The organism is Dactylosporangium sp. CA-152071 (assembly GCF_050936335.1).
Lineage (GTDB): Bacteria > Actinomycetota > Actinomycetes > Mycobacteriales > Micromonosporaceae > Dactylosporangium > Dactylosporangium maewongense.
Genome location: NZ_JBNJMZ010000001.1, coordinates 6,928,363 through 7,043,705, shown reverse-complemented (window position 1 = coordinate 7,043,705; position 115,343 = coordinate 6,928,363). Strand labels below are relative to the sequence as shown.

Here is a 115,343-nt window from a genome sequence, read left to right as displayed (position 1 = left end):
AGGTCGCCGGGATCACCGGCGGCGGCGACGTCCTGGCGCGGGCGACGAGAAGGCACCGGCGGCGCGCCGCGGTGATCCGCACGGGGTACGCGTTGGGCGTCGCCGGGCTCGCCGGTGTGCTGGCCGTGGGCCTGACGACCGGCGCGGGCGGTGGCAAGGAGGAGAAGCGGCAGCCGCCGGTCGTGCAGGCGGAGCCGCCGGCGTCCCTCAAGTTGCAGACGGCGGCCGCGGCCAGCGACAACATCAGCTACCGGATGAAGCTGACGATGCGCAGCGCGGACGGGCGCACGGTCATCGAGTCGGAGGGGGCGTTCGACCCGATGACCGCCACCGGCTACGTCCGCCGCCCGCAGGACGACTCGGTGACGGTGGAGCTGCTCATCGACGGGGTGCGGTACATGGGCGCCGAACCGCCCCTCGGGCCGCTGCCGCCGGACAAGACGCCGGGCGGCGAGGTGTACGGGCGCTACGGCCAGTATCCGGGCAGGTTCGACCGCCTGTCCCTGGCCGGCAACGGCATGGGGGCTCTCGGCTCGACCGGGCCGGACCCGGCGACGCTGTTCAAGGCGCTCCAGCAGGTGAACGCGACGGTCACGCAGTACCCCGACGGGACGCTGCACTTCGAGTACTCGACCCACGGCATCCCGGCTGATCCGACCCTGGAGACGAGGGTCTCCGGCGACGTCATCCTCAACGCCGACGGGCGGATCGCGAAGGTGACGATGCAGGACTGGTGGCAGTCGACGATCAAGAGGACCGTCGCGTCCGGCCAGTTCTTCGCCACGCTGGAGCTGTCCGACTACGGCGTCCCCGTCCACGTGGACCGCCCCAAGGACGTCGTCCCGGCGAACTGACCGTGCCCGGTGGTGCTCCCCCGCATGGGAGCACCACCGTTCACCGAACGGACCCCGGAGACGGGCCGGGCTTTATCCGACCAGGGCCTGGCCGCTGGAGAAGACGTTCGTCGGGTCGTAGGAGCGCTTGATGCGCAGCAGCCGGTCCCGGTCGGCGGTCGCCCAGTTGGCCAGGAGCGCCTCCGGGGCGGCGTGGCCGGAGAAGTTCATGAGGCCGCCCGGCATCGTCTCCACGGCGAGCAGCCGGTCGGTGACCTCGTCGACGACCGGCGCCAGCTCGGGCAGCCCGGGCCCGATGGCGAACAGCGAGTACTGCGCGCCACGGCCGCTCACGGCGTTGGGGGTGGCGGGCGTCCGCGCGAACGCGCCGCCGAGGTGCCGGATCTCCACCATCATCAGCGGTACGTCCACCTGGGGCCCGGCGACCTCCAGCACATGGTCGACGGTCTGCGCGGTCAGCTCACCCAGCAGCACGCCGCGATCGCGGGACGGGAGCGGGTCGACCGGGTCCTGGTGCACGGAGTCGACGGCCGAGTACGGCCGCCATGACACGTCGTCGACGAGCGCGGGCGCCGCGGCGCGCATCGGGGCGAGGAGCGCCTCGCCGTCCTCGGCCGTGCCGAGGTACGCCACCCGCAGGTGCGCCACGTACGCGCCGCGCAGCGGCTCGGGCAGCAGCGGCAGCGGAGGCAGCCGCAGCAGGGCAACCGACGTGCTCATCTCCTCCGGCAGCCCGGCCACCCACGCCCGGTAGGCGTGCAGGACCTCGGCGGCGTGGCTGCCCGGGAAGTGGATGCCGCCGCCGAAGAACCCGGCGACCTCGAACAGCCCGAACTCGATCTCGGTCACGATGCCGAAGTTGCCCTTGCCGCCGCGGACCGCCCAGAACAGATCGGCCTCGTGGTCGGCGTCGACGGTACGCAGCGCGCCGTCGGCGGTGACGATCTCGATGGAGCGGACGTGGTCGGCGGCGAAGCCGTACCGGCGGCCGAGGGGGCCGGCGCCGCCGCCGAGCGTGTAGCCGACGACACCGACGTGCGTCGACGAGCCGTTCAGCGGTGCGAGGCCGTGTGCCGCGGCCGCCTCGACGACCTGCGACCAGCGCGCGCCGGCGGCGGCGCGGGCGGTGCGCGTCACCGGGTCGACGGAGACGGCGGTCATCCGGCCGGTGGTGACGAGCAGGCCGCCGGTCACCGGGCGCACCGCGCCGTGCCCGGTCGCCTGGACCGCGACCGGCATGCCGTGGGTGCCGGCCCAGCGCACCGCCGCCGCGACGTCCTGCGCGCCGGTGGCGCCGACGACGACGTGCGGCTCGTGGTGGATGGCGACGTTCCAGGACGCGACCTCGGCCGCGTAGCCCTCGTCGCCGGGAACAAAGACGGGCCCGGCCGTGACCGGGAGATCAGTCAGTGCGATGGTCATGCCGGTACGGTGCCGGAGGCCGCTTGGCCGGTGCTTGGGTGCCGCTAGGGCTTCGCCAGGGTCGCCAGCTGCGCGTCGCTGGCCGCGACCAGGTGCGCCGCGCCGAGCCGGGCGTGCGCGGCGCGGGCCGATCGGGCGTGGTCCAGCGCCGCGTCGCGGTCGCCGAGCCGGGCCGCCAGCTCGGCGAGGACGAAGTGCATCGAGCCCCAGGTGGCGCATCCGCTGCCGACGGTGCAGAACCGGTCGGCGAAGGGGGCGATCTCGTCGTACAGCTCGCGCGGGTCGGGCGTGCCCAGGCGGGCCGCGATCAGGCCCCACTGAAACGCCACGAACTCCCAGCCCCACAGCTGCTCGCGCGCCGTGCCCCAACGCTCGACCAGCGCCCGGGCCAGGCCCTCGTCGCCGGATTCGCAGGCGGCCAGCACGGCCGTCGGGCGCAGCAGCGAGTACGGCGGCTCGTCGGCGCAGCGCACCAGCTCGTCGCGCAGCTCGCTCTGGCGGCCCTGGAAGCGGCGGATGGTGTACAGCAACGCCAGCCGGATCCACTGCGCGCCCCACAGGCTGGTGTGCTCCTGCAGCGCGAACGCCTCACCCACCAGGCGCTCGCCCTCCGTCCAGCGGCCGGCCAGCATCGCGCGACCGGACTGCGCATACCGCACCTGCGCCGGCAGCACCGGCGTGCGGATCCCCTCGACCAGCCGCACGCAGCGGGCCAGGTCGGCGTCGAATCCCGCGATGTCGCCCGCGATCACCTCGGTCATCATCCGGTGCAGCCGCGCGGTCGCCTCGACGGTCGGTGGCAGCGGCGCGATCGTCAGCAGCTCGTCGACCGCGGCGCGGCGCTCCGCCTCGCGGTGCGGCACCCACGCGGCGTTCCAGTAGTTGTTCAGCGTGCGCGCCAGCAGCTCGGGGTCGCCGAGCTCGCGCGCCAGCCGCACCGCCTCCGCGGCGTGCGCCTCGCCGACCTCACGGTCGGGGCTGTGGTACAGCTCGACGGCGAGCGTGCCGAGCAGCACCGCGCGACGGTAGCGGTCGTCCGGGTCCAGCCGGTCCAGCTGTTCGCGCAGGATGCCGGTCATGCGCTCGTCGACGGTCAGGTACGGCCGCCACAACCACAGGGTCACCCCGCCGAACAGTGTCGCGGCGTCCATCGCCAGCTCGTCGTCGCCGAGCTGCCGGGCCAGGGTCAGCGCCTCGTCGAGCACGGTGCGGGTGCCTGCCACGTCGCCCGCGGCCCGCCGCGCGACGCCGAGGTCCACCAGCAGGCGGCACCGAGAAGTGGCGGCGCCCGGGCGGGTCGGGTCCAGCGCGCCGAGGGCGGACTCCAGGTACCGGGCGGCCTGGTCGTAGGCCAGCTGCGCCATCGCCACCTCGGCGGCCCGGGTCGCGTACCGCACCGCGCGCTCCGCGACGCCCAGCCGCGCGGCCATCGTGAAGTGGTGGACCAGCCGCCCGAGCAGGTCCGGGTCGTCCGGGCGGTCGAATGCCTCCAGCGCCTCGCCGACCTGCCGGTGCAGCCGCGCCCGCCGCAGGCGGCTCAGCCCGCCGTAGACCGTGTCGCGCACGAGGGCGTGGGAGAACCGGTAGTCCCAGCCGTCCGGCACCTCCAGGAGCACGCTGGCTTCGACCGCCGGCTCGAGGTCCGCCATGACGTCCTCGCCCCGGTCCTCGGTGGCCGCCTCCAGCAGGAGCGGGTCCACGTCCCGCCCGATGACCGCGGCGGTCTCCAGCAGCGCGCGGGTGCGCTCGGGCAGCCGGGAAAGGCGCCGGGTGATGACGTCGCGCACCTTCTCCGGCACGCCGGTCCCGGCCACCGCCTGCGCGCTGCCCCACCCGCCGGGGTGCTCGCTCTCCAGCAGCCGCAGCAGCTCCTTGAGGTAGAACGGGTTGCCGCCGGTGCGCTCCAGCAGCGCGACCGCGACCGCGCCGCCGGGCCGGTCCCGGTACCCGGGCGCGAAGCCGGCCGTGTACTCGGCGATGTCGGCGGCGGTCAGCGCGCCCAACCGCAGCCGCTCGGCGCCGCGCTCGTTGGCCAGCAGCGCCAGCGTCTCGCGCAGCGCCGGGCCGGCGTCGGCCGACTCCGGGCGCAGCGTGGCGAGCACCAGGATCGGCAGCCGGTGCAGCGCCGGCGCGAGGTGCGCCAGCAGCTGCAGCGACGAGGCGTCGGCGACGTGCAGGTCGTCGACGACGACGAGCAGCGCTCGCGCGGCGGCGTGCGCGCGCAGGATGTCGCCCACCGCCTCGTGCAGGTGAAACAGGGCGGTGTCCGGGTCCTCGGCGCGCCAGCGGTTCTCGCCCCGCCCGGTGAGCACGTCGAGCAGGTCCCGCACGGCGTCGGTCTCCGGCAGGGCGCGCAGCACCTGCGTCCACGGCCAGAAGGCCGGCGTGGCGCTCGTTTCGACGCACCGGCTCCACGCCACGTCGAGCCCGGACTGGCCGGCGAGCTCGGCCGCGCGCTCGGCCAGGCGGGTCTTGCCCAGGCCTGCCTCGCCCGCGACGAGCAGCACGCCGCCGGCCCCGCCGCGGGCCAGCTCGATGCGCTCGGCGACGCGGCGGACCTCGCCGCTGCGCCCCACGAGCGGCTCGGCTGCCTGGTGCCCCGCCGGTGCCGCGGCCTGCTGTTCCGCCGCCGGTGTGGCGGCCTCGGCCGGATGCCGGGCCGGTGCGGCGGCGGTCCCGGCGACGGTCAGGGCCTCCCGGGCAGGCAGCGGTGTCAGGGACGGGTCGTGGCGCAGGATCGTCGCCTCCAGCGCGCGCAGCTCCGGCCCGGGCGGCAGCCCCAGCTCCTCGTCGAGCAGCGCGCGGGCACGGCGGAACGCGGCCAGCGCGTCGGCCTGCCGGCCCTCGCGGTACAGCGCGAGCATGAGCTGACCCCACGACCGCTCGCGGAACGGCCGGCGGTCCAGCAGCGCCTGCGCCTCCGCGATCGCCGCCCCGTTGCGGCCGGTGCCGAGCCGGACGTCGACCAGGTCCTCGTGCGCGGCGTCGCGCAGCTCGTGCAGGTGCGCCGCGGCCGCGGCGGCGAACGCCTCGTCGGCGAGGTCGGCCAGCACCTCGCCGCGCCACTCGCCCAGCGCCTCGCCCAGCAGCCGCTCGGCCGAGGGCAGGTCGCCGCGGCCGAGGGCCTGGCGGGCGGCCTCGGCGCGGGCGGCGAAGCGCACCGCGTCGATCTGCTCGCCGTCGACCGCCAGCAGGTATCCCGGATCCCGGGTGAGCAGCACCGCCGGCGGCGTGCGCGGCGGCCGGTCCGGCTCCAGGACGCGGCGCAGCTGTGAGACGTACGCCTGCATCGTGCCGGTCGCGCTCGCCGGTGCCGCGCCGGCCCACAGCCCCTCGACGATCCGGTCGACCGAGACCACCCGGCGGGGCTCGAGCAGGAGCATCGCCAGCACCGCGCGCTGCTTGCGGGCGCCGAGGTCGATCGGCTCGTCGCCCGGCGTCCGCGCCTCGAGCGGGCCCAGGATCCGGAAGTCGAGCCGCGCCACCGGGCCACGATAAGCCGTCCCGCCGAGCCGGCAGATCGGCCGAGCGATCCCCGATCCGGCTCCGGACGGACGACGCGGCGCCCCCGATGAACTGACGGCCATTCAGCATTTCGAGAGATGGCCTATTGCCTGATATCAGTTGTGACCGTCGAAACAATGCTGTGCGGCGCGGTAACCCGGGCGTTTCTTTATCGGCGATCTCCTGGAACAGGTCATTCGTATTTTCCATTTCGCGCTGAAGCTTTCAGTGCGAAATAGGGAGAGTCGCATATGGTCCGTTTCGCACCCTTTCGGGGTCGAGTCCGGCTTCCGTCCGCAATACTCGCCGGCTGCATCGCCGCAGCAGGCCTTTTCGTATCTTCCGCCGCCGCGGACCCCGGCGACGAGCCGATCGGCTCCAATGGCTTCACCGTCGACGCCTTACCCGACGGCGGCGCGCGGGTGACGCTGCGGCTCGACGAGCCGCTGCCGGTCCGCGACGCCGTGCCGGAGCTCGCCGTCGACGGGCGCGTCATCGGGGCGGCGAAGGAATCGGCCGACGGGCTGAGTCTCATCGTGGAGACCACTGACGCCACCGTCGCCACCGCACAGCGCGTCGACGTCGCCTGGAACGGGGTGGTGCCCGGATCCAAGGCGGCGCCGCCGAGGTCCGCCGCCGCCCCCACCACGCCCAAGGGCCTGCTCAAGAAGCAGCTGTACACGGACCCGGCGCAGCCCGGTCCGTTCCAGGTGGAGCGGATCGACTACGACCTCGGCGACACGGCGACGACGCTGCCCGGGCTGAGCGACCTGCCGGCCGAGATCCGGGCCGCGGTCTACGCACCGGCCGGCGCGAAAGGCGCCCGCCCGGTCGTGATTTTCCTGCACGGCCGCCATTCGGCCTGTTACAACCCAGTCAGCCGGGCGACGAACAACACCAATTGGCCGTGCGCGGCCGGGTTCATTCCGATCGACAGCTATCTCGGGTACACCGAAACCGCGCAGGCCCTGGCCACCCACGGCTACGTGGTCGTGTCGATCAGCGCCAACGGCATCAACGCCAAGGACGCCAGTTTCACCGACGACAACGGGGCCGTGGCCCGCGGGCAGCTGGTCATGGACCACCTGGACCTGCTGGCGAAGTGGTCCACGACCGCGGGGCACCCCCTCGCCGGCCGGCTGGACCTGTCGAACGTCGGACTGATGGGGCACTCGCGCGGCGGCGAGGGCGTGGTCGAGGCCGCGCTGCTCAACGCCGAACGGCGGCACCCGTACGGCATCAGGGCGGTCCTGCCGCTCGCCCCGGTCGACTTCGGCCGGCCGACGCTGCCGGACGTGCCGATGGCGGTCCTGCTGCCGTACTGCGACGGCGACGTCTCCAACCAGCAGGGCCAGCATTTCTACGACGACACCCGGTACTCGGTGCGGGACAACGTGCTGCGGTCGTCCCTCATGATCATGGGAGCCGACCACAACTTCTTCAACACCGAGTGGACGCCCGGCGTCTCCGTCGCGCCGTCCAGCGACGACTGGTCGCCGGCCAACGACGAGGTGTGCGGCAGCGCCAGCCCGGCCCGGCTGACCGCCGCCGAGCAGCGGGCCGTCGGCACCGCGTACATGGCCGGCTTCTTCCGGCTCGTGCAGGGCGGCGAGACGGTGTTCCTCCCGCTGTTCGACGGCACGAACGGCACGGTGCCGTCGGCGGGCCGGGCCGTCGTCCACGCGCAGGCCCAGCAGCCCGGCTCGCGCCGGCTGGACCTCGCGCCGCTGGAGCGCCCGGCCGGCAACGTCTCGGTCTCCGGCTTCGACCTGGGCGCGTACTGCTACAGCGTGGCTGCGCGGGTGCTCCCCGGGGACACCCCGTGCTCGGCGACCACCGCGACCTCGAAGATCCCGCACTGGACGCCGGCGACGTTCGCCCCGTCGGTGCCGGTCAGCCCGGTCCTGCGGCTGCAGTGGAGCGCGGCGTCGGTGTCGCCCGAGGTACGGGTGGCGCTCGGCCCGGGCGAGTGGAACGTCACGAAGTACGACGCGCTCACCTTCCGGGTGGCCCGGGACGAGACGGCGGCCGGCGACGTCGACCTCGCGGTCACGCTCGTCGACAAGGCGGGCGGCACCGCGACCGTACGGGTCGGCGACGTCAGCCCGGCGCTCACCCCGTTCCCGGCGTCGACGAACACGGCCAACGGGATCAGCCGGCTGGGCAAGACCTGGCTGCGCACGGTCCGGCTGCCGATCGCCTCACTGTCCGGGGTGGACCTGACCAGCGTCCGCTCCGTGATCGTCCGGCCGGCCACCCCGTCCGGCGGCGCCTACCTGTCCGACGTCGCGTTCGACACCCCGGGTGTCGGCGGCGGCGTCGCCACCCCGGCGGTGCTGGTCAGCATCGCCGACACGACGGTCTCCGAAGGCAACGGCCCCGGCACCGCGACGATGCGGCTGTCACTGAGCGGCAAGCTCAAGGAGGCGGCGACCGTGCAGGTGCAGACGGCCGCGAGCGGGTCCTCCTCCGCCGGCCAGGTGCCACTGCTGTCGTTCCCGGTCACCATCCCGAAGGGCGCGACCGAGGCGACGATCCAGATCCCCCTCACCGGCAACACGGTCACCAACACCGCGTCGCTCCGCTACAAGATCACCATCTCGGCCCCCACCGGCGCCGCGATCGGCGACGGCTTCGCCTGGCTGACGGTCCTCGACGACGACGCAGCCTGACGCGAACCCACGCGGTGGGGCCGACGCGACCCGTCGTCCCCACCGCACCGCCCGTCCAGATCGAAGTGCTCGATCCGCCGCTTCGGCCCCGTTGGGCGAACCCGGCCGCGCAGGCTGGACGAACTCATCGGCGTCCGGCCACAGGTTCTATTGCATTGATGGCTGCTGTTGCGGAGGCGATTACGATCTGGGGGCGTCAAGGGAGCGATGGGTTTGGATGGGGGTTGGGGTGGAGGCGCGGCGGGCGCGGGTGGTGGAGTTCTGGCAGACGGTTGAGATGTTCAGCCCGCAGAGAGTGGAGAAGGTCGACCGCGAGCAGCGTGTGTTCGGGGTGCGGGCGGGGCAGGCGTTGCCGTGGGAGCCGGGGCATGAGCTGGCGCGGCGGAGGTTGCGGGCGAACCAGGCCTGGCGGCATGTGGTGTACCTGGGGGTCTACCGGCTCGACGAGGTGTTCGAGGTGCTGGCGCGGGTGTTGGAGCCGGACCCTGACAGTTACGACGAGCGGCCAGGTGGGGAGAGTGCGTTCGCCGCGTTCGTGGTGGGTGAGGACGGGCGGGCGGTGCCCGGGTCGGAGGTGTTGTCCAGTTGTGCCTGGGCGACCGGGCGGGTGCTGGGCGAGGGGCCGGCGGCGGACTGGGTGGCGCGGTTCGAGCAGGCGTCGGGGGAGTTCGGCGAGCTGTGGCGGGAGGTGGTCACCCACGAGCCCGCCGGGCCAGAGAACGCTGAGAACCATGGAGGCCGAGGTGGGCCGGCAGTGGCAGGTCCGGGCCGCGCACCAGCAGGCCCGGCCGGGCTGGTGGGAGTGGCTGCGGACGCTCGGCGCGGCGAACGGGCGCTGGGCGGCGCACGACCGGTGGCTCGACGCCGAGATGGGGGCCGCCCGGCGCGAGCTGGAGGTGCGGCAGGCCACGCTGGCCGCGGCGCAGCGGGACGCGGACGCGGCGTGGCGGGCCCACGAGGTCGCGAGCCGCGAGGCGGCCACGGCGACGGCGGTGCCCGCCCCGGACGTCACCCACGAGCCGCTGGTGGCCGCGCGCCGGGAGCTCGCCCGGGCCGACGAGGAGGTCACCGCGGCCACCCGTGCCCTGGCGGCGACGGAGACCGCCTGGCACGCCGCCCGGGGCCGGCGCGCCGCCGTCGTCGACCGGCTCGCCGGCATCGCGGCCGCGCTCGGCCGGCACTTCCCGGACGACGCGTGGTGGACCGACCGCGAGCGCCGCGAGCCGGCCGCGCTGTGGACGGATCCGGAGTGGAACACGGCGCGCAGCGAGCTGTTCCTGGCCGCGCTCGCGCTGCACCGGGCGTTTCTGCGGCACGCGGCCACCGACGTACGCCGGAACCTGCAGGCGGCCATGGACGTCGTCAGCGGTGAGGCGCCACGCGACCTCGCCCGGGACGCCGCGCTCGCCGCGTGGCAGAGCCTGTTCTTCGTCGTGCCCGTGGTGTCCACGACGTTCGCCTCGTTCGCCCGGCTCTTCGGCCACCTGGGCAGGGAGTCGCTGGGCTGGCTGCTCATCGACGAGGCCGGCCAGGCGACCCCGCAGAACGCCGCCGGGGCGCTGTGGCGGTCCCGCCGCGCCGTGGTGGTCGGCGACCCGCTGCAGCTGGAGCCCGTCACCATGCTGCCGTTCCGCGCCGAGCAGGCCATCCGGGCGGAGCTCGGCGTCGACGAGGAGTGGCTGACCAGCCGCACGTCCGTGCAGCGGCTGGCCGACCGTCTCACGCCGCTGGGCACCAGCCTGCCCGCCGACGGCGACGACGAGATCTGGGTCGGCGTCCCGCTCACCGTGCACCGCCGCTGCGACCGGCCGATGTTCGACATCGTCAACGCCATCGCGTACGACGGGCTGATGATCGACGGTACCGGGACCGCGGCCCGCGACCGGTTCGCCGCCGAGTTCCCGACCCTGCCCGAATCCAAGTGGATCGACGTCGCCGGTGCCGACGCGCAAGGCCACTGGATCCCGGACGAGGGCCGCCGGCTGGACCTGGTCCTCGGCGTGCTCGACGAGGTCGGCGTCGACATGTCCGAGGTGATGGTCATCGCCCCGTTCCGGGACATCGCCCGGCAGGTCGCCGCCCGGGCCCGGCGGTTCCCGGGGCTGACCGCGGGCACCGTGCACACCGCCCAGGGCAAGCAGGCCGACGTGGTGATCCTCGTGCTCGGCGGCAACCCCGCCCGCCCCGGCGCCCGCCGGTGGGCCGCGAGCCGCCCCAACCTGCTCAATGTCGCCGTCAGCAGGGCCAAGCGCCGCCTGTACGTCATCGGCGACCGCGAGGCGTGGTCGGCGCAGCGGTACTTCAAGACGCTCTCCGCCGACCTGCCGTAAACCTTTCGAAAGGCCTGGGGTTTCCCCGGGGGTGCGACCTACGGTCGCGGCCACACCCCACCCTGGGAGGACTCCCTTGCACAGAAGACTGGGCCGTTTGGCCGCGACGCTGGCGGCGGTGGCCGTCGTGCTCAGCTCCGCCGGGACCGCGCAGGCGACCGACGGCGGCGGGGACCGGCGCCGGCCGCTGTCGGCGGTGAACCTGCCGTCCGGCGACAGGGTGCTGTTCTACCTCGGGCAGGACAGCAGCACCCTGGCGGACTTCGACACGGCGGTGCTGGACACCGACCGCGGGTTCCCGGTGCCCGCGGGCGTCACGCTCTACACGAACCTCGTCGGGGCGCCGATGAGCGGGATGTTCCAGCCGACCAACTACGGCGCCGGCGACAACGACTTCCCGGCCACGCTCAACACGTACGGCGGCGGGATCGCGGTCGGGTTGTTCCTGTCGGACCCGTCGCAGACGCCGCTGAAGGCGCTCGCCGGCACCGCCGACCAGGCGACCGTCGCGCGGTACCGCAAGTGGCTCGACGAGTTCATCACGTACTTCGACCGGACCGGACGGGACGTGTTCCTGCGGATCGGCTACGAGTTCGACGGCGCGTGGAACGCCTACGACCCGGAGCTGTACAAGGAGGCGTTCCGGTACATCGCGCGGCGCATCGACCGGCTCGGGGCGCGGCGGATCGCGACGGTGTGGCAGTCGGCGGCGTGGCCGCGGGTCGAGCAGGCGCCCTACGCGCCGACCGCCGCCGGGCACTGGGAGCAGTGGTACCCGGGCGACGAGTACGTCGACTGGGCCGGGCTGTCGCACTTCTACGGCGAGCGCTTCGACCGCTACCAGTGGGCCTGCGAGACGCCGGGCAACGTGGCCGCGACGCCGCTCGCGGTGCAGGAGTCGCTGCTGAACTTCGCCCGCAAGCACCGCAAGCCGGTGTTCGTCGCCGAGTCCGCGCCGCAGGGGTTCGACCTCGGCAACCTGACCGCCGGCTGCATCTTCGTCGACCCGGCCACCGGCGGGCCGCGGGCGACCGTGCCGGTCACCGCCGAGCAGATCTGGGACACCTGGTACGCGCCGTACTTCCGGTTCATCGAGCGCAACCGCGACATCGTCCGCGGCGTCGCGTACATCAACACCGACTGGGCGAGCCAGTCGATGTGGAACTGCCAGCCCGGCGCCTGCGCCAACGGCTACTGGGGAGACAGCAGGATCCAGGCGAACCCGCTGATCCTGCGCCGTTTCCGGGCCGAGATCGCCAAGCGCCTCTACGTCCACGGCCCGGACCGCGTCCGCGGCTTCGAGCCGCCGGACTTCTCCGGCCCCGGCCGCTCCGAGGGCGAGTACGCGGACCTGCCGCAGGGCGGGTCGACCGGCATCGCCGTCGCCGACCCGACCGCCTCCAACGACAGGACCGCCCTGGTGTACGCCAACGGCGCGTCGATCGCCTTCGACCACGTCGGTCGCGGCCCGTCCATCGACCTGCGGTACGCCACCGTCACCGGCAACGTGCAGCTGACGGTGCTCGTCAACGGCGCCGCCAGGTGCACGCTGCGGCTGCCGAACCAGGGCAGCGCCACCGCGTGGGCGACGGTCACGATCCCGGTGCCGGTGCCCGACGACGCGGCGGTGACCCTGCGGCTGGACAGCGGCGACGTCGTCTGGGTCGACTACATCACCCCGGGGCAGCGCAACCGCCGCTGACATCTGCCCGGCGGGGCCGAAATTGTCGTACCCGCCGGGCAGAATCAGACCCATGATGGAGTCCCGACACGTCAGCCGCAGCATCAACCGATCGGCAGGGGACGTCTACGCATACGCGTCGAACCCGGCGAACCTGCCCGCCTGGGCGCCGGGTCTGCTGAAGTCCGTCGAGTGGGTCGACGGGCAGTGGGTCGCCGACTCGGACATGGGGCGGATCCTGCTGGACTGGGCGCCGGACAACCCGTTCGGCGTCATGGACCACCACGTGACGGTGCCGTCCGGCGAGACGTTCTACAACCCGATGCGGGTCACCGCCAACGGGGCGGGCAGCGAGGTCGTGTTCAGCGTGCGCCGGCAGCCGGGCATGACGGACGAGGAGTTCGACCGGGACTGCGCGGCGGTCCAGGCCGACCTCGACGCCCTGGCGAGGATCCTGGAAAGTTAGATGCTCGCGTACGGGGGCGACTACACGCCTGAGCAGTGGCCCGAGGAGGTCTGGGCGCAGGACGTCGAGCTGATGCGGGCCGCCGGGGTCAACCTCGTCAGCGTCGGCATGTTCAGCTGGGCGCTGGTCGAGCCGGCCGAGGGGCGGCACACGTTCGAGTGGCTCGACCGGGTGCTGGACCTGCTGCACGGCGCCGGGATCCGGGTCGACCTGGGGACGCCGACCGCCGTGCCGCCGCCGTGGTTCATCCGGCGGCACCCGGGCGCGCGGCTCGTCGACCGGGCCGGGCACGTGCTGGGGCAGGGCGGCCGGCAGAGCTTCTGCCCCAGCTCCCCCGACTACGCGCGGGCGTCGCGGGCGATCGCCGAGCAGCTCGCCCGGCGCTTTGGCGGGCATCCGGCGCTCGCGCTGTGGCACGTCCACAACGAGTATGCCGGGGTCAACGCCCACTGCTACTGCGACACGTGCGCGGCGGCGTTCCGCGGGTGGCTGCGCGACCGGCACGGCGACCTGCCCGCGCTGAACGCCGCGTGGGGCACCGCCTTCTGGGGTCAGCGGTATGGCGACTGGGAGGAGATCGACCTGCCGCGGCTCGCGCCGACCGCCGTCAACCCCGCCCAGCAGCTGGACTTCCTGCGGTTCTGCTCCGACACGCACCTCGCCAACTACCGGCGGGAGCGCGACGCGCTGAAGCAGCACTCCCCCGGCGTCCCGGTCACCACCAACTTCATGATCGCCAACTGCAAGTGGCTGGACTACTGGAAGTGGGCGCGTGAGGTCGACGTCGTCGCCAACGATCACTACCTGACCGCCGAGCGGGACGACCGGCACGTCGAGCTGGCCATGTGTGCGGACCTCACCCGCGGGCTCGCCGGCGGCGCGCCGTGGCTGCTCATGGAGCACTCGACCGGCGCCGTCAACTGGCAGCCGCGCAACATCGCGAAGCGCCCCGGCGAGCTGGCCCGCAACAGCCTGGCCCACGTCGCCCGCGGCGCCGACGGGGTGCTGTTCTTCCAGTGGCGGGCGTCGCGGTCGGGTGCCGAGAAGTTCCACTCCGCGATGCTGCCGCAGGGCGGCACCGGCACCAGGATCTGGCGCGAGGTCACCGAGCTCGGCGAGCGGCTCGCCGGCCTGGGCGCGGTGCGCGGCACCCGGGTCGCGGCGGACGTCGCCGTCGTCTGGGACTGGGAGTCGTGGTGGGCGCTCGAGCTGGAGTGGCGGCCGTCGGTGGACCTCGCGTTCCGTGAGCGGGTCGAGGCCTACTACGGGCGGCTGTGGCGCGACCACCTGACCGTCGACTTCGTGCACCCGTCGGCCGACCTGGAGCGGTATCCGCTGGTCGTGGTGCCGTCGCTGTACCTGACGACCCCGGCCGCCGCGGCGAACCTCGACCGGTACGTGTCCGGCGGCGGGACGCTCGTCGTGTCGTACTTCTCCGGCATCGTCGACACCAACGACACCGTGCCCGACGGCCCCTACCCGGGCGCGCTGCGCGACCTGCTCGGCGTCACCGTCGAGGAGTTCCTGCCCCTGCGCGCCGGCGAGCGGGTCACCCTCAGCGACGGATCCACCGCCGACGTCTGGGCCGAGCACGTGGTCCTCGCGGGCGCGGAGACCGTTCTGTCCTATGTGGACGGACCGGCGCCGGGCGGCCCGGCCGTCACCCGCCACCGGCACGGGCGGGGCGTCGCCTGGTATGTCTCCACCCGCCCGGCGGATCTCGGCCCGCTGCTGTGGCAGGTGTACGACGGAGCGGGGCTGCGACCCCCGCCGGATCTCCCGGACACCGTCGAGGTGGTGCGCCGGCCGCCGTTCCTGTTCGCGATCAACCACGGCGGGACCCCGGCCGGCGTGTGCGGCGTCACAGTCGAGCCCGGCGCCGTGACGGTCATCAACGAGAGCTGACGATCAGGGCGGCCGTTCCTGTTCGCGACCGACCACGGCGGGACCCCGGCCGGCGTGTGCGGCGTCACAGTCGAGCCCGGCGCCGTGACGGTCATCAACGAGAGCTGACGATCAGGGCGGCCGTTCCTGTTCGCGACCGACCACGGCGGGACCCCGGCCGGCGTGTGCGGCGTCACAGTCGAGCCCGGCGCCGTGACGGTCATCGACGAGAGCTGCCGATCAGGGCGGCGGCCAGCGCGGTGTAGCGGGTGGCGACGCTGGCCCAGTCGGCGCCGGCGGTGCGGCGCAGCCCTTCGGCCCGCATGCCGGCGGCCAGGTCGGGGTCGGTGAGGACGCGCTTGAGCGCGGCACCGACGGCGGCGCCGTCGCGGTGCGGCACGAGCAGGCCCGCGCCGGAGCCGAGCAGATCCACGGCGTGCGGGAACGAGGTCGCGACGACGGGCTTGCCGGCCGCGACCGCCTCGTGCAGCACCCCGGAGGACACCTGCTCGGTCGAGTCGTAGGGCAGGACGACGACGTCGGCGCGGTCGACCAGGCGGGCGAGCACCGCCGGGTCGGCGTACGAGCGCTCGAACCGGACGAGCTCCGCCACACCGAAGGCACGGACCTTCTTGTAGAGGCCCAGCCGGTAGGACTCGCCCTCCTCCGCGAGGACCTTGGGGTGGGTCTGGCCGGAGATCACGAGCCGGGGGCGCGGCGACAGGTGCCGTACCTCCCGCATCCCGGCGATCGCCCACTCGACGCCCTTGCCCGGCGCGAGCAGCCCCCACGTGAGCACCATCGGCTCACCCGACGAGCTGACCGTGCGGATCGCCGGCCGCACCAGGGCGCCGTGCGGCACCAGGTGGACCTTCGCCGGGTCGACGGTGCAGGTCTCGTGCAGGCGGGCCCGGGCCGCCTCGGTGGTCACGACGACGGCGCCGGCGAGGGACGCCACCGTCTCCAGCACCCACCGCTGGTGCTGGCTCGGCCGGCGCAGCACTGTGTGCAGCACGACGATGCTGGGCGCCCGGAGCCGGCGCAGCACCTCGAGCACCGTGTCGCCGTCGCTGCCGCCGAAGATGCCGTAGTCGTGGTTGACGACGACGGCGTCGTGCCGGTCGAGCGCGGCGGCGGCCACCTCGGCCGCGCCGTCGGCGCCCGCGAGGAGGTGCGCGACCACCTCGGGCCGGTCGGTGAAGGTCGGCGAGTCGACGGCCCGGACGACCTCGACCCACTCGACGCCGGGCGTGGCGGCCAGCGCGGTGCTGAGCGCACCGGCGAACGCGGCAACGCCGCTCTGGGTCGGCGGATACGTGCTGAGCAGCCCGAAGGACGTGGTCACCGCGCGCCCACCTTTCGTCGGTGGGCTCGGCGCCTGGGGATGAACGTGGCCGGACCTTCCAGGCTCACCGTACACCCGGCGCGGCCGCGGCTCCGCGCGGTCGGATCGTAGGGTTGAGGCATGGCCAACCGTCTCGCCGACGCGACCTCGCCGTATCTGCAGCAGCACAAGGACAACCCGGTCGACTGGTGGCAGTGGTCACCTGAGGCGTTCGAGGAGGCACGACGCCGGGACGTTCCCGTGCTCATCTCCGTCGGCTACGCGGCCTGCCACTGGTGTCATGTGATGGCGCACGAGTCGTTCGAGCACGAGGGCGTCGCTGCGCTGGTCAACGAGTTGACGGTGCCGGTGAAGGTGGACCGGGAGGAGCGGCCGGACGTCGACGCGGTGTACATGACGGCGACGCAGGCGATGACCGGGCAGGGCGGCTGGCCGATGACGGTGTTCGCCACGCCCGACGGGGAGCCGTTCTACTGCGGCACCTACTTCCCGCGGGACGCGTTCCAGCGGCTCGTCCACGCCGTGTCGGACGCCTGGCGGACCCAGCGCGACGCGGTGCTCCAGCAGAGCGCGGCGGTGGTCGACGCGATCAGGCAGGTCGCCGCGAAGCCACCCGCCGGCCCGATGCACGAGGGCGTCCTCGACGCGGCCGCGCAGAGCCTCGTGAAGGCCTACGACAAGGAGCACGGCGGGTTCGGCGGGGCGCCCAAGTTCCCCCCGCACATGAACCTGCTGTTCCTGCTGCGGCACTACCAGCGCACCCACGACGACGAGGTGCTGGGCATCGTGCGGTACACGGCCGAGCGGATGGCCCGGGGCGGGATGTATGACCAGCTCGCCGGCGGCTTCGCGCGGTACTCGGTGGACGAGACGTGGACGGTGCCGCACTTCGAGAAGATGCTCTATGACAACGCGCTGCTGCTGCGGACGTATGTGCAGCTCGACCGCATCGCCGGCGGCGGCACCGCGCGGCGGGTGGCCGGGGAGGTCGCCGACTTCCTGCGCCGCGACCTGCACGACGGCCACGGGTTCATCTCGGCGCTGGACGCCGACACGGACGGCGTCGAGGGCCTCACGTACGTGTGGACACCGAAGCAGATCGACGAGGTGCTCGGCGAGATCGACGGCGCGTGGGCGCGCTACCTGCTGGAGGTGACCGCCGACGGCACGTTCGAGCACGGCGCGTCGGTGCTGCAGCTGCCGGAGGACCCGCTCAACCTGGAGCGCTGGCTCGACATCAAGCGGCGCCTGCTGGAGGCCAGGGACGCCCGGCCGCAGCCCAGCCGCGACGGCAAGATCGTCGCGGCGTGGAACGGGCTGGCCATCACCGCGCTGATCGAGTTCGGCCAGGTGTACGGCGACCAGCAGGCCGTCCAGCTCGCCGTGGACACCGCGCGGTATCTGGCGGAGACCCACCTCGTCGACGGCCGCCTGCGGCGGGTGTCCCGCGACGGCGTCGCCGGCGCTCCGGCCGGCGTCCTGGAGGACTACGGCGCCGTCGCGGAGGCGTTCTGCGCGGTGCACCAGGCGACCGGCGACGGCGAGTGGCTGACCCTCGCGGGCCGGCTCCTCGACGTGGCCCTGGAGCGGTTCGCCGACCCGGCCGGCGGCTTCTTCGACACTGCCGACGACGCGGAGCAGCTGGTCAGCCGCCCCGCCGACGTGACCGACAACGCGACGCCGTCCGGCCTGTCGGCGATCGCGGCGGCGCTCGTCGCCTACTCGGCGCTGACGGCGGACGTCGCGAAGCGGGAGGCGGCGGAGCGCGCCCTGGCCACGGTCGCCATGGTGGCGGCCACCCACGGCCGGTTCACCGGTTACGCGTGCGCGGTCGGCGAGGCGCTGCTGTCCGGCCCGTACGAGATCGCGATCGCCACCCAGGACCGCCACGACCCGCTCGTCACCGCCGCCTGGTGGCACGCCCCGCCCGGCGCGGTGGTCGTCGCCGGCCCGCCGGACACGCCGGGGGTGCCGCTGCTGGAGAGCCGGATCCTGCGGGACGGCCGGCCCACGGCGTACATCTGCCGCGGCTTCGTCTGCGACGCGCCGGTCACCGAGCTGGAGGACCTGGTCTCAGGCCTCGGCTAGGAGCGCCGTTTCCCCTCTGGGCGAACACGCCCTCCTTTGGCACGCCCTCGTAACGGTGTAATCATGTAATCAGCGTTGCAGGAGCAAGTGAGTAAGGGAGTAAGCAGATGCGAAGAGGAGAATGGGGCCGCGGCGGCGGTCCGCGCAGCGAGCCCCCGCCCGCCACCGACGCGCCCGCCTGGATCGGCGGCGCGCTGCCCGACGGCTGGTTCACCGGACCCGCCGAGATCACCATCGACCGCGACGAGATCACCATCGTCGGCCGGCTCAGCGACCCGCCCCTCCCCGACGACGCGACCGACGCCGACCGGTCCGCCGCCGATCAGGGCCGCATCGCCGGGTTCCGGGAGACCACCCGCGACCAGCGGATCGGCATCGCCCAGCAGCTGGAGCGGCGCTACCAGCGCAAGGTCGCGTGGGGCGTGCGGGTCGGCGAGACCCGGGAGCTGTTCACCACGTTCTCCGCGCCGGTCATGACCCGGCTGCGGCAGGCCGAGCGGCAGGTCCTGGACACCCTCGTGGACTCCGGCGTGGCCCGGTCCCGCTCGGAGGCGCTGGCCTGGTGCGTCGCCCTCGTCGGCCAGCACGCCGAGTCGTGGCTGGCCGAGCTCCGCCAGGCCATGACCCAGGTCGACGAGCTCCGCAAGCAGGGCCCGTCGGTGTGATCCGCGCCGGGCACCGCCGGGAGGGCCCGCCGGTGTGATCCGTGCCGGTCGCGGCGCCCGGGACTCGGGTGCCGCGACCGGAAAACGCTAGGCTCACCAGCCTATGGACTCGCGAACCGGACTCCCCGTCGTGGGCATGGTGGGCGGCGGCCAGCTGGCCCGCATGACCCACCAGGCCGCCATCGCCCTCGGACAGTCGCTCCGGGTGCTCGCCGTCTCCGCCGACGACGGGGCCGCGCTCGTCGCCGCCGACGTCGTCATCGGCCGGCACGATGACATCGACGCGGTGCGGGCGTTCGCGAAGGGGTGCGACGTGGTCACCTTCGACCACGAGCACGTGCCCGGCGACCTGATCCGCACGCTCGCCGCGGAGGGCGTCACGCTGCTGCCGGGGGCCGACGCCCTCCGGTACGCGCAGAACAAGCGCGACATGCGCGCCCACCTCGCGGAGCTCGGCTTCCCCGTGCCCCGCTGGACGGACGGCGACCTCCAGCAGTTCGGCGACGAGGTCGGCTGGCCGATCATCGTCAAGACCGCCACGGGTGGCTACGACGGCCGCGGCGTCTTCGTCGCCCACTCGGTCGCCGACATCCCGGACGTGAAGGGGCTGATCGGCGAGGAACGCGTCCAGCTCAAGCGGGAGCTCGCCGCCGTCGTCGCCAGGTCGCCACTCGGCCAGGTGGCCGCCTACCCGGTCGTCGAGACCGTGCAGCAGGACGGCATCTGCGTCGAGGTGCTCGCGCCGGCGCCCGGGCTCGACGAGGACGTGGCGGTCGAGGCTCAGCGGCTCGCCATCGACATCGCCACCCGGCTCGGGGTGGTCGGTGTGCTCGCCGTGGAGCTGTTCGAGACGACGACCGGGAAGATCCTGGTCAACGAGCTGGCGATGCGCCCGCACAACTCCGCGCACTGGACGATCGAGGGCGCCAGGACCTCGCAGTTCGAGCAGCACCTGCGGGCCGTGCTCGACTACCCGATGGGCGACACCAGGCTCACCGCCCCCGCGGTCGTGATGGCCAACGTGCTCGGCGGCGCGCCCGGCGGGATGCCGATCGACGAGCGGCTGCACCACCTGTTCGCCGAGGAGCCCGGCGCAAAGGTCCACCTGTACGGCAAGCAGGTCCGGCCCGGGCGCAAGATCGGCCACGTGACGGTCCTCGGCGACGACATGGAAGACTGCCGCCGGCGCGCCGCCCGGGCCGCCCGGATCCTCGAAGAAGGGTATGTGCATTGACCGACGTCGGCATCATCATGGGCAGCGACTCCGACTGGCCCGTGATGCGGCTCGCCGCCGAGGCACTGGACGAGTTCGGCGTGTCCTATGAGGTACGGGTCGTCTCCGCCCACCGCACGCCGCACCTGATGCTCGACTACGCCGGCGAGGCCGTCGCCCGCGGGCTGAAGGTCATCATCGCCGGGGCCGGCGGCGCGGCGCACCTGCCGGGCATGGTCGCCTCCGCCACTCCCCTGCCGGTCATCGGGGTGCCGGTACCGCTGAAATACCTCGACGGCATGGACTCGTTGATGTCGATCGTGCAGATGCCGGCCGGCATCCCCGTCGCCACCATGGCGATCGGTGGCGCCCGCAACGCCGGGCTGATGGCCGCCCGCATCCTCGCCGTCGGCGACCCCGAGCTGCTGGCGAAGGTCCGTGACTTCCAGGAGTCGCTGCGCGCGATGGTGGCGGAGAAGGACGCCGCCCTCTCCGCCACCATCGCAGGCCTCAACGCCTAGGGCGTCACGGGGCCCACGGTGCGGCCAGGTTCCAGCTGCTGTCGGCGCTGAGCGCCTGCGGCCGCTGGAACCCGGTGCCGTTGCCGGCGGAGATGTACACCTGCGACTCGAAGTGCCGCAGGTACGAGCCGGGGATGTTGATCGACTCGAACGTGACGCCGGCGCCGCCGATGCCCGGACGGGCGCAGAACGTGGCGTCGGCGAAGAACAGCGCCGAGCCGTCGTTCACCGAGTTGCGGACCCGGCTGTCGGCGTGCCGCAGGAACTGGCCGGGGAAGTTCACCGACTCGAACGAGTAGCACGACGAGTCGGCCAGGCCGCGCCGCACCGTGTACGTGGCGTCGGCCTTCAGCAGGGCGCTGCTGCCGCCGTTCACGATCTCGGTGTAGGCGAGGCTGTCCGAGTGCCGCAGGTAGCGGTCGGTGAAGCCCCACGTGGTGACCTGCAGCGACTTGCGCACATCGGTCTGCAGCTGCACCGAGCTGCGCCACAGCGCCGGGTTCGCCGTGTTCCAGGTCGCGTCGGCGGCGAAGCCGGACGCGGTGTCCCATGCGTTGGCGCCGCCGCTGCGCGCCAGGTAGACGTTGTCGGCGTAGTGGCGCATGTACGAGCCGGGGAAGTTGTACGACTCGAACGACGTGCCGCCCGCCGCCAGCCCGGGCCGGCTGCACCAGGTCGCGTCCGCGGCGAAGCTGCCGCCCGTGTTGGGGTCGATGCGGACGCGGAGGTTGGCGTGCCGCAGGTACTGGCCGGGGAAGTTCACGGACTCGAACGAGTAGCACCGCGGGTCGGCCAGGCCGGCCACCGTGCGGAACGACGCGTCCTGCCGCGCCCCGTCGGCGCTCGCCGAGCTGAGCACGTCGGTGCGGGCGAAGCTGTTCGAGTGCCGCAGGTAGCGGTTCGTCAGCCCGGCCGTGGTCACCTGGAACGACCTGACGTGCCCGAGGGTCATCGGCACGGCCGCGTTCAGGTTCTTCGACGCGTTGATGAGGCTGGTGTTCGCGGCGCGGACCAGGTTGGTGTCGACCTTCTGGATCCGCCGGTCGTAGGTGAGCAGCCCGTTGTACTCGCCCTCGACGTCGGTGATCTCGGTGTACACGTACGCCGACAGGCCCCGCGTCGTCATGAGCGCCTGCGTGTCGCGGATCATGCCGGTGAACCGGTCGTTGAGCTGCGCGTTGCTGAACACCTGCTCGTACGCGAAGAACTGCCCGTCCGGGCTCCACTCGTGCCCGGGCGTGCGCAGGCCGATCCCGCCGAACTCGCCGAGGACCGAGACGCGGGTCGATGACGGCAGCGGGGCGTCAGGACCGGTGTAGATGTGCCAGTCGATGATGTCGCCGGTGCCGGGGTCGCCCTTGGACGCGCAGCAGTTGTAGCCGCTGTGCGGGTTCACCAGGCGGGTCGGGTCGTAGTTCTTCAGGTCCGTGGTGATCCGCTGGGTGTCGGCGAGGTTCCACTCGCCCCAGCCCTCGTTGAACGGCACATAGGTGACGACCGCCGGCGAGAACCGGTGCTCGTCGATGATCTCGCGCGCCTCGGACTCCAGCTCGGCGATCTGCGCCGGCGTCCGGTTCGCGTCGAACGCCTGCGTCGACGGGATGTCCTGCCACACCAGCAGGCCCAGGCGGTCGGCGTGGTAGTACCAGCGCGCGGGCTCGACCTTGATGTGCTTGCGGACCATGTTGAACCCGAGGTCCTTGTGCTTCTGCAGGTCGGAGGCGAGCGCGGCGTCGGTCGGCGCGGTGTAGAGCCCGTCGGGCCAGAAGCCCTGGTCGAGCGTGCCGGCCTGGAAGATGAACTCGCCGTTGAGGGTCGGGCGGAGCACGCCGTTGACCAGCTTCTTGCCGATCTCCCGCATCCCGAAGTAGCTCACGACCTGGTCCACGGTCGCGCCGGCGCTGTTGCGCAGCGAGACCCGCAGGTTGTACAGGAACGGGTCGTCCGGCGACCACCGGCGCGCGTTCGGCACCGGCACGCTGAACTCGGTGAACCCGCCGGTCACGCTGCCGACGACGGTCGTGCCGTTCATCGCCTCGGCGAAGACGGTGTGCCCCGTGACGTTGCCGCGGGTGAAGACCCTGACCCGCGCGGTGTTGTTGGCCAGGTTGGCGTAGATGTCGACGGAGTAGATCGACGACACCGGCGTCGGCTCCAGCCACACCGTCTGCCAGATCCCGGACGTCGGCGTGTAGAAGATGCCGCTCGGGCTGTTGGTCTGCTTGCCGATCGGCTGCTTCTCGCCGCGGCCGTCGGTCGGGTCGTACACCCGCACGACGATCTCGTTGTTACCGCCGTTGAGCTGCGGCGTGATGTCGACCTCGAACCGGTCGTAGCCGCCCTTGTGGGTGGTGACCTGCACCCCGTTGACCCACACGGTGGCCTCGTAGTCCACGGCGCCGAAGTGCAGCTGGACGCGCCGCCCGTTCCACCCGGCCGGCACGGTGAACGTCCGCCGGTAGAACATCAGGTCACGGTTGTCGTTGCGCATGATGCCGGACAGCGCCGACTCGACCGGGAACGGCACCAGGATCCGCTCCGGCAGCGTCTGCCCCAGCGGCGGCGCCGCGTAGCGGTTCACGTTGCCGGCGCCGTCGGTGGCGGGGTTCAGGAACTCCCACTCCCCGTTGAGCGACTGCCACTCGTTGCGGGTCATCTGCGGCCGCGGGTACTCGGGCAGCGGGTTCGTCGTGGACACCTGGCTGGTCCACGGCGTCGTCAGCGGCGGCGTCTTCGGCACGACGGCCGAGGCCGGCGCACCCGACGCCACCAGCCCCCCGGCGACGACGGTCAGGACGGCCAGTGTGCGGGCGAGGAGATGGCGCATCGAACTCCTTCTGGCGGGAAAGAGCACGCGGAACCGGCCCGCGGCCGGTTGGCGATCGGCCGCGCGCTGGCAGCGAGCGTTGTGGCGGGCATCGACGGGCTTGGGTAGGGCCCAGGTTCCGGGAACGTAACATGAAACATTCCCGAACGGAATAGCTCACATGCGCCCACTAATCAAACAGAATCCACCATAGTTTTCGAAAGACGCTTGGCACTACCTGCCGCAAGCACTCAACGAGGCCGCTGGAGGGCCGCACTTCGCGGCTGCCGCGGTGGCCGGGACGGAGTCGTTCCGCCACAGTGGACGGTCGAACCTGACCGAGGACACAGTGCTCGCCGTGCACGGCGACGCGGGCTTCCCCGATGCGGCCGGGGACGACGGCGTCGACCTCGCCCGCCTCCATCAGCAGCCCTGACCCGCACCCGATCCAGATCACGCGAGCGACCACGCAACCGCGCGCAGCGCCGGACAACCCCCATCGGGGTGGCCAGGGCCGAGGCCACCGCCGCATGGCTCACCAATGGCGCGGTGCCGCGCCCATTGGGTGACGGTCAGCCAGCGAGGCCGGTGAAACGCGGGGCTCCCACCGGCGAGATCACCGACAAGACGCTGCGCGCAGGCCCCCTCCACCGGGTCGTCGACCCGGTCCGGACGACGGCAGGCCGTGCAATGCGGGCGGGGCTCAGGCGCGGTGGCCGTTGGGGATGGCGGCGCGGACGGCGTCCCAGGGCATGGCGGCGACGGCGCGGGTCAGGCGGGTGGACCAGGCGACGACGACGTCCAGGTCGCCGGAGCCCTCGCACAGCAGGTACTGCCCCTCGATCCACCACGGCGGGACGGCCATGAACAGCTCGGGGACCGGGACGCGGCCGGCGAAGAGGCCCGCGAGGGCGGGGTCCGGCGCGCCGGGGGCGACCTGGCCGGCCTGGTCGAAGGCGGTGTGCGACAGATACGGCACCGGGGTGGGCAGCGGCACCATCCAGATGGTCTGCACCGGGTCGGAGCGGCGGGGTTTGCGCCGGTACCGGTCGCCGACGAGCACCGGCACGCCGTCGACGGTGCCCCTGAGCACGTCATACAGGTCGACGGACTGGGCGTGCTCCTGGACGCCGATGACGGCGCGGCCGGTCTGCGGGCCGGGGACGGGCACGGCGAGCGAGGGCAGGAACTCCCAGCCGCGCTGGGAGGCCAGCCGCTGCCGGGCGCGGGTCGGGCGCAGTGCCGGCAGGCGCCGGTACGCATTGAGCACCACCGACAGGACGCCCATCTCCAGGGCGAGGACCACGGTCGCCGTCACGTACTTGTTGACCTGCGGGATCAGGGCGGCTACGGCGATCATCGTGACGAGACCGCCGATGGCGGCGAAGATCGCGCCGACGACGGCGATCCGGCCGTCGAAGCGGGTCCCGAGCAGGCCGACGGTGACGCCGATGACGAGGAAGCCGATGACCGCCGCCATCGCACCGGGCAGCCCGGCCCGGGACAGCGGGACGGCGATGGCGGCGACGAGAAGACCGCCGACGATGACGGCGAGGACCGCGATGGCGCGGTCGCTGAGGCCGACGCCGGCCGGGCCGCGGCCGACCTCCCGTCGTGCCGGCCGGATCTGGCACCGGCGGGCGACGAGCTCCGCCTCGAGCCGCTCGACGAACGCCTTGTAGTCCGCCTTGTCGGCGCCGGTGATGTCCACCGCGCGGCCGTCGAGCGTGACCAGGCCGGCTGCGGTGATCTTGTCGTCCTTGCGGGTGACGTACATCTCGTCGATCCACGAGAACGGGGCGGCGTCGACGCTGCGGTTGCGGCTCCACACCAGGCCGTGCTCGTAGTGGTGGACGACGACGTAGGCGCCGAAGAGCCGGTAGAAGGCATAGCCCGCCGCGGCCAGGCCGGCGATCGCCAGCAGCACGACGATCAGGGCGAGCGCCTTCACCTGGAGGAACTCGATGGACGAGACGATCCAGCTGACGAGGGCGGCGGCACCGAACAGGATCGCCGAGATGACGAGGCCGGTGGCGCACTCCACCACCGGGTGGTCGCCCTTGTGCATGGCGACGTGCGCGCCGAGCTGCTGCCGCTCCGCGAGCGCGGCCACGCGTGGCGGCACGCTGACGGTCGATGCGTCCATGGTTTCCCCCGTCCTGGTCGATCGACGCAGGACGCTACGCCATGTGGCGTCCGCCCCGCGACCCCGGCCGCGTTGACTTCCGTCACGGAGTCTGTCACTGTTCTAGAACTGTTGCAACTGTTCTAGAACTCTGGGAGTGGGCATGGGCGATCTGCTGATCCGGCCGAGCCGCACGCCGTCGCGCGTCCGGCTGATGGACGACCCGGGACCGCTGGGCAGGTTCGGGGACTATGGCGGGCGTTACGTCCCCGAGTCCCTGATCCCCGCCTGCCGGCGGGTCGAGGAGGCGTTCCGGGAGGCATGGGCCGACCCCGCGTTCCGGCACCAATTGGCCGGCCTGCTCGCCACGCACGCCGGGCGGCCGACGCCGCTGACCCCCGCGGTGCGGCTGTCCGCCGAGCTCGGCGTGACGCTGCTGCTCAAGCGGGAGGACCTCACCCACACGGGCTCACACAAAATCAACAACGTGATCGGCCAGGCGCTGCTCGCGAGCAGGATGGGGCACAAGCGGCTGATCGCCGAGACGGGCGCCGGGCAGCACGGGGTGGCGACGGCGACCGCGGCGGCGATGTTCGGCATGGCGGCGACCGTGTTCATGGGCGAGCGCGACATCGAGCGGCAGGCGCTCAACGTGTTCCGGATGCGGATGCTCGGTGCCGAGGTCGTGCCCGTCCGCACCGGCGCGAGGACGTTGAAGGACGCCACCAGCGAGGCGATGCGGCACTGGGTCGGCTCGACCGCCGACAGCTACTACTGCATGGGATCCGTGCTCGGCCCGATGCCCTATCCGTGGATGGTGCGCGAGTTCCAGCGGGTCATCGGCGACGAGGCGCGCCAGCAGTGCGCCACCGCGCTGCCCGCGGCGGTGCCCGACCACGTCGTGGCGTGCGTCGGCGGCGGGTCCAACGCGGCCGGGACCTTCGCCGGGTTCGTCGACACCACGGCGAAGCTGGTCGGGGTCGAGGCCGAGGGCGGCGCCGGCGCGACCCGCGGCAGCCTCGGCGTGCTGCACGGGGTGCGGTCGATGTTCCTGCAGGACGACGACGGCCAGGTCCTGGAGGCCCACTCGATCGCCGCGGGGCTCGACTATCCGGGCATCGGCCCCGAGCACGTGCACCTGCGGGACCTCGGCCGCGCCCGGTATGTGACGGTCAGCGACGCCGAGGTGGTCGACGCCGTCGTCCGGCTCGCCCGCACCGAGGGGATCGTGGCGGCGCTCGAGTCCGCGCACGCGGTCGCGTGGGTGATCCGCGCCGCCGCCGACGGCACGCTGCCCGCCGGCTCGACCGTCCTGCTGACCCTGTCCGGCCGCGGCGACAAGGACATCTCCGCACTGAAGGAGCTGCTGTGAAGCTGCCGACCGACCACAAGGTCCTGATGCCGTATCTCACCGGCGGCGCCGTCGCCGAGTGGACCGATCACCTCCGGGCGCTCGTCGACAACGGTGCCGACGCGATCGAGGTCGGCCTGCCGTTCTCCGACCCGACGCTCGACGGCGCCACGATCCAGGAGGCGACCCACGCGGCCCTCACCCGGGGCGCGACGCTGCGCGGCATCCTGGCCCGCATCCCGGAGGTCGCCGGGGCCGCGCCGCTCGTCGCCAGCACGTATGCCAACCTCCTCGTCCGCGACGACGCGTTCTGCCGCAGCCTCCGCGACGCCGGTTTCGACGGGCTGATCGTCCCCGACCTGCCGCTGGAGGAGTGCGCCGAGGCAAGTGCCAAGGCAGAAGAGCAGGACCTGGATCTGGTGCTGCTGGCGTCGCCCGCCACCCCGGACGAGCGCCTCGGCGAGATCGCGCGGCGCAGCCGGGGCTTCGTGTATGCGGTCACGGTCATGGGCACGACCGGCGAGCGCGAGACCCTCGCCGCGTCCGCCGCCGACCTGGCGCGCCGGCTCGCCGGCCGCTGCGACCTGCCGGTGTTGCTAGGATTCGGCATCTCCACCCCGGCCCAGGCGGCCGAGGCAGCCCGCCTCGCCGACGGTGTCGTCATCGGCGCGGCGATCATGCGCCGGGTGCTCGACGGCGCCACGCCGGCCGAGATCGGGGCCTATGTCCGGTCGATCCGGGAGGCCATGGACGAAGGGTGAGCCATCAACGCCGAGCCGCGGTATCGCAGCATCGCCGCCGACCTGGCCGAGAAGATCCGCGCCGGGGAGTATGCGCCTGGTGCGGCGCTGCCCGGGCAGCGCGACCTCAGCCACAGCTACGGCGTGACCCTGATGACGCTCCGGCAGGCGCTGCGGCACCTCAGCGACGAGGGGCTGATCGTGCAGCGGGCGGGGAAGGGCACGTATGTGGCGCCGCCGCACCTGGCGTACCGGCTGGGCCCGCTGCGCAACCTCGCGGACGACCTGCGCGAGCAGGGTCTCGAGGTGCAGACCCGGGTGCTGGACCAGGCGCTGCGCCGGCCTCCGTCGCCGGTCGCGGTCTTACTGGGGGCGCCGGCGCTGCGGCTCGAGCGGGTCAGGGCGTTCGCCGGGCGGCCGGCCGTGCACCAGGTGTCGTGGGTTCGCAAGCCGTTCGGCAACCGGATCCGGGCGGCCGACTTCGCCACGGCGTCGCTGTACCTGACGCTGGCCGACGCCGGGGTGGCCGTCGCCAGGGCCAGCGAGACGATCCGCCCCGCGGTGCTGGAGGAGGAGTTGGCCGGGCACCTGCACGCCGACGTGGGCACGCCGGTGTTCGTCAGCGAGCGGATCACGTACTCGCTGGACGACACCCCCGTCGTCGCCGACCGCGCCGTGATCCTCGGCGAGATGATGGAGATCCGGGCCACCCGAGCCGCGTCCGGCCTGTCCCTGACCTGGTCGGACGTGGCCGCCGAGGTGGTCCCCCGCCGGCAGCCGTAGCGGCCGGCACGGAACACGCACAGCGACAGGCCGCGTGGTGCAGCGCCGACGCCGTCAAGCTCGTCCCGGCTGACACGGACTGATGCAGAGCCGGTGATGGCGAGCCACGGCCCGGCGCCGGCGGACGAGCGGCAAGTACACGTCCCGCATCGGTCGGCGTTGCAGCGCATCTGAGCTCGGCCAGCAGCGGCCTGTCGCGGGAGACCAGCAGCGGCCGGGTCACTGAGACCGACCAGCGGCCCTCGCGGAGGCCGACCAGCGGCCCCGTTGCGGAGGCCGAGCAGCAGCAGCCCGTTGCGGAGGCCGAGCAGCAGCGGCCGGTTGCGGAGGCCGGTCAGCGATGATGCGGCCCCGCGGGCTGAGAAGTTCACGACGCCGGAGGTCGGCAGGGGCGGTGCCGGGGAGTCAGACGTGGCCGCGGAGGGACTCGTCGTAGATGACGGTGGGGGGTGGATTCAGCAGGTCGTGGGCGGCCTTGCTGAACGTGCTCGCGTCGCGGCGGCGGCGGAGCTCCACCGTCACCGACTCGCAGGACGCCTCGCCGTCCAGGGCGGCGACCGCGCCTGACGGGAGCAGGAACACCGGGGCGGTCGGGCCGACGGCGGTGTCCGCGGGGCGGCCCGCGATGCCGACGACGGTGGCGTTGACGACGGCCTGGCCGCGGGACAGGGTTGTCCGTTCGCCGAGGCGGATGTCGTGGGCGGCGGCGGTGCGCTCGTCGATGAGGACCTGCGCGTCGGAGGCCGGGTAGGTGCCCGAGCGCACCGCCGACCAGCGCAGGCCCGGCCGGCTGGCGGCGGTCAGCACCGTCGCGCCGTTGAGCAGGCCGCGGGAGGTGACGACGGTGACGCCGTAGAGGGTGGTGCCGCACTCGACGGCGGCGGCCTGGGGCAGGGACGCGATGCGGTCGACCTGCTTCGGCGTGAACCTGCCGACGAGGCGCACGTCCGCGTCGCCGGGCAGGTCCGTGAACTGGGTGGATTTCTCATACCGGTCGAGGACCACGAACGCCCCGACCGCGACCGCACCGATGACGAAGCCGGCGACGATCGTCCGCTCCCCGCGCATGCCGCAGACGGTACCGGAGCGGTCACCCACGGTCGGGGAGCCACGCAGGGGGCCGCCCGAGTGGGTGGCCCCCAACTGCGGAGCGGTCAGGCCGCGCGGCCGAGGTAGCGCAGCAGGGTCACCGCCGGGCCGGCGTCGTCGGCCGGCAGGGCTGCGGCGTAGGCGCCGTAGGCCCGCAGCGGCTCGACGATCTCGCGCGCCACCGGCAGCAGCCGCTCGGCGAGGCCGTCGGACAGCGGCGACGGCTGTCGAGTCGCGACCGCGACGTCCCACGCGTGGACGGCGGCGTCCAGACCGGCCGCCCCGGCGCCGAGCCAGCCGGCCATCTTGCCCTGCGGCAGCGGCGTGGGCGCGTCGGTCGCGTTGGCGGCGACGGTCGCCCAGGCCACGGCGGAGGCCTGCATCGTGCGCTCGACGAAGTCCTTGAACGCGTCGACGTCGCCGTCCAGCTCGCCCGACGGCGCGAACGGGTCGAACGTCGGCCAGCCCTCACCGGTGATCGCGGCGGCGTAGCCGAGCTGGTCGCCCGCGGCGTGCTGGAGGACCTGGGTGACGTTCCACAGCTCGCACGGCGTCGGCAGCAGCAGGTCCGACGGGCGCAGCCCGGCGAGCACCGCCCGCAGCGCCGCGTGCGACTCGTCCAGGACGGTCCAGGTGTTCGAGCTCATCAGACACTCCCTCAACTCGGTGACTGCGACCAGTCTATCAGAACGGAATGCTCCATTCCACTACGAGACCGAAGCGAAGTGGAGGAGCCGGCGAAGCACTTCAGGCGACGTCGAGCGTGGCCTTGCGGCGGCTCTCGCGCTCGAACCAGGCGAGCAGGGCCAGGCCGACCACCACGTACAGCACGCCGAGACCCGCCTCGGCGAGCACGTCGTCGCGCACCGACGCCAGCCCCGCGCCGGCCGCGACCTCGCGGGCCGCCGCGATGCCGTGGGTCAGCGGCAGCCAGGCGGCGACGGCGGCCATCCAGTCCGGCAGCTCCGACAGCGGGACGTTGACGCCGGCGAAGACGAGCAGGACGCCGACGACCAGGTTGGGCAGGACGGCCACCTCGCGGACCCGCAGCGACAGCGCCGCGTTGGCGAGGCCGAGCCCGGTGCACGCGAACGCCGACACCGCCACGACGTTGCCGACACTGACCTTCTGCTTGAGCTGCTCGGGCGTGCCCTCGGCGACGATGCGGCCGCCGGCGAGCACGGCGATGCGGTCGCACAGCTCGTCGGCCTCGAACATGTAGTGCGTGGTGAGCAGCACCGTGGTGCCCTGCGCGATGAGGGCCTTCACCGCCTGCCGCAGCTCGCGGGCGCCGACGGGGTCGATGCCGATGCTGGGCTCGTCGAGGAAGAGGACCTCGGGGCGGTGCAGCAGGCCGCGGGCGATGTGCAGCCGCTGGCGCATCCCGCGGGAGTAGCCCTCGACCCGCTCCTTTTCGCGGCCGGTCAGGCCGACGAGGTCGAGCAGCTCGCCGATGCGGGCGCGCTGCTCGCGGGCCGGCACCGCGTACAGCTCGGCGAAATACCGCAGGTTGTCCAGGCCAGACAGGCGCTCATACAGCCCGCGGTCGCCGCCGAAGACGTAACCGACGCGGCGGCGCACCTCGCGCGGGCTGGCGACCACGTCGTGGCCGAGCACCTCGATCCGCCCGCCGGTCGGCAGCAGCAGCGTGATGAGCATCTTGATCGTGGTGGTCTTGCCGGCACCGTTGGGCCCGAGCAGGCCATACAGCTCGCCGCGCTCCACCTGGAAGGAGATGCCCCGCACGGCCTCGACGACCTTCTCGGTGCGGCGCAGGCCGCTGCGGGACCGGAGCGTCCGCCGCAGGTCGGACACATCGATGATCGCCATCCCGGGCCCCGCTCAAGAATCGCTGGGGCAGACCCTAGCACCGGTCCGCGACCCCCGAGGACCGTCGATGCGCACGGTGACGGACGGACTACCCGGCGCCCTCGGCGCGCAGGTGACGGCGCTGCACCTGGCGGCGCTCGCGCAGGACGGCCGCCAGGCGTTCGGCGGCCAGCGGCGGGTGGAACAGGAAGCCCTGCGCGGAGGTGCAGCCCAGCGCGGCCAGGGCTGCGCGCTGGTCGGGGTTCTCCACGCCTTCGGCGACGACGCGCAGCTTGAGCCGCAGCCCGAGCTCGACCGTGGCCCGGACGATCGCCTCGGCCTTCGGGGAGTCGATCATCTGCGCGACGAACTCCCGGTCGATCTTCACCTCTTGTACGGGCAGCCGCGTGAGCACGGTGAACGAGGAGAACCCGGTGCCGAAGTCGTCGACCGCGAGCTGGACGCCGAGCCGCCGGATGCGGGCGAGGACGTCGTCGATGACGGGCGACTGCGACAGCATCACGGTCTCGGTGATCTCCAGGACGAGCAGCTCGGCCGGGAGGCGGTGGCGGGCGAGCAGGTCGCCGATCGCCTCAGGCAGCTGCCGCTCCAGGAGGCTGCGGGCGGAGATGTTGACCGACACGGGGACGGCGAGGCCGGCGCGCCGCCAGCTGGACGCGAGGCCGATCGCCCGGTCGAGGACCCACCGGGTGAGCGGGCCCATCAGCTCGCTGGCCTCCACGACGGGCAGGAACTGCCCGGGAGTGAGCGGCCCTCGGCGCGGGTGCTTCCACCGCACGAGCGCCTCGACGCCGGTGATCTGCTGCGCGCCGGGCGCCAGCGAGACAGCCGGCTGCAGCTCGACGCTGAGCTGCTCGCCGGCGTTCAGCGCCTCCCGCAGCTCGGCGAGCAGGGCGAGGCGGTCGGTGCTGGCGTCGTCGCGCCCGGCGTCGTACCAGGCGACGGGCTGCACGGCGCGCTTCGCCTGGTACATGGCGATGTCGGCGCGGCGCAGCAGCTCCGTGAGGTCGACCTCGCCGGCGGCGGCGACGACCACACCGATGGACGGCTCCTTCGACAGGAGCACCCCGTCGATCCGCATCGGCACGGCGATCTGCGCGCTGAGCTTGCGGGCCCGCTCGACGGCGGCGGCGAGGGCGAGGTCGGCGCCGCCGGTGTCGAGGTCGGTGATGAGCAGCGCGAACTCGTCGCCACCGAGGCGGGCGAGCAGGTCGCCGGCACCGCCGGCCTCGGTGACCCGGCCGGCGATCACGCGCAGCACCTCGTCGCCGGCCGCGTGGCCGAGGGCGTTGTTGACCTCTTTGAAGTCGTTGACGTCCAACAGCAGCATGGCGACGGGGTCGTGCGGCCCGCGGCGGCGGAGCAGCGCGTTGCCGCGCGACAGCAGCGCCGCCCGGTTGAACAGGCCGGTCAGGGGGTCGTGGACGGCGTCGTACGTGGTGCGCTCGCTCATCGAGCGCAGCTCGTCCTGGCTGATCGCGTCGTGCAGGGCGGCGGCGAGGGCGTCCCCGTACGCGTCGAGCATGCGCTGGTTGCGGGGCCTGAGCCGGCCGAGGCCGGACAGCCGCAGCTCGCCGACGGCGACCGCGCCGACGACCAGGTGGTGGGCCGCCGGGCTCTCGCCGGGACTCGCGCCGAAGACGGTGCCGCCCGCCAGCACGACCTGCGCGCCCGAAGCGCCGAAGAGCCGCCGGGCGCCCTCGATGCCGGCCTCGGCGGTGCCCCGCACGTCGAGCCGGTTGAGGTCGCGGGTCGCCTCGGCGAACTCGTGCCAGGTGCGGCGCTCCTCGCGGTCGCCGATGCGGCTCGCGTAGAGCTGCTGGAGCAGCAGCAGGACCGGCGGCAGGAGCAGCAGCAGGAGCGCGTCGGTGAGGCAGGCCCAGACGACGACCAGGCCGATGACGACGTTGCCGACGACCATGAGCAGCTTGCCGCGCAGCAGATCGGCGGCGACGGTGGCGGTCCGGCCGCCCCGGGTGGTGGCGACGTGCGCGGCGGTGGCGGTGATCGACACGACGCAGTACACGAGCGCGCCGGCACTCAGGGCGAGGATGCCGTGCGGCGTGAGGGGCGCGTCGTGGACCGGCGCGACGAGGGTGGCGGTGGCCGCGGCGAGCGTGCCGGCCAGGGTGAGCGCGGAGACGGTGTAGAGCAGGTCACGCCCGGTGCGGACGCGGCCGGCGCGGGCGTCGACGGTGCGCAGGATGCTGTGCGACACGGCGGCGCCCGGCAGGACGACGAGCGGGATCAGCGGGGCCGGCAGGTTGACGCACAGGATCACGATCGCGGCCTCGCCCCAGGCGAAGGCGGCCTGACCGGCGCCGGCCCGCACTCTCAGGCGGGCGAGCTGGGCGAGGATCACCACGCCGAAGCTCGCCGCGATCGCTCCTGACAGGCCCGAGAGGCCGGGCTGCCTCGTGGCGGTCAGCACCGTCGCGACTGCCACGCCGGCGAAGGCGACGGACGCCACGGCGGCGGTGAGGCGCGCCGGAAGGGGTGTCATCGATGCACCGCATCGACCGACAACAATGACGCTAAGCGGCGACCCGCATGCGCAGCGTGAGCAGATCCGTGGGCAAACGGGGTGTCCACCATCTGCCCCCCTTCCCTGCCCCACAGGGAGACGCGTCCGGCGAAAGGAACGCGCACCCCGTGAAGGCTAAAGCACGGAAGAAAGGCACAACAGTGGTCAGTGCCGCGATTCTAGGTCGGAGCCCTCGTCACTGCGGTCGTCGTCGGACGAGGTGGCGGGTTTGTCGGGATCCGGGAACTCCGCAGGAAGGCGGCGAATCCGCGCGGTCATGTTGCGGATCAACAACACCGTCGCGATCGCGAGCAGGACGATGATGAGCAGCCCCATGGGGCCGGCCAGACCGCCCGAGCGGGTGTCGCCGAAGTTGTTCTCGGCGAGGAACTGCCACGCTTGCATACTGCCTACCTTACGCCCGCGAAAAGATCGTCTTCCGGCGTGCGGGTGTCGACGTGCGACTTCACCAGCTCGTAGTCCTCGGTGGGCCAGATCTTCTGCTGGATGTCGAGCGGGACGGCGAACCAGAAGCCGTCGGGATCGACCTGCGTGGCGTGCGCGCGCAGCGCGTCGTCGCGGGCCTCGAAGTATTCACCGCACGGCACGCGGGTGGTGACCCGGTCGCCCTTGTCGGGGCGCTCCTCCCACTGCTTCATCCACTCGGTGTAGGGCGACTCGCCGGTCGTCTCCAGCATCGCCTCGTGCAGCGCGAGCATGCGGACCCGGGACCAGCCCATGTTGTAGTACAGCTTCAGCGGCTGCCACGGCTCGCCGGTGCCGGGATAGCGGGCCGCGTCGCCGGCGGCGTCGAACGCCACCATGCTCACCTTGTGCGTCATGACGTGGTCGGGGTGCGGATAGCCGCCCTCCTCGTCATACGTGGTGATCACGTGCGGGCGGAACCTGCGGATCAGCTCGACCAGCGGCGCCGCCGCCTCCTCGGGGTCCATCAGGCCGAAGCAGCCCTCGGGCAGCGGCGGCAGCGGGTCGCCCTCCGGGAAGCCCGAGTCGACGAAGCCCAGCCACGCCTGGTCGACGCCGAGGATCTCCCGGGCCCGGTCCATCTCCGCGCGGCGGATGGTGGCGATGTTCTCCCAGACCTCGGGCCGGTCGAGCTTCGGGTTGAGCACGCTGCCCCGCTCGCCGCCGGTGCACGTGACGACCAGCACCTCGACGCCCTCGGCGGCGTAGCGCGCCATCGCGGCCGCGCCCTTGCTCGACTCGTCGTCAGGATGCGCGTGCACCGCCATCAATCGCAGTTGCTCGCTCACGCCGCCACCTCCGCTGACGCTCCGGCGCCGGCCTGAGCGAAAATCCGCAGCACCGGTGAGCGGTCCGAGCCGCTCCGCTGACCGCTCATGCCGTCACCTCCGCTGACGCTCCGGCGCCGGCCTGAGCCAAATACTGCAACGCCGGTGAGCGGTCCGAGCCGCTCCGCTGACCGCTCACAAGCTCTCCTCAAGGTGTCCGTCAACCCCGCGGTGGGGGCGCCCCGGGTTACGACCCTATTGTGGTCGGTACCTCCGACGAAACGACGAGGACCGTCATCCCGTGACCGAGACGCACGCCACAGCCAAGTACCCGCCCGGCCGCTACGGCCGCCGCCGGGAGCCCCGGCCGCGCCGCACCTGGCTGGTCGTGCTCCTCGCCGCCGTGGCGGGGGTCGCCGGCGTGCTCATCGCGGTGAAGCTCTTCCAGCAGTACGGGCCGCAGGAGTACGAGCCTCAGGTCCAGCGCTTCTACGCGGTCAGCGACGACGGCATCACGGTGGACTTCGTGGTCCGCAAGGACGCGTCGAAGGAGGCGACCTGCCGCGTCCGGGCCCGCTCCGCCAGCGGCGAGGAGGTCGGCCTGGCCGAGGTCGACGTCCCGAAGGGTGCCGAGGCACCGGTCACCTACCGGCTGGCGACGAGCGCCCGGCCGGTCACCGTGGAGGTCCCGGCCTGCGGCCCGCGCCGCACCCGCTGAGCACCCAGCATTTTCCATGCCGACGGTGATGCGGCTCACTGGTACTTTGGTGGTTTGACCGAGCGTGCCCGTAAGGAGATCTTCAGTGTCGACGACCGACGGCGACCAGGGGACAACCTGGCTGTCGCAGGAAGCATTTGACCGGCTGCAGGCCGAGCTGGACGAGCACATCGCCAACCGGCCGGCGCTCGCCGCGGAGATCAACGCTCGCCGCGAAGAGGGTGACCTGCGCGAGAACGGCGGCTATCACGCCGCCCGCGAGGAGCAGGGCAAGGCCGAGGGCCGCATCCTGTACCTGAAGGAGTTCCTGCGCAAGGCGGTCGTCGGCGAGGCGCCGACCAGCAACAAGGTCGCGCCCGGCACCGTCGTCACGATCCAGTTCGACGACGACGAGGACGACACCGAGACGTTCCTGCTGGGCTCACGGGAGATCGCGGCGACGACGGACCTGACCGTCTACAGCCCCGAGTCCGCGCTGGGCAAGGCGATCCTGGGCGCCGGCAAGGGTGACCAGGTGAAGTACACCGCCCCGAGCGGCGCGCAGATCGCCGTGAAGGTCATCTCGTTCGAGCCGTTCGCCGGCTGAGCATCACAACGCTTTGAGGGTCCGCGCCGAGCTGGCGCTGTGTCGTGCCAGCTCGGCGTCGATCCGCTCGTTGCGCGCGCTGTCGAGCACGACCGCCGCCGACTCCGGCGCGGTCGCCTCGATCAGCCGGGCCCGCAGCCCCGACGGTGGGTGGGTGGCGAAGAGCGAGATCTCGCGCTCCGTCTCCGCGTCACGCCGCGACGCCAGCTGCGGCCGCAGCTCGTCGAGCAGCTGCCGGGTGGTCTGCGGCCACTCGGCGACCGGCCGCCCGGCCCGGGCGTCCCGCATGATCAGCATCCCGAGGCTCTCAAGCACGACCAGGGTGTCGAGCAGGTCGACGGTGGCCGCGCGGCCGGCCAGCCGGGCCGCGACCCGGTCGGCGCGGTATTCGGCCCGCTGCCCCTCCCGCAGCACCTGGACGGCGAGGGCGGTCCTGGGCACCCACAGCAGGCCGCGCACGACCAGCTTGACCAGGTTCAGCAGCGGCCTGACGACCCAGACGACCAGGAACCCCTCGCTTGTCCAGACGTCACCCTCCCGCCTGGACTCCGGCTGGAGCAGCGTGTCGAGCTCGGCCAGGGTCGTCCACGACGGCTGGACCAGCAGCCCGCGCCGCGGGTCGCCGTTGACGAAGTGGCCGAGCTCGTGGCCCAGCAACGCCATCCGGGACTGCCGCGGCAGCGCGTTCCACAGCGGCAGGCCCAGCACCAGGGTCGGGTGGCGCCGCAGGCCGACCGTGTAGGCCGCCGCGTCGAACAGGTCGCCCTCGACGTAGACCCGCGGGACCGGCGCACCGACCGCGGCGGCCGCCTCGCGGACCAGCGCGTGCAGCTGCGGCGCCTCCGCCGCGGTGACCTCGGTCGCATACTTCGGCACCCGGCCCATGCGGGGCCGCAGGAGGACCGCGAGGGCGATCACCACCAGCCCTACGAGGATGCCGGGGGTCGAGACGGTGCACAGCCAGATCCCGGTGGCGAGCAGGCCCAGGACCACCCCGTACAGCAGCAGCGACGACACCAGGAGCACACCGGAGCCGACCGTCGTGCTTTGGTCGGCCCCACGGCTGAAGGCGTCGAAGGTGGCGAAGGTGTGGCGGTGTGCGAGCCGCTTGCCGAAGATCTTCTACGCGCCGAAGGTCACCGTGTATCCGGCCGAACGGAGGGCGTTGACCAGCCGGTCGGAGTGTTCTGAGCCGCGGGTCTCGACCGACAGGTGGATCTCGACCTCGCCGAGCTGCAGGCGCGGGTCCTGGCGGCGGTGGGCGACGTCGACGACGTTGGCGCCGTGCTCGGCGATCTGGGAAAGGATCTTCGCCAGGTGGCCGGGGCGGTCGCCGCAGCGGACGGTGAAGGCCAGGTAGCGGCCGGCGGCGGCGAGGCCGTGCTCGATCACCCGGAGCATGAGCATCGGGTCGATGTTGCCGCCGGAGAGGACCGCGGCGGTGGGGGTCTCGACCTCGACGGCGCCGGCGAGCAGGGCCGCGACGCCGACGCTGCCGGCGGGCTCGACGACGGTCTTGCCGCGTTCCAGCAGCATGAGCAGCGCCCGGGAGATGTCCTCGTCGGTGACCGTGACGACCTCGTCGACGAGCTTGCTGACGTGGGCGAACGTGAGGTCGCCGGGGCGGCCGACCGCGATGCCGTCGGCGATCGTGCCGAGCGCGGCCAGGCGGACCGGGCGGCCGGCGCGCAGCGACTCGGGGAAGGCCGCCGCGCCCGCCGCCTGCACGCCGATGATGCGCACGTCGGGGCGCAGCGCCTTGACCGCGACGGCGAGGCCGGAGATGAGGCCGCCGCCGCCGATGCCGGTGACGATGGTCCGCACGTCGGGCAGCTGCTCGAGCAGCTCCAGGCCGAGGGTGCCCTGCCCGGCGATGATGTCGGGGTGGTCGAAGGGGTGAATCAGCACCGCGCCGGTGCGGTCCGCGAACTCCTGCGCGGCGACGAGCGCCTCGTCGACGGTGCCGCCCGCGAACTGGACCGCGGCGCCGTAGTTCTTGGTGGCGGCGATCTTCGGCAGCGGCGCGCCGACGGGCATGAAGACGGTGCTGGTGGTGCCGAGCAGGCCGGCCGCGAGGGCGACGCCCTGCGCGTGGTTGCCGGCGCTGGCGGCGACCACCCCGCGGCGGCGTTCGTCCGCGCTGAGGCGGGCGATCCGCACGTACGCGCCGCGGACCTTGAACGATCCGGCCCGTTGCAGGTTCTCGCACTTGAGCCAGGCAGGGCCGCCGAGCTTCGCGGTGAGCGGCCGGCTGGGCTCGACCGGTGTCCGGCGGATCACGCCGGACAACAGGTCGCGTGCCGCCTCGATGTCGGCGAGCGTCACGAGCCCCGAGGAAGGTTCCGTCATTCCCTGATCGTGCCACCGACCGCGACCGGCAGCACCACCGTCCAGTCCTCGTTCGTGGAGCGCAGCGCCCGCAGGGTCGCCGGTGGCACGAGGGATCCGCGGAGGCGGGCGACGCGGCCGTACTGCGCGCTGGTCACGCGGGCGATGAGGATCAGCGCGACGACCGCGGCGGCGATGCCGAGCGCCGCGCCGGGCAGGCGCAGCAGCAGCTGCCGGCCGAACAGGTGCGACACGAGCGCCCGGTCGACGGTCCCGCCGGCGGCGACCCGCTCCCGGACGTCGTCGATCTCCCGCAGGTTGTCGAGGCCGGCCAGGACGGCGACGCCGACGGCGGTCACCGTGAGCAGCAGGCCGAGCCACCACAACCAGGTGAGCACCGTCATCCTGCGGCGCAGCAGCGGTGACCGGCCCACGCTGCCGACGGCGACGTCCATGAGCGGCACCGCGGACGTGGCACGGATGCCGAACGCCGCCAGGTTCGACCGGGCCCGGCCGGCCCAGCCGGCGAACGCGACCCAGGCGGTCAGCACCGCGACGGCGAGGGCGGCCCAGCCGCCGAGGCGCACCGCCGCCGCGTCGGTGCCGGGGCGGTGCGCGGCCCAGATGTCGACGAGGGGCAGGAACGCCACGCACAGGTGGGTGAGGGCCGCCCCGGCGACCGCGAGCATCGCCGCGGTCGCCCAGCCGGAGATCGCCCTGATCCGCCGCATCGCCCGCCCTAACGCCGCGCCGCGACGCGGGGCCAGCCCGGCGCGTGCCGCCGCCACGGAGCGGCCTGCTCGACCTGGCCGGCGAGGGCGAGCAGCAGCAGCTCGGAGCCGGGCGGCCCGACGAACTGGACCGCGGCGGGCAGCCCGTCGGCCCGGACACCGACCGGGATCACGATCGCGGGGAAGCCGGCGAAGTTCCACGGCGCGCTGTAGGGCGCGTAGCGGGTGTTGACCAGCATGTTCGCCGACCAGGAGCGCTCCGACCAGCGCACGGCGCGCGGCGGGGCGGTCGCGAGGGCCGGGGTGACGAGCACGTCGTGGCCGCCGGCCAGGAACCAGTTGCGGCAGCGCTCCCGCCACTCGTCCCGGTCGGCGGGCTTGACCATGCCGCGGCGCAGGGCCTGCTCGCCGAGCGCCACGTGCCGGCGGGTGCGCGGCTGCAGCCGCGACACGTCCAGCTCGGCGGCGTCGCCGGCCGCGCCGGCGAACCAGGTGGCGAGGACCTTCGCGGCGAGGGCCGGCGGATAGGTGGGGTCGGCGCGCACCGCGTCATGGCCGAGGCCGAGCAGCAGGCGGACGGCGTCGCTGAGCCCCTTGCGGGCGCCCGCGTCGGGGAACACGCCGGTGGCGGGGCTGCGCGACGACACGGCGATCCGCAGCTTCCCCGGCGTCTGCAGCGCTTCGGGGGTACGGCCGGCGATGACCGAGAAGCCCAGCGACGCGTCGCCGACGGTGGTCGCGAGGATGCCGTTCTCGGCGAGCCCGTGCCAGTCGTTGGCGCCGATGCCGGCGGGGACGACGCCCCGGCCGGGCTTGAGGCCGACGAGCCCGCAGCAGGCGGCCGGGATCCGGATCGAGCCGAGCCCGTCGTTGCCGTGCGCGATCGGCACCAGGCCGGCGGCGACCGCGGCGGCCGACCCGCCCGACGAGCCGCCGGGGGTCCGGTCGGTGCGCCACGGGTTGCGGGTGACGCCGTCGGCGTCGTCGGTGATCCCCCAGATGCCGAGCTCCGGCATCTTCGTCACGCCGACGACGACGGCGCCCGCGCCGCGCAGCCGCCGGACGACCTCGTGGTCGTGCTCGGCGACGGGCCCGCGGGCGGCCGCCGAGCCGTTCCACGTGGGCAGGCCGGTGACCGCGATGTTCTCCTTCACCGCGATCGGCACGCCGGCCAGGGGCAGGTTGCGCAGCTCCGGCTGGTCGTCGACGATCTCCGCCTCGGCGATCGCCTCGCCGGCCCGGACCTGCCGGAACGCGCCGACGATCCGGTCGTAGGCGCGGATCGAGTCGAGGTGGTCGGCGACGACCTCCGTCGCTGACGTGTCACCGCGGCGCACCGCGCGGGCGATCTCCCGCGCGGTGATGCCGACCCAGGTGGTGGAGCGGTGCAGCATGGTGAGACACCTTCCGGCCGATGGGCGTTCAGTGTCTCAACGAGCGAGGGCTTGCTCCAGGTCCGCGAGAAGATCGTCGATCGTCTCGATGCCGACGGACAGCCGGACGAGGTCGCCGGGGACCTCCAGCGGCGAGCCGGCCGCGCTGGCGTGGGTCATGCGGCCGGGGTGCTCGATCAGCGACTCGACGCCGCCGAGGGACTCGCCCAGCACGAACAGCTTCGCCCGGTTGCAGATCTCCACGGCGGCCTCCTCGCCGCCGGCGGCCCGGAAGCTCACCATGCCGCCGAAGCGCCGCATCTGCTTGGCCGCGACCTCGTGGCCGTGGTGGTCGGGCAGCCCCGGGTACAGGACCTGGCGCACCGCCTTGTTCCTGGACAGGAACTCGACGACCTTCTCCGCGTTGTCGCAGTGCCGGTCCATGCGCACGCCGAGGGTCTTGATGCCGCGCATGGTCAGCCACGCGTCGAACGGGCCGCAGACGGCGCCCATCGCGTTCTGGTGGAAGGCGAGGCGGTCCAGCAGCTCGTCGTCGCTGCCGACGAGGGCGCCGCCGACGACGTCGGAGTGCCCGCCGATGTACTTCGTGGTGGAGTGCACGACGATGTCGGCGCCCAGGTGCAGCGGCTGCTGCAGGTACGGCGAGGCGAACGTGTTGTCCACCACCAGCAGCGCGCCGCGGTCGTGGGCGACCTGGGCGAGCGCGGCGATGTCGGCGATGCCGAGCAGCGGGTTGGTCGGGGTCTCCAGCCAGACGATCTTCGTGCGGTCGGTGATCGCGTCGCGGACCGCGTCGACGCTGTGGATCGACGCCGGCGTGTAGTCCAGGCCCCACCGCTGCGCGACCTTCGAGAAGAGCCGGTAGGTGCCGCCGTAGGCGTCGTCGGGGATGACCACGTGGTCGCCGGGCACGCACACCGTGCGCAGCAGCGTGTCCTCGGCGGCGAGGCCGGAGGCGAAGGCGAGGGCCCGGCGGCCGCCCTCGATCGCGGCGAGGCACTCCTGCAGCGCGTCGCGGGTCGGGTTCTGGGTCCTGCTGTACTCGTAGCCGCGTCGGGGGTGGCCCACCGCGTCCTGCGCGTACGTGCTGGTCTGGAAGATCGGCGGGACCACCGCTCCTGTGGCGGGGTCCGGCTCCTGGCCGGCGTGGATGGCGAGGGTCTCGAAGCCGTGCGTCATGGACCGACCATAGTGCGGGACGGGGTGAGCCGAGTCACGGGTCGGCACAATCCGCTCGCCGGGTCGCAGCCGTAATGACCTGATAAGGCGGACGGGCCTGTCGCGAGGCAGACTTGAGCCCACGAGCTTTGTAAGGAGCTGATCGTGTTCCCGTGGATCCGTAAGCCGCTCGACCTGCCCACCGCCGACACCGCGCTCGCCGGCCGCGACACCGAGATGCCGGTCGCGGCGACCCACACCGTGCTCGGCACCCCGCTGCGCGGGCCCTGGCCGCTGGGCCTGGAGGTCGCGTATTTCGGCATGGGCTGTTTCTGGGGTGCGGAGCGCATCTTCTGGCGCATCCCCGGCGTCCACTCCACCGCCGTCGGCTACCAGGGCGGGTTCACCGCCAACCCGACCTACGAGGAGACGTGCTCCGGCCGGACCGGTCACACCGAGGCCGTCCAGGTCGTGTACGACCCGCTGAAGGTCTCCTATGAGACGCTGCTGAAGGCGTTCTGGGAGAACCACGACCCGACCCAGGGCATGCGCCAGGGCAACGACGTCGGCACCCAGTACCGTTCGACGATCTACACGACCACGCCGGCGCAGGAAGCGGCCGCGGCCGCCTCGCGGGAGGCGTTCGCCCCGGTGGTCCGCGCCGCCGGCAAGGACGAGATCACCACCGAGATCGGCCCGGCCGGGCCGTTCTACTACGCCGAGGACTACCACCAGCAGTACCTGTCGGACGTGAAGAACCCGTACGGCTACTGCAACCACGGGCCGAACGGCATGACGTGCCCGATCGGCGTGGGCTCGCTGCCAACGCTCTGACCTTTCCGCGACAACGGGCGCCCCGGCTTCGGGGCGCCCGTTTCCTTGTGCGCGAAGTGTGAGCAACCTTCGAGTTTCTCGTCACCTTCAGCAACCGTACTGATACTTTGAGTGACGATCCGGCATGCGTGTCCCTGTTTCAGGTGATCTGTGCCTATCGATTGCTCCCATCCCGCGGTCTGACGGAGGAGACGACCAAAGTGCAAGTCAAGACAAAGCAACGCGGTGTTGCCGCGGCGCGCATAGGCGCCGTGCTGACGCTCGCGACGGCCGGCCTGGTCGCGGTCGGGACGCCGGCGTTCGCCGCCACGACGCTCTCACCGAGCACCGGCCCCGTCGGCACGGTGATCACCGTGACCGACTCCGGCACGAGCTTCACCGGCGCGACGCGCGTGCAGTTCCAGTGGAAGTCGACCGGTAACGCTGCGTGTTCGGCCACTGCCCTGACCCCGACGCCACCCAGCGCCTCGGACCCGACCACACAGACCGGCGGCGTCATCGAGGTGCCGGCGGCCAACATCAAGGTGACCTCCTCCAGCGCGATGGACGTGACCGTCCCGGCGACGCTGACACTGCTCGGCAACCCGGCGCAGATCACCGCCCAGTACTTCGTCTGCGCCTACAACGCGGCCGGCACGACGCTGCAGAACGCCTCGGACGAGGTGTTCACGCTCAACGGCAGCCTCGTCCCGAGCGCGGCCTCCGGCCCGACCGCCGGCGGCAACACGATCACCGCCACGGCCATCGGCAAGGTCTTCAACACCGGCTCCGTGTACGTCCAGTTCCAGGACAACACCGGATGCACCTCGACCTACTCCGCCGTCAGCAGCACCATCGTCGCCGTGCCGGCCGCCAGCGTGAAGATCCTCGGCGGCACGCCACCGACCAACAAGCTGTCGATCACCGTCCCGGCCGGTGTGGTCAACGCGGGTGGCTTCACGACCGAGGACTGGTACATCTGCGCGTACAGCGGCAACACCGCCGGTAACGCGAACAGCCCGCTGATCGCCGGCTCCGGCCTGCAGTACACCGTCGGCCCGGTCCCGACGATCTCGACCGTGACGCCGACCACCGGCCCCGCCGAGGGCGGCACGACGATCACCGTCACGGGCACGAACATCCCGACCGGCGGCGTCGGCATGACGGCGCTGCTCGGCGGCTCGCCGCTGACCGACATCGTGGTCGCCGGCAACAACCTGTCCTTCACCGCGACCGTCCCGCCGCACGCCGCGGGCGGCCCCTTCGCCCTGTCGCTGACCACCACCGGTGGCACGGTCACGAAGCCCGCCGTCTTCAGCTACACCAACGGCATCACCGTCACGCCCAAGAACTCGCCGAACACCCGGAACCAGGGCACCGACCTCGACATCACCGGCGTCGGCTTCACCGCGCTCGACTTCAGCGGCAACTCCTCCGGCGGCCTGACGCCGGACAACGCCAAGGCGCACGTCTACCTGGTCCGGGGCGCCTACAACCCGGCGGCGGGCACCACCCCGACGGTCAAGACCAACCCGCAGGTCGCGGAGTGCCTCGACGTCACGGTCGTGGACGACAACGAGCTCATCTGCACGCTCTACACGGCCGGCACCGGCTTCGCCGGGGCCAACTCCACCCGCGCGCTCAGCGGCTGCACCGTCGCCTCTGGCTCCGCCGCCGTGGTCGGCTCGGCCACCACCACCTCGTGCAACTTCTCGGCCTCGGACGTCGGCATGGCGGTGACCGGCACGGGCATCCCGACCGGCACGAGCATCATGGCGTTCACCGACGCGACGCACGTGACGCTGTCGAAGAACACCACGTCCGCGGTGACCGCGATGACGCTGAACACGAACCGGGTCATCGCCGACGCCGCGACCACCAGCGGCTCGAACACGCTCGGCACCTCGGCGGCCGCCGCCTTCAACGCCGGTGACGTCGGCCGGGCGATCAGCGGCCCGGGCATCCCGAACGGCACCAGGATCGTGAGCGTCAGCGCCGGTGTGCCGACGCTGTCGAACGCGGCCACGGCGACAGCGACGACACCGTCCCTGACGCTGCACTCCGGCATCCCGATCCCGAACGGCACCTACACCGTGACGGTCGTCAGCAACGGTGCCGTGGGCGCGCAGCTCACCGCCGGCTACTCGCAGACGATCATCTCCAGCGGTTCCACCTTCACCGTCGCCGATTACCTCATGGCGATGAACTGACCCACCACGCGATAAGGGCGGCCCGGAGTGCAATCCCGACTCCGGGCCGCCGTCGCATTCCTGAAGGATTCTCACTACTGACGGCAATACTGCTGTTACTTTGAGTGAGCATCCCCAGTCAGCCGTTCAGCCTGAGAGGACCCTGCTCAATGTCTTTCGTGCAATCCCGCTTCGCCAGAGTGGCCGGCGCGGGCACGGCCGCGGCAACAGCGCTCAGCGCGGCGGCACTGGTCGCCACGCCGATGGCGGCCCACGCCGCCCCCGCCGCCACCTCGATCACCATCGCATCACCGGCCGGCGGCAAGGTCGCCGCGGACACCGACAAGCAGGTGGTCATCATCAACGTGGTCGGCCTGACCGGCGCGACCCTCGACGAGAACTCGGTGGAGAGCGTCGACCTCGGCGCCGACACCGACTGCCAGGGCCTCGACTTCTACATAGTGACCGGGACGACCCAGATCGCGACCAAGACGCCCACCGGCGGCTGCGCGCCGACGTCCGGCGTCGCCTCCGAGACGATCGCGATCAACTTCGCCAACAGCGGCGGCACCCTCACCAAGGCGCTGTCCGGCCTGGTCTTCATCGCGCCCCCGAAGCTCGACACCACCGCCCCGGTCATCACCGACCTGAGCAGCGCGCTGCAGTCCGCGGACCAGATCCAGCAGTTCCTCTCGACCGGCGGCCAGACCATCCGCGTCAAGGCCGACAACGACTTCACATTCAGCGGGGCCAACGGCGTCCTGAGCGCCTCGCTCGGCGGCAAGCCGCTGACCGAGGTCAAGGTCTGGAAGAAGACCGACGGCACGCAGATGACCACGGCCCCGTCCGGCACGACCGAGAACGGCAACTGGTTCACCGGCAAGACCGCCGCCGGCATGACCAACGGCAACCTGTCGATCACGCACAACGGCGTCACCAAGACGTGGAGCGCCACCGACCTCGGCACCAGCGTCGTCACGGTGCCGGTGCTGACCGCCATGACGCCGAACATCGGCAAGATCAACACCGCCACCAGCGTGACGCTCACCGGCACCTTCACCGGCGCCACCGGCGTCAACTTCTGCGGCGTCGCCGGCACCAACTTCGTGCTGAACACGGCCGGCACCTCGATCACCGTCAAGACGCCGACCAGCGGCCTCGCCGACGACCCGGCCGGCCTCGGGACCGGCAACTTCTCCGGCGTGTGCCCGGTGAAGGTCGTCGCCCCCGCCGGCTCGAACATCCACACCGCCAACTCGGTGTTCTCGTTCGTCGCCGAGTGACGCACGGCAACGGCCCGGCCTCCACATCGTGGAGACCGGGCCGTTCCGGTTTGCTGGGGTTTTGGCAGGCGAGGGCACACCATCGCGATATATGCGGGGGAACCACGAAAGGTGTGCCCTCGCCTGCCGGGTAGACCCGCCCGATCCCTGGGGAGGACGCCTGGCCGGAGGCGTTCGGAGCCGGCGGAGGCATGCCGGCAACCGTGTCCGAGCGGGTCTTTGTGTCGCGGTGACCACGGCCATGGCGGGAGCGCCGAAGTCACCGCTCAGATCAACGATCGTGCTAGAGAAAGGTTCCCCGGTTGCCGCCGGCGCGGTGCCAGCCGCCCCTGGAACGCTGCGGGGCGCCGAGGTCGATCCGCCAGTCGGGCATCGTCCTCAGGCTGTAGAGGTCGTGCCGGGCGGTCCAGGCCTCGTTCCACGGCCGCCGCGAGGCGGCCTCGGCGTTCTCGGCGAGCCGGCGTGGCGCGCACGGCCACTCCCGCCCGCACCAGATGCACTGTCCGTCACCGTCCGACCCGTTGTGCCGGCTCAGGATCTGCGTGGCGTCGCGCCACAGCAGACGGTCGACGACGTCTGTTGGCTCGGACTGGTCAACACTGACCAACTTCCCTACCCCCAAACTCTTGAGGCTCCCTGAGAACCTCCGGACGAAACGTTAAACAATCGGGCTGCACGCGTGGGCGGACAGCCTGTGCGATTCCCGTGCGACCACTCGAAAGGGGACGGCGTGGCGGAGCGGATAATGGCCCCCATGGAGAGCCCCCTGCTGCAGCGCATCCGCGACGCCGTCATCGGTGACGACCAGGTGATGTGGGGGCCGTATGGCGCGCGCCGCGTGACCTACGCCGACTACACCGCGTCAGGACGGGCGCTGGACTTCATCGAGCGGTTCATCCGTGACGAGGTGCTGCCGCGGTACGCGAACACCCACACCGAGTCCTCCGGCACCGGGCTGCAGACGACCCGCCTGCGGGAGGACGCCCGCCAGATCGTCAACGACGCCGTCGGCGGCGACGCCGAGACCGTGGTCATCTTCACCGGGTCCGGCTCGACCGCCGCGATCGACAAGATGGTGCACATCCTGGGGCTGCGGGTGCCGGCCGGGCTCGACGACCGCTACGACCTGACGGCGCACATCCCGCCCGCCGACCGGCCCGTGGTGTTCATCGGCCCGTTCGAGCACCACTCCAACGAGTTGCCGTGGCGGGAGTCCATCGCGGACGTCGTCGTCATCCCCGAGGATCACAACGGGCACATCGACCTGTCGCGCCTGCGGGCCGAGCTCGAGCGGCACGCCGACCGGCCGCTGAAGATCGGCTCCTTCTCCGCGGCGTCCAACGTCACCGGGATCGTCAGCGACACCCATGCCATCTCGGCGCTGCTGCACGAGCACGGCGCGCTCTCCTTCTGGGACTTCGCCGCCGCCGCGCCTTACGTGGACGTCGCCATGTACGGTCCCGGCCCCGGCCAGTACAAGGACGCGGCCTTCATCTCGCCGCACAAGTTCGCCGGCGGGCCCGGGACGCCCGGCGTCCTCGTCGTGCGGCGCGAGGTGCTGCGCAACCGCGTGCCCACCGTGCCCGGCGGCGGCACCGTCGACTACGTCAACCCGACCGACCACCACTACATCGCCGACGCCGCGCACCGCGAGGAGGGCGGCACCCCGGCGATCGTCGAGTCCATCCGGGCCGGCCTGGTCTTCCAGCTCAAGCAGGCCGTCGGCACCGACACCATCCGCGACCTCGAGGAACGCTTCCTGCGCGAGGCGATCACGTCGTGGAAGACCAACCCCAACATCGAGATCCTCGGCAACCTGGACGCGTCGCGGCTGTCGATCGTGTCGTTCGTGGTGAAGCGGCCCGGCGGCCGCTACCTGCACCACAACTTCGTGGTGTCGCTGCTCAACGACCTCTTCGGGATCCAGTCGCGGGGCGGTTGCTCCTGCGCCGGCCCGTACGGCCACCGCCTCCTCGGCATCGACATCGAGCGCTCGCAGCGCTTCGAGCAGGAGATCATCGCCGGCTGCGAGGGCATCAAACCCGGCTGGGTCCGGGTGTCCTTCAACTACTTCATCTCCGACGCCGTACTGCGCTACATCGTCGACGCCGTCCACTTCGTCGCCACCAACGGCTGGGCGCTGCTGCCGCAGTACCGCTTCGACCCGTACACCGGACTCTGGAAGCACAGGGACGGCCTGGTCGAGCCGCCGCTGCGCCTCTCGGAGCTGCACTACGACGCCGACGGCGAGCTGCGCTGGCCCTCCAGGCACGAGCGCGCGCCCGAGTCGGCGCTGGCCGGTTACCTGGACGAGGCGGCGCTCATCGTCGCCGAGGCCGCGCAGGTCTCACAGGTCGAGCAGCCCGACGGCGTCGTCTCCGCCAACTTCGAGGCCCTCCGCTGGTTCGAGCTGCCCGCGATCTCGCTGTCGACCTGACGGGGCTCTCGCCGTTCGGCCTGACGGGGTATTTCGCTGTCGGCCTAACCGGGCATGGACGCGTGCCGCGCGGCGTTGCGTGCGGCATGGACCCCGAATCCGACGCGCTCGACACGTACAGCAGGGTCGTCTCCGGCGTGGCGGCGGCCCTCCTGCCGAGCGTCGCCAGCCTCAGCGTCCGCGGCCACTCCGGCTCGGCGGTCGTCTACACCCCCGACGGCTTCGTGCTGACCAGCGCCCACGTCGTGGCGGGCGCCGACGGCGGGCTCGCCGAATTCACCAACGGGGTCAGCAGCAGGTTCGACGTCGTCGGCGCCGACCCGCTCGCCGACCTGGCCGTGCTGCGCATCCACGAGACGGGCGTGCCACCGGCGACCCTCGGCAACGCCGACGACCTGCGCATCGGCCAGCTCGTCGTCGCCGTCGGCAACCCGCTCGGCCTGGCCGGCTCCGTCACCGCCGGCGTCGTCAGCGCGCTCGGCCGCTCGCTGCCCGTCCGCGACGGCCGGCACGTCCGCCTCATCGACGACGTCGTGCAGACCGACGCCGCGCTCAACCCGGGCAACTCCGGCGGCGCCCTGGCCGACGCCTCCGGCAAGGTCGTCGGCATCAACACGGCCGTCGCCGGGATCGGGCTCGGCCTGGCGGTGCCGGTCAACAGCACGACCCGCCTGATCATGTCCGAGCTCATGGCCACGGGGAAGGTGCGCCGCGCCTGGCTCGGCGTGGCCGGCACACCCGTCGCGCTCCCCCAGCCGCTCGCCGACCGGGTCGGGCAACGCAAGGGCCTCCGGCTCGTCGAGGTCGTGCCGGGCAGCCCGGCGGGCCTGGCCGGCCTGTACGTGGGCGACGTGGTCCTCTCCGCGGGCGGCCGCCCGATCGTCGGCGTCCAGGACGTGCAGCGCCTCATGCTGGGCCCCGCCATCGGCCAGCGCCTGCAGATCACCGTCTTGCGCAAGGCCGCCCTGGTCGACGTGGTGGCCGTCCCCGAGCCGCTGCGCTGACCCCGCGCCTCCACCACTCCGCCCGGGCATCCCCCGCGGCGGGTTCTGACCCACCCATCCACAGCCGCCGCACGATCAACCCTCGATCCACCGGGCGACTTGAACTGGAGTGGATCGCACACCGCCTATTGGACGAAAGCCGCATTCCTAGGCATTGACCAACGTCTGCACTACCGGCGGGCAACCCGAGGTCCCGCCGCTTGGCAAACCGGCGCAGGCGAACCCGCGCTCACCGACCACAGCGGCTTCCGGCCCACCCGTTCATAGATGTTGCGCGACCTACCCCCGATTCAGAGATCAATCTGCGGGTGGATCGCGCACCTTCTATGGGACGAAAGCCGCACATTCGGGCATTGACCAACGTCTGCGCGCCGCCAGCAGGCAACCCCGGCCCCGCCGTTTGGCAGACCCGCGCAAGCAGGCCCACCCACGCAGACCCGCGCAAGCAGGCCCGCGCCGCAGGCGAACCCACCCACGCAGGCCCGCAAAAGCGGACCTCACGCTCATCAACCGCGACAGCTTCCAGCCCAACCGCCCAAAGGCGTTGCGCGATCCAACCTCGGTTCGGGGACTTGAACCAGGTAGGTCGCGCAACGCCTACGAGCGAAAAGCCGTACATCTGGGCATTGACCAACGTCTGAGCGTTGCCGGCAGGTGAGGGGTTGGGTGGGGTCAGCGCAGGTGGGCTAGGAGGTCCTGCCTGGTGATGACGCCGGCGGGCTTGCCGTCGATCAGGACGACCGCGGCGTCGGCCTTCTCCAGCAGCGCCACGGCCTCGCTGACAGGCTGGCCGCCGCCGATCATCGGCAGCGGGTCGCCCATGTGCTTCTCGACGATGTCGTGGAGGTGGGCCTGGCCGGTGAACAGCGCGTCCAGCAGGTCACGCTCCGCGATCGAGCCGGCGACCTCGCCGGTCACGACCGGGGGCTCGGCCTTGAGGACGGGGAGCTGGGAGACGGCGTACTCACGCATGTAGTCGATGGCGTCGCGGACGGTCTCGTTGGGGTGCACGTGGACCATCTGCGGCAGGTGCCCGTCCTTGCCGACCAGGACGTCGGCGACGGTCGGCAGTTCGGCGGCGGTACGGAGGAAGCCGTAGCGGGCCATCCAGTCGTCGTTGAAGATCTTGCTGAGGTAGCCGCGGCCGCCGTCGGGCAGCAGGACGACCACGACGTCGTCCGGGCCGGCCTCGCGGGCGACCTTCAGCGCCGCGGCGACGGCCATGCCGCAGGAGCCGCCGACGAGCAGGCCTTCCTCGCGGGCCAGGCGGCGGGTCAGGTCGAAGGAGTCCTTGTCGGACACCTCGACGATCTCGTCGCAGACGTCGCGGTCGTACGTCGTGGGCCAGAAGTCCTCGCCCACGCCCTCCACGAGGTACGGCCGCCCGGTGCCACCGGAGTAGACGGAGCCCTCGGGGTCGGCGCCGACGATGCGGACCGTGCCGCCGGAGACCTCCTTGAGGTAGCGGCCGACGCCGGAGATCGTGCCGCCGGTGCCGACGCCGGCGACGAAGTGTGTCACCTTGCCGGCTGTCTGCTCCCAGACCTCGGGGCCGGTGGTCTCGTAGTGGGAGCGGGGGTTGGCCGGGTTGGCGTACTGGTCGGGCTTCCACGCACCGGGGATCTCCCGGGCCAGCCGGTCGGAGACGTTGTAGTAGGAGCGGGGGTCCTCGGGCGCGACGGCGGTCGGGCACACGACGACCTCAGCGCCGTAGGCCCGCAGCACGTTCTGCTTGTCCTCGCTGACCTTGTCGGGGCAGACGAAGACGCACCGGTACCCGCGCAGCTGCGCGACGAGGGCGAGCCCGACCCCGGTGTTGCCGCTGGTCGGCTCGACGATGGTGCCGCCGGCCTTGAGCAGGCCGGCCTTCTCGGCCTCCTCGACCATGCGCAGCGCGATGCGGTCCTTCACGCTGCCGCCGGGGTTGAGGTATTCGACCTTGGCCAGGACGGTGGCGGAGATCCCGTCCGTCACGTTGCGGAGCCGGACAAGGGGCGTGTTGCCCACCAATTCGACGACGTTGTCGTAATAGCGCACACGGCCAGCGTATAGCGCCGGAATCGGCTACTTGACGACGTGCCCCGGAATCACGTTGTCGCGCTGCTTCTCCCACTCCAGGAAGCGCTCCAGCTCGTCCAGCAGCGCACCGGCGAAGTAGGTCGCCATCGCCAGGTCGTCGACGACGCCGAGCACCAGCAGGAACAGCTCCGGCACGGCGTCGATCGGGGACACGATGTAGACGGCCGAGGCGGCGAGCAGCGCCAGGCGGGTGCCGCCGTCGTATTCGCCCTTGACCGTCGCCTTCACCATCCGCGGGATGGCGCTGAGCCGCTTGCCGAGCCCGGGCGTGCCGGGCTTGAAGACCCTCAGCAGGGCCGTCCACGCCAACCGCCGTCGCAGCGCGCTGTCCGCCATGATCGCCGCCCTCTCTCCTCTGGCTATGAATGTAACGGTGTCTGTCACGGACGGCGCGCGGTAAGAATGACGGATGGATCTCGACGGTCCCCGCGCGGGAGCGGACGTTTGGCCGGTCGTTCCCCGCGGGCAATCGGAGAGGACCACCTGGGCAGGGATGATCACTCACGGCAGCGGCCCACGTCGTGATCGGTCGGGATGAAGACGATCGGGATCTTTACTTGAGAGAGCGGATACTTGTGGACCGGGGGTTAGCCTCGCCAGGGCGTTGAGTGGCGAGAGGCGGGAAGGCGATGGGGGCGTTGAGGCTTCGGTCAGAGCAGGTGCGGCGGATCGCCACGGCGGCGGCGCTCGGCAGCGGCGGCATCGCCGGCGCCGGCGCGCTGTTCTACGGCGTGGTCGTCGGGCAGGCACTGCTGGCCCGGCGGGTCATCCCCCAGGTCGTGAGCCCTCCCCCGCGCGCCGACGGCACCTACGGCGCCCACTTCGACGGCGAGCCGATCCGCCTGGTCGTGCTCGGTGACTCCTCCGCCGCGGGGTATGGGGCGGAGGTGCCCAGCGAGACCTTCGCCGCGTCGGTCGCGGCCGGGCTGGCGGAGCAGCAGCGGCGGCCTGTGTGGATGCGCTGCCTCGCCGTCGTCGGCTGCGAGTCGCGGGGGCTGCCGCCGCAGGTGGACGTGGCGCTGCGGCACCGCCCCGACGTGGCCGTGATCTGCATCGGCGGCAACGACGTCACCCACCGGGTCAGCGTGTCCCTCGCGGTGCGGCACCTGGTCGACGCGGTCCGCCGGCTGCGGGCCGCAGGCATCCATGTCGTCGTCGGCACCTGCCCCGACCTGGGCACGATCCGGCCGATCCAGCCGCCGCTGCGCTGGCTGGCGCGGCACTGGAGCCGGCAGATGGCGACGGCGCAGACGATCGCGGTGGTCGAGGCCGGCGGGCGGACCGTGTCGCTGGGTGACCTGCTCGGCGAGCTGTTCTACGCGGAGCCGGACCGGATGTTCAGTTTCGACCGCTTCCACCCCTCCGGCGCCGGCTACCTCGCGGCGGCGCAGGCGGTCCTGCCGACCGTGGTCGCGGCGCTGACCGAGCCCGAGGTGGCGGCGCCGCTGACCGCGTCGCTGCGGGCGGGCGAGGGCGTGCGGTCCCTGCCGCGCGCCGCGGCCGAGGCCGCCCAGCGCCCCGGCACCGAGGTCAGCGCGGCGCAGGTGGCCGGCAAGGAACGCGGCCCGGCGGGCCGCTGGGCGCAGTTGCGCCACCGGGTCTGGCACAGGCTGCCGCAGCAGGCGGCGCGCGAGCCCGCACAGGCACCCGAGACCGCCTCGGCGGTGCCGGACCGCTCCCCGCAGGAGTCCACATGACCACGATGGAGTCGGCATGATCACGATCAAGCGGCTGGCGCGGATGGCCACGGTCACCGTGATCGCCGGCACGGTCGGCGGCGCCGCGGTCCTCGCCGCGCAGGCGATGGTCGCCCGCGCCCGGCCCTACGCGAAGCCCGACATGCGCCTGGCGATGCGCTCCTCCGTCGGCGCCGCCGGCAAGCCGCCGATGCGGCTGGTCCTGCTCGGCGACGCGACCGCGCTCGGCGTCGGCGTCGACCGCGTCGCCGACACCGTCGGCGGCCAGCTCGCGGCGCTGCTGTCGGAGGGCACCAGCGAGGGCGCCGTGGGCCGGCGGGTGGAGCTGTCCAGCGTCGCCGTGGCCGGCTCCCGCTCCTCCGACCTGGCCACGCAGGTGGCACGGGCGCTGGTCGGCCCCGCCCCAGACGTGACGGTCATCCTCGTCGGCACCAACGACGTGACCCACCTCGGCCGCGGCTCCGACGCCGCCGAATACCTCGGCTCGGCCTGCCGCCGCCTGCGCGACGCCGGCATCCCGGTCGTCGTCGGCACCTGCCCCGACTTCGGCGCGCTGCGCGCCTTCGCGCCCCCGCTGCGGCAGCTGCTCGGCTGGCGCAGCCGCAGGGTGGCGAAGCAGCAGGCCGCGGCCGCGAGCGCGGCCGGCGCGGTGGTGGTCGACCTGGCGGCCCGCACCGGCGCCGTCTTCCGTGCCGACGCGGGCACGCTGTGCCACGACGGCTTCCACCCGTCCGCCGACGGCTACCGCGTCTGGGCCCACGCCCTCCTCCCCGCCGTCGAGGAGGCCGCCGCGGTCCGCGGCTTCCTGCACTGAAGATGCACTAAGTCTGCAGATTTCTCACAGGTGCTCGCAGGGGTTGATTACCCTGCAGTAGCGTCGGTGGTATGCCGGAAGCTGTCATCGTCGCCACCGCCCGGTCCCCGATCGGCCGTGCCGCCAAGGGATCGCTGCGCGAATTCCGCCCCGACGACCTCGCCGCGACCATCGTGCGCGCCGCGCTCGCCAAGGTGCCCGAGCTCGACCCGCGGGACATCGAAGACCTGTACCTCGGCTGCGGCCTGCCCGGCGGCGAGCAGGGCTTCAACATGGCCCGCGTGGTCAGCACGCTGCTCGGGTTCGACCACCTGCCGGGCGCGACCACCACCCGCTACTGCGCGTCGTCGCTGCAGACGACCCGGATGGCGTTCCACGCGATCAAGGCCGGCGAGGGCGACGTGTTCATCTCCGCCGGGGTGGAGTGCGTGTCGCGCTTCGCCCGCGGCAACTCCGACGGCCTGCCCACCGAGGCGCAGGCGGCGGTCGGCGGCCCCTGGCAGAACCCGGCCTTCGCCGACGCGTACGCGCGCACCACCAAGCGCGCCGAGGGCGGCGGCGAGCCGTGGCACGACCCGCGCGAGGACGGCGCCCTGCCCGACATCTACGTCGCGATGGGCCAGACCGCCGAGAACCTCGCCGAGCTCGAAGGCGTCACCAGGGCCGACATGGACGAGTTCGGCGTCCGGTCGCAGAACCTGGCCGAGGAAGCGATCAACAACGGCTTCTGGGCCCGCGAGATCACCCCGGTGACCGCCCCCGACGGCACGGTCGTCTCGACCGACGACGGCCCCCGCGCCGGGGTGACCCTGGAGGGCGTGGCCGGCCTGAAGCCCGTGTTCCGCCCCGACGGCCGGGTCACCGCCGGCAACTGCTGCCCGCTCAACGACGGCGCCGCCGCGGTCGTCATCATGAGCGACGTCAAGGCCCGAGAGCTGGGCATCACGCCCCTCGCGCGCATCCTGTCGACCGGCGTGACCGCCATGTCGCCGGAGATCATGGGCATCGGCCCGGTCGAGGCCTCCCGCAGCGCCCTGAAGCGGGCCGGGATGACCATCGACGACGTCGACCTCGTCGAGATCAACGAGGCCTTCGCCGCGCAGGTGATCCCGTCGTACCGCCAGCTGGGCATCCCGATCGAGAAGCTCAACGTCAACGGCGGCGCCATCGCCGTCGGCCACCCGTTCGGCATGACCGGCGCCCGCATCACCGGCACGCTGATCAACTCGCTGAACTGGCACGACAAGTCCATCGGCCTGGAGACGATGTGCGTCGGCGGCGGCCAGGGCATGGCCATGGTCATCGAGCGCCTGTCGTAGGTAGGGTCGCGTCAGCCGGGCGCGGGCATCACAGCCTCACTGAGACGCAGGCGTCAGAGCTGCCCGCGCACGGCCTTCACCATCTCGGCGGCCTCGTCCACCAGGGCGGGGCCGCCGAAGCGTGCCAGGTCCGCCGCCACCACCCGCAGCTGGTCGGGCAGCGCGAGATCGTTGTCGAGCCGCGGCACCGGCAGGCGCGGCCGGCCCTCGGCGTCGGCGCAGCGGTCGGCGAGCCACTGGATCAGCTCGTGCACCGCGTCGCCGCGCGGGACCCCGGACACGCCGGACGCCGCCCACCGGGGCGGCGTCCAGTGTCCGACCTGGCCGACCAGCCTGCCCACCGTCGCGGTGAGCGGGTCGTCGGCACTCATCAGCGTCGCAGGTAGCTGAGCATGCGCAGGATCTCCCAGTACAGGAAGATCAGGCCGACCAGGATGCCGAACGAGCAGTACCACGCGTACTTCTCCGGCAGGCCATACCGGACGCCCTGCTCGACAGCGTCGAAGTCGAGGACGAACGTGAGCGCGCCGACGACGATGATCACGAGGCTGAAGACGATCGGCAGCCAGCCGACCTTGCCGTCCAGGCTGTACTCGCGCAGGCCCAGGTTGATGTCGAAGAGGTAGAACAGGTAGTTGGCCAGGCTCAGCACCACGACGCCGATGAGCGCGCCGATGACCATCTTCGTGAAGCGGGGCGTGGCCCGCACGATCTGCAGCTTGTAGAGCACCGCCATGATCGCGAAGATGCCGAACGTGCCGATGACCGCCTGGATGACGATGCCGCTGTAGGCACCCTCATACCAGCGGCTGACCAGGCCGAGCAGCACGCCCTGCAGTGCCGCGTAGGCCATGATGACGGCCGGGTTGGTCACCTGCGCGAACGAGATGACCAGGCCGAGGACCAGGCCCGCGATGAGCGAGCCGATGGTCGCGATCGCGGTGATGGCGCCACCGGCCGGCAGCAGCACCCACGACACCGCACCGAAGATGCCGGTGATCGCGAGCAGGGCGACGGTGCGGACGACGACGTCGTCCATGGTCATCGCCCGCGTTGCGGCCGGGGGCTGCGGCACCCCATAGCCGGACTGGGGATACCCGAAGCCCGGGGGCGACAGCTGCGAGCGCTCCTGCCTCGCCGCCTGACCCAGGCGGTTGAGCACCGGGTTCGAACTCTGCACGATCAGCCTCCAGAGGCGTCGCATTCATGTGTACGACCAGCGTACCGCGTGTGCCGGCACTGAGTGGATCTCAGTTTCGCCGGCACACGCGGTGTCAGACGCCGAACGACTCGCAGCGACCGCCGGCGTTGGTGTTGTTGCCGCGACCTGCGGCGACGCTGTCCGTGCCGGCGCCGCAGTCCACCACGTCGTTGCCGCTCCCGGTGCCGATCACGTCGGCGCCCGCGCCCGTCGAGACGGTGTTGTTGCCGTTCCCGGCGTCGACGCGGTCGTCGCCGGCACCGGTGGTGATGCTGTCGTTGCCCGAGGCGGTGACGACCACGTTGTTGCCGTCGCCGGCGCGGATGACGTTGTTGCCGCCGCCGGCCTCGATCCGGTCGTCGCCGGCGCCGGTCGTGATGACGTCGTTGCCCGAGGCGGCGATCACGGTGTTGGCACCGGCACCCGCGTCGACGACGTTGTTGCCGCCGCCCGCGTCGATCAGGTCGTCGCCGCCCGCGGTCGTGATGACGTCGTTGCCGGGGCCGGTCACGACGCAGTCGGACCCGCCACCGCCGGTGACGGTGTCGTTACCGCCGCGGCCGACGATGAGGTCGTTGCCGGCGGTGCCGGCGAGGCGGTCGTTGCCGGTGGTGCCGACCACGACCGCGTCCACGGCGCCGCAGGTCAGCCCGGCCGCCTGCACCGTGACGGCGCCGGTGTGCCGGATGCCGGTGAGCGCGTCGGTGAGCTCGAGCGAGCCGCCGGCCGGGACGCTGAACGTGACCGGCACCGAGCGCGCGGTCACCGCCACGGTCGCGGCGTCACCGGCGAGGGTCGACACGCCGACCAGGCCGGTGAGCAGATAGGAGCCCTCCCCGAACCGGATCGCCGCGTCGCTGCCGGACAGCTGGACCTCGGCGGGAGCGGTACCGGCGCCGACATCGAACCGGACCGACGACGACGGCCCGGCGGACACCGCGACGGTGCGCCCACCCGTGCCGACGATCCGGCCGGAGACGGCCGCCGTGGCGAACGTCGCGTTGGCCGGGTCCGCGGGCGCCGGGTCGACGGCGTCGAGGATGCCGTCGTCGTCGGCGTCCAGGTCGACGCAGGTGACCGTGCCGGCGCGCAGCGCGTGCCCGTCGGTGCCGCTGTCGTCGGACCAGACCACCGGCTTGCGACCGGCGACGCACGCCTGCTGCGGCGCGATCGCGAAGCCCTCGTTGTTGAGGTTCGGCATGCCGGCGGGGCGCTCGAACAGGCCGCTGACGGCGAACGCGCCCGCGGTCACGTCGAGGGTGGCGACCCGGCCGTTGCAGGTGTCGTCGCAGACGGCCCACAGGTGGCCGGTCTCCGGCTCGAACTCCAGGTCCATCACCGACGGGAACCCGCTGGCGAACGTCGCGACCCGGGTGAAGCCGCCCGGCGTGAGCGCGTACGCGTAGACGCTGCCGTTGGCCTCGAGCCCGACGAGGAAGAGCCCGTCGCCGTGGCCCGGGTACACGGCCGGGTCGTACGCGGCGCCGGTGCGCTGGTCGGCGAACCCGTGCGCGGTGAGGTACGCGTCCGGCACCCAGGTGATCGCCTCCAGGCCGCTGTTCGCGGCGACGGCCGGCAGGTCGGCGGTGAGGTTCCACTCGGCGTTCGCGGTCCCGCTGACGCCGTCGTAGCGCTCGATCGTGGGCCGGCTCACGCCGCTGACGGCGTTGTTCCGCTCGGTCGACACGTAGATCCCGTCCGGCCGCCACACCACGCCCTCCGCGTCGACGTCGCCGGTGCCGTCCGCGTAGTGCAGCACGGTGGCCGACGACGGCGTCCAGGCCGACCCGTCCCAGGTCAGGCGGTAGAGGGTGCCCGGTCCGTTCTTGACCGCCCAGAGGACGTCGCGGCCCTGGAACGACAGGCCGCTCATGTTCCCGCCGAACACGCCGGACTGGTCGGCGGTGGTGACGTCGGCGCCGCCCGGCCAGGCCGTGGCGGGCGTCTGGCCGGCGCAGGCGTTGGCCGCGCCCCGCGTCGAGGCGGTCGTGGCGGCGAACGGTCCGGTGCCGTCCGGGCAGCGGCCGTAGGTGATCGCCGCGTGGGCGGTCCAGGTGTACGAGTCGACCAGCGTCACCCCGTCGGCCGCGAAGAGCCGGGCGGAGTCGGCGGCGCCGAGGCCGAACACGGCATCCACGTCCAGGACCAGGTAGGCGCCGGGGGCGAGGGTGGTGTTGGCCGCGATGGTGAACACGTGCGTGTCGTCGTTGTCCTTCACCAGCCAGCCCGACACGTCGACCGCGGTGACGCCGGTGTTGACCAGCTCGACCCAGTCGCCGGGCGTGCCGCCGTTGGACTCGACCTCGTTGATCTTCACCTTGGCCGCCGGCGAGGTGCAGTCGTTGGCCGCGCCGCGCGTCGAGGACGACGTCGTCGCGAACTGCCCGGTGCCGTCCGGGCAGCGCCCGTAGGTCGTCGCCGCGTGGGCCGTCCACGAGTACGAGTCGATCAGCGTCGTGCCGTCGGCGGCGTAGACCCGTGCCGAGTCCGCGGCGCCCAGGCCGAACGCCGGGTCGACGTCCACCACGGTGTACGCGCCGGGGGCGAGGGTGGTGTTTGCCGCGATGGTGAACACGTGCGTGTCGTCGTTGTCCTTCACCAGCCAGCCGGACAGGTCGACGGCCGTGGCACCGGTGTTGAGCAGCTCGACCCAGTCGCCCGGGGTGCCGCCGTTGGACTCGACCTCGTTGATCCGGACCTTCGCGGCGGCCGGCGCGCAGTCGTTGGCCGCGCCGCGCGTCGAGGACGAGGTGGTGACGAAGGTGCCGGTGCCGTCCGGGCAGCGGCCGTAGGTCGTCGCCGCGTGGGCGGTCCAGGTGTACGAGTCGACCAGCGTCGTCCCGTCGGCCGCGAACAGCCGGGCGGAGTCGGCGGCGCCGAGCCCGAACGCCGGGTCGACGTCGACGACCAGGTAGCCGCCGGGCGCCACCGTCGTGTTCGCCGCGATGGTGAACACGTGGGTGTCGTCGTTGTCCTTCACCAGCCAGCCCGACACGTCGACGGCCGTGGCACCGGTGTTGACCAGCTCAATCCAGTCGCCGGGCGTGCCGCCGTTGGACTCAACCTCGTTGATGTGGATGGCAGGGGTGTCCGCCGCGACCGCCGAGGTGGTCGCAATGGCGACACCCGATAATGCGGGTAAAAGGGCAAGAATCACACGGAATGGGGTGCGCAATGTCGCCGGTCCTTCGCGGGAAATGTGTTTCCCGCGAGCCTCGACCACGAGGACGACCAGCACATGAACACACGGCGAAACGCTCGGTGCGAGTGCGTCGCCCGCCCTCGCGCGGCGCCCACCGCGCACGGTGGGACAACAGGAAGGAGTGCCCGGGGCGGGGTTCGAACCCGCACGCCTCGCGGCAGCCGCTTTTAAGGCGGCCGTGTCTGCCGTTCCACCACCCGGGCGTAGAAACGCGTCTCACGGTAGCCCGTCCGACGAACCGTCAACACCGACAAGGGGACCGCCGTTACTGTCATCCGGGTGAGCAGCCCCCCACTGACCGACGAGGTTGAGATGGCGCCGCCGGAGCCCTTGACAAATGAGGGTCCACCGTTGCATGCGTCGCGACGCTGGCCGGTCGACGTGGGCGCCGGGCTGCTCTTCATCCTCGCCGCCGCGCTGCTGACGCACCGGCTGTGGCCCGGTCCGGCCGGGCGCGTGCTCGCGCACAACCCCAGTGACCAGGCACTCGACGAGTGGTTCCTCGCCTACGCCACCCGAGCGTACCGCGGCGACTTCACCCTCGTGACCGGCATGCTCAACGCGCCCGAGGGCGTCAACCTCCTCGCGAACGCCTCGCTCATCGGCATGGGGCTGCTGATGGCCCCGGTGACCCTCGCGTTCGGCGCGCCAGTCACGTTCAGCCTGCTGGTCGCCGGCAACCTCGCCGCGACGGGGATCGGCTGGTACCTGCTGTTCGCCCGCACCCTCGGGACGCACCGGGCCGGCGCGCTGCTCGGGGGCGCGTTCGCCGCGTTCGCACCCGGCATGGTGTCGCAGTCCAACGCGCACCTGCACATGACCGCGGCGTGGCTGGTGCCGCCGATCGTCTGGTGCGTGGTCCGCCTCGCCCACCAGACGGACGTGACGTGGCGGACCGCGCGGACCGGAGTGCTGCTCGGCGCGCTCGTCACCGCGCAGTTCTTCGTCGGCGAGGAGGTGCTCTTCCTCGCGGCCGTGACCCTCGCGGTGTTCACGCTGGTGTTCGCGGCGGCGGCCCGGCCGTCGCGGCGGGTGGTGCCGCCGTTCATCCTCGGCCTGGGCATCGGCGCCGGACTGGCCGCGGCGCTGCTGGCGTACCCGCTGTGGCTGCAGTTCCAGGGGCCGCAGAGCGCCTCGGGCGGGGTGTTCCATCCCTCCTTCTTCTCCGCCGACCTCGCCAGCTTCACCGCCATCTCGCCGCAGTCGCTCGCCGGCGACGACAGCGCCGCGCGGCTGGTCAGCGGGCCCGCGGAGTACACCACCTTCTTCGGCGCGCCGCTGCTGCTGGTCGCGCTCGGGGCGACGGTCTGGATGTGGCGGCAGCCGGCGGTCCTCGCGTCGGCCGTGACTACGGTCGTGCTGTCGCTCTTCGCGCTCGGCCCGTGGATCGTCGTCGACGACTCGCCCACCGAGCAGCGTGGGCCGTTCGCGCTGCTGTCCGGCCTGCCGGTGATCGAGTCGGCGCTGCCGACGCGGTTCGCCCTCGGCGCGATCCCGTTGCTCGCCGTGATCGTGGCGCGGGTCGTACACGCGGCGATCACGCAGACGGAGACCCTGCGGCTGCTGGTGCCGGTCGCGGTGACGGCCGCACTCGTGCCGCTCGCCCCGGTGCCGCTGCCGGTGACCGACCGTGCCCCCGCGCCGCGGTTCTTCACGGAGGGGTACTGGCGGATGTACACGCCCGAGGACGGCGTGGTCGTGCCCGTGCCGCTACCGGATCCGCGGGACCCCGACGCGATGCGGTGGGCGGCGGCGACCGACGTGCGGATCGCCACCCCGCAGGGCTGGTTCATCGGGCCGTACGGCAAGGGCGGCGCGGCGGCCGTCGGCGTCTACCCGCGGCCGACGTCGCAGCTGCTGCAGCGGGTCGCGAAGTCCGGGTTCGCCGCTTCCCCGACCGACCAGGACCGGACCGCGCTCGCCCGCGACGTCGCGTACTGGCGGGCGGCGTCCTTCGTGCTCGACCCCCGCCACCCGAACGCCGGGGCGCTCAAGCAGACCATGGACGGCCTGCTCGGCCCCGGCGAGCGGGTCGAGGACGTCTGGGTGTGGCGCGCGCCTTAGGCCGCTTTCGCCTTCTGGTCCGACCTGGCCGTCGGGTGCAGCGGGATCGGCGGGGCCACGGTCAGGAACGGCTCGCGCGGCTCGTGCAGCGACCCGAGCGCGACGACCTCGCGGCGCAGCACGAGCTGCAGCGTCCAGTCGACCAGGACCCGGATCTTGCGGTTGAGCGTGGGGATCCTGCTCAGGTGGTACGTCCGGTGCATGAACCACGCCGGCAGCCCGCGGACCTTGACCCCGTAGACGTGCGCGACGCCCTTGTACAGGCCGAGCCCGGCGACCGAGCCGACGTGCTTGTGCTTGTACTCCACCGGGCGGCGCCCACGCACCACGGCGGCGATGTTGTCGGCGAGCCGCGCCGCCTGGCGGACCGCGTGCTGCGCGCTCGGCGAGCACAGCGCCCCGGGCACCGCCGACGTGAGGTCCGGCACCGCGGCGCAGTCACCGGCGCTCCATGCCCCGTCGACGACGTTCTGGTCGGCGTCCACGACCTGCAGCGTCGGCAGGCAGGTGATCGCCCCGCGCTGGGTCCGCGGCAGGTCCGTGTCCTCCAGCATCGGGTGCGGCTTGACGCCCGCCGTCCACACGATCGTGTCCGCCGGGAACTCGTCGCCGTCGGACAGCTTCACGATCCCGTCGACGCACGACTCGAGCCGCGTGCCGAGCCGGATGTCGATCGCGCGCCGGGTGAGCTGCACCACCGTGTAGGCGCCCATCTCCGGCCCGACCTCGGGCAGGATCCGCTGGGCCGCCTCGACGAGCACGAACCGCACGTCTTCCTGGGGGATCTCCGGGTAGTACCGCAGCGCGCCCCGGACCATGTCCTCCATCTCGGCGAGGGCCTCGATGCCCGCATACCCGCCGCCGACGAACACGAACGTCAGCGCCCGGCGCCGGGTCGCCTGGTCGATCGTGGTCGCGGCGACGTCGAGCCGGTCCAGCACGCTGTTGCGCAGGAAGATGGCCTCACCGATCGTCTTGAAGCCGACCGCGTGCTCGCGCAGCCCCGGGATCGGCAGCGTCCGCGACACCGACCCCGGCGCGACGACGATGTGGTCATACGGCACCTCACGAGGCGGCCCCACGATCGGCTGGACGATGGCCACCTTCCGGGCGTGCTCGATCCGGGTGACCTCACCGGCGAGCACGTGGCAGCGCTTCAGCTCGCGCCGCAGCGGCACGACCGAGTGCCGCGGTGAGATGTTGCCGGCCGCCGACTCCGGCAGGAACGGCTGGTAGGTCATGTGCGGCTGCGGATCGACAACCGTCACCTCGGCCTCGTGCCGGCCCAGCTTCTTGGACAGACGAAGAGCGGCGTAGAGCCCGACGTGCCCCGCACCGACGATAAGGATTCGCTTAGCAGCCACACCAGCAACGCTAGCCGCGAACACCCCTCATCTTCAGTCAGGCCACAGACATGTAACGACCATTACGCAAGCTGTAACCGCAGTCACTGCAAATCCCCCCACCGCTGCCGCGGCGGGGCCCGGCGGGGATTCTCACCCGCACCCCGATGCGCCGCTCCGCGACGCACTGCCCGCGCTGTGGCGCGAGGTAGAACAAGCGGCGCATGCGCACCGCATCCCGCTGGTCACCGCCGTCCAGGAACGCCCACAGGCAGCCTTTGATCGGCATCGCGACGCGCCCGCCGGCCACCACAAACCCGTGACACCTGCCGGTAATGAATCAGATCGTCGAATTCATCTACCGTTTTATCGTAGCGACCGAGTACGACATTTCCGCCGCTCCGCAGGACTGTGAACGGCGCCTCTCACACATACGCCAAACAGCAAATACTTCAATGTCCTGCCGCCGGACCACCTTGACGTGCAGCGCGCCCGCCCCGCCGTCATGCCCAGGGTTGAGCGTGCCAACAGTCCGAGTACCGGCGTTCGCACCCTGGCCCGGTCAGGACGGCGGGCGACCACCGGGCGCGGCGCGCAGGCGCCGCTTGGCCTGCCGCGCGCCTCGGCGCGGGCAGTGCGTCTCGGAGCGGCGCATCGGGGTGCGGGTGAGAATCCCCGCCGGGGCCGCGCCGCGGCAGCGGTGGGGGTTATTACGGCGCTTTGCGGGTGATCAACCAGGCCAGGGTGGCGGCGGCCAGGACGCCTACCAGGGAGGCGAGGAGGAAGACCGGGCCGATGACGGCCTTGACCACGGCCAGGAGCATGACGCTGACGATGGCTGAGGCGCTCACGATGGCGGTGGCGCGCAGGAGCCAGGCGACGATGATGCCCGGGGAGACGATGGCGTCGTAGGGCAGGGCGGCGGCCAGGGCGGACAGGGAGTGGGTGAGGTAGAGGACGGTCGCCAGGGCGATCAGGCGCGGGATGGTGATCTTCTGGCCGTACGTGTAGGTGTTCAGGAGCCAGCCGAAGGCACACAGCAGGATGGCCAGTCCGACCAGGCGGGTGCGGGGGAAGAGGGCGGGCAGCGCGGCCAGTACAGCGGCCATCAGCAGGGCGAGAGGGCTGAGGATCACCTCGGCCGGGAAGGCGACCAGGGCCGCGACCAGGGTGAGCAGGAAGACCGCGAAGCGGACGAGCAGGGGGCCGGCGGCGGCGCGCTCGAGCATGTCCTTGAGGCGGCCCAGGCGGGTGAGCAGGGCGTCCTGCAGCTCCTCGATCATTTGGTGACCGTCCGGGAGAGGGCGACGCGGGCCACGCCGCGCAGGACCTCGTCGAGGCTGCCGGCGCCGCCCCAGGGGACGACGGGGACGCCGTGCTCGCGGAGCTGGCCGATGACGCTGTCGCGTTCGAGGAGCCAGAGGCGGTGGGCGACCGCGCCCCACGGGCCGGTGCCGCGCAGGGCGGCGGAGGGCTCGGTGAGGGTGTCGACGGCGACGACGAAGCGGCCGGCGCGGGCCAGGTTGGCGAGCATCGATGCCGAGCGGGGGTCCAGGAGCGGGGTGAGGACCATGACCAGCGCGTTGTGCTGCACCATGTGCGGGCCGAAGACCGAGGGTGGCGGTTCGTCGGCGACCTGTGCGGGGGCGATGTCGAGCAGCCACTCGAGGGTCGTCATGTAGTGCCTGCGGCCGCTGGCGGGGCGCAGCTGGCGGATCTGGCCGCCGTACTGCAGCAGCGCCACCCGGTCGCCGCGGCGCAGGTAGTGCTCGGCGATGCCGGCGGCGGCGCGGACGGTGGTGTCCAGGACGGACGCGCGGCCGCCGATGCCGCCGGAGCGGCCGGCCTCGTGCAGGGCGTCGAGCAGGACGACGACCTCGGCATCGCGGTCGGAGAGGGTACTGACGACGTGCAGCTCCCGCGTGCGCAGGGAGACGCGCCAGTCGATGCGGCGCAGCCGGTCGCCGGAGCCGAAGCGGCGGACGCCGGCGAGCTCGCCGCCTTCGCCGGGGCGGCGGGAGCGGTGGCCGCCGACGTGGCCGGCGGCGCGGGGCATGGCCTCGGCGGCGTCGAAGTGCTCGATCGCCGGGTACGCCTTGATCGGCAGCGCGGGGGCCTGCACGGCGCGGCTGATGAGCAGGCCGTCGGCGGCGAAGCCGTGCGCGTCGACGGGGCCGAGCGGGTGGCGGCCCCAGCGCAGCACCCGGCCGTGCAGGTCGACGGAGGCGATCGTGCCGGGGTCGACGCCGACGGCGTAGGGGCGGTCGCTGTGCTCCAGGCGGATCCAGCGGGGCACGGCGATGCGGACCACGACGAGGTCGAATCCGCCCGGGTTGGGGTTGCCGACGCCCACGCTCACGTCGAGGTCGGCGCCCTCGACGACGAACGGCTCGGCGGCGGTGACCTCGAGGGTCGGCGCGCGGGCGGGCCGGCGCAGCAGCGACAGGGCGGTGCCGAGGGCGAACGGCGTGGCGAGCAGGACCAGGTCGAAGCGGCCGATGAGGACGGCGACGAACACGAGCACGCCGGCGACGAAGACCGCCCGGCCGAGCGCGCGGGTCGGTTCGAAGGCCCGCGCATGGGACCGCACGCCCGGCGAGGGGCGCCGCTCAGCCACGCCTTCCGCCGTACGTGGGCAGCGCGCCGCTGGCGGGTGCCGGGGTCTGCGCGAGCACCTCGCCCACGACGGCCCGGGGGTCGATGCGCTTGAGCCACATCTCCGGCAGGAGCGTGATGCGGTGGGCGAGGGCGGGCACGGCGACGGCCTTGACGTCCTCGGGGATGACGTAGTCGCGGCCGCTGAGCGCGGCGGCGGCCCGGGCGAGCAGCAGCAGCGCGAGCGAGCCGCGGGGCGAGGCGCCGACGAGGACCTGCGGGTGGGAGCGGGTCGCCGCGGCGAGGGTGACGATGTACCGCCCGATCGAGTCCTCGACGCTGACGTCCTCCAGCGCGCCCTGCATGGCGAGGAGGGTCTCGGAGTCGACGACCGGCTCGAGGATCGCGTCCTCCTGCCGGCGGGACATCCTGCGGCGCAGGACCTCCCACTCCTCGTCGGCGTCCGGGTATCCGAACGACACCCGCAGCAGGAACCGGTCCAGCTGCGCCTCGGGGAGCGGGTAGGTGCCCTCGTACTCGATCGGGTTGGCGGTGGCGAGGACGTGGAACGGCGGGTCCAGCCGGTACGTGGCGCCCTCGACCGACACCTGCCGCTCCTGCATCGCCTCCAGCAGCGCCGACTGCGTCTTCGGCGGGGTGCGGTTGATCTCGTCGGCGAGCAGCAGGTTCGTGAAGACCGGGCCGGCACGGAAGGTGAACTCGTGCGAGCGCTGGTCGTAGAGGAACGAGCCGGTGACGTCGGCGGGCAGCAGGTCGGGGGTGAACTGCAGCCGCCGGAAGCTGATGCCGAGCGCCTGCGCGAACGAGCGCGCGGTCAGCGTCTTCGCGAGACCCGGCAGGTCCTCCAGCAGCACGTGCCCGCCGGCGAGGATCCCGGCCAGCACCAGCTCCAGGGAGTCGCGCTTGCCGACGACCACCGTGCCGACCTGGTCGAGGACCACCTTGGCGATCCGGCCAACCTCGGCCGGTGCGAGCGTCTTCATAGCCCCTCCACCTTCGCGACGATCGATGCTACGTCTCCTGGGCTCGGCACGCGCGACGGCGGCTGGTGCAGCAGCGTCCACAGCTCCTCCCCCAGCAGTGCCCTTGCCTGTCTCGGCGACCCCGCCAGGGTGATCCCGTGCTTCTGCCGCAGCCTGGTGTCGACCAGGTCGGAGATGCGGGGCACGACGAGCGCGGCGAAGCGTTTCGCGTCGCGCTCGCCCCAGACGAGGCGGTCCTCCCACCGGCCGACGGCGAGGCGCAGGCCGTCGAGGACGGGGACGCCGTCGAGGACCTCGCCGGTGCGCCGCGTCCTGGCCAGGGCCTTCTTCTTGGCCAGGGTCGGCGGGCGGACCGGGGTGAGGCCGCGGCCGGTGACGGTGACCGGCAGCTCGTCGGCATGGACCTGCCGCAGCGCCTCCTGGATGATGCCGACCGCCAGGATGCCGAGGAAGACGAGTGGGTACGACACGGTCAGGCCCACCACGTACAGCAGCCCCCAGCCGACGGTGGTGAGCGCGAACGCGATGAACAGCCGCCGGATCCACCAGCGGGTGTCGTAGGGCCGGGACGGGCGGCGCACCGGCCGCGGGTCGGCGGCGACGGCGGTGCGGCCGGCGTCGAAGAGCTCTTCGAGGCTGACCATCTCGTCGGGGTTACGCGCCACGGGCCGCACCTCCCTGCAGCGACAGCTCCGAGCGCAGCTGCCGCAGCGCCTCGATCGCGCCCTGGCGGGACCGCTCGTCGACGGGGCGGGTCGCGTACCGCGCCTCGCGGTAGACGAAGGCGAGCCCTTCGAGGGTCGGCCGGCTGACCTGGTGGCCGGCGAGGAGCCGGGTGACCAGGTCGGTGGGGCTGTCGCCGGTCTCGCGGGGGGTGCCGGCGGCCGCGGCGGCCCGCTCCAGGCGGACCCAGCAGGCGATGACCGCGCGGCGCGGGTCGGTGTCGGTGTCGGAGAGCTCGACGATGCCGGCGTCGACCGCGGCGATCACCTCGGCGCCGCCGTCGGTCATCGGGGTCGGCTGCTTCGGCTCGACGAAGAGCCGGGCCTTGCGCTTCGGGCCGGCGTTGCGCAGCAGCGACCAGGCGAGCCAGCCGACGAGCACCGCGACGACGAGCAGGCACAGGATGCCGGCGGTGTACGTCACCCAGTCGGGGAGCGTGAACGGGGCTTCCTCCGGCGCGGCCGAGGCCAGCGGCCCGCCCGAGGTCATGACGTCCGGCGTCGGGGACACCGCGGGCGGCGTCGCGAGCAGCTCCGGCACGGGCACCTTGCTGATCTCGGGCGACGAGGTGGACGCGGCCGCGGTGGCGATGCCGAGCACGGCGACGACGGCGAGCACCGGCAACCAGCGGTTGAAGGTGCGGTCCATGACATCCCGTCGGTCAGCGTCATCCGATCCCGGCGAGTGCCTTCGCACGGGTGAAAACCTCGTCCAGCATTCCTGGCGTGAGCCTGCCGGTAAAGGTGTTCTGCTGGCTCACGTGGTAACAACCGAGCAACGCGGGGGCGCCGTCGGCCTGCCACAGGGTGCCGTGGCCGAACGGTACCTTTCGTGCCGGTGCTACACCGTAGACGGCGCGCAGCGCGGGCCAGAAGGCGGCCCAGGCGAATCCGCCGAGCGCGACCACGACCCGCAGGGTCGGGCGGATGAGGGCGAGCTCGCGGTGCAGGTAGGGCGCGCAGGTGTCGCGCTCCGCGGGGGTCGGCTTGTTGTCCGGTGGGGCGCACCGCACCGCGGAGAAGATCCTTGTGCGCTCCAGTGACAGGCCGTCGTCACTGCTGACGCTGGTGGGCTGGTTGGCGAGGCCGGCCCGGTGCATGGCGGCGAACAGCACGTCACCGGACCGGTCGCCGGTGAAGATGCGACCGGTCCGGTTCCCCCCGTGTGCGGCGGGTGCCAGGCCGAGGATGGCGAGCGTGGCGTCGTGGGCGCCGAAGCCGGGGACGGGACGGCCCCAGTACTCCTGGTCGCGGAACGCGGCCCGTTTCGTCGCCGCGACCTGCTCCCGCCACTCGACCAGCCGGGGGCACAGCCGGCAGTCGCAGATCTCCGCGTCGAGGAGGTCGAGGTCGTCTGGCACGCCTCAAAACTAGCGGGACGGGCTCGGGCTGAGCGACGCCGACGCCGACGGGGACGCCGATGGCGAACCGGGCGCGGCGGGAGACTCCGATGGAACGGCGGAGGGCGACGCCGACGGCGGCACGGACGGCGACGGCGTCTCGGACTCGCCGGGGCGGGGCGTGCCGAGGCACAGCGGGTAGCTCACCGGCTTGGACTCGTCGCCGGTGGTGCAGCGCCAGTAGTCGCCGACCTGGATCGGCTGGCCGTTCTGGTCGTACAGGGTGATGTGCTGCAGCGAGCGGCCCTGCTCGTCGACCGGGAAGACGTTGGTCACGCTGTCGAAGCGGCCGCCGCTGGTCGGGTAGTAGTCCTGGCTGCTGCCATACCCCCGCAGCAGGCTCGGCGCGTTCGCGATCACGAACAGCACGCCGACGACGGCGACGGCGGTCCCGGCGAACCGGATCCAGCGGGGCGCCCGGGGCACGCCCGTCGCGCCGACGCGGATCGACACGACGATCGCGACCGTCAGCAGCAGCCAGCCGATCGGGTCGTCGAAGCGGTCGGCGGGCACCACGTCCATGGCGAAGATCAGCACCACGATCCCCACCGCGCGGGCGATCCACCAGGCCGGGCGCAGCAGCCGCAGGAACTCCGTCACCCGCGGGTAGCCGATGACCCGGCCGGCGCGCCGGTCGAGCTCCGGCAGGGCCGCGACGAACCGCTCGTAGTAGACGACGACCGGCGCCCGGCGGGCCTCCGCTCCCGCGGCGGCGTCGAGACCGGCGGCGGCGCGCAGCTCGGCGGCGTAGGTCGCCGGCGGGCCGAGCCGGTCGACGAGCGGGCCGCCCTGCTCCTCGAGCACCTCGGCGAAGTGCGCCGGCAGGTCCTCGAGCAGCTCGTCGCGGGTCTCCGCGGGCAGGTCGGCGAGGGCCGCGGCCACCCGCTCGTAGTAGTAGTCGATCTCGATCGTGGCTGCCTCGGTCACGACGTCTCCCCGATCAACTGGTCCATGGTCGTGGCGAAGCCCCGCCACACCTTGCCCGAGGCGCCGAGCTGGGTCCGGCCGGCGGCGTTCAACGCGTAGTACTTGCGGTGCGGCCCCGACTCGCTGGGGACCACGTAGGTGGTGAGCATCCCGGCCTGGAAGAGCCGGCGCAGGGTGCCATACACGGAGGCGTCGCCGACCTCGTCGAGCCCGGCCGACCGAAGGCGGCGCAGGATGTCGTAGCCATACCCGTCCTCGTCCCGCAGGACGGCGAGCACGGCCAGGTCGAGGACCCCTTTGAGCAGCTGGGTGGTGTCCACGTGAAGCAGAGTAGTACGCAATGCGCAGTACTATCAAGTGCACAAGCCGACGGGCGGCCCGCGTGTCGCGGACCGCCCGTCAGGGCGTGCTTCGGGGGAACTACTTGGCGGGACCCAGGCAGAGCGCCTGCCCCTTGGCCGGGTCGGTGCCCTGCCAGAGCACGGACTCCGCGCCCTGCTCGATGTACGCGTCGCAGACGGTGGTCTTCTGCTTCAGCGCGTCGGCCCGCGCCACCTTGTCGACGATGCCGATGACCTTGTACTTCGCCTTGGCGTCGGTGCACTTGACGATGTTGAGGTCGACCTCTTTGGTGCTCGAGCCGGTGATCTCGTCACCCGCGAGGCAGTCGCCGACCTTGGCGTTGGTCGAGCTGTCCTTGGCGAAGTACCAGATCGCGCCGCCACACCCGACGCACAGCACGGCGAGGACCGCGACGATGATCAGGATGACCTTGCCGGCCTTGCCCCGGCGGGGCGGGGGCGGCGGGGCGCCGAAGGGCGGGCCGGGCGGCGCGCCGAAGGGAGGCTGGTCGCCGTACTGCGGGGCGCCACCGTACTGCGGCTGCTCCCCGTACTGCGGGGCGCCGAACTGGGGCTGCTGCCCGTACTGCGGCTGTTGCCCGTACTGCGGCTGCTGGCCGTACTGTGGTGGCTGCTGCCCGTATGGATCACCGCCACCGGGGGGCGGCGGATAGCCGCCGGGCGGCGGGTACTGATCAGACATGTGCTTCCTTCCGGATATGCCGCAAATATCACCCTAACGTGCCCCTTAGGCGCGGGGGTGACGGCCCACGATAACCGCAGGTGCGAGATGCATACAGTCAGGTGCGCGCACGTATTACGGTGTGCGCCGTGACCGATCTGTTGAAACGCCTCGCCTCAGCGCCCGGTGTCTACCGCGGGCGCGGCGACGGGCTGGAGTCCGGGCCGTTCGTCGCCCGCATCAAGGTGACGTCGGTGGTGCGCGGCAACGCGATCACCCTCGACTACGAGGCGGTCAGTGACAGCAAGGGCCTGCAACACGTTGAGCACACCATCCTCACGGCGAGTGAGGCCGGGCGGCTCGAACTCCACGTCACGTGCCTGGAACTGCCCGGTGTGACCCGGTTTGTGGAGCACGAGCCCGGGGTGTTCAACGCGTACGAGGGACCCATGCCAGCGAAGATCATCATGACGATGCCGGCCGAGGGCGTCCTGACCTACGGCTGGTGGTGGTCCCGCGACGACGCCGACCCGCGCGAGCAGTCCCGCGCCGAGGTGCGCCGCACCGGCTGACCTTTTACTGACGCAAACACGACATCGCGACACCGTCCAGAATGTCCGACTCGGACGCGATGACGTCGACGGCGCCGGCCCGTTCGAGGATGATGCGCAGGATCAGCGCACCGGCACCGATCACGTCGGCGCGCCCCGGGTGCATGACGGCGTTGGCGAGCCGCTGCTCCGGCGTGGCGGCGAGCAGGTCCGCGGTCACCTTCGCCACGTCGGCGGTGGAGACCCGGGCCCGGTGGATGCGCTCCGGCACGTATTCGGTCAGCCCCAGCGCCAGGGCGGTGACGGTGGTCACCGACCCGGCCAGCCCCACGAACGTGCGGGCCCGGCCGGCGTCGACCGCCGCGAGGGCCCGGTCGACCCCGCCGGTGATGTCCTTCTCGGCCGCCGCGACCTGCGCCGCCGTCGGTGGGTGGTCGTGCAGGTGGCGCTCGGTGAGCCGGACGCAGCCGATGTCGACGCTGATCGCGGCGTCGACGCCGCCAGCGGAGCCCACCACGAACTCGGTCGAGCCGCCGCCGATGTCGAAGACCAGGAACGGCGGCTCGGCCCCCAGCCCCTGGACCGCGCCGGCGAACGTGAGGCGGGCCTCCTCGTCGCCGCTGACGACCTCCGGGGCGAAGCCGAGGGTGGCGGTGACCATGGCCCGGAAGTCGTCGGCGTTGGACGCGTCGCGGCTCGCGCTGGTGGCGACCATCCGGGCGCGGTCCACCCCGGCCGCGGCGATCTCGGCCGCGTAGTGGACCAGGGCGACACGGGTGCGCTCGATCGCCGCCTCCGCCAGCCGCCCCGTCCGGTCGACGCCCTCGCCCAGCCGCACGATGCGCATCTGCCGGGTGACGTCGACGAGCGACCCGTCGGGCTGGGCATCGGCGATCAGCAGGCGGACGGAGTTCGTTCCACAGTCGATGGCCGCGACGCGAGTCATGCGATCAAGCTACAGATGCAGCAGCATCCGGTGGTTGCCGAGGGTGTTGGGCTTGACCCGCTCCAGGTCGAGGAACTCCGCGACGCCCTCGTCGTACGAACGCAGCAGCTCCTCGTAGACCTGATGGGTGACCGGCGTGCCGTCGATCGGCACGAAGCCGAACGAGCCGAAGAACCGGGTCTCGAACGTGAGCACGAACACCCGCCGGACGCCGATCTCGCGGGCCGCGGTGAGCAGCTCCGACACGATCCTGTGCCCGATCTTGTGCCCGCGCGTGGTCGGATCGACCGCGACGGTGCGCACCTCGGCCAGGTCCTCCCACATGACGTGCAGCGCGCCGCAGCCGACGATCACCCCGTCGCGCTCGGCGACCCAGAACTCCTGCACGGCCTCGTACAGCGCCACCATCGGCTTCGACAGCAGCCGCCGGTCCGCCACGTACATGGCGACCAGCCGCCGGATGCCCCGCACGTCTGCGGTCCGGGCCCGCCGGACGGTTACCTCCATGACGGTCAGGGTAGTGGCGCGCGGATGTGGCATATGACACGTGAGCGCGTGCTTGTCGTCACCGCCGCGGTGGCGACCGTGGCCGCGGGCACCATGACCGTTTTGTACCTGACGCAGGAACCCGCCGCGAAGGTGGTGACTGTGGAGCGGCCCCAGCTCGTGACGCCGAGCGCCTCGGCCGGCAAACCTGTCGCGAAGGGCGGCGTGAAGGCCGGCTACGCCGTGCGCAGCAAGTGGAAGGACGGCTTCAACGCCGAGGTGACGGTCACCAACATCGGCAGCCAGCCGCTGCAGGGCTGGGTCGTGCAACTGCAGCTGCCGCCGCACGTGGACCCGACGTCCACCTGGGGCGCCGCGGCCGAGCACAAGGCCGACCGGCTGACGCTGCGCTCCCAGTCGTGGAACACCTACCTGGAGCCGGGCGGGTCGATCCGGATGGGGTTCGAGGCGAAGGGCGCCGCGGCCGACCCGGTCAGCTGCACCGTCAACGGGTCGCCCTGCTGACAGTTCGTTGAAAGACCCGGTGACCGGCCCCACATTGGGCGGCATGCATCGTGCCGGTACCCGAATCCTGACCGTCGTGCTCGCTACCGCCCTCGGCGCCGGCGCGCTCGGCTGCGGTCTCATCAACCAGGTCAAGCAGACCGTCGACAACGTCTCCGCGATCACCGACCTCGCCGACCGGATGGGCAAGTCCGGGAGCCTGACCTTCACCGCCGAGTACAAGACCGACGACGGCACCCCGACGACCGTGGTGCAGCAGCCGCCGAAGGCCGCGTACATCGGCAAGGACGGCCGCTTCATCCTCACCGAGGACGCACTGCTGGTCTGCACCGGCAAGAGCGGCCAGAAGGTCGTCTGCCAGAAGAGCGCCGTGCAGACCGGCCAGCTGTCCTCCGCCGACCAGGCCGCCTACCTCTCCGCCGTCGCGGGCGGTGGCTTCATCAACACGGAGATGGCGCTCGGCCTGATGACGGCGGCGGCTCTTGTACCGGGTGTCAAGATCGCCGAGAACACCGCGACCATCGCCGGCCAGAAGAGCGACTGCCTCGACGTCACCGGTATCCCGCAGGACGCCAACGCGGGCCCGAACGACGTCACCGCCAAGGAGTTCCACGTCTGCGTCGCCGAGAGCGGCCTGCTCACCCGCTTCAAGGGTGTGGGCACCGACGACAAGGCCATCGGCGTCGAGCTCAGCAAGTACAGCGACAAGGTCGACGCGCAGGCGTTCGTCGCCCCGAAGGGCGCCCAGATCGTCGAGGGCACCGCTCCGCCGGTCGCTGGTAAGTAACCATTCCTGTCCTACTCTGTAGTCGTCGGGCGGCGAAGGCGCCGGGGCTGCCGTAACGTGCAGAACCGTGCTGACGCCGCCCGCTGGTCTTCCCGAAGACGCGCTCAAGGAGGCCCTTCTCCGCGAGTGGGGCCTTTCCGTCGCGTCGCTGGGCTACCAGGCGGTCGGCTTCGGCAGCCACCACTGGGAGGTCGCCGACGACGGCGGCAACCGCTGGTTCGTCACCGTCGACCAGGACGCCGACGTCGCCCGCCTCACCGCGTCGCTGAGCGTCGCCGTCGACCTGCACGCCACCGGCCGCACCTTCGCCGTCGCCCCCGTGCCGACCCGCCGCGGCGAGCCGCTGTTCCTGCTGGGGCGCTTCGCCGTCGCGCTGTTCCCGTTCGTCGACGGGCAGAGCTTCGACTGGAACGCCTTCCGCGGCCCCGAGCACCGCCAGGCCACCCTCGACATGATCATCCAGCTGCACACCGCGCCCTCGATCGTCCACCGCCACGCCCGCGTCGACGACTTCGCCGTCCCCGGCCGCGCCGAGATCGAGGCGGCGCTGAAGGCTCCCGGCCCCGACTGCGGCCCCTACGCCCGCCTGGCGGCGGAGCTCCTCGCCGGCCACCGGGAGGCCCTGGCCGGCCTGCTCGCCCGCTACGACGAGCTGGTCCTGGACAGCCACGGCGAGCCGGTCCGCGCGGTCCTCACCCACGGCGAGCCGCACTCGGGCAACACCATGCTCACCCCGACCGGCTGGCGCCTCATCGACTGGGACACCGTCCTGATCTCCCCGCCCGAGCGCGACCTGTGGCTCATCGAGCCCGGCGACGGCTCGATCTTCTCGGCCTACGCGGCGGCCACCGGCGTCCTGCCCCGCCCCTCGACCATCATGCTGTACCAGCTGCGCTGGGCCCTGACCGACATCGCCGTCGAGGTGCGCCGCTTCCGCCGCCCCCACACCGGCACCGCCGACGACCTCGAAGGCTGGGAGATCCTCCGCTCCGTCGTCACCCGCATCTAGCTGTGCTGCAACTCCCCCACCGCTGCCGCGGGTCCCGACGGGGATGCGCTGCGCTGCCTGCCCACTGCTGGCGCGGCGGGATGCTCACCCGCACCCCGATGCGCCACTCCGCGGCGCACTGCCTACGCCGAGGCGCGTGGCAGGGAAAGCGGCGCATGTGCCGGATCCGGCCTTCACCGCCGCCGTGGCGGCACCCCTCGCGAAGACGTTGATCAATGCCCCTGCTTGCGGCTTTTGTTCCATAGATGTTGCGCGATCCACCCCCAAAATGATCGCTGAAATGTCGGTGGATCGCGTTCCGTCTATGCGGAAAAGGGGCTTTTCAGGGCATTGATCAATGTCAGTTTGGGGCGACGGGCCGGGTTCAGCGGGGTGCGCTCAGAGCGGCAGCGGTCTGCCTGCCAGGGCTGCGGTCAGGCGGGTGGGGGGACGCAGGGGCCGGAGGCCCACCACTCGGCGGCCAGGGCGAGGGTCTCGTCGCCGAACGGGTTGACGCCCGGGCCGACCGCGAGGGCGTGGCCCAGGTGGACGTGCAGGCACTTCACGCGGGTCGGCATGCCGCCGGCCGAGACGCCGGCGATCTCGTCGACGTGGCCGACCTGTTCGCGGCGGCGGAGGTAGTCCTCGTGGGCCGCTTCGTACGCCTTGCGCAGCTCAGGGTCCTCGGCGAGGCGGGCGCCCATCTCGCGCATCAGGCCGGACGACTCCAGGCGGCTGCACTCGTGCACGGCACGCGGGCAGGTCAGGTAGAACAGGGTCGGGAACGGGGTGCCGTCGGGCAGCCTGGGGGTCGTCTCGACCACGTCGGGCAGGCCGCAGGGGCAGCGGTGGGCGACCGCGCGCGTGCCGCGCGGGGTGCGGCCGAGCTGGGCGGCCACCACCGCGAGATCCTCCTCGGTGGCCGGCTCGAATTCCGTCCCGGCAGCGGGCGCCGACCCGGCATCGGGAGCCGCGTCAGCGGGCACAGGCGAAGAGGCCGCCGACCCGGGGGCCGTCGGCTCGAATTCCGTTGTCATCCTCAGTCCGCCGCCTCGACGCTCGACCACAGTTTGCCGTACCAGGGCCGGGCGGACTTCTCCGCGCCGGGGATCGCCGCCGGGTCGGTCTGCTGGCCGCGCGCCGGGTCGATCACGACGATCGACTTCTCGCCCGGCAGCACCATGTTGAGCCGCTGGCGGGCCTGGCTGATCACATACTCGTTGTCGTTCCACTTCGCCGCCCGCTCCGCCATCTCGGCGATCTTGACGGTCTGCCGCTCCTGGCTCTGCTCCAGGGCGGCGATCTCCGCCTGCTGGGCCAGGTAGACCCGGACCGGGTAGGCGTAGGCGAGCAGCAGGACGCTCAGGAGGAGGCCGAGGACCACGGCTCGGCTGGTGAAGCGCTTGGGCTGCGGCGCCCGGGTGCGCATCGCGGCGCCGCCGGACGACACGGACCTGCGGGCCACGGTCGGTCTGGCCGGTGCCCGGCCCGCTCCGGCCCGCCCGGCAGCGCCCCGAGGACCCGAGGCCCTGGTGGGCGTGCCGCGCCCGCCCGGCCTGGTGCGCTGCTGCATGCCCTCCCCCTAGGTTCGCCGCCGGGGGCTGTGCCACCACCCCCGGAGAAGCGCCCGCGGCTCCCCCAGGAGAGAGCCGCGGGCGTGAAACCGGACTAACGGTACCGCGGGAACGCGCCCCGACCGGCGTAGCGCGCCGCGTCGTCGAGCTCGTCCTCGATGCGCAGGAGCTGGTTGTACTTGGCGACCCGCTCGGACCGGGCCGGGGCGCCGGTCTTGATCTGGCCGCTGCCGACCGCGACCGCGAGGTCGGCGATCGTGGTGTCCTCGGTCTCGCCGGAGCGGTGGCTCATCATCGTGCGGAAGCCGGCGCGGTGCGCCAGGTCGACGGCGTCGAGCGTCTCGGTGAGCGAGCCGATCTGGTTGACCTTGACGAGCACCGCGTTGGCGGTGTCGGTGGCGATGCCACGGGCGATGCGCTGCGGGTTGGTGACGAAGAGGTCGTCGCCGACGATCTGGATGCGGCCGCCGAGCGCGTCGGTCATCGCCTTCCAGCCGTCCCAGTCCTCCTCCGACAGCGGGTCCTCGATGGACACGATCGGGTAGGCGTCGACGAGCTGGGTGTAGTAGGCGATCATCTCGTCGGAGGACTTGCCGCCACCCTCGAAGGTGTACGCGCCCTCCTTGTAGAACTCGGTGGCGGCCACGTCGAGGGCGAGGACGATGTCGCTGCCGAGCGAGAAGCCGGCCTTCTCCACGGCCTCCGCGATCAGGTCGAGCGCGGCGGCGTTGGTCGGCAGGTTGGGCGCGAAGCCACCCTCGTCGCCGAGGCCGGTCGACAGGCCCTTCTTCTTCAGGACCGACTTGAGCGAGTGGTAGACCTCGGCACCGGTGCGCAGCGCCTCGCGGAAGGTCGGCGCGCCGATCGGGGCGATCATGAACTCCTGGACGTCGACGTTGGAATCGGCGTGGGAGCCACCGTTGAGGATGTTGAGCATCGGCACCGGCAGCAGGTGCGCGTTGGGGCCGCCGAGGTACTTGAACAGGCTGAGACCGGCCGAGTCGGCGGCGGCCTTGGCGACCGCGAGGGACACGCCCAGGATCGCGTTGGCGCCGAGGTTGGCCTTCTCCGGCGTGCCGTCGAGGTCGAGCATGGCCTGGTCGACGAGGCGCTGCTCGGTGGCGTCGAAGCCGCGGACGGCCTCGGCGATGCGCTCGTTCACGTTCTCGACGGCCTTCTCGACGCCCTTGCCGAGGTAACGCTTCGAGTCGCCGTCGCGCAGCTCGTTGGCCTCGAAGGCGCCGGTCGAGGCGCCGGACGGGACAGCCGCGCGGGCCAGGGTGCCGTCGTCGAGGACGACCTCGACCTCGACGGTCGGGTTGCCCCGCGAGTCGAGGATCTCCCGCGCGCCGATTGCTTCAATCGTGGCCACTGTCACTCCTTGCAGACAAAGATTGGTCGGCCGCCACGGTGCGGCACCCTGAGCCTATCGGTTGCACCGATCTTGCCGACCTGGACCTAGATGTTGAGCAGCGTTCGCAGGTGACGGGGCGGGGGTGAGCCGTGCGCGAGCATCTGGTCGTGCCAGTCGCGCAGCGTGACGTTCACCGGTCGTTCATCGGCGATCTCGCGGACCTCGGTGTAGCCCACGAAGTACGTCGACAGCTGCGTCGAGGACAGCAGCGCCCGGCGCCACTTCCCGGCCGCCTCGCCCTCCTCCTGGAAGCCGGGGCCCATCATGAGCTCCATCGCCTCCTGCTCGGTCATCCCGTCGCAGTGGATCCGCTGGTCGATGATGGCGTTGATGCTCATCCGCAGCTGCATCTTGAGCTGCTGCAGCCGCACCGGCAGGCCACCGAATCCGCGCTCGGCCAGCAGCTGCTCCGCGTACACCGCCCAGCCCTCGACGAACGGCCCGCTCCAGCCGATCACCCGGGCCCGCGTGCGGCCCCGGAAGCGTCGGGCGTGCGCGAGCTGCAGGAAGTGGCCGGGGGTCGCCTCGTGGACCGTGAGGTCGCGCAGCATGTGGCTGTTGTACTCGCGGTAGAACGACGCGACCCGCTCCGCGCTCCAGTCCGACGGGGTGGGTGAGATGCAGTAGAACGTCGGCAGCTCGGCGGACTCCAGCAGGCCGGGGGGATCGCAGTACGCGACGGCGAACCCCCGGGCGAACTCCGGCATCTCCATGATGACCAGCGGGTCGTCGATGAGGGTGACGAGGTCGTGCTCCCGGACGAACGCGGTGGCCTCCGCGAGGGCGACCTTCGCCAGGTCCACGATCGTGTCGTTGTCGGGCACGTCGGCGGCGGCCTGCGCGAACGCGGCGCGGACCGTCTCGTCGGACTCCGGCCCGCCGGTCAGCTCGGCGGCCGCCGCCCGCAGCTGGGCGGTCACCTCCGCGAGGTTGTCCTCGGCGCGCCGCAGGACCGTCGCGGCGCCGAGCTCGGTGTCCAGGGTGTGCCACAGCCGGGCCTCCCACAGCCGCCGGCCGAGCCGCGGGTCCCGGTCGGCGGTGTCGATCCGCTCGCGCAGCCAGGCGGCGAACCCGTCGAGCTCGGCCGCGGCCCGCTCCTGCAACGGGCGGACCACGTCGGCCAGCCCGGGCGCCTCCTTCAGCAGATCGCCGAGCTCGTCCCGTACCAGTGCCGCGGTGCCCTGGAACTGCCCCGCCGCGGTCTCCACGTGGACCCGTGGCATGTCCGTGAGCGTGTCCCGGGCGGTCGCGAGCGCGTCGGGGATCGCCGACAGCCGCGCCGCGATCGACACCAGGCGCTCCTCCGCCGGCGCGAACGGCCGGGCGATCAGCGCGTTCAGCAGCGTCGCCGGGTTGTGGGCGAGCGGGTTCCACTCGTGTTCGCGGATCTCGGTCCGCTCGAACAGCATCCGCTCGACCCGCGCCAGGAGCACCGCGTGGTCGACCTGCTCCTGCGGGTCCAGCAGGTCGAGGTCGACCTGGGTCAGCGCGGCGGAGGCGTCGCGGAGCATGTCGACGTCGCCGGCGACCGCCTCCGCGGACAGGTCCGGCAGCCGGTCGTCGAAGCGGTGGTCGCCGGCCGACGCCGCGAGCCGGGGGTCGGACTCCAGCAGCGCGTCGGCGATGTGCTCGGCCAGTGGCACGAAGTCATGCGGCATGGCTTCGAACCTAGCCGAGAAACCAAAACGAGGAACCTGGCCGAGAAACCAAACGAGGAACCTGGCCGAGAAACCAGGACGAGGAACCTAGACGAGACCGGCGAGGGTCCGGACCGCTCTGGCGAGCTCGTGCGGGGTGTGCGCGGCGTACCCGAGGACGAGCCCCGGCGGTCCCTTGCGGACCCGCAGCGACGACAGTGCGAGGGGCCCGAGCCCGCTCGCGAGCGCCCGCTGCGCCACGGCCCGGTCGTCGGTGCCCGGCGGCAGCTCCACGACCAGGTGCAGCCCGGCGGCGATCCCGCCGATGCGGGCCCGCGGCAGGTGCCGGCGCAGCGCGGCGACCACCGCGTCGCGGCGCTCCCGGTGCAGCCGCCGGGCCCGGCGCAGGTGCCGGTCGTAGCCGCCGGCAGCGAGGAACTCGGCGAACGCGAGCTGCTGCAGCGCCGGCCCGCCGTTGTCGGCGTCCGCCTTCGCCGCGCGCAGCGTCTGGTGGAGCCCCGGCGGCGGCGCGAGCCAGCCCAGCCGCAGCCCCGGCGCGAGGACCTTGCTCACCGAGCCGACGAGCGCGACCCGGTCCGGCGCGAGCCCCTGCAGGCAGGCGACGGGCTCGCGGTCGTAGCGGTGCTCGGCGTCGTAGTCGTCCTCGACGATCAGCCCGCCGACCCGGCGGGCCCAGGCGATCAGGTCGGTGCGCCGCTGCGGGGCGAGCACCACGCCGGTCGGGAACTGGTGCGCGGGGGTGACGACGACCGCCGTGCACCTGCTGCGCGCGAGCGCCCGCACGTCGAGGCCGTCGTCGTCGACCGGCACCGGCACCACGTCGAGCCCGAGCCGCTGCAGGTGCTCCCGCAGCGCCGACGGGCCCGGATCCTCCAGCGCGATCCGCCGCACGTCCTGCGCCAGCAGCGCCTTCGCCAGCAGGGCCAGGCCCTGGGTGACGCCGGCGGTGACGATCAGCCCTTCCGGCGGCACCAGCGCGGCCCTGACCCGCCCGAGGTAGCCCGACAGCTCCTGGCGCAGCCGGGGCGCGCCGGTCGCGTCGCCGTAGTCGAAGTCGGCGTCCAGGGCGCTGGTCAGGGCCGTCTCGTACGCCCGCCGCCACGCCGTGCGCGGGAACATCCCCAGGTCGGGCACGCCCGGCCGCAGCGGCGCGACCGCGACGGGCCGGTCCGGCGGGTCGCTGCGACGGCGCTGCACCGGTGCGGAGACGGCGGCGACGACCGTCCCGGACCCCCGCCGCGTCAGCAGGCGCCCCTCGGCCGTGAGCTGCTCGTATGCCCCGACGACAAGGCCTCGCGAGACACCGAGGTCGGCGGCGAGGTCCCTGGTCGACGGCAGCCGCGTCCCCGGCGCCAGCCGCCCCCCGGTGATCGCCTCGCGGAGCGCACCGACGAGCTGGTCGCCGACCCGCGGCCGAGTGCGGTCAAGCTCGACCAACGCCTCCCAGACCGACAAAGTGGACCTCCAAACGCGGGGCTCGGTGGCACTGTAGCGTGGACCACTGGCGATCGTAAGTTCGCTGTCATGAACCGGCTGCACACCTTCTACTGCGTGCTGACCTGCGCGATCCTGGGCTCCTCGTTCACCGTCAGCCGGTCGCTGGCCGGCTTTCCCGTCCTGACCGGCCAGGCGCTGCGCTACACCCTCGCCGCGGCCGCGCTCGCCCTTCTCACCAGCTGGCTACGGCCCACGGGCCGCGAGCTGCTGCGCCTGGTGGGCGTCGCGGCGACCGGGCTGGTCGGTTTCAACGTCCTGCTCATGTACGCCCTGCGCCACGCCGACCCCGCGGCCATCGGCACGATCGTCGGCGCCAGCCCGCTGCTGCTCGCCCTGCTCGGCCCCCTGCAGGAGCGCCGCCGCCCCGCCCCGCGCCTGCTCCTCGCCGCCGCGGTCGTGGTCCTCGGCGCGGTCCTCGTGCAGGGCGGCGGCCGTATCGACGGCGCGGGCCTCGCCGCCGCGACCGGCGTCCTCGTCTGCGAGGCGGCGTTCTCGCTGCTGGCCGCGCCGCTGCTGCCCCGGCTGGGGCCGGTGCGGGTGTCGGCGTGGAGCACCGCCCTCGCCGTCCCGCTCCTCCTCGTCGCCCTCCCCTTCACCGGCGAGGTGCCGCGCCTGCCGTCCGCCGGCGAGGCCGCCGCCCTGGCCTTCCTGGGGCTGGTGCTGACCGTGGTCGCGTTCGTCTGCTGGTACAGCGGCGTCGCCCACCTCGGCATCGAACGCGCCGGCGTGTTCGTCGGCCTGGTCCCGGTCTTCGCCCTGATCACGGTCGCCGTGGTGGACCGGGTCACGCCCGACCCGCGCCAGCTGCTCGGCGTCGCGGCCGTCTCCGCCGGCCTGGTCCTCGGCCTGCGCGGCGGTCCGCGATCCCCGGACACCGGCGCCGGCCGTGATAACCAGGATGCATGGAACGCACCGCACTCGTCCTCGGCGCCGGCGGCATCACCGGCGTCGCCTGGCAGCTCGGTCTCCTCATCGGCCTCGCCCAGCAAGGCCTCGACCTCACCCGCGCGGACCTGATCGTCGGCACCTCCGCCGGCGCGATCACCGGCGCCCTGGTCGCCGCCGGCCACGACCCGGCCGCCGCGGCCGCGATGGAGGCCCCGCTCGGCCCCGGCGACCCGCGCATCCGCGCCGACTGGACCCGCGGCGCCGTCGCGTTCCAGCTGCTGCAGGACCCGTCGCTGCCACCCGCTGAGCTGCGCCGCCGGATCGGCGCGATCGCCCTCGAAGCCGAGGTCGGGCCGCCCGAGCCGTGGCTGGCGTCCTTCGCCCGCCGCCTGCCGATCGACCGCTTCCCCGACCGCCTGCTCGTCACCGCCGTCGACACCGCCACCGGCGAGCCGGCCTTCTGGACGGCGGCGTCGGGCGTCCCGCTGGTGCCGGCCGTCGCGGCGAGCTGCGCGGTGCCGTGCCTGTTCCCGCCGATGCCCGTCAACGGCGGCAGGTACATGGACGGCGGCGTCCGCTCCCGCACCAACGCCGACCTGGCCGCCGGCTACGACCGCGTCGTCGTCCTCGCCCCGCGCATCCCGATGCTCCAGCGCGACACCCCCGCCACGGGCACGCTGATCGAGCCGGACCCGGCCGCCCAGTCCGCCATCGGCGGCAACGTCTTCGACCCGTCCCGCTGGCCCGCCGTCGTCGAGGCCGCCACCCATCAGGGCGCCACCCACCCTCTCCCCTGGTAGAAGGGGGCGGGATCCTTATTCGGCGCGGCGGACGGCGTCCATGTAGGACAGGGCGGCGGCGCGCAGGGCGGCCTCGGCGTCCCGGCCGGTCCGGTCGGCCTCGACCACCAGGGCGAAGAGGGCGGCGCCGAGCGGGTCGGCGGGGGTGAAGTCGACGGTGAGGCCGGCGCGGGCGACGCGGTGCAGGAGCTTCGCGGTCAGGGCGAGCGCGGGCTGGGAGAGGGCGACCCCGTCGACGGCGGAGCCGCGGGACTTCTCGGCCTGCTTGATCTGCTCCCAGTTGGCGATGATGTCGTCGATGCCGCCGACCTGGGTGTCGGCGAAGACGTGGGGGTTGCGGCGGATGAGCTTGGCGACGAGGTCGCCGGCGACGTCGTCGAGGGTGAACCTGTCGGAGGTGTCCGCCGCCTCCTCGGCGAGGCGGGCGTGCAGCACGACCTGGAGCAGGACGTCGCCGAGCTCCTCCCGGACCGCTTCGGGGTCGGCGTCGCGGATGGCGTCGTAGAGCTCGTACGCCTCCTCGAGCAGGAACGGCGCCAGGCTCTCGTGCGTCTGTGCGCGCTTCCACGCGTCGCCGGTCTCGGGGTGCATGAGCCGGTCCATGACGGTGACGGCGTCCAGGACGCGGGCGCCGGGCGGGTCCCAGGAGCCGTAGAGCAGCTCCAGGGCGGCGAGGCCGGGCTCGCGGGCCAGCCGCAGGCCCAGCGAGCGGGCGAGCTCCTCGTCGCCGTCGGGGGCGGCGAGCCAGACGATGGTGCCGTGCTCGGCGAGGGCGTCGAGCAGGACCTCGACGGCGGGGTCCACGACGGTCACGGTGGCGCCGGCGGCCCGCAGCGCGTCGACCTGCGGGGAGTCGGATCCGGTGTACACCGGATGGGCGCGGACCACGTCCCACGCCTCGGCGGTGAGCACACCGGCCGGGAGGCGGGGCGAGGTCACCAGCAGGATCACGCTGCCCGGCACAGTTCCTCAGACCTCCTCGGCGAGACCTCCGTCGAAGGTCAGATGGACCAGGATACTGGCCCGGGCGACGCCGCCCCGGCCGATGTCGACGGTGACCGGCAGCCCGTATGTGAGGCCCTGGTACCGCGGGTTGACGGTGATGCCCGAGCCGGCGACGGCGTCGTCGAGCTGCCGGCGCAGCGCGATCATCCGGCCGATCGCGTCGCGGGTCAGCAGGTACTGGACCTGCTCGAACGCGTAGAAGTCGGAGACCGGGCGGCCGCTGGCGAAGAACAGCGCGTCGAAGGCGGCCCGCTGCTGCGCGAGGTCCGGCTCGACGGGCGTGACGGCGGCGGCGAGGGTGACCAGGATGTCCTGGGCCTCGGTGACCAGCGGCACGATCGGCGCGTCCGGGGCGACGCCGTAGTACTGCGCGACCAGGCCGGGGTCGGTGTCGTGGCGCAGCGCGAGGCCGCGCGAGGCGGCGAGCCGGCCGCCGACGTCCCGGATGATCATGGAGCCGAGGACGTATCCGGTGACGTTGCCGCGCTGGGCGGGGGCGTAGGGCAGGTCGTCGGCGACGGCGGTGACCTGGTCGATGGTGACGGCGCCGCCGCCCAGGTAGGCGGCGACCCCCGGGTCGGACCGGCAGCCGGCGAGGGACGCGCACGCGAGGGCCGCGACCAGCGCGAACACACGGAACCGGGGCATCGTCACTTCTTCCTCGTCTTGCCGGCGACGGCGGTGGTCATCGGCGTGTAGTGCGGGTCCTGGGCGAGGGACTGGCGGAAGGCGCCGAGGACCGTGGGGTCGTCCGACACCTGGAACTGCTGCGTGGGGCCCTTGTTGTCCGTCGGGTCGGACTCGAAGTACATCACGGCCCGGATCTGCGGGTTGGCCTTGAACGTCGCGGACGCGTCACGCAGCCACGCGGCGCGCTGCTCGGTGCCCCACGCGCGGGCCACCCCGAACTCGCCGATCATCACCGGTTTCGTCGGGTGGGCCGCGCAGAACTCCAGGAACTGCCGCATCAGCTCGCCGATCGTGCCGTACCTGGAGCCGGCGTAGACGTCGACGCAGTTCCAGTCGACGGCGTCGTCGCCGGGGTAGAACTCGGCCGCGTAGCCGCCCTGGAAGCCTTCCACGGTCGGGCACCAGACCCAGGACGCGTTGGTGGCGCCCTCCTCGGTGAAGATGGCGCGCACGTGCCGCCAGGCGGCGATGTAGTCCTCCCCCGACCACATCTGGGCCCGCAGGTTGGGGCGGTCCATCTCCCACCGGAAGCGCATCAGCACCGGCTTGCCGAACGCCTTGAGCTCGCGGGCCCGGTCGCGGATGAGCGTGTCGTAGCGCCCCAGGGTGATGAGCCTGGTGTCGCCGCTCGCCCACGACAGCATGAGGGTCGTGCCCCGGGCGGCGAACTGCTCGTCGGAGGCGTTGAAGAAGTTCTCGTCGAAGCGGCGGTACGTGTTGACGATCGCCATCTTGCGGCCGACGGTCTTCTCCCACGCCGTCATCGCCGACAGCCGGCCCGACTCGGTGAGGTGCTCCGGCCGGACCCACGCGCCGAGGTACGAGCCGTGCTTCGGCGGCGCGATGGGTCCGGCCGCGAACGGGCCGGTCGAGGTGGCGATGGCCGGCGGTGCCCCGGGCGCGCCCGGGGGTGCCTGGGTGCCGGTCGGCGACGGCCGCGGGGCCGGGGTGTCCTTCGTGGACATCACGCTGAGGGTCACCGCCGTCGCACCCGCCACGACGGCGACCACGACGGCGGCGACGAGCCCGATCCGCTTCACTGCGAGAAGGTCCTCCGCTAGAGCTACTTGGGTATCCGCCGTGCCACGTAGAGCACGTCGGTGGCCACCCCCGAGAGGCGGCGGCTGCGCGCGGCGATGTCGTCGGTGCGGCGGGCGACCGGGCGCAGCCATTCGCGCCGGTACGCCCCGGCCGGGCACAGCGCGAAGCCGCGCCGCTCGACGACCTCGAAGCCGTGCCTGGCGAGGAGCTGCTCCACCTCGGCGTGGTGCAGCTCCGCGAACCAGCTGTTGGTGCGGTTGGAGCGGTACCGCAGGTGCCGCAGCGACGAGCGGTTGCCGTGGTTCTCCACGACGAGCAGCCCCGAATCCGCCTCCGGCAGGATCTTCGCGGCGAAGGCGATCGCCCGGTCCCGGACGTCCTTGGGCGCGTTGAGCAGCAGCCGGAACACGGTCACCAGCGCCGGGCCGTCGACCGTGGCCGGCTCCGGGATGGGCCCGTCGCCGGCGACCTGGTGCAGCTTCGCGTAGACGCCCGCCTCCTGGGCCTTGGCGAGCATCTGGGCGGACACGTCGTAGCCGTGCGCCGCCCGTACGACACCGTGCAGCAGCTTGATCGCCCGGCCGGTGCCGCACGCGAAGTCGTGCTGGACGGGCCGGCGGGCGGTGAACTCCCGGCGGACCAGGCGGCGCAGGAACGCGCGCTGCCGGCCGCTCACCGCCGTCGAGTAGGTCTCCGGCGCGTAGACCACCCGCTCGTACTTGTCGACCGCCGCATCCGACTGGAAGACCTCCGCGTAGTCGGTTCTCATCGCTCCCCCTGCATCAGAACGTGCCTCAAACGCACGGCCGCGTAGCAGTACACGGCCGCACCCGCCCCCGTGGCGGCGAACTTCACCATCAGCCCGTGGACCGGCAGCACGGCCAGCTGCGGCACGGCGAAACACGATGTGGCCAGCCCGCAGGCGAGCAGCGTGGCCCGCCCGAACGGGTGCAGGCCGAGACCCCGCACGACCTGCACGAGCGGGACCAGGTTGTTGACGAGCACCGCGGCGCACAGGCCGACGGCGGCGCCGAACGCGCCGAGCCGGGGGATCAGCAGCGCGTCGACGCCGAGCATGGTGACCAGGGCGAGGCCGACGTTGGCGAGGTTCCACCACGTGCGGCCGGCCATGGCGAGGACGACGTCGACCATCCCGCACGCGGTCGCGACCATCATCGTGGCGGCGAGGAGCCGCACGATGCGCGCGCCGCCCTCGTAGTGCTCGCCGAAGAGGTCGAGGTACAGGTGGGCGTAGGTGAACATCAGCAGGTACAACGGCCAGCAGGCGAGCACCACCCAGGCGGTCGCCTGGCGGTAGAGCAGGTTCGCGCCGGCCTTGTCCCGCACGGCGAGGCGCTCGGCGAGGCGCGGCTGGACGGACTGGGTGACGCCCTGGTTGACGAACTGCCCGAGGATGACGAAGCGGCCGGCGACGGCGTACATGGCGGCGGGTGCCAGGCCGGCGAGGGCCGCGACGAGCAGCACGTCGACGCGCTGCAGCGCCATCTGCGCGAAGCTGGCGACGGCGCGGGGCGCGGTGAACGCCCAGAACCGCCGCGGGGTGAAGTCGGAGCGCTCCGCGGTGTCCCCTGTGGAGTCCCCTGTGGAGTCCCCTGTGGAGTCCCCTGTGGAGTCCCCTGTGGAGTCCCCTGTGGACTCCGTGATGCGGGTGCGGAGCCGGGTCAGGGCCACGCCGGCGAACAGCGCGGCCGGCAGGTAGGGCAGCGCCCACAGCGCGGCGAACACGTCGGGGCCCCAGCCTGTGGCCCACACCAGCGCCAGGAGGACCAGCTGCGCGCCGGGCCGCATGACCCGGTCGAGCAGCACGGTCGGGCGCATCGAGCGCAGCCCGCGGGTCGCCGCGAGCAGCGCGTCGCTGACCGTGGCGAGCGGCAGGAACACGGCGAGCGTGCGGACCAGGTCGGGCCGCCCCGGCAGCAGGTCCGCGGCGAACCACAGGCCGCCGGCGATGACCAGCGCCGCCACGACGACCGGGACCAGCGCCGCGCGCAGGCACTCCCGCAGCCGCGACAGGTCGCCGACCGCGCGCATCCGCGCCGGCCAGTACACCAGCGACGTCTGCACGCCGAGCTTGGCGACCGTGACGCCGAGGCCGAAGACGGCGGTCGCGGCGAAGAACGCGCCCGCGCCGCGCGGGTCGAGGGCACGGGCGGCGAGCCACGTGACGCCGAGCCCGGCGACACCGGTGCAGACGGTGCCGGCGAGGTTGGCAAGGCCGCCCCGGGCGGCGCCGCGCAGCATGCCGCCGGGCGACTCCAGACCGGCTCCGGTGGTGGGCTTGTCGAGGGTCGCCGTCACGCCGGACTGTCCGCTGTGGACAGCCAGGAGGGGCGGTGGCCGAGCCAGGCGGCGAGCCGCTCGTCGTAGGGCGCGTAGTGCGCGGCGAGCTCCTGGGCGATCGAGTCGTCGAGGCGGTTGCGGGGGCGGGCGTTGTGCCGCTCGAACGCCGGGTACTGGCCGACCCGCGGCAGGCCGAGGAAGTCCAGGACGGCGTCGTACACGGGCTCCGGGCGCAGGAAGAACTCGGTGCTGTCCACGACGTGCACCCGGTCGCGGCCGAGCAGCGCGGCCATCGGCTCGATGTACTCGATGTATTCGCCGCGGGCCCGGTACGCGTGGTGCTGGTGGGCGAAGCTGTAGGCGGACGGGTCGCCGACGAGCAGCTCCCGCTGCCCGGCGAGCCGGGCCGGCTCCAGCGCGAGCGCCTTGCCGAAGTCGACCTCGGGCTCGAAGCCGCGGGCGACCTCGTGCGCGTGCTGGGAGTAGGCGCGCTCGACCGGGTCGCGGACCAGCACGACGAGCTTCACGCCCGGCAGGTCCTTGGCGATCCGGGCCAGGGCGTGCGGGTGGTACATGTAGTACGGGCTGGACTCGAACGTCTGCGCCGGCACGCCGAGCTCGTCGCGGATCCGCTCGGACCGCCGCTGCAGCGGGAAATGCCCGCGGTACCAGCGCAGCCCGTGGTGGTAGCCGACGTCGAAGTAGTGCACGCCTTTGTGCAGCACGGCCTTGATGACGGCCGGGTGCGCGGCGAGCGCGCGGTAGAGCGACGTGGTGCCGCAGCGCTGCCCACCGCAGATCAGGAACTGCGGCAGCATCCGCCGGTTGGCGGTGAGCTGCCCGTAGTTGCGGGATCCGAAGTGGATGATCCGCTTCATCGTGTCGGGAACCTGCACGGGCATGGTTACAGAGCCTCCACTCGCGCGACGAGAACGGGCAGCAGCCAGCTGCCGAGCACGCCCAGCCGGGCGCCGGCCTCCGCCTGCCGGTCGGTGACGTACCGGGTGGCCAGGTCGATGAGGTAGAGCAGGGTGGTCACCTCGACCGCCTGGCGGTGCACCACGCCGAACGGCAGCAGCAGCTCGGGCGCGGCGTCGATGAGGTCGTTGACGCACCTGTCCGGCGACGGGGACCGGCCGATGTCGAGCTGCAGCGCGTGGTGCAGCGCGTCGTAACCGATCGGGACGCCGGGGGTGAAGCGTTCCCAGTCCCAGACCAGGATCGTGTCGGCGAGGGAGGCCATGTTCCACGGGGACCAGTCGCCGTGCCAGGAGCCGTAGGTGAGCTGGACGCCGCCGGCGGCGCGGGCGATCCGCTCGGCCGCGGCCCGCAGCGCCCCGCCCTCGGCGTGGCCGCTGATCGCGTCGAGCCGGGCCCGCAGCCGGGTCCAGTAGCCGCTGTCGTCGAGGCGGCCGCGGCGGGTGCCGCAGCAGGCGGCGACCTCGCCCATCGCCTTGGCGAGCCGGGGCGCGGTCAGCGGGACCCTGGGCCGCCACACCGGCAGCGCCGACTGCACGAGGACCTCGTGCTCGCCCCACTGTCCGATGTGGATGGCGTCGGGCACCCGCAGCGCCCTGAGCCCGGCGGTCGACACGGCGGCCAGGGCGTTGCCCTCGGCCTTGACCAGGGTGCGGGTCAGCGCCGACGTGCCGAGCTTCGCGAACGCCATGGTGGCGCCGGACTCGGTGAGCAGCTGCAGCACCGGCTTGCGGTTGGCCCGCGCCGGTCCGATGTGGACGCTGAGCCGCACGTCGGTGCCGAGGGCCCGGCGCAGGTACGTGTCGATGGTGTCGGCGCCGGGCGTGATCCGCAGCCGGTCGCGCAGCAGCACCGACGACGCGCCGGTGCGCAGGGCGGCGACGACCGCGTCGCGCTTGAGCTTCGCCATCCGGGACTGCGGCTCGGCATAGCGGCGCACGGCGGCGGCGGCGAGGCGGCGGTCGTCGGCGGGCACGAGCAGCCGCGGCTTGCGGGCGTTCGGCACGACCAGGTACTCCACGACCCCGGATCCCTGCCCCGGGTACAGCAGGGCGAGGACCTCCTCGATGTACTGCGCGCGCAGCTGCTCGTCGTCGACCTGCAGCGCGGCCGGGGCGGTCTTCACTGGGCTCATCGGCTCTCCAAACGGTTGCGCCACAGGACGGCATACGCGAGGAAGGTCAACGCCAGCGGGGTGACGAGCGCGTTGTACCAGAACATCGCGGCGAAGCTGGACACGATCGCGGCGGACGCGGCGAGGCCGGCCGGGGTCGCGTCGCGCCGGAAGCGCCACAGCCCGACCACGAAGAACCCCAGGTAGGTGCCGGTGCCGAGCAGCCCGTGCGCGAAGAGGAGCTGCCACAGCTGGCCGTTGCCGCCGATGGTGAAGTTGCCGCAGCGCTCGCAGCCGTCGCTCTCCCCGACGGCGATCGAGTTGCGGCCGCCGATGGTGTTGCGAGTGGATCCGAAGCCGATCAGCGGCGACTCGGCCACCCCGCCGACGGCCTTCTCCGTGGTGTACATGCGGACCCCGTTGGACTTGCCGTCCTCGAGCCGGGCGCTGACGACGTCGCCCAGCGGCGTGGTGGCGACGGCGACCACGACGGCGATGCCGGCGACGCCGACCAGGCCGAGGGCGGCGAGGCGGCCGCGCAGCGCCAGGCGCACCGACACGTACAGCGCCATGACGCCCAGGCCGATCCACAGCCCGCGGTTGAGCGAGTAGACGATCGGCGCCATCGCCGCGAGGAGGACGACGGCGGTGCCCGTCTTGACCTTCCTGCTCCTGGTCAGCGACCAGCCGGCGACGAGCATCCAGCCGATGAGGAGGCAGACGTTGTTGCCCCAGGTGTTGGTGTACCCCCAGGGCGCGCCGGGGCGCGGCGTCTCCCCGCCGAGCAGGTTCATGATCTGCGCGGCGGTCGGGTGGACCAGCGACTGGATGAAGCTGTTCTCGCGCAGGTGGTGCGGCAGCAGCAGCTCCAGCGGCGCGGTGAACTCGAACGTGGGCGCGGCCATGCCGAGCAGCCCGCCGGCGACGGTGATGACGAAGAGCCACGCGAGCAGCCGGACGAACCGCTGCTGCGGCAGCTCCCGGCGGCCGACGTTGCCGGCGTAGACCAGGATCACGGTCAGCGCCGCGTAGCCGCCGAGGCGGTACGTGTAGGAGACCAGCCTGCTGGCGGCGGTGCCCGGCACGGTGCCGGCCGGGTCGGCGCCGAGGCTGAACAGCCCCAGCGCGACCACAGCAAGGAACAGCAGCCACAGCAGGAACCCGGGCGGCAGCTTGACGAGCTGCCCCGACGCGCGGTGCCGCAGCAGCGACACCAGCATCGGCACGGCGACCAGGAAGAAGATCAGGGTGCCGAGGCCCAGCGCCCACCACAGCGGGTACAGCAGGAGCAGGCCGGTCACGGGCCAGGCGGGCAGCCGGTGCGCCCGTTTCAGCAGGCCGGTCGACGGTGCCGCCGCCTGCGGCGAGGGATGGTTCGCGAGGGCGGTCATCCCGCCACCTCCGCTTCGCTCCGGCGTCGGCCTGCCCTGAACCTGCTACATGATTCGCTCGCAAGCTCACTCATCGGCGCTTGTCGGCGCCGTTCTCACCCGCGGTGTCGGCGTTGACGCGGGTCACCGAGATGGTGCGGGTCTGCCGCTTCGGCACGCTCGGCGACGCCTGCGTGACCTTCGGCGCCGTCGCGGTGGCGGTGCCGCCGGCGGGCGCGGCGGGTGCGGCGGGCGCCGTGCGGATCCGCTTCGGGGCCACCGGCTCCTCGGGCTCCTTCGGCGGCAGCTTCTCCAGGACTGCGGTCATGTCGTCGGCGACGGTGACCTCCTGCGCGTCGCGCTCCTCGCCGCCGCGGGTGACGGCCAGGCGCGGCAGGACGACCGCGCCGAGCAGCGGCGTGCCGACCCGGCGCAGCTGGTCGGCGGCGTCGGCGACCTCGGTGTTGCGGGTGCGCCGCAGCTCGACCGCGACGATCGCGGCGTCGGCGAGGCTGGCGAGGCTCTGCGCGTCGGCGCTGGTCGACGTCGAGGGTGCCTCGACGACCACGTAGGCGGCCCGCTCCCGCAGCGTCGCGAGGGTGTCGCGCAGCGCCTGCGACTGCAGCAGCCCGCCGGCGCTGGCGGTGCCGCCGGTGGTGACGACGCTGAGGTTGGGGTGCCGTGGCGCGCGCTGGGTGGCGCTGCTCAGGGAGAACCGGCCGGCGAGCACGTCGGACAGGCCCGGCACGGACCGCACGCCGAGCATCTTGTTGACGCTGGCGGTGTCGACGAGGCTGTCGGGGAGGTGGGCGCAGACGAGGACCGTTTCGGCGCCCGTACGGGCGAACGCGGCCGCGAGGTTGGCGGCGACGACGGTCGACGCGGCGCCGCGGCTGGCCCCGGCCACGACGACGACCTGCCCGGCGAGGGCGACCCGGGCGTCGGCGCCCAGCGGCGCGGGGACGCTGGCGAGGACCTCGTTGCGGAGCCGGTTGAAGATGCGGCCGCCGGCGCCGAACGGCGCGAACACGTCGTCGAGGCGCGGCTTGACCCGGCCGGGGACGGCGGCGAGGACCGTGACGTCGACCCGGCGGGGCAGGTCGGAGGGGCGGCGGACACGCTGGTCGAGCCGCTCGCGCAGCAGGGCCGAGCCGACGCCGAGCAGCAGGCCGAGCATGGCGCCGCTGGCGAGGTTGAGCAGCCGGTTGGGCTTCACCGGGCGGGACGGCAGCTCCGCGTCGCGGGTGATCTTGCCGGCGTTGACGGTCGTGGTCAGCAGCTGGTTGAGCTGGCCGGCGAGGGTGTTGATCTGCGACGTGGCGGTGGTGCGCTGGCTCTCCAGGTTGGGCCGGTTGGGGTCGGTCGGGCGGAGGTTGGCGAGCCGGTTGTTGATCTGCAGCAGGTTGGCGTTGAGCTGGTTGAGCTTGTCCTGCAGGATCGCGATCCGCCCGGCGACCTCGGTCTTCGCGCTCTCCTCGCGGTTGCGCAGGTACGCCTCGGCGAACGCGTGGGAGCCGGCCTGCGCGACACGGGCGTCGCTGGAGGAGAAGGTGATGACCAGGAACGTGGTGTTCGGCGGGACCTCGACGCGGACCTTGCGGGCCAGCTCGTCCGGCGTCTCCGCGGCGCGCATCAGCTCGCGGGCGCCGGCGGCCACCGTCGTCGAGGTCACCAGCTGCGCCTCGTTGTCGAGGTTGATGTCGCCCTTGGTGCGGCCGCTGGTGGAGTTCGCGTCCTGCCCGTTGCCGAGCGGCGAGACGAGGACGGACGTGGCGGACTCGTACACCTTCGTCTGCATGCCGGTGAACTGCACCGCGCCGAGGAGACCGGCGCCGACCAGCAGGAGCACCAGCCACCAATGGCGCCGGGCCATGCCGAGCAGGTCGACGCCCGGAGAGTCGATTTCGGCGGAAAGCTGGCGGTTGGCGTCCATGAAGCGGCGGCCCCTTCGGCGTCAGGTTCTCCAGGGGCTAACGCTTCCGGGACGTTCGGCGTAATGGGCTGATGTGCCCGCTTTTACGTCTTTTCCGTCTCTTTTACGGAATAGGGCGGGGGTCCAGCCAGCCGTTGTTACCGAGGTAGCGCAGGACGGTGGTGACCGCCTCGCCGTACGACAGACCGGTCGTGTCGATCGTCAACTCGGCGTCGACCGGTGTCTCGTACGGGTCGTCGATACCCGTCATGCCCTTGATCAGGCCGGCCCGCGCCTTCGCGTAGAGCCCTTTGCGGTCGCGCCGCTCGCACTCGGCGAGCGGCGTCGACACATGGACCAACACGAAACCGGCCCCGGCGTTACGGGCGAACTCCCGCGCGGCCGCGCGGCCGTCGTGGTACGGCGCGATCGGGCAGCAGATCGCCACCCCGCCGTGCCGGCCCACCTCGGCGGCGACCCAGCCGATCCGCTTGATGTTCGTGTCGCGGTCCGCGGCGGAGAACGTGAGGCCGGCCGACAGGTGCCGGCGCACGATGTCGCCGTCGAGCAGCGTGATGCTGCGCTCCCCCGTCTCCTGCAGCGCGTCGGCGACGCCGGTCGCCATCGTCGACTTGCCGGAGCCGGACAGGCCGGTGAAGAACACGACCAGGCCTCGCTGCCGGCGCGGCGGGCGGTCCCGGGTCAGCTCGCGGGCGACCGCCGGCGGGGTGTGCCACTCCGGCAGGATCGTGCCCCGGTCGAGGTGGTCGTCGATCTCCGCGGTGGTCAGCGGCAGCCTGCGGTGCTTCGGCGGGATGTCGTCGAGCGAGCGCCACTGCCCGTCGCGGCCGTCGTACGCGAGCTCCCGGGGCACGAGGACCCGCAGGCCGCCGCCGGACAGCATCGAGTCGCTGGACGCGAGCAGGTGGGTCACGCCGTACGCGGCGGCGACCCGGGTGCGCAGCATGGCCGCGCGGATGTCGTCGCCGTCGTGATGCGGCAGCGGCAGCGTCACGATCGTGGACGGGGGCATCCGGTCGCGGGCCGCCAGGACGCAGCGGACCAGCGCCTCCGGGGCCAGGCCGTCGGGGCCGGGGCTGCCGACCGGCACCAGCACGAGCAGGTGTGCCGCGAGGGTACGGGCGGCGCGCGCGATCTGGGCCAGCTGCGGCCGGTGCAGCGGGCGGTCCGCGATGACCCCGAGGACCCGGCCCTGCGGCAGCACGCCGCGCACCTCCGCGGGCGTCCTACGCATGCGGCGGAACGGCCCGTGGCCGCCGTCACCGAGCCGCTTGACCGTGCCGGCGGCGCCCCAGCCCCGCCGCGTCGGGTACACCTCGGCGGTGTTCATCGCGGCGATCGGGGCGCCCTCGAGGTCGGCGAGGATCAGCACCCGGCGCGTCGGGTCGGCGACGTCGAGCTGGCCGATCAGGCCCGGCGGCACCTCCAGCGTCACCGGCACCGGCCAGGCCGTCCCGTCGGCGAGCCGGCCGTTGCGGCGCAGCGACGTCAGGTCGGCCGAGCCGAGGAAGCCGGTCAGCGGCTTGTACGCGCCCGACAGCAGCAGCTCGAGGTCGGCGATCTCCGACGGCTTGGGCGTGTAGGTCGGGGCGTCCCGGAGGACCTCGTCCGGCAACGACCATTCCTCGGCAGGCCAACCGTTCACAGACACGCGTGACAGTCTGTCAGTTTCCCGCGCTTTTCTCCCAGCGGGGCCCGTCGCTCATGCGACGGGCCCTTTCCGCGATGCGCTCAGCCCGTGTTGCGCATGCCCGCGGCGATGCCGTTGACCGTGGTGAGCAGGGCGCGCTCCAGGGCCGGGTCCGGCGAGGACTTCCGCCCGCCGCCCCAGACGCCGCTGTCGGCGGCCTTGCTCGCCCGATACTGCGCCAGGAGCGACACCTGCAGGTGGTGCAGGGGCTGCAGGTAGCTGTCGCGGACGCCGAGCGTGCGGTCCAGCACCGGCTGCCGCTCCAGCAGCGACGACTCGCCCGTGATCGCGAGGACCTCGGCGACGGTCTTGTCGTACTCCGCGCGGATGACGTCGAAGACCGGCTTCAGCGGGTCGGGGACCAGCGAGTCGACGTAGCGCGAGGCGATCTCCAGGTCCGTCTTGGCCAGCATCATCTCGACGTTGGACAGGAACGTGCCGAAGAAGTGCCACTTCTCGTGCATCTCGCGCAGCACGTCGCTCAGGCCGGCCACGCGGGCCGCCTCCAGGCCGCTGCCGACGCCGAACCAGCCGGGCACGATCTGCCGCGACTGCGTCCAGCCGAACACCCACGGGATCGCCCGCAGGCCGCCGAGGCCGGCGTCGGCGTTCGGCCGCTTCGCCGGGCGGGAGCCGATGTTGAGCGCGCCGAGCAGCTCCGTCGGCGTCGCCGCCCAGAAGTACGCCGGCAGGTCCGGGTTCTCGACCAGGCCGCGGTAGTTGGCGAACGCGGCCGTCGACACCGTCTCCATCGCCGCGTCCCAGCGGGCGAGCGCCTCCGCGGGCTGCCGCGGCTCGGTGTGCAGCAGGGCGCTCTGCAGCACGGCGGCGAGCGTCAGCTCCAGGTTCTCCCTGGCGAGGGCCGGCAGCGTGTACTTGTCGGAGATGACCTCACCCTGCTCGGTGACCTTGATCGCGCCGTCGAGCGTGCCCCACGGCTGGGCGAGGATCGCCTCGTGGGTCGGGCCGCCGCCGCGGCCGACGGTGCCGCCACGGCCGTGGAAGAGCCGCAGCCGCACCCCATGGCGGGCGGCGACGTCACGCAGCTGCCGCTGCGCCTTGTGGATCATCCACTGGGACGTGGTGATGCCCGCGTCCTTGTTGGAGTCGGAGTAACCGAGCATGACCTCCTGGACGTCACCCCGGGCGCGCACGATCGCGCGGTACACCGGAATCGACAGCAGATCGTCCAGCAGCTCGCCGGCCATCTCCAGCTCGCGGGCCTGCTCCAGCAGCGGCGCGAAGCCGACCCGGGCCCGGGCCGACTCCATCGACGCCCCGCCGAACCCGGCCCCGGCGCTGACCTCGACCAGGCCCCACTCGCGGGCGAGGACGACCGCGGCGAGCACGTCGTCGATGCCCTGCGTCATCGAGATGATGTACGTCTCGACGACCTCCGGGCCGAACCGCTCCTGCACCTCACGGATCGCGGCGAACACGTCGAACGTCTTGCGGGCGGTGTCGGTCAGCCCGGTGTCGCGGGTGGCGAGCGGGCGGCGGCCGTTGAGCTCGTCGATCAGCAGCTGGCGGCGGGCGTCCCGGTCGAGCGTGGCGTAGTCGACCTCGCCGACCCGCCGGTACAGCTGGGCGAGCACCTCGTGGTGGGCGTCGGCGTGCTCGCGCACGTCGAGCGTCGCCAGCTGCAGGCCGAACGCGGACAGCGTGCGGATCGCCGAGGCGAGCTTGCCGGTCGCGGCGAGCTGGCCGCCGTTGCGCGCCAGCGACGCCCGCATCAGCTCCAGGTCGGCGATGAGCTCGCCGGTGCCGAGGTAGTCGCGGCCCGGCTTGTGCGGCGTGCCGGTGGCCAGCCGCGCGCGGGTGTGCTGGAGCTTCAGCCGGATGCAGCGCAGCTTCAGCCGGTAGGACTCCTCCAGGTTGACCCGCCGGTAGCGGGCCGGCAGCTCCGGCAGGTTGTCCAGGTCGGCGGCGAGGCTCGCGGACAGGTCGAGCGACACCCCGCGCAGGCGCTTGGAGACCGAGATCTCGTCGATGAGGCCGTCGATGACGCCCTCGGCGGCGCGGATGCCGTACTCGTGCTGGATCAGCAGGACGTCGCGGGTGACGGCCGGGGTGACGAACGGGTTGCCGTCCCGGTCCCCGCCGATCCACGAGCCGAAGCTCAGCGGGCGGGCGGTCGGGGGCAGCTGCACCCCGAGGTCCTTCAGCGTGTCGTAGAGGTCGTCGAGCACCTGCGGGGCGGCGCCGCCGGCCAGGTCGGCGAGGTAGTAGACCGCGTTGCGGGCCTCGTCGCTCGGCTCGGGCCGCTCCAGCCGCAGCTCGTCGGTCTGCCACAGCAGGTCGAGCAGCTCCGCCAGGCGGCGGTCGGTGCGGGCGGTGCGGGTCTTGTCCGGCTCCAGCGAGCCGTCCAGCGCGGTCGCGACCGCCTCGGCGTCCAGCTCGTCGCCGACGGCCCGCAGCTTCGTCAGGATCGAGCGCCGGGCCGCCTCGGTCGGGTGGGCGGTGAAGACCGGCCGCACCGCGAGCTTCGAGGCGATCGAGCCGATCTCCTTCACCCCGACACCACGGTCGGCGATCAGCTTCGCGGCGCGCTCCAGCCAGCCGCCCTCACGGACGCGGATGCGGCGCAGCTCGCGGGCCCGGTGCACCTGCTCGGTGATGTTGGCCAGGTGGAAGTAGGTGGAGAACGCCCTGGCCAGCTGCGTGCCGGCGACCACGTCGAGGCCGCTCAGGCGCTCGGCGGCGGCCTCCGGGTCGGACCGGACGAGCGCGCGGACCTCTTCGACGAGGTCGAGCAGCTGCTGGCCGTCCTGCCGGACGAGGCTCTGCCCGAGCAGCGAGCCGAGGCGGCGGATGTCGGCGCGCAGCGCGGCGTCAGCGTCGCTGGTCGCGGGTGCCTCTGCAGACATGGCGGATCCCTCCGGACGAGACGGCTGGGACGGCGCTGTCCGTTTTCACCGGCATCGTATCGGCTACTACGACGCACCGTGCCGTTCCGGTGAGTCAGGTCTCAACTCTGTTTTGTCATACCCCAGGGATAGGCTGGGTACCGCTCGACATACCCCCGTCCTTCCTGGGCGCCGGGGTTGTTTGCCGTGCAGATGGGTTGCTCCAATGCCAAGACTGGCCGGTCTCACCTCCGCCGCACTGTCCGACCCGGCGCTCGCCCGCGCCCGTGACCTGGCCCGGGGCGGCCACAGCGACCAGGTCGAGCTGACCGCGCCGCCGGCGCTGCGCACCTTCGTGACGGCGGTCGTGGCGGCGGAGCGCCCCGTCCTCGCGGTCACCGCCACCGGCCGGGAGGCCGAAGACCTGGCCGCCGCGCTCGGCTGCCTGCTCGACCCCGCCGACGTGGTCGTCTACCCGGCCTGGGAGACCCTGCCGCACGAGCGCCTCTCCCCCCGCTCCGACACGGTCGGGCGGCGGCTCGCCGTGCTCCGGCGGCTCGCCCACCCCACCCCTTCCTCCGGGCTGCCGCGGGTCGTCGTGGCCCCGGTCCGTTCGGTGCTCCAGCCGCAGCTCAAGGGGCTCGGCGACCTGGAGCCCGTCGAGCTGGTCCCCGGCGGATCCGCCGACCTCGACGACCTCGTGGCGCGGCTGGCGCACCTGGCGTATGCGCGGGTCGACCTGGTCACCAAGCGCGGCGAGTTCGCGGTCCGCGGCGGGATCCTCGACGTGTTCCCCCCGACGGAGGAGCACCCGCTGCGGGTGGAGTTCTGGGGTGACGAGGTCGAGGAGATCCGCTCGTTCGCGGTCGCCGACCAGCGCACGATCGCCGCGGTCGACCGGCTGTGGGCGCCACCGTGCCGGGAGCTGCTGCTCACCGACGAGGTCCGGGCCCGGGCCGCGGCGCTGTCCACCGACCACCCGCAGCTGGCGGAGCTGCTGGACAAGCTCGCCGGCGGCATCCCCGTCGAGGGCATGGAGTCCCTGGCGCCCGCGCTGCTCGGCGACACCGACTCCCTCGAGCTGGTCCTGCACACCATGCCGGCGGGCACGCACGTGCTGCTGTGCGACCCCGAGCGCATCCGCACCCGCGCGCACGACCTGGTCCGCACCAGCGAGGAGTTCCTGGAGGCGAGCTGGGCCGCCGCCGCGGTCGGCGGGAAGGCGCCGATCGACCTGGGCGCGGCCGCGTTCAAGAGCCTGGCCGAGGTGCGCGCGGCGGCCGCGTCGCTCGGCCTGCCGTGGTGGTCGCTGAGCGCCTTTTCGCTTGCTCCTTCCGCTGATCATCTGGTTGATGAGCCTTGGCGGGCCGGCGAGGACGCTCCTGTCGTCGTCTCCGACGACGCCATCTCGATCACCCTGCCGGCGCAGCCCGCGCCGCTCTATCACGGTGAGACCGCCCGGGTCGTCGACGACCTGAAGCGGCTCGCCGGTGACGGATGGCGGCTGGCGCTGGTCTTCGAAGGCTCCGGCCCCGCCCAGCGTGCCGTCGAGGTGCTGCGCGATGCCGGCCTGGGTGTGGTGCTGGTCGACGGCATCGCTTCGCTGCCCGACCCGGGCGTCGTCACCGTCACCACCGGCTCGCTGGGCAACGGCTACCTAGACGAGGGCGCCCGGCTGGCGATCATCACCGGCACCGACATCTCCGGCGGCCGGGGCGCGTCCACCAAGGACATGCGCAAGATGCCTTCGCGGCGGCGCAACCAGATCGACCCCCTCGAGCTGCGCACCGGCGACTACGTGGTGCACGAGCAGCACGGCATCGGCCGCTACATCGAGATGGTGCAGCGCACCGTCAACGGCGCCGACCGGGAGTATCTGGTCCTGGAGTATGCCGCCACCAAGCGCGGCCAGCCCGGCGACCGGCTCTTCGTGCCCACCGACCAGCTCGACCAGCTGTCGCGCTATGTCGGCGGTGAGACGCCCGCCCTGCACAAGATGGGCGGCTCCGAGTGGCAGAAGGCCAAGTCTCGGGCCCGCAAGGCGGTCCGGGAGATCGCCGCGCAGCTCATCCAGCTGTATGCCGTCCGGCAGAATTCGCAGGGCCACGCGTTCGGAGCCGACACGCCCTGGCAGCGGGAGCTGGAGGACGCGTTCCCCTATCAGGAGACGCCCGACCAGCTCGCCGCGATCGAAGAGGTCAAGGGCGACATGGAGAAGTCGACCCCGATGGACCGGCTCATCTGCGGCGACGTCGGCTACGGCAAGACCGAGATCGCGGTCCGGGCCGCGTTCAAGGCCGTGCAGGACGGCAAGCAGGTCGCCGTGCTCGTGCCGACGACGCTGCTCGCGCAGCAGCACTTCAACACGTTCTCCGAGCGGGTCTCCCAGTTCCCGGTCGAGGTGCGGCAGCTGTCGCGCTTCCAGACCCCGACCGAGACCAAGCTGACCATGGAGAAGGTCACCGACGGCACCGTCGACATCGTCATCGGCACCCACCGGCTGCTGCAGACCGCGACCCGGTTCAAGCAGCTCGGGCTGGTCATCGTCGACGAGGAGCAGCGCTTCGGCGTCGAGCACAAGGAGTTCCTGAAGCAGCTGCGGGCCTCCGTCGACGTGCTCACCATGTCGGCCACCCCGATCCCCCGCACCCTGGAGATGGCGATCACCGGCATCCGCGAGATGTCGACGATCGCGACCCCGCCCGAGGAGCGGCACCCGGTCCTCACGTTCGTCGGCGCGCAGGACGACAAGCAGGTCTCCGCCGCCATCCACCGCGAGCTGCTCCGCGACGGCCAGGTCTTCTACCTGCACAACCGGGTCGAGTCGATCGAGCGCGCCGCCCGCAAGCTGCGCGAGCTCGTCCCCGAGGCGCGGATCGCGGTCGCCCACGGCCAGATGACCGAGGAAGCCCTCGAGAAGATCATGGTCGGCTTCTGGGAGAAGGAGTACGACGTCCTCGTCTGCACCACGATCGTGGAGAGCGGCATCGACATCCCCAACGCCAACACCCTCATCGTCGAGCGCGCCGACCTGCTCGGCCTCTCCCAGCTGCACCAGATCCGCGGCCGCGTCGGCCGTGGCCGCGAGCGCGCCTACGCGTACTTCCTGTATCCGCCGGAGAAGCCGCTGACCGAGCATGCCCACGAGCGGCTCGCCACCATCGCGCAGCACACCGAGCTCGGCGCCGGCATGTATGTCGCGATGAAGGACCTCGAGATCCGCGGCGCCGGCAACCTTCTCGGCGGCGAGCAGTCCGGCCACATCGAGGGCGTCGGCTTCGACCTGTACGTGCGGATGGTCGGCGAGGCCGTCCAGCAGTTCAAGGGCGAGCGCCCCGAGGAGGAGGAGCCCGACGTCAAGATCGACCTGCCGGTCGACGCCCACCTGCCGCTGGAGTACATCTCCGCCGAGCGCCTCCGCCTGGAGATCTACCGCAAGATCGCCGGTGCCAAGGACGGCGCCGCCCTCGACGAGATCATCGCCGAGATGAAGGACCGCTATGGCGAGCCGCCGCTGCCGGTCGCGAACCTCCTCGCGGTCGCGCGGTTCCGGTTCCTCGCCCGCACCTACGGCCTGACGGACGTGTCACTGCAGGGCAAGCACGTGCGCTTCGGGCCGCTGCAGTTGGCCGACTCGAAGCAGCTGCGGCTCAAGCGCCTCTACCCGGAGTCGGTCTACAAGTCCGCCGCCGACACAGTCTCCCTGCCCCGCCCCTCCACCCGCCGCATCGGCGGCGAGCCCATGCGCGACACCCAGCTGCTCGACTGGGCCGCCGAACTGCTCAAGACCGTCCTCGGCGACCCGGTCCCCGCCTGACCGCCTCCCCTTCCCCGGCAGCCCGCTCCCGCCGCCCGCAGACCCGACGACCGCTGGGCCGCTGGGCCGCCGGCCGCCGCCCATGCTCGTGATCCAAGTCGCGTGGTGGCTGTCCGGACGGCCAGGGTCGTCCTTGGATCAACCGTTCCCGCGGTGCGCTTCGCTCTGGTCGCCCGGCTTACGGTGTCCGCGTGCGGGTGCCGTTGTGCCGTGTGGTGTAACGGTCGCGCCCGCCTCGGCCGATGGCCACGCACAGACTCCGTCTGCGCGTCCCGGGCGGCGTGGGCACGGTTCGTGCCGTGGTCCCGCGCCGTCGAGGGCATCATTCGGTGCTTCCGCCGGCTTTCATCACCGGTGCACGACACTCCGGACGCCCGCGCGTTGCGTGCCGTCGTTGGCCCACAGTCATGGCAATGCGTTCGGATCGTGCCGGATCTGTCGCCACCGCCGTTGGACAAACCTTCATTGATCCAAGTCGCCCAACGGCCACGCCCGCGACCACGACCATCCTTCGATCAACAACGCCGGACCCTGCACGACCACCAAACTCCACCCGGCCACGGCAACGACCGACATCCGCCTACAGACCGCGACATGATCCAAGTCGTCCAGCGGTTGCCCCCGCGGCCAGGACCGTCCGTGGATCACCATCCACCGCTGGGTCGTGCGCCGGCGTCAAAGGGCATCCGACCACGGCCACCATGATCCAAGTCGTTCAGCGGTCGTGGACGCGGCCAGGGGCATCCTTCGATCAGAGGTTCGGCGGGTCAGGCGCGGTGGGCGGGGCGGTGGGTCAGGCGGTGGTGCAGTGAGCGGGCGAGGAGGGCGGCGGCGAACGGGGCGTCCTCGCGCAGGTAGCGGCGGGCCAGGCGGCGGGGCTCGCGGGCCAGGCGGTCGAGCCACTCCAGGCCGGCCTTCTGCATCGCCGGGTTCGCGCGCTGGATGTCGCCGGCCACGAAGTTGACGGCCGCGCCGCAGCCCAGGAACCACGTGCGGGGCAGGGCGGCCCGGAGGCGGCGGATGAGGTGCTCCTGGCGGGGGAAGCCGATGCCGACGTACACCATCCGCGGGTCGGCGGCGACGACCGCGTCGCACACCTCGGCGAGCGTGGCCGGGTCCTTGTCGAAGCCGAACGGCGGGCAGAGCGTGCCGGCGATCCGCAGGCCCGGGAAGGTGTCGGCGAGGACCAGGGCGGCCCGGTGCGCGCCGTCGTCCTCGCCGAGGTCGCCGGGGGTGCCACCGAGGATGAAGACGCCGTGGTCGTCGGCGGCGAGCGCGCGGGACAGCGACCAGATGAGGTCGGAGCCGGTGACGCGGGCGGGGAGGTTCCAGCCGGCGAGGCGGGCCGCCCAGACCAGTGGCGTGCCGTCGGCGACGACCAGGTCCGCCTCCCGGAGCTGGGCGCGCAGGTGCGGGTCGCGGGACACGTGGCGCAGGATGTCGACGTTCGGCGTGACGATCCAGCCGCCCTCGCCACGGGCCAGCGCCGACCGTACGTGCGAGACGACCTCGGCCTCGGTCAACGGGTCCACGGAGAGGCCGCCGAGAGGGACCCGCCGCCAGCGTGCTCTGGTGTGCAGCATCGTTCATCCGTAATTCGTCGTTAGAGGTAACAGATGCCAGCACAGCTGGCATATCTACCAAAACGACCAAGGAGGACGGTTGGTACGCGTTCTGTTCCTCGGCGGGCTCGGGCGCAGCGGGACCACCCTGCTGGAGCGCCTGCTCGGCGAGCTGCCCGGCGTGTGCCCGCTCGGCGAGGTCGTCCACCTGTGGGAGCGCGATGTCGCCGGTGACGAGCGCTGCGCCTGCGGGGCACACTTCTCGTCCTGCGACTTCTGGCAGGCGGTCGGGGAGAAGGCGTTCGGCGGCTGGCAGCAGGTCGACGTGTGGCGGGTGCTCGCGCTGCGGCACGCGGTGGAGCGGACCCGGCACATTCCGCGGTTGGCGAGTGTACGGATGAGCCCCTCCCACCGGCTGCTCGTCGAGGAGTACGCGGACTGGTACGCGCGGCTGTACGAGGCGGCGGCGGTCGTCTCCGGGGCCCAGGTGCTCGTCGACTCCTCGAAGCACGCGGCGCTGGCGTACTGCCTGCGGTTCGCGCCGAGCATCGACCTGCGGGTCGTGCACGTGGTGCGGGACAGCCGCGGCGTCGCGTACTCCTGGACGAAGAAGGTGCGGCGGCCCGAGACCGACGGCGCCGAGGAGATGACCCGCTACTCGCCCAGCCGGTCGGCCCTGCTGTGGAACGCGCACAACACCGCGCTGTCGGTCCTGCACCGCTGCGGCGTACCGGTGATGCGCGTCCGCTACGAGTCGCTGCTGGACTCCCCGGCGACGGTACTGTCGGAAATTTCGGACTTCGCCGATCTGGCGGGAGGCGGGATGGACTTCCTGCACGGCGGCACCGCCGAGCTGGGGCCGTGCCACAGCGCCGCCGGCAACCCGATGCGCTTCACCGTCGGCCCGGTCCCGCTGCGCCGCGACGACGCCTGGCGCACCGCACTGCCTGGGCGGCAGCGACGGGTCGTCAGCGCGCTCACCGCACCGCTGCTCGGCATGTACGGCTACCGGGGGGCCCGATGAACACCACCGGTCACTGGCCCAGCGTGGGTGTGGTCGTACCGACGCGAAACCGCCCTGAACTGCTCGCCCGCGCCGTCGAAGGCATCGTCGCCCAGGACTACCCGGGACCCGTGCGCACCATCGTGGTGTTCGACCAGCACGACCCCGACGCCGGCCTGTGCCGCGGCGGCGACCGCCCGCTCGACGTGCTGCCCAACCTGCGCAAGCCCGGCCTCGCCGGCGCCCGCAACACCGGCATCGTCGCCCTGGACACGGATCTCGTCGCGTTCTGCGACGACGACGACGCCTGGACCCCGACGAAGCTGCGCCGGCAGGTGCACGCGCTGCAGCAGCGACCGCAGGCGGAGTTCTGCACGGCGGCGATCGAGGTCGAGTTCGGCGACCGCCTCACCCCCCGCCTGGCGGGGGCGTCCCTCGTCGGCCTCGACGACCTGATCCGGTCGCGGATGTCGATGCTGCACTCATCGACGTTCCTGGTACGCCGCTTCGTCTTCGCCGACGACGAGATGGGCCTCGTCGCCGAGGACGCCCCCGGCAGCCAGAACGAGGACTGGGACCTGCTCCTGCGCGCCGCCAAGCGTGGCGAGATCGTCCACGTCGACGAGCCCCTCGTCCGCGTCCTGTGGGGCCGCACGTCGATGTTCGCCTACGAGTACGCCACCAAGATGGCCTCCCTTCGCTGGATGATGACCCGCCACCCGGAGATCGCCGGCTCCGGCACCGGCGCCGGCCGCGTCTACGGCCAGCTCGCCTGCTGGTCCGCCGCCTCCGGCAACCGCCGCGACGCCTGGCTCTGGACCAAGGCCGCCATGCGCTCCAACTGGCGCGAACCCCGCGCCGCCATCGCCCTGGCCGCCGTCACCGGCGTGGTCAAGGTCGAAAGCGTCCTGGGCGCCCTCCACCGCCGCGGCCACGGCATCTGACCCACCCGGCCCCGGCTCGCCCGAACCCTGACGCTCGTGCCCCCGGGCGAGCCACGCCGCCGCCCGGGCAGCCCCTCCTGCCCGACCAGACCTCGTGCCACCTGCCTGCACAACACCTGGCACCGCGAACCGCCCAAGGCGCTCAGTCTCGAACAGGCTCCGCAGAATTCGGCTCACCGATCCCGACATCTCCGCCGAACCAGAACGCACGAGATGCTGGCCCGGCTCGCCCCGCACCGCCGCCCACCACGCTGCGGTGGCGGCCCTCACCACGGGCGGCACCACGCGGGATACCGGCCGACTCGGCGCATCCTCACAGCTCACACCGCTGGCCACCGCACTGCTTGCGGAAGCATTCCTCACCGCGGACGGCACCACGCGGGATTCCGGCCCGACTCGGCGAACCCCTCACAACTCACACCGCACTCCCGCGGCGGCAGTTCCTCGACACGCGGGGCCGGCCCGGCTCGACGCACTCGGACGGCTCGCACCGCGGACAGCACCACGCGGGATACCGATCCGACTCAACGCACCTTCACAGCCCACACCGCACTCCTGCGGCGGCAGTTCCTCGACACGCGGACGGCCGGCCCGGCTCGACGCACTCGGACGGCTCGCACCGCGGACAGCACCACGCGGGATACCGATCCGACTCAACGCACCTTCACAGCCCACACCGCACTCCCGCGGCGGCAGTTCCTCGACACGCGGACGGCCGGCCCGGCTCGACGCACTCGGACGACTCGCACCGCGGACAGCACCACGCGGGATACCGATCCGACTCAACGCACGTTCACAGCCCACACCGCACTCCTGCGGCGGCAGTTCCTCGACACGCGGACGGCCGGCCCGGCTCGACGCACTCGGACGGCTCGCACCGCGGACGGCACCACGCGGGATACCGGCCAGGCTGGGCGCACCTTCACGGCCCACACCGCTCATCACCGCACTCCTGCGGCGGTCCTCACCGCGGTCCTCAACGCGCGGGCGGGACCGCGCGGGCGGCTGGTGCGGCTCGACCCGCTCGGACGGGTCGCGCCGCTGGTCACCGCGCTGCGGCGGTGGTGTTCCTCTGTCAGCGCCGCGGCGGCCGGGGCCGTCGGCGACGCGATCCGTCGGGCAGTGCGGGCGGCCGGAGTGTCCGCGCGGGACACCCCGGCCGGTCCGTCGTGGTCGTGCTGATCAGCCGGCGAGACGCTTCGCGAGGTTCTGGTCGAGCGCGTTCATGAACTCGTCGGTGGTGAGCCACGGGGCGTCGCGGGAGATGAGCAGCGCGAGGTCCTTGGTCATCTGGCCGGCCTCGACGGTGTCGACGCAGACCTGCTCCAGGGTGTTCGCGAACGCGGTGACCTCGGGGGTGCCGTCGACCTTGCCACGGTGGGCGAGGCCGCGCGTCCAGGCGAAGATGGACGCGATCGGGTTGGTCGAGGTCTTCTCGCCCTTCTGCCACTGGCGGTAGTGCCGGGTGACGGTGCCGTGGGCGGCCTCGGCCTCGACGGTCTTGCCGTCGGGAGTCATGAGGACGCTGGTCATGAGGCCGAGCGACCCGAAGCCCTGCGCGACGGTGTCGGACTGGACGTCGCCGTCGTAGTTCTTGCAGGCCCAGACGAAGCCACCCTCCCACTTCAGGGCGGCGGCGACCATGTCGTCGATGAGGCGGTGCTCGTACGTGATGCCGGCCGCCGCGAACTCGTCCTTGAACTCGGTCTCGAAGACCTCGGCGAAGAGGTCCTTGAACCGGCCGTCGTAGGCCTTGAGGATCGTGTTCTTGGTCGAGAGGTAGACCGGGTAGCCGCGGTCGAGACCGTAGCGCAGCGAGGCGCGGGCGAAGTCGCGGATGGAGTCGTCGAAGTTGTACATGCCCATGGCGACACCGCCGCCGGGGAACTTGGCGACCTCGAACTCGATCGGCGCGCCACCGTCCTCGGGGGTGTAGGTCACGGTGACCTTGCCGGGGCCGGGCACGACGAAGTCGGTCGCCTTGTACTGGTCGCCGTGGGCGTGACGGCCGATGATGATCGGCTTGGTCCAGCCCGGGACGAGCCGCGGGACGTTGGACATGATGATCGGCTCACGGAAGACGACGCCGCCGAGGATGTTGCGGATGGTGCCGTTCGGCGACCGCCACATCTTCTTGAGCTTGAACTCCTCGACCCGGGCCTCGTCGGGGGTGATCGTCGCGCACTTGACGCCGACGCCGTGCTCCTTGATGGCGTTGGCCGCGTCGATCGTGACCTGGTCGTCGGTCTGGTCGCGGTACTCGATCGACAGGTCGTAATACTTCAGGTCGACGTCGAGGTACGGCAGGATCAGCTGCTCGCGGATCTGCTTCCAGATGATGCGGGTCATCTCGTCGCCGTCGAGCTCGACGACAGGGTTGTTTACCTTGATCTTCGCCATCGGCCGGGCGCTCCTCTCGCGGGCTTGCTTCGCTTAGCAGTACGAGCGTACTGCATCGAGCGGATCACGAGCCGAGGACCCCGACCCCCAGGCTGAGCACGCCCGCCGCGAGCGACAACGCGCCGATCCAGACCATCACGATGGCCTTGCTGGGCGCGGTGCGCCCCTTGCCCGCCGACGCCGCGAAGAACCCGCCCGACATAAGGATGGCGGCAGCCAGCACACCGCCTCGGGAGAGCCAACCGAGGACCCCGTCGATGCGGGCCAGGTCGGCATAGAGGATGCCCACGAGCCCGAGGGTGACCAGGACGCCGGCGTGGGCGTGCCCGGCACGGGCGAAGGCCTGCTGGAACGGTGTCATCGGCACGTCGCCCCGGACGATCTTGGTCAGGAACCAGCCGCCGACCTCGATCGTCACGATCGACAGCAGGGCGATGCCAGCCAGGATGCGGCCGGCGTCGGTGAATTCGAACTGCATCGCGCCTCTCCCCGTCACTGCCAAGTTAAGCTATGCCAGTGACGTTAGCTGGGATGGGCATCACTGGTCAAGGCGAGATAGACAGTTACGTGTTGAAGCACGTCGAACTGTGCCTGGACCTGGTCAACGACCTCACAGTGACGCCGCGACAAGGCCGCCACCTCGGCGTCGACCAGCGGATCGGCGACGCGTTCACCGACCTGGCCGAGAGCGAGCGGTGGCAGAAGTTCCCGCTGGCCGGCGCCGACGTCGACGTCCTGACCGAAGCCGCCGTCCGGCTGCGGGTCGCGGTGGACGCGTGCATCGCCGGCGACCTGCACAGCGCCGCCCGCGCGCTCAACGAGGTGCTCGCCGATCACGGCGCGGTGCCCAACCTGCACGGAGCCGCCGTCCTCGCCTTCCACGCCGTCGACGCCAACGTCGTCGACGCGTGGGCCGCGGAGTCGGCCACCAGCCTGGCGTTTCTCGTCGGCACCCGGCAGACGCACCGGCTGGGCACGTGCGAGGCCGAGGCGTGCGACGCCTACTTCCTCGACGTCACCAAGAACACGTCGCGGCGGTTCTGCTCGCTCGCGTGCCAGAACCGGGCGAAGTCCGCCGCGTACCGGCAGAAGCGCCGCGTGAAATTGTCGTAGGTACCCGGCATCCTGTTCCCGTGAACCCCGTGATTCGCGGCGCAGGCCTCCTGGCGATCGCCCTCGGCACCATCGCCGTCATCGCCGGCCTCGTGCTGCCCTGGACCATCGCCGGCAGCCGCCACCCCGACCTGGTGACGGTCGCCGGCATTGTGTTCCTCGGGCCGCTGATCAGCGGACTGTGCGTCGCCTACACGCGGGCCGAGCCGCGCCGCTTCCGGCTGACCGCGGCCGTCGCGGCCGTCGCCGGGCTAGCCGCGACCCTGGTCGCCGTCGGTCTCGCCAGGCTGGTCGAGCCGAGCGCGGGCGTCGGGCTCGGCGGCCCTGTCACCGTCGCGGGCGCGGCCGCGGCCGCCCTCGGCTGGGTGCTGCTCACAGCCTCCGGGCCAGGCGCGCTGCCGTCTGCCACCCGACCGTGGCTCGCGATTGTCGCAGCGGGTGTCGTACTGGTGATCGTGGCCGGATTCGGCGTCGATTATGCCCGCGAGGGTCGTTTCGTCGACTCGACCACGGCCGGCGACCCGCCCCCGGCCGGCGGCGACCAGACCTGGCCGCTGCCATATGTCGGGGTGCAGCTCGTCGGCGTCCACGACCAGCTGGCGATCGTGCGGGCCGAGGACGGCGTGCGGGCCGTGTGGTTGTCCAGCGGCGCCGTCGCTTGGCGCTACCTGCGCTCCGACCTGCCGACCCAGACCGCCGGTTTGGTGGACGGCACGGTCGTCGTGGTCTTCGGCACCGACGACGGCGTTCTCGTCGCGGCCCTGGATGCCGGCAGCGGTCAGGTGCGCTTCTCCGGCCGGTACACCTCCGGGAAAATGGCATCCGTCCACGGCGCGGGCAAGACCGTCGTGCTCGCCGGCGCCGGCATCGGTGCGGGCGACCTGCTCGCCATCGACGCGACCACGGGCACGCTCCTGTGGCGGTGGACCCCCGCGCGCAACGGCGGCCCCTGCGACGTCACCGACCTCGCCACCACCGCCGAGACGGTCGCGGTCGCCCTGCGCTGCCGCGCCCAGGGCGTCGATGACGTCGCCGTCGGCCTCACCGCCACCACCGGCGCGGAGCGCTGGTCCTGGCACACGGTCCAGCGCAGCGCCACCGAGCTGCGCGTCCATTCCACCGGCGACGGCTTCGTCACCATCACCGGCACCTCCCCGCGCCGCGCCGTCTTCATGGACGCCGTCACCGGCACCGTCGGCACCCGCCACGACCCCGCCGGCGCCTTAGCCGTCGCCACGCCGTCCGGCCTGCTCCTGTACGCCGAGCCCAGCGGCGAACGCGCCCACCTCACCGCCGTCGACCCGCACACCGGCACCGTCAAGTGGGATGTCGGCCTGCCGGGCCTCGGCTCCCACCAGCCTCTGACCGCCACCACCACCGCCGACAAGGCGTACGTCGTCTGGCGCGCCCCGGACGGCCGCCTCCGGCTGATCGGCGCCCGCACCACCGACGGCAGCGCCACCGAGGACCGCACCATCACCTGCCCCACCCGCTGCCCCGAGGTCTCCGTCGCCGCCACCCCCGCCCACGCCGTCGTCACCACCAGGGAGGACAAGGCCACCGAGCTGTACCTGAGCGTCACCTGACCCGCCGCACCCCGCGGACAGCCGCACCCCGCCCCGCCCGCAGCCCGACGTCCACCGCCGCCGGGCCGCATCACCGAGGTGAAGCGGCCCGTCCCAGCCGGCGGGCAGCGGATCGGGCCCGCATCGCCCGAACGAAGCGGGCCAACTCACCCGGCGGGCAACGGGCGGGCAACTTGGCGGGCAGCGGGCGGGCAGCTTGGCGGGCAACGGGCAGGCAGCTTGGCGGGCAACGGCCCGGCGCACATCGCCTGAAGTGAAGCGGGTCGCCCCACCCGGCGGGCAGCAGGCCCGTTACCCCGGGTCGGGCGGGCTGCGGGCCGCCCTGGTTGGCGGGCAGCGGGCCGTCCTGGTCGGCGGGCAGCGATCTGCTCGACCTGGCAGACCAGGCCTGCATCGCTCAGCAGACGACCGGTCAGCGCCTGGGCGGGCAGCAATCGGCCGAGCCGGCAGGCGATTGCTCAGCCCGCTTGGCAGGCGGCAAGGCGCAGGTTGGCAGATAGCGCAGGGTTTGCGGGCTTGTCCGGCGAGCCCAGCAGGCCGGCCCATGAGCACGCGCTGGCCCCGCCGACGGCAAGCGACTCGGCACCGTCCTGCGGGCCGCGACTCGGCAGCCCGGCGAACGGCAATACCGCAATACGGCATCGTCCTGCCGACATGCCCGCCACGACCGGCAAGTACGGCCCGGCTCGCCCGATTGGCCGCTGCGGCTTCATGTGCGAGCGGCGGCGATTGCTGGACCGGGGCATGCTCCGGCGCTGATCCTTACGTCGCCGGGTCTACTCAGAGGACGCTTGCCGCCGCCATCACGAAACGGGCTTCGCTCCGGCGTTCAGAAAGAGCGGTGGTCGGCGAGGGTGACGGGCGTTGGCGAGGATCATGGTTCTGGTCATCGGGCCTGCGGCGAGGGCCTTGACCGGACGTGGGGGCTCGGCCTTGATGGCGGCCGCGGTGGCTTTGCCTGCGAGCAGCGTTGCCGTCACGGGGTTGATCCTGCCGCTAGAGTTCCGGGGGTGTCCGTCCGGCGGTGGCTTGTCCCTCTCCTCACCATCTTCGCCCTCGCGGCGTGCGGAAGCGACAAAGCACCGCAGAACGCCAGCCAAGCGCCGGCCAGCGAGAGTGTGAGCGCCGGCGCGGCGGAGGCCGGGGTCGGGGCGCGGCAGGCGAGCGCGAGCGCCAGCCCCACGGTGAAAGCGAGCGCAGGCAGCAGAGAGGCCAGCGCCGCCGCGTTGGTGAAGCAGCAGCCGGGGACGTTCGGCGTCGTGATCCGTGACCGGCAGACCGGCACGGTGTGGAAGGCGGGCAACACGACCGCCACCACCTGGACCGCGTCGACGATCAAGCTGGCGATCGCCACCGACCTGCTCGAACGGCACCGGCAGGGCGCGATCACGCTGGACGGCACCGACCGGGCCAACCTCGACAAGGCGCTGATCAGCTCCGACAACGACGCCGCGACCGCGCTGTGGAGCCGCTACGACGGGCCGGGGATGCTCGGGCGCTTCCAGCAGAAGTTCGGCATGCGCACCCTGAGCGTGGTCCCGGGGTACGACACGTTCTGGCGGAACCTGCGGTGCAGCGCCGACGATCTGCAGGCGCTCATGGGGTACGTGCTGGAGAAGCTCGACCCGGCGGACCGCGCCTACCTGACGAAGACGCTGCGCAATGTCGCGAGCAACCAGCGCTGGGGCGTGTGGGCCGCCGGCAGCACCCTCAGCCCCGGCAACAAGGACGGCTGGGCGCAGAAGCCGGTCAACGGCAAGACGGTCTGGGTGACGCACACCGTCGGGTTCGCGGGCGCCGGGGAGCGGTACGTCGTGGCCGCCATGTACGAGCAGGGCGCGAGCGGCACCCTCGGCAAGGGCGCCCATGCGGTGAGCGACGCGGTGGCGACGTACTTCGGCGCACCGGTACCGGCGAAGATCACGACACCATGAGCAACGGGCCCGGCAAAAAGCCGGGCCCGCAAAAACCGCAAACAGTGCTCAGTGGAAGAAGTGCCGCGTCCCGGTGAGGTACATCGTGACCCCGGCGGCGCGGGCGGCCTCGATGACCTCCTCGTCGCGGATCGAACCGCCCGGCTGCACGATGGCGGTGATGCCCGCCTCGATCAGCCCCTGCGGCCCGTCGGCGAACGGGAAGAACGCGTCGGAGGCGGCGACGGAGCCGGCGGCCCGGTCACCCGCGCGGGAGACGGCGAGGCGCACGGAGTCGACCCGGTTGACCTGACCCATGCCGACGCCGACGGTCGCGCCGCCGGAGGCGAGCAGGATCGCGTTGGACTTGACGGCCCGCACGGCCCGCCAGGCGAACTCGAGGTCCCGCTTGACCTCGGGCGAGGCCTCGGAGCCCGTGACCAGCGTCCAGTTGGCGGGGTCGTCGCCGGGCGCGTCGACGCGGTCGGCGGCCTGCACGAGGACACCGCCCGAGATCTGGCGGGACTCGACGGGGGCGGGCGTCCAGGCGGGGGCGCGCAGGACCCGCAGGTTCTTCTTGGCGGTGAGGACCTCGACGGCGCCTTCCTCGTACGCCGGAGCCACCACGACCTCGGTGAAGATCTCGCTGATCTGCTTCGCCAGGTCGATGGTGACGGGCGCGTTGACCGCGATCACCCCGCCGAACGCGCTGACCGGGTCGCACGCGTGCGCCTTGCGGTGGGCCTCGGCGACGTCGGCGCCGATCGCGATGCCGCACGGGTTGGCGTGCTTGATGATCGCGACGCACGGCTCGGTGAAGTCGTGGGCGGCGCGCCAGGCGGCGTCGGCGTCGACGTAGTTGTTGTAGGACATCTCCTTGCCGCCGAGCTGCTCGGCCTGCGCGAGGCCGGGCGCGGCGGCCGGGTCCACGTAGAGCGTGGCGCTCTGGTGCGGGTTCTCGCCGTACCGCAGCGTCGCCGAACGACGCAGCGCCGTGCCAGAAAAGTCCGAGCTCTCCCGCGCGAACCACGAGGCCACCGCGACGTCGTACTCGGCGATGTGCGCAAAAGCGACACCCGCCAACGAACGTCGCTCCTCAAGCGTGAAGCCACCCTCCGACAAAGCGGACACGACGGCGGCATACGACGAAGGTGACGTCACCACGGCAACGGACGGGAAGTTCTTCGCCGCCGCCCGCACCATCGCCGGCCCGCCGATGTCGATCTGCTCCACGCACTCGTCGTCAGACGCGCCCGACGCGACGGTGTCGGTGAACGGGTACAGGTTGGAGACGAGCAGCTCGAACGGCTCGATCGACAGCTCGGCGAGCTGCGCGGCGTGCGACTCGAGCCGCAGGTCGGCCAGCAGCCCGGCGTGCACCCGCGGGTGGAGGGTCTTGACCCTGCCGTCGAGCGTCTCCGGGAACCCGGTGAGCTGCTCGACCTTGGTGACCGGCAGGCCGGCCGCCTCGATGCGGGCCGCTGTCGAGCCGGTGGAGACGAGCTCGACGCCGGCGCCGGCGAGGGCGCGCGCGAGGTCCTCCAGCCCGGTCTTGTCGTAGACGCTGATGAGCGCGCGCCTGATGGGACGGCGGTTAGCCACGACCCAACCTGACCTTTCGTTCGTTGACGGTCCAGCCTTCGCGGGCCATCCGGCCGACGGTGTCGACCAGCTGGCGGCGCTCGGCCACCTTGATCCGCTCGAGGAGGGTCTCCTCGGTGTCGTCGTCGAGGACGGGCACCGCGACCTGCGCGATGATCGCCCCGGTGTCGACGCCGCTGTCGACGAAGTGCAGCGTGGCGCCGGCGAGCTTCACCCCGTAGGCGAGCGCGTCACGCGGCCCGTGCATGCCCGGAAACGCCGGGAGCAGCGCATTGTGCGTATTCACGTATCGCCCCTCGAATGAGGCGAGGAACCGCGGCCCGACCAGCTTCATGAACCCGGCCGAGACGATCAGGTCGGGGGCGAACCCGGCGCACGACGCCGTCAGGAACGCGTCCCACTCGTCCCGGGTGGGAAACGACGGCACGGCCGCCACGAAGGTCGGCACCTCGTGCTTGGCGGCCCTGGCCAGACCCTCGATGTCGGGCCGGTCCGCCCCGACGGCCACGACCGTGGCACCGTAGGAAGGGTCCGCGGAAGCATCGAGGAGTGCCTGCAGATTGGAGCCGGAGCCGGACACGAGCACGACAAGCCGAACGGTCACCGTGAAACTCTACCGACCGGGTCGGCCCTGCTCAGCGTCGGGCCGGGTGACATATGGCGATGAAAGCCGCAAGTTGCCGATGTTCCACCGTTCTGCCACTGCGAAGATTTGATCCTGGCCAGTACGCTGCCGAAGTTCCGTATCACCCTCGGGACTAACCTGATGCGAACACGGAGCAACAGACGTCCCCAGCCTTAGGAGCCACCGCAATGGGCTACCCACCACAGGGCCAGGATCCGTACGGGCAGCAGCAGCCGTACCAGGACCCCTACGGTCAGCAGCCGCAGTACGGCCAGCCGCAGTACGGGCAGCCGCAGCCGGACCCCTACGCCCAGCCGCAGCAGCCCGCGTACCAGGACCCCTACGCGCAGCCGCAGCAGCCGGCCTACCAGGACCCGTACGCGCAGCAGCCGCCGGTGTCCGGCACCCCGTACCCGACGTCGGGCGGTGGCTACCCCACCTCCGGCGGCGCGTACCCGCCGGCCGGCTACGGCACCCCCGGCTACCAGCAGCCCGGCTACGGGCAGCAGCAGCCGCAGA

General features: G+C 72.5%; 96 protein-coding genes and 1 tRNA gene (3 of these 97 cut by a window edge). 39 read left to right on the top strand and 58 right to left on the bottom strand.

Translation table 11 applies throughout. The features are described 5' to 3' along the window. Positions 1 to 75, top strand: partial view of a SigE family RNA polymerase sigma factor gene (locus ACQEVZ_RS31710; protein WP_433373246.1) — the 3' end only. The gene continues 486 nt to the left of window position 1, outside the view; only the last 75 of its 561 coding nucleotides appear in the window; the start codon falls outside the window, past its left edge; the stop codon is at positions 73 to 75. Then, positions 1 to 854, top strand: partial view of a hypothetical protein gene (locus ACQEVZ_RS31705; RefSeq protein ID WP_433373243.1) — the 3' portion only. Its footprint begins 10 nt before the window's first position; only the last 854 of its 864 coding nucleotides appear in the window; its start codon lies off the left edge, out of view; it ends in the stop codon at positions 852 to 854. Before ACQEVZ_RS31710 ends, ACQEVZ_RS31705 begins: the two co-directional genes overlap by 85 nt. A 72-nt stretch (positions 855 to 926) precedes the next feature. Here ACQEVZ_RS31705 and ACQEVZ_RS31700 read toward each other — a convergent pair whose 3' ends face one another. Both ACQEVZ_RS31700 and ACQEVZ_RS31695 read right to left on the bottom strand, forming a co-directional pair. Next, positions 927 to 2,276 carry an FAD-binding oxidoreductase gene (locus ACQEVZ_RS31700; protein ID WP_344501681.1) on the bottom strand — a complete coding sequence of 450 codons (1,350 nt, stop codon included), beginning with the start codon at positions 2,274 to 2,276 and terminating at the stop codon, positions 927 to 929. A 44-nt stretch (positions 2,277 to 2,320) separates the two neighbouring features. Next, positions 2,321 to 5,761 carry an ATP-binding protein gene (locus ACQEVZ_RS31695; protein WP_433373240.1) on the bottom strand — a complete coding sequence of 1,147 codons (3,441 nt, stop codon included), beginning with the start codon at positions 5,759 to 5,761 and terminating at the stop codon, positions 2,321 to 2,323. A gap of 441 nt (positions 5,762 to 6,202) precedes the next feature. Here ACQEVZ_RS31695 and ACQEVZ_RS31690 point away from each other — a divergent pair, with 441 nt between their 5' ends. Then, the gene (locus tag ACQEVZ_RS31690) at positions 6,203 to 8,452 is read left to right on the top strand and encodes an alpha/beta hydrolase family protein (RefSeq protein ID WP_433373237.1); all 2,250 of its coding nucleotides are present in this window, start codon (positions 6,203 to 6,205) and stop codon (positions 8,450 to 8,452) included. A 492-nt stretch (positions 8,453 to 8,944) separates the two neighbouring features. Here the strand turns inward: ACQEVZ_RS31690 and ACQEVZ_RS31685 are convergent, their stop codons facing one another. After that, complete coding sequence (locus tag ACQEVZ_RS31685) at positions 8,945 to 9,148, bottom strand: hypothetical protein (protein ID WP_433373234.1); 204 nt, start codon at positions 9,146 to 9,148, stop codon at positions 8,945 to 8,947. Positions 9,149 to 9,183: 35 nt separating this feature from the next. On the opposite strand from ACQEVZ_RS31685, the gene ACQEVZ_RS31680 reads away from it, so the two are divergent. The 4 genes from ACQEVZ_RS31680 to ACQEVZ_RS31665 all read left to right on the top strand — a co-directional run bounded on the left by ACQEVZ_RS31680 (position 9,184) and on the right by ACQEVZ_RS31665 (position 14,834). Further along, positions 9,184 to 10,782: a DEAD/DEAH box helicase gene (locus tag ACQEVZ_RS31680; protein ID WP_433373231.1), complete on the top strand. Its 1,599-nt coding sequence runs from the start codon at positions 9,184 to 9,186 to the stop codon at positions 10,780 to 10,782. A 97-nt stretch (positions 10,783 to 10,879) separates the two neighbouring features. Next, positions 10,880 to 12,484 carry a hypothetical protein gene (locus ACQEVZ_RS31675; protein ID WP_433373228.1) on the top strand — a complete coding sequence of 535 codons (1,605 nt, stop codon included), beginning with the start codon at positions 10,880 to 10,882 and terminating at the stop codon, positions 12,482 to 12,484. A 52-nt stretch (positions 12,485 to 12,536) separates the two neighbouring features. Then, positions 12,537 to 12,929 carry an SRPBCC family protein gene (locus ACQEVZ_RS31670; protein WP_344501686.1) on the top strand — a complete coding sequence of 131 codons (393 nt, stop codon included), beginning with the start codon at positions 12,537 to 12,539 and terminating at the stop codon, positions 12,927 to 12,929. Then, a complete protein-coding gene (locus ACQEVZ_RS31665) occupies positions 12,930 to 14,834 on the top strand; it encodes a beta-galactosidase (protein ID WP_433373224.1) in 1,905 nt (634 codons plus the stop codon). It abuts the gene before it with no gap. Positions 14,835 to 15,033: 199 nt separating this feature from the next. Here the strand turns inward: ACQEVZ_RS31665 and ACQEVZ_RS31660 are convergent, their stop codons facing one another. Next, the gene (locus ACQEVZ_RS31660; protein WP_433373221.1) at positions 15,034 to 16,158 is read right to left on the bottom strand and encodes a glycosyltransferase; all 1,125 of its coding nucleotides are present in this window, start codon (positions 16,156 to 16,158) and stop codon (positions 15,034 to 15,036) included. A 120-nt stretch (positions 16,159 to 16,278) separates the two neighbouring features. On the opposite strand from ACQEVZ_RS31660, the gene ACQEVZ_RS31655 reads away from it, so the two are divergent. The 4 genes from ACQEVZ_RS31655 to purE all read left to right on the top strand — a co-directional run bounded on the left by ACQEVZ_RS31655 (position 16,279) and on the right by purE (position 20,645). After that, entirely contained in the window at positions 16,279 to 18,246 is a 1,968-nt protein-coding gene (locus ACQEVZ_RS31655; RefSeq protein WP_433373218.1) for a thioredoxin domain-containing protein, read from the top strand. A gap of 107 nt (positions 18,247 to 18,353) precedes the next feature. Then, complete coding sequence (locus ACQEVZ_RS31650) at positions 18,354 to 18,911, top strand: hypothetical protein (protein ID WP_433373215.1); 558 nt, start codon at positions 18,354 to 18,356, stop codon at positions 18,909 to 18,911. Positions 18,912 to 19,014: 103 nt separating this feature from the next. Continuing rightward, positions 19,015 to 20,145 (top strand): 5-(carboxyamino)imidazole ribonucleotide synthase, encoded by a 1,131-nt coding sequence (locus tag ACQEVZ_RS31645; RefSeq protein ID WP_433373212.1) that lies wholly within the window; start codon positions 19,015 to 19,017, stop codon positions 20,143 to 20,145. Beyond that, positions 20,142 to 20,645: a 5-(carboxyamino)imidazole ribonucleotide mutase gene (purE, locus tag ACQEVZ_RS31640; RefSeq protein ID WP_344501692.1), complete on the top strand. Its 504-nt coding sequence runs from the start codon at positions 20,142 to 20,144 to the stop codon at positions 20,643 to 20,645. The genes ACQEVZ_RS31645 and purE overlap by 4 nt, the downstream gene beginning before the upstream one ends. A 4-nt stretch (positions 20,646 to 20,649) precedes the next feature. Here purE and ACQEVZ_RS31635 read toward each other — a convergent pair whose 3' ends face one another. Next, positions 20,650 to 23,472, bottom strand: a complete 2,823-nt coding sequence (locus ACQEVZ_RS31635) for an AbfB domain-containing protein (protein WP_433373208.1) — start codon at positions 23,470 to 23,472, stop codon at positions 20,650 to 20,652. 271 nt (positions 23,473 to 23,743) lie between these two features. Here ACQEVZ_RS31635 and ACQEVZ_RS31630 point away from each other — a divergent pair, with 271 nt between their 5' ends. Beyond that, complete coding sequence (locus tag ACQEVZ_RS31630) at positions 23,744 to 23,887, top strand: hypothetical protein (protein ID WP_433373205.1); 144 nt, start codon at positions 23,744 to 23,746, stop codon at positions 23,885 to 23,887. A gap of 267 nt (positions 23,888 to 24,154) precedes the next feature. On the opposite strand, the gene ACQEVZ_RS31625 is transcribed toward ACQEVZ_RS31630, so the two are convergent. Further along, the gene (locus ACQEVZ_RS31625) at positions 24,155 to 25,597 is read right to left on the bottom strand and encodes a hypothetical protein (protein WP_433373202.1); all 1,443 of its coding nucleotides are present in this window, start codon (positions 25,595 to 25,597) and stop codon (positions 24,155 to 24,157) included. A gap of 142 nt (positions 25,598 to 25,739) precedes the next feature. Between ACQEVZ_RS31625 and trpB the strand changes: the two genes are divergently transcribed. The 3 genes from trpB to ACQEVZ_RS31610 are packed head-to-tail and all read left to right on the top strand — an operon-like array spanning position 25,740 to position 28,450. Continuing rightward, entirely contained in the window at positions 25,740 to 26,948 is a 1,209-nt protein-coding gene (gene trpB / locus ACQEVZ_RS31620) for a tryptophan synthase subunit beta (RefSeq protein WP_433373199.1), read from the top strand. Beyond that, the gene (gene trpA / locus ACQEVZ_RS31615; RefSeq protein WP_433373196.1) at positions 26,945 to 27,688 is read left to right on the top strand and encodes a tryptophan synthase subunit alpha; all 744 of its coding nucleotides are present in this window, start codon (positions 26,945 to 26,947) and stop codon (positions 27,686 to 27,688) included. The genes trpB and trpA overlap by 4 nt, the downstream gene beginning before the upstream one ends. A 3-nt stretch (positions 27,689 to 27,691) precedes the next feature. Further along, on the top strand, positions 27,692 to 28,450 hold the full coding sequence (locus ACQEVZ_RS31610) for a GntR family transcriptional regulator (protein ID WP_433377104.1): 759 nt from the start codon (positions 27,692 to 27,694) through the stop codon (positions 28,448 to 28,450). Between the two features lie 405 nt (positions 28,451 to 28,855). Here the strand turns inward: ACQEVZ_RS31610 and ACQEVZ_RS31605 are convergent, their stop codons facing one another. From ACQEVZ_RS31605 to mca, 6 genes are all read right to left on the bottom strand, one after another. Next, positions 28,856 to 29,518: a hypothetical protein gene (locus ACQEVZ_RS31605; RefSeq protein WP_344501696.1), complete on the bottom strand. Its 663-nt coding sequence runs from the start codon at positions 29,516 to 29,518 to the stop codon at positions 28,856 to 28,858. Between the two features lie 86 nt (positions 29,519 to 29,604). Next, complete coding sequence (locus ACQEVZ_RS31600) at positions 29,605 to 30,186, bottom strand: TIGR03086 family metal-binding protein (RefSeq protein ID WP_433373192.1); 582 nt, start codon at positions 30,184 to 30,186, stop codon at positions 29,605 to 29,607. Between the two features lie 100 nt (positions 30,187 to 30,286). Next, a complete protein-coding gene (locus ACQEVZ_RS31595; protein WP_433373189.1) occupies positions 30,287 to 31,369 on the bottom strand; it encodes an ABC transporter ATP-binding protein/permease in 1,083 nt (360 codons plus the stop codon). Between the two features lie 88 nt (positions 31,370 to 31,457). After that, the gene (locus ACQEVZ_RS31590; protein WP_433373186.1) at positions 31,458 to 33,872 is read right to left on the bottom strand and encodes a putative bifunctional diguanylate cyclase/phosphodiesterase; all 2,415 of its coding nucleotides are present in this window, start codon (positions 33,870 to 33,872) and stop codon (positions 31,458 to 31,460) included. A gap of 186 nt (positions 33,873 to 34,058) precedes the next feature. Then, positions 34,059 to 34,298 carry a hypothetical protein gene (locus tag ACQEVZ_RS31585; protein WP_344501702.1) on the bottom strand — a complete coding sequence of 80 codons (240 nt, stop codon included), beginning with the start codon at positions 34,296 to 34,298 and terminating at the stop codon, positions 34,059 to 34,061. A 5-nt stretch (positions 34,299 to 34,303) separates the two neighbouring features. Next, entirely contained in the window at positions 34,304 to 35,167 is an 864-nt protein-coding gene (mca, locus tag ACQEVZ_RS31580; RefSeq protein WP_360558053.1) for a mycothiol conjugate amidase Mca, read from the bottom strand. Between the two features lie 280 nt (positions 35,168 to 35,447). Between mca and ACQEVZ_RS31575 the strand changes: the two genes are divergently transcribed. After that, positions 35,448 to 35,864 (top strand): DUF4307 domain-containing protein, encoded by a 417-nt coding sequence (locus tag ACQEVZ_RS31575; RefSeq protein WP_344501704.1) that lies wholly within the window; start codon positions 35,448 to 35,450, stop codon positions 35,862 to 35,864. 85 nt (positions 35,865 to 35,949) lie between these two features. Next, positions 35,950 to 36,450: a transcription elongation factor GreA gene (gene greA, locus ACQEVZ_RS31570; protein ID WP_344501705.1), complete on the top strand. Its 501-nt coding sequence runs from the start codon at positions 35,950 to 35,952 to the stop codon at positions 36,448 to 36,450. A 3-nt stretch (positions 36,451 to 36,453) separates the two neighbouring features. Here greA and ACQEVZ_RS31565 read toward each other — a convergent pair whose 3' ends face one another. The 5 genes from ACQEVZ_RS31565 to ACQEVZ_RS31545 form a co-directional block, all read right to left on the bottom strand. Further along, positions 36,454 to 37,476 carry a M48 family metalloprotease gene (locus ACQEVZ_RS31565; protein WP_433373180.1) on the bottom strand — a complete coding sequence of 341 codons (1,023 nt, stop codon included), beginning with the start codon at positions 37,474 to 37,476 and terminating at the stop codon, positions 36,454 to 36,456. 96 nt (positions 37,477 to 37,572) lie between these two features. Then, complete coding sequence (ilvA, locus tag ACQEVZ_RS31560; protein ID WP_433373177.1) at positions 37,573 to 38,799, bottom strand: threonine ammonia-lyase; 1,227 nt, start codon at positions 38,797 to 38,799, stop codon at positions 37,573 to 37,575. Continuing rightward, on the bottom strand, positions 38,796 to 39,509 hold the full coding sequence (locus ACQEVZ_RS31555) for a hypothetical protein (RefSeq protein ID WP_354890871.1): 714 nt from the start codon (positions 39,507 to 39,509) through the stop codon (positions 38,796 to 38,798). The genes ilvA and ACQEVZ_RS31555 overlap by 4 nt, the downstream gene beginning before the upstream one ends. Positions 39,510 to 39,517: 8 nt before the next feature. Further along, complete coding sequence (locus ACQEVZ_RS31550) at positions 39,518 to 40,903, bottom strand: amidase (protein WP_433373174.1); 1,386 nt, start codon at positions 40,901 to 40,903, stop codon at positions 39,518 to 39,520. 36 nt (positions 40,904 to 40,939) lie between these two features. Continuing rightward, complete coding sequence (locus ACQEVZ_RS31545; RefSeq protein WP_344501710.1) at positions 40,940 to 42,082, bottom strand: cystathionine gamma-synthase; 1,143 nt, start codon at positions 42,080 to 42,082, stop codon at positions 40,940 to 40,942. A gap of 216 nt (positions 42,083 to 42,298) precedes the next feature. On the opposite strand from ACQEVZ_RS31545, the gene msrA reads away from it, so the two are divergent. The 3 genes from msrA (at position 42,299) to ACQEVZ_RS31530 (ending at position 46,346) form a co-directional block, all read left to right on the top strand. Beyond that, the gene (gene msrA, locus ACQEVZ_RS31540) at positions 42,299 to 42,895 is read left to right on the top strand and encodes a peptide-methionine (S)-S-oxide reductase MsrA (RefSeq protein WP_354890943.1); all 597 of its coding nucleotides are present in this window, start codon (positions 42,299 to 42,301) and stop codon (positions 42,893 to 42,895) included. 251 nt (positions 42,896 to 43,146) lie between these two features. Next, positions 43,147 to 45,084 carry an IPT/TIG domain-containing protein gene (locus ACQEVZ_RS31535; RefSeq protein ID WP_433373171.1) on the top strand — a complete coding sequence of 646 codons (1,938 nt, stop codon included), beginning with the start codon at positions 43,147 to 43,149 and terminating at the stop codon, positions 45,082 to 45,084. Between the two features lie 149 nt (positions 45,085 to 45,233). Continuing rightward, positions 45,234 to 46,346 carry a hypothetical protein gene (locus ACQEVZ_RS31530; RefSeq protein ID WP_433373168.1) on the top strand — a complete coding sequence of 371 codons (1,113 nt, stop codon included), beginning with the start codon at positions 45,234 to 45,236 and terminating at the stop codon, positions 46,344 to 46,346. A gap of 283 nt (positions 46,347 to 46,629) precedes the next feature. On the opposite strand, the gene ACQEVZ_RS31525 is transcribed toward ACQEVZ_RS31530, so the two are convergent. Further along, entirely contained in the window at positions 46,630 to 46,953 is a 324-nt protein-coding gene (locus tag ACQEVZ_RS31525) for a hypothetical protein (RefSeq protein ID WP_344501713.1), read from the bottom strand. Positions 46,954 to 47,100: 147 nt separating this feature from the next. Between ACQEVZ_RS31525 and ACQEVZ_RS31520 the strand changes: the two genes are divergently transcribed. Beyond that, positions 47,101 to 48,783, top strand: a complete 1,683-nt coding sequence (locus ACQEVZ_RS31520) for an aminotransferase class V-fold PLP-dependent enzyme (protein WP_360558043.1) — start codon at positions 47,101 to 47,103, stop codon at positions 48,781 to 48,783. Positions 48,784 to 48,869: 86 nt separating this feature from the next. Beyond that, complete coding sequence (locus ACQEVZ_RS31515) at positions 48,870 to 49,787, top strand: S1C family serine protease (protein WP_433373164.1); 918 nt, start codon at positions 48,870 to 48,872, stop codon at positions 49,785 to 49,787. Between the two features lie 672 nt (positions 49,788 to 50,459). Here the strand turns inward: ACQEVZ_RS31515 and ACQEVZ_RS31510 are convergent. Beyond that, positions 50,460 to 51,824, bottom strand: a complete 1,365-nt coding sequence (locus ACQEVZ_RS31510; RefSeq protein ID WP_360558040.1) for a cystathionine beta-synthase — start codon at positions 51,822 to 51,824, stop codon at positions 50,460 to 50,462. Positions 51,825 to 51,851: 27 nt separating this feature from the next. After that, on the bottom strand, positions 51,852 to 52,202 hold the full coding sequence (locus ACQEVZ_RS31505) for a YkvA family protein (RefSeq protein ID WP_344501717.1): 351 nt from the start codon (positions 52,200 to 52,202) through the stop codon (positions 51,852 to 51,854). 293 nt (positions 52,203 to 52,495) lie between these two features. Between ACQEVZ_RS31505 and ACQEVZ_RS31500 the strand changes: the two genes are divergently transcribed. From ACQEVZ_RS31500 to ACQEVZ_RS31490, 3 genes are all read left to right on the top strand, one after another. After that, on the top strand, positions 52,496 to 53,563 hold the full coding sequence (locus tag ACQEVZ_RS31500) for a GDSL-type esterase/lipase family protein (protein ID WP_433373159.1): 1,068 nt from the start codon (positions 52,496 to 52,498) through the stop codon (positions 53,561 to 53,563). Positions 53,564 to 53,579: 16 nt separating this feature from the next. Then, entirely contained in the window at positions 53,580 to 54,377 is a 798-nt protein-coding gene (locus ACQEVZ_RS31495) for an SGNH/GDSL hydrolase family protein (protein ID WP_354890868.1), read from the top strand. Positions 54,378 to 54,448: 71 nt separating this feature from the next. Further along, entirely contained in the window at positions 54,449 to 55,696 is a 1,248-nt protein-coding gene (locus tag ACQEVZ_RS31490; protein WP_433373155.1) for an acetyl-CoA C-acetyltransferase, read from the top strand. A gap of 53 nt (positions 55,697 to 55,749) precedes the next feature. On the opposite strand, the gene ACQEVZ_RS31485 is transcribed toward ACQEVZ_RS31490, so the two are convergent. The 4 genes from ACQEVZ_RS31485 to ACQEVZ_RS31470 form a co-directional block, all read right to left on the bottom strand. Next, positions 55,750 to 56,067 carry a hypothetical protein gene (locus ACQEVZ_RS31485; protein WP_344501721.1) on the bottom strand — a complete coding sequence of 106 codons (318 nt, stop codon included), beginning with the start codon at positions 56,065 to 56,067 and terminating at the stop codon, positions 55,750 to 55,752. After that, entirely contained in the window at positions 56,067 to 56,876 is an 810-nt protein-coding gene (locus ACQEVZ_RS31480; protein WP_344501722.1) for a Bax inhibitor-1/YccA family protein, read from the bottom strand. The genes ACQEVZ_RS31485 and ACQEVZ_RS31480 overlap by 1 nt, the downstream gene beginning before the upstream one ends. A 94-nt stretch (positions 56,877 to 56,970) precedes the next feature. Beyond that, entirely contained in the window at positions 56,971 to 60,054 is a 3,084-nt protein-coding gene (locus tag ACQEVZ_RS31475) for a lamin tail domain-containing protein (protein WP_433373149.1), read from the bottom strand. A gap of 167 nt (positions 60,055 to 60,221) precedes the next feature. Continuing rightward, positions 60,222 to 60,302: transfer RNA gene (locus ACQEVZ_RS31470), tRNA-Leu, on the bottom strand. A gap of 148 nt (positions 60,303 to 60,450) precedes the next feature. On the opposite strand from ACQEVZ_RS31470, the gene ACQEVZ_RS31465 reads away from it, so the two are divergent. Continuing rightward, positions 60,451 to 62,163, top strand: coding sequence for a hypothetical protein (locus ACQEVZ_RS31465; RefSeq protein WP_433373146.1), 1,713 nt, complete (start codon positions 60,451 to 60,453; stop codon positions 62,161 to 62,163). Here ACQEVZ_RS31465 and ACQEVZ_RS31460 read toward each other — a convergent pair. From ACQEVZ_RS31460 to ACQEVZ_RS31415, 10 genes are all read right to left on the bottom strand, one after another. Continuing rightward, the gene (locus ACQEVZ_RS31460; RefSeq protein ID WP_433373143.1) at positions 62,160 to 63,527 is read right to left on the bottom strand and encodes an NAD(P)/FAD-dependent oxidoreductase; all 1,368 of its coding nucleotides are present in this window, start codon (positions 63,525 to 63,527) and stop codon (positions 62,160 to 62,162) included. The two genes, ACQEVZ_RS31465 and ACQEVZ_RS31460, sit on opposite strands and share 4 nt — an antisense overlap. A 689-nt stretch (positions 63,528 to 64,216) precedes the next feature. Continuing rightward, positions 64,217 to 64,789, bottom strand: a complete 573-nt coding sequence (locus tag ACQEVZ_RS31455) for a hypothetical protein (RefSeq protein ID WP_344501726.1) — start codon at positions 64,787 to 64,789, stop codon at positions 64,217 to 64,219. After that, positions 64,786 to 66,123: a DUF58 domain-containing protein gene (locus ACQEVZ_RS31450; RefSeq protein WP_433373140.1), complete on the bottom strand. Its 1,338-nt coding sequence runs from the start codon at positions 66,121 to 66,123 to the stop codon at positions 64,786 to 64,788. Before ACQEVZ_RS31450 ends, ACQEVZ_RS31455 begins: the two co-directional genes overlap by 4 nt. Continuing rightward, positions 66,116 to 67,105 (bottom strand): AAA family ATPase, encoded by a 990-nt coding sequence (locus ACQEVZ_RS31445; protein ID WP_344501728.1) that lies wholly within the window; start codon positions 67,103 to 67,105, stop codon positions 66,116 to 66,118. Before ACQEVZ_RS31445 ends, ACQEVZ_RS31450 begins: the two co-directional genes overlap by 8 nt. Beyond that, positions 67,102 to 67,770 (bottom strand): hypothetical protein, encoded by a 669-nt coding sequence (locus tag ACQEVZ_RS31440; RefSeq protein ID WP_344501729.1) that lies wholly within the window; start codon positions 67,768 to 67,770, stop codon positions 67,102 to 67,104. Before ACQEVZ_RS31440 ends, ACQEVZ_RS31445 begins: the two co-directional genes overlap by 4 nt. Beyond that, a complete protein-coding gene (locus ACQEVZ_RS31435) occupies positions 67,760 to 68,476 on the bottom strand; it encodes a DUF4129 domain-containing protein (protein WP_433373135.1) in 717 nt (238 codons plus the stop codon). The genes ACQEVZ_RS31440 and ACQEVZ_RS31435 overlap by 11 nt, the downstream gene beginning before the upstream one ends. A gap of 19 nt (positions 68,477 to 68,495) precedes the next feature. Then, entirely contained in the window at positions 68,496 to 69,188 is a 693-nt protein-coding gene (locus ACQEVZ_RS31430; protein ID WP_344501731.1) for a uracil-DNA glycosylase, read from the bottom strand. 9 nt (positions 69,189 to 69,197) lie between these two features. Then, a complete protein-coding gene (locus tag ACQEVZ_RS31425) occupies positions 69,198 to 70,154 on the bottom strand; it encodes an HAAS signaling domain-containing protein (protein WP_433373132.1) in 957 nt (318 codons plus the stop codon). Next, positions 70,151 to 70,474 (bottom strand): PadR family transcriptional regulator, encoded by a 324-nt coding sequence (locus tag ACQEVZ_RS31420; protein WP_203845204.1) that lies wholly within the window; start codon positions 70,472 to 70,474, stop codon positions 70,151 to 70,153. Before ACQEVZ_RS31420 ends, ACQEVZ_RS31425 begins: the two co-directional genes overlap by 4 nt. A 100-nt stretch (positions 70,475 to 70,574) precedes the next feature. After that, a complete protein-coding gene (locus ACQEVZ_RS31415; protein WP_354890861.1) occupies positions 70,575 to 71,198 on the bottom strand; it encodes an LppU/SCO3897 family protein in 624 nt (207 codons plus the stop codon). Positions 71,199 to 71,326: 128 nt separating this feature from the next. Between ACQEVZ_RS31415 and ACQEVZ_RS31410 the strand changes: the two genes are divergently transcribed. Next, positions 71,327 to 71,749, top strand: coding sequence for a hypothetical protein (locus ACQEVZ_RS31410; protein ID WP_344501734.1), 423 nt, complete (start codon positions 71,327 to 71,329; stop codon positions 71,747 to 71,749). A gap of 4 nt (positions 71,750 to 71,753) precedes the next feature. Here ACQEVZ_RS31410 and ACQEVZ_RS31405 read toward each other — a convergent pair whose 3' ends face one another. Together ACQEVZ_RS31405 and ACQEVZ_RS31400 are read right to left on the bottom strand one after the other, a co-directional pair. Then, the gene (locus tag ACQEVZ_RS31405; RefSeq protein ID WP_433373127.1) at positions 71,754 to 72,674 is read right to left on the bottom strand and encodes an exopolyphosphatase; all 921 of its coding nucleotides are present in this window, start codon (positions 72,672 to 72,674) and stop codon (positions 71,754 to 71,756) included. Between the two features lie 9 nt (positions 72,675 to 72,683). Next, a complete protein-coding gene (locus ACQEVZ_RS31400; protein ID WP_344501736.1) occupies positions 72,684 to 73,181 on the bottom strand; it encodes an amino-acid N-acetyltransferase in 498 nt (165 codons plus the stop codon). Positions 73,182 to 73,214: 33 nt separating this feature from the next. On the opposite strand from ACQEVZ_RS31400, the gene ACQEVZ_RS31395 reads away from it, so the two are divergent. The 3 genes from ACQEVZ_RS31395 to ACQEVZ_RS31385 all read left to right on the top strand — a co-directional run bounded on the left by ACQEVZ_RS31395 (position 73,215) and on the right by ACQEVZ_RS31385 (position 75,481). Next, a complete protein-coding gene (locus tag ACQEVZ_RS31395; RefSeq protein ID WP_344501737.1) occupies positions 73,215 to 73,685 on the top strand; it encodes a cellulose binding domain-containing protein in 471 nt (156 codons plus the stop codon). Between the two features lie 43 nt (positions 73,686 to 73,728). Next, positions 73,729 to 74,472 carry a hypothetical protein gene (locus ACQEVZ_RS31390; RefSeq protein ID WP_433373122.1) on the top strand — a complete coding sequence of 248 codons (744 nt, stop codon included), beginning with the start codon at positions 73,729 to 73,731 and terminating at the stop codon, positions 74,470 to 74,472. A 67-nt stretch (positions 74,473 to 74,539) separates the two neighbouring features. Next, positions 74,540 to 75,481 (top strand): phosphotransferase, encoded by a 942-nt coding sequence (locus ACQEVZ_RS31385; protein ID WP_433373119.1) that lies wholly within the window; start codon positions 74,540 to 74,542, stop codon positions 75,479 to 75,481. A gap of 413 nt (positions 75,482 to 75,894) precedes the next feature. On the opposite strand, the gene ACQEVZ_RS31380 is transcribed toward ACQEVZ_RS31385, so the two are convergent. From ACQEVZ_RS31380 to ACQEVZ_RS31360, 5 genes are all read right to left on the bottom strand, one after another. After that, the gene (locus ACQEVZ_RS31380; protein ID WP_433373116.1) at positions 75,895 to 76,446 is read right to left on the bottom strand and encodes a DUF501 domain-containing protein; all 552 of its coding nucleotides are present in this window, start codon (positions 76,444 to 76,446) and stop codon (positions 75,895 to 75,897) included. Between the two features lie 53 nt (positions 76,447 to 76,499). Continuing rightward, positions 76,500 to 76,925: an FtsB family cell division protein gene (locus ACQEVZ_RS31375; RefSeq protein WP_344501741.1), complete on the bottom strand. Its 426-nt coding sequence runs from the start codon at positions 76,923 to 76,925 to the stop codon at positions 76,500 to 76,502. 203 nt (positions 76,926 to 77,128) lie between these two features. Beyond that, entirely contained in the window at positions 77,129 to 78,406 is a 1,278-nt protein-coding gene (gene eno / locus ACQEVZ_RS31370; protein ID WP_344501742.1) for a phosphopyruvate hydratase, read from the bottom strand. 86 nt (positions 78,407 to 78,492) lie between these two features. Beyond that, complete coding sequence (locus ACQEVZ_RS31365; RefSeq protein ID WP_344501743.1) at positions 78,493 to 80,106, bottom strand: DUF885 domain-containing protein; 1,614 nt, start codon at positions 80,104 to 80,106, stop codon at positions 78,493 to 78,495. An 87-nt stretch (positions 80,107 to 80,193) separates the two neighbouring features. Further along, positions 80,194 to 81,561 carry a PLP-dependent aminotransferase family protein gene (locus ACQEVZ_RS31360; protein WP_354890859.1) on the bottom strand — a complete coding sequence of 456 codons (1,368 nt, stop codon included), beginning with the start codon at positions 81,559 to 81,561 and terminating at the stop codon, positions 80,194 to 80,196. A gap of 69 nt (positions 81,562 to 81,630) precedes the next feature. Here ACQEVZ_RS31360 and ACQEVZ_RS31355 point away from each other — a divergent pair, with 69 nt between their 5' ends. Both ACQEVZ_RS31355 and ACQEVZ_RS31350 read left to right on the top strand, forming a co-directional pair. Further along, positions 81,631 to 82,620 (top strand): DMT family transporter, encoded by a 990-nt coding sequence (locus ACQEVZ_RS31355; RefSeq protein WP_433373110.1) that lies wholly within the window; start codon positions 81,631 to 81,633, stop codon positions 82,618 to 82,620. Then, complete coding sequence (locus ACQEVZ_RS31350; RefSeq protein ID WP_354890857.1) at positions 82,506 to 83,291, top strand: patatin-like phospholipase family protein; 786 nt, start codon at positions 82,506 to 82,508, stop codon at positions 83,289 to 83,291. Before ACQEVZ_RS31355 ends, ACQEVZ_RS31350 begins: the two co-directional genes overlap by 115 nt. A gap of 15 nt (positions 83,292 to 83,306) precedes the next feature. Here the strand turns inward: ACQEVZ_RS31350 and ACQEVZ_RS31345 are convergent, their stop codons facing one another. From ACQEVZ_RS31345 to ppc, 11 genes are all read right to left on the bottom strand, one after another. Beyond that, positions 83,307 to 84,254 (bottom strand): MazG family protein, encoded by a 948-nt coding sequence (locus ACQEVZ_RS31345; RefSeq protein ID WP_354890856.1) that lies wholly within the window; start codon positions 84,252 to 84,254, stop codon positions 83,307 to 83,309. Positions 84,255 to 84,260: 6 nt separating this feature from the next. Then, positions 84,261 to 84,944: a hypothetical protein gene (locus ACQEVZ_RS31340; RefSeq protein ID WP_433373105.1), complete on the bottom strand. Its 684-nt coding sequence runs from the start codon at positions 84,942 to 84,944 to the stop codon at positions 84,261 to 84,263. A 2-nt stretch (positions 84,945 to 84,946) separates the two neighbouring features. After that, positions 84,947 to 86,026, bottom strand: coding sequence for a glycoside hydrolase family 26 protein (locus ACQEVZ_RS31335; RefSeq protein ID WP_433373102.1), 1,080 nt, complete (start codon positions 86,024 to 86,026; stop codon positions 84,947 to 84,949). A 23-nt stretch (positions 86,027 to 86,049) separates the two neighbouring features. Continuing rightward, positions 86,050 to 86,796, bottom strand: a complete 747-nt coding sequence (locus tag ACQEVZ_RS31330) for a methyltransferase domain-containing protein (protein WP_344501750.1) — start codon at positions 86,794 to 86,796, stop codon at positions 86,050 to 86,052. Next, a complete protein-coding gene (locus tag ACQEVZ_RS31325) occupies positions 86,793 to 88,346 on the bottom strand; it encodes a lipopolysaccharide biosynthesis protein (RefSeq protein ID WP_433373098.1) in 1,554 nt (517 codons plus the stop codon). Before ACQEVZ_RS31325 ends, ACQEVZ_RS31330 begins: the two co-directional genes overlap by 4 nt. Then, the gene (locus ACQEVZ_RS31320; protein ID WP_344501752.1) at positions 88,343 to 89,230 is read right to left on the bottom strand and encodes a sulfotransferase domain-containing protein; all 888 of its coding nucleotides are present in this window, start codon (positions 89,228 to 89,230) and stop codon (positions 88,343 to 88,345) included. The genes ACQEVZ_RS31325 and ACQEVZ_RS31320 overlap by 4 nt, the downstream gene beginning before the upstream one ends. 2 nt (positions 89,231 to 89,232) lie before the next feature. Then, positions 89,233 to 90,441, bottom strand: a complete 1,209-nt coding sequence (locus ACQEVZ_RS31315) for a hypothetical protein (RefSeq protein ID WP_433373093.1) — start codon at positions 90,439 to 90,441, stop codon at positions 89,233 to 89,235. Then, on the bottom strand, positions 90,438 to 91,811 hold the full coding sequence (locus tag ACQEVZ_RS31310) for an O-antigen ligase family protein (RefSeq protein WP_344501754.1): 1,374 nt from the start codon (positions 91,809 to 91,811) through the stop codon (positions 90,438 to 90,440). The genes ACQEVZ_RS31315 and ACQEVZ_RS31310 overlap by 4 nt, the downstream gene beginning before the upstream one ends. A gap of 70 nt (positions 91,812 to 91,881) precedes the next feature. Beyond that, a complete protein-coding gene (locus tag ACQEVZ_RS31305; protein ID WP_433373089.1) occupies positions 91,882 to 93,723 on the bottom strand; it encodes a lipopolysaccharide biosynthesis protein in 1,842 nt (613 codons plus the stop codon). Between the two features lie 103 nt (positions 93,724 to 93,826). Further along, entirely contained in the window at positions 93,827 to 95,368 is a 1,542-nt protein-coding gene (gene cysC / locus ACQEVZ_RS31300) for an adenylyl-sulfate kinase (protein ID WP_433377100.1), read from the bottom strand. An 86-nt stretch (positions 95,369 to 95,454) separates the two neighbouring features. Next, a complete protein-coding gene (gene ppc, locus ACQEVZ_RS31295) occupies positions 95,455 to 98,280 on the bottom strand; it encodes a phosphoenolpyruvate carboxylase (protein ID WP_433373086.1) in 2,826 nt (941 codons plus the stop codon). Positions 98,281 to 98,485: 205 nt separating this feature from the next. Between ppc and mfd the strand changes: the two genes are divergently transcribed. After that, complete coding sequence (gene mfd / locus ACQEVZ_RS31290; RefSeq protein ID WP_433373083.1) at positions 98,486 to 102,076, top strand: transcription-repair coupling factor; 3,591 nt, start codon at positions 98,486 to 98,488, stop codon at positions 102,074 to 102,076. 767 nt (positions 102,077 to 102,843) lie between these two features. On the opposite strand, the gene ACQEVZ_RS31285 is transcribed toward mfd, so the two are convergent. After that, entirely contained in the window at positions 102,844 to 103,659 is an 816-nt protein-coding gene (locus ACQEVZ_RS31285) for a WecB/TagA/CpsF family glycosyltransferase (protein ID WP_344501758.1), read from the bottom strand. A 79-nt stretch (positions 103,660 to 103,738) separates the two neighbouring features. On the opposite strand from ACQEVZ_RS31285, the gene ACQEVZ_RS31280 reads away from it, so the two are divergent. After that, positions 103,739 to 104,662, top strand: a complete 924-nt coding sequence (locus ACQEVZ_RS31280; protein WP_344501759.1) for a sulfotransferase — start codon at positions 103,739 to 103,741, stop codon at positions 104,660 to 104,662. Further along, positions 104,659 to 105,585 carry a glycosyltransferase family 2 protein gene (locus ACQEVZ_RS31275; RefSeq protein ID WP_344501760.1) on the top strand — a complete coding sequence of 309 codons (927 nt, stop codon included), beginning with the start codon at positions 104,659 to 104,661 and terminating at the stop codon, positions 105,583 to 105,585. Before ACQEVZ_RS31280 ends, ACQEVZ_RS31275 begins: the two co-directional genes overlap by 4 nt. A gap of 1,182 nt (positions 105,586 to 106,767) precedes the next feature. On the opposite strand, the gene ACQEVZ_RS31270 is transcribed toward ACQEVZ_RS31275, so the two are convergent. Continuing rightward, entirely contained in the window at positions 106,768 to 107,985 is a 1,218-nt protein-coding gene (locus tag ACQEVZ_RS31270) for an NADP-dependent isocitrate dehydrogenase (RefSeq protein ID WP_344501761.1), read from the bottom strand. Positions 107,986 to 108,049: 64 nt separating this feature from the next. Continuing rightward, complete coding sequence (locus ACQEVZ_RS31265) at positions 108,050 to 108,463, bottom strand: hypothetical protein (protein ID WP_344501762.1); 414 nt, start codon at positions 108,461 to 108,463, stop codon at positions 108,050 to 108,052. 92 nt (positions 108,464 to 108,555) lie between these two features. Here ACQEVZ_RS31265 and ACQEVZ_RS31260 point away from each other — a divergent pair, with 92 nt between their 5' ends. Both ACQEVZ_RS31260 and ACQEVZ_RS31255 read left to right on the top strand, forming a co-directional pair. Continuing rightward, the gene (locus tag ACQEVZ_RS31260) at positions 108,556 to 109,098 is read left to right on the top strand and encodes a CGNR zinc finger domain-containing protein (protein ID WP_344501763.1); all 543 of its coding nucleotides are present in this window, start codon (positions 108,556 to 108,558) and stop codon (positions 109,096 to 109,098) included. Positions 109,099 to 109,118: 20 nt separating this feature from the next. Further along, entirely contained in the window at positions 109,119 to 110,684 is a 1,566-nt protein-coding gene (locus ACQEVZ_RS31255) for a PQQ-binding-like beta-propeller repeat protein (protein WP_433373076.1), read from the top strand. Positions 110,685 to 111,487: 803 nt separating this feature from the next. Here ACQEVZ_RS31255 and ACQEVZ_RS31250 read toward each other — a convergent pair. After that, positions 111,488 to 111,664 carry a hypothetical protein gene (locus ACQEVZ_RS31250; protein ID WP_433373073.1) on the bottom strand — a complete coding sequence of 59 codons (177 nt, stop codon included), beginning with the start codon at positions 111,662 to 111,664 and terminating at the stop codon, positions 111,488 to 111,490. A gap of 30 nt (positions 111,665 to 111,694) precedes the next feature. Between ACQEVZ_RS31250 and ACQEVZ_RS31245 the strand changes: the two genes are divergently transcribed. After that, the gene (locus ACQEVZ_RS31245; protein WP_433373070.1) at positions 111,695 to 112,618 is read left to right on the top strand and encodes a hypothetical protein; all 924 of its coding nucleotides are present in this window, start codon (positions 111,695 to 111,697) and stop codon (positions 112,616 to 112,618) included. 48 nt (positions 112,619 to 112,666) lie between these two features. Here the strand turns inward: ACQEVZ_RS31245 and purH are convergent, their stop codons facing one another. Both purH and purN read right to left on the bottom strand, forming a co-directional pair. Next, positions 112,667 to 114,199 carry a bifunctional phosphoribosylaminoimidazolecarboxamide formyltransferase/IMP cyclohydrolase gene (gene purH, locus ACQEVZ_RS31240; protein ID WP_433373067.1) on the bottom strand — a complete coding sequence of 511 codons (1,533 nt, stop codon included), beginning with the start codon at positions 114,197 to 114,199 and terminating at the stop codon, positions 112,667 to 112,669. Further along, entirely contained in the window at positions 114,192 to 114,803 is a 612-nt protein-coding gene (gene purN / locus ACQEVZ_RS31235; RefSeq protein WP_344501767.1) for a phosphoribosylglycinamide formyltransferase, read from the bottom strand. Before purN ends, purH begins: the two co-directional genes overlap by 8 nt. Positions 114,804 to 115,012: 209 nt before the next feature. On the opposite strand from purN, the gene ACQEVZ_RS31230 reads away from it, so the two are divergent. Further along, on the top strand, positions 115,013 to 115,343 hold the 5' portion of the coding sequence (locus ACQEVZ_RS31230) for a DUF4190 domain-containing protein (protein ID WP_344501768.1). 257 nt of this gene lie beyond the right edge of the window; 331 of the gene's 588 nt are visible here — the first part of the coding sequence; the start codon lies at positions 115,013 to 115,015; its stop codon lies off the right edge, out of view.

Excerpts from the sequence above, each read along its gene's own strand:
- ACQEVZ_RS31700 (WP_344501681.1), bottom strand. The coding sequence starts at position 2,276 with ATGACCATCGCACTGACTGATCTCCCGGTCACGGCCGGGCCCGTCTTT.
- ACQEVZ_RS31680 (WP_433373231.1), top strand. The coding sequence starts at position 9,184 with ATGGAGGCCGAGGTGGGCCGGCAGTGGCAGGTCCGGGCCGCGCACCAG.
- ACQEVZ_RS31670 (WP_344501686.1), top strand. The coding sequence starts at position 12,537 with ATGATGGAGTCCCGACACGTCAGCCGCAGCATCAACCGATCGGCAGGG.
- ACQEVZ_RS31665 (WP_433373224.1), top strand. The coding sequence starts at position 12,930 with ATGCTCGCGTACGGGGGCGACTACACGCCTGAGCAGTGGCCCGAGGAG.
- ACQEVZ_RS31655 (WP_433373218.1), top strand. The coding sequence starts at position 16,279 with ATGGCCAACCGTCTCGCCGACGCGACCTCGCCGTATCTGCAGCAGCAC.
- ACQEVZ_RS31650 (WP_433373215.1), top strand. The coding sequence starts at position 18,354 with ATGCGAAGAGGAGAATGGGGCCGCGGCGGCGGTCCGCGCAGCGAGCCC.
- ACQEVZ_RS31645 (WP_433373212.1), top strand. The coding sequence starts at position 19,015 with ATGGACTCGCGAACCGGACTCCCCGTCGTGGGCATGGTGGGCGGCGGC.
- ACQEVZ_RS31635 (WP_433373208.1), bottom strand. The coding sequence starts at position 23,472 with ATGCGCCATCTCCTCGCCCGCACACTGGCCGTCCTGACCGTCGTCGCC.
- ACQEVZ_RS31625 (WP_433373202.1), bottom strand. The coding sequence starts at position 25,597 with ATGGACGCATCGACCGTCAGCGTGCCGCCACGCGTGGCCGCGCTCGCG.
- trpB (WP_433373199.1), top strand. The coding sequence starts at position 25,740 with ATGGGCGATCTGCTGATCCGGCCGAGCCGCACGCCGTCGCGCGTCCGG.
- ACQEVZ_RS31605 (WP_344501696.1), bottom strand. The coding sequence starts at position 29,518 with ATGCGCGGGGAGCGGACGATCGTCGCCGGCTTCGTCATCGGTGCGGTC.
- ACQEVZ_RS31600 (WP_433373192.1), bottom strand. The coding sequence starts at position 30,186 with ATGAGCTCGAACACCTGGACCGTCCTGGACGAGTCGCACGCGGCGCTG.
- ACQEVZ_RS31595 (WP_433373189.1), bottom strand. The coding sequence starts at position 31,369 with ATGGCGATCATCGATGTGTCCGACCTGCGGCGGACGCTCCGGTCCCGC.
- ACQEVZ_RS31590 (WP_433373186.1), bottom strand. The coding sequence starts at position 33,872 with ATGACACCCCTTCCGGCGCGCCTCACCGCCGCCGTGGCGTCCGTCGCC.
- ACQEVZ_RS31585 (WP_344501702.1), bottom strand. The coding sequence starts at position 34,298 with ATGCAAGCGTGGCAGTTCCTCGCCGAGAACAACTTCGGCGACACCCGC.
- ilvA (WP_433373177.1), bottom strand. The coding sequence starts at position 38,799 with ATGACGGAACCTTCCTCGGGGCTCGTGACGCTCGCCGACATCGAGGCG.
- ACQEVZ_RS31555 (WP_354890871.1), bottom strand. The coding sequence starts at position 39,509 with ATGCGGCGGATCAGGGCGATCTCCGGCTGGGCGACCGCGGCGATGCTC.
- ACQEVZ_RS31550 (WP_433373174.1), bottom strand. The coding sequence starts at position 40,903 with ATGCTGCACCGCTCCACCACCTGGGTCGGCATCACCGCGCGGGAGATC.
- ACQEVZ_RS31545 (WP_344501710.1), bottom strand. The coding sequence starts at position 42,082 with ATGACGCACGGCTTCGAGACCCTCGCCATCCACGCCGGCCAGGAGCCG.
- msrA (WP_354890943.1), top strand. The coding sequence starts at position 42,299 with ATGCCGGTCGCGGCGACCCACACCGTGCTCGGCACCCCGCTGCGCGGG.
- ACQEVZ_RS31530 (WP_433373168.1), top strand. The coding sequence starts at position 45,234 with ATGTCTTTCGTGCAATCCCGCTTCGCCAGAGTGGCCGGCGCGGGCACG.
- ACQEVZ_RS31520 (WP_360558043.1), top strand. The coding sequence starts at position 47,101 with ATGGAGAGCCCCCTGCTGCAGCGCATCCGCGACGCCGTCATCGGTGAC.
- ACQEVZ_RS31515 (WP_433373164.1), top strand. The coding sequence starts at position 48,870 with ATGGACCCCGAATCCGACGCGCTCGACACGTACAGCAGGGTCGTCTCC.
- ACQEVZ_RS31505 (WP_344501717.1), bottom strand. The coding sequence starts at position 52,202 with ATGGCGGACAGCGCGCTGCGACGGCGGTTGGCGTGGACGGCCCTGCTG.
- ACQEVZ_RS31500 (WP_433373159.1), top strand. The coding sequence starts at position 52,496 with ATGGGGGCGTTGAGGCTTCGGTCAGAGCAGGTGCGGCGGATCGCCACG.
- ACQEVZ_RS31495 (WP_354890868.1), top strand. The coding sequence starts at position 53,580 with ATGATCACGATCAAGCGGCTGGCGCGGATGGCCACGGTCACCGTGATC.
- ACQEVZ_RS31490 (WP_433373155.1), top strand. The coding sequence starts at position 54,449 with ATGCCGGAAGCTGTCATCGTCGCCACCGCCCGGTCCCCGATCGGCCGT.
- ACQEVZ_RS31485 (WP_344501721.1), bottom strand. The coding sequence starts at position 56,067 with ATGAGTGCCGACGACCCGCTCACCGCGACGGTGGGCAGGCTGGTCGGC.
- ACQEVZ_RS31455 (WP_344501726.1), bottom strand. The coding sequence starts at position 64,789 with ATGATCGAGGAGCTGCAGGACGCCCTGCTCACCCGCCTGGGCCGCCTC.
- ACQEVZ_RS31445 (WP_344501728.1), bottom strand. The coding sequence starts at position 67,105 with ATGAAGACGCTCGCACCGGCCGAGGTTGGCCGGATCGCCAAGGTGGTC.
- ACQEVZ_RS31435 (WP_433373135.1), bottom strand. The coding sequence starts at position 68,476 with ATGGACCGCACCTTCAACCGCTGGTTGCCGGTGCTCGCCGTCGTCGCC.
- ACQEVZ_RS31415 (WP_354890861.1), bottom strand. The coding sequence starts at position 71,198 with ATGTCTGATCAGTACCCGCCGCCCGGCGGCTATCCGCCGCCCCCCGGT.
- ACQEVZ_RS31405 (WP_433373127.1), bottom strand. The coding sequence starts at position 72,674 with ATGACTCGCGTCGCGGCCATCGACTGTGGAACGAACTCCGTCCGCCTG.
- ACQEVZ_RS31400 (WP_344501736.1), bottom strand. The coding sequence starts at position 73,181 with ATGGAGGTAACCGTCCGGCGGGCCCGGACCGCAGACGTGCGGGGCATC.
- ACQEVZ_RS31395 (WP_344501737.1), top strand. The coding sequence starts at position 73,215 with ATGACACGTGAGCGCGTGCTTGTCGTCACCGCCGCGGTGGCGACCGTG.
- ACQEVZ_RS31390 (WP_433373122.1), top strand. The coding sequence starts at position 73,729 with ATGCATCGTGCCGGTACCCGAATCCTGACCGTCGTGCTCGCTACCGCC.
- ACQEVZ_RS31365 (WP_344501743.1), bottom strand. The coding sequence starts at position 80,106 with ATGCCGCATGACTTCGTGCCACTGGCCGAGCACATCGCCGACGCGCTG.
- ACQEVZ_RS31355 (WP_433373110.1), top strand. The coding sequence starts at position 81,631 with ATGAACCGGCTGCACACCTTCTACTGCGTGCTGACCTGCGCGATCCTG.
- ACQEVZ_RS31350 (WP_354890857.1), top strand. The coding sequence starts at position 82,506 with ATGGAACGCACCGCACTCGTCCTCGGCGCCGGCGGCATCACCGGCGTC.
- ACQEVZ_RS31340 (WP_433373105.1), bottom strand. The coding sequence starts at position 84,944 with ATGCCCCGGTTCCGTGTGTTCGCGCTGGTCGCGGCCCTCGCGTGCGCG.
- ACQEVZ_RS31330 (WP_344501750.1), bottom strand. The coding sequence starts at position 86,796 with ATGAGAACCGACTACGCGGAGGTCTTCCAGTCGGATGCGGCGGTCGAC.
- ACQEVZ_RS31320 (WP_344501752.1), bottom strand. The coding sequence starts at position 89,230 with ATGCCCGTGCAGGTTCCCGACACGATGAAGCGGATCATCCACTTCGGA.
- ACQEVZ_RS31315 (WP_433373093.1), bottom strand. The coding sequence starts at position 90,441 with ATGAGCCCAGTGAAGACCGCCCCGGCCGCGCTGCAGGTCGACGACGAG.
- ACQEVZ_RS31310 (WP_344501754.1), bottom strand. The coding sequence starts at position 91,811 with ATGACCGCCCTCGCGAACCATCCCTCGCCGCAGGCGGCGGCACCGTCG.
- ACQEVZ_RS31305 (WP_433373089.1), bottom strand. The coding sequence starts at position 93,723 with ATGGACGCCAACCGCCAGCTTTCCGCCGAAATCGACTCTCCGGGCGTC.
- ppc (WP_433373086.1), bottom strand. The coding sequence starts at position 98,280 with ATGTCTGCAGAGGCACCCGCGACCAGCGACGCTGACGCCGCGCTGCGC.
- mfd (WP_433373083.1), top strand. The coding sequence starts at position 98,486 with ATGCCAAGACTGGCCGGTCTCACCTCCGCCGCACTGTCCGACCCGGCG.
- ACQEVZ_RS31285 (WP_344501758.1), bottom strand. The coding sequence starts at position 103,659 with ATGCTGCACACCAGAGCACGCTGGCGGCGGGTCCCTCTCGGCGGCCTC.
- ACQEVZ_RS31275 (WP_344501760.1), top strand. The coding sequence starts at position 104,659 with ATGAACACCACCGGTCACTGGCCCAGCGTGGGTGTGGTCGTACCGACG.
- ACQEVZ_RS31270 (WP_344501761.1), bottom strand. The coding sequence starts at position 107,985 with ATGGCGAAGATCAAGGTAAACAACCCTGTCGTCGAGCTCGACGGCGAC.
- ACQEVZ_RS31265 (WP_344501762.1), bottom strand. The coding sequence starts at position 108,463 with ATGCAGTTCGAATTCACCGACGCCGGCCGCATCCTGGCTGGCATCGCC.